Annotated in this window: 114 protein-coding genes and 2 tRNA genes (2 of these 116 cut by a window edge); 50 read left to right on the plus strand and 66 right to left on the minus strand. The window is 62.8% G+C overall.

Going from position 1 to position 111437, the window contains the following annotated elements; all coding sequences use genetic code 11:
• The 3 genes from AB6804_RS00515 to AB6804_RS00525 all read left to right on the plus strand — a co-directional run.
• On the plus strand, window positions 1-1180 hold the 3' portion of the coding sequence (locus AB6804_RS00515; RefSeq protein WP_370884807.1) for a PhoH family protein. It extends 704 nt beyond the left edge of the window; the window shows 1180 of its 1884 coding nt (coding positions 705-1884); its start codon lies off the left edge, out of view; its stop codon occupies window positions 1178-1180.
• Window positions 1181-1377: 197 nt separating this feature from the next.
• The gene (locus tag AB6804_RS00520; RefSeq protein ID WP_370885390.1) at window positions 1378-2538 is read left to right on the plus strand and encodes an NlpC/P60 family protein; all 1161 of its coding nucleotides are present in this window, start codon (window positions 1378-1380) and stop codon (window positions 2536-2538) included.
• A gap of 79 nt (window positions 2539-2617) precedes the next feature.
• Window positions 2618-3424 carry an SDR family oxidoreductase gene (locus tag AB6804_RS00525; RefSeq protein ID WP_370884808.1) on the plus strand — a complete coding sequence of 269 codons (807 nt, stop codon included), beginning with the start codon at window positions 2618-2620 and terminating at the stop codon, window positions 3422-3424.
• A 50-nt stretch (window positions 3425-3474) separates the two neighbouring features.
• On the opposite strand, the gene AB6804_RS00530 is transcribed toward AB6804_RS00525, so the two are convergent.
• From AB6804_RS00530 to AB6804_RS00565, 8 genes are all read right to left on the minus strand, one after another.
• Window positions 3475-4485, minus strand: coding sequence for an anion permease (locus tag AB6804_RS00530; RefSeq protein ID WP_370884809.1), 1011 nt, complete (start codon window positions 4483-4485; stop codon window positions 3475-3477).
• A gap of 100 nt (window positions 4486-4585) precedes the next feature.
• The gene (locus tag AB6804_RS00535) at window positions 4586-5212 is read right to left on the minus strand and encodes a DUF47 domain-containing protein (RefSeq protein ID WP_035967466.1); all 627 of its coding nucleotides are present in this window, start codon (window positions 5210-5212) and stop codon (window positions 4586-4588) included.
• Between the two features lie 147 nt (window positions 5213-5359).
• Window positions 5360-6751 carry a replicative DNA helicase gene (locus AB6804_RS00540; protein ID WP_035967468.1) on the minus strand — a complete coding sequence of 464 codons (1392 nt, stop codon included), beginning with the start codon at window positions 6749-6751 and terminating at the stop codon, window positions 5360-5362.
• A gap of 122 nt (window positions 6752-6873) precedes the next feature.
• Complete coding sequence (rplI, locus tag AB6804_RS00545) at window positions 6874-7329, minus strand: 50S ribosomal protein L9 (protein WP_035967470.1); 456 nt, start codon at window positions 7327-7329, stop codon at window positions 6874-6876.
• Window positions 7330-7357: 28 nt separating this feature from the next.
• Window positions 7358-7633 (minus strand): 30S ribosomal protein S18, encoded by a 276-nt coding sequence (gene rpsR / locus AB6804_RS00550; protein ID WP_007000150.1) that lies wholly within the window; start codon window positions 7631-7633, stop codon window positions 7358-7360.
• Between the two features lie 2 nt (window positions 7634-7635).
• Window positions 7636-7935 carry a primosomal replication protein N gene (gene priB, locus AB6804_RS00555; protein ID WP_014191232.1) on the minus strand — a complete coding sequence of 100 codons (300 nt, stop codon included), beginning with the start codon at window positions 7933-7935 and terminating at the stop codon, window positions 7636-7638.
• A 45-nt stretch (window positions 7936-7980) separates the two neighbouring features.
• A complete protein-coding gene (gene rpsF / locus AB6804_RS00560) occupies window positions 7981-8352 on the minus strand; it encodes a 30S ribosomal protein S6 (RefSeq protein ID WP_035967471.1) in 372 nt (123 codons plus the stop codon).
• Window positions 8353-8475: 123 nt separating this feature from the next.
• Entirely contained in the window at window positions 8476-9429 is a 954-nt protein-coding gene (locus tag AB6804_RS00565; protein WP_244792363.1) for a LysR family transcriptional regulator, read from the minus strand.
• 176 nt (window positions 9430-9605) lie between these two features.
• Here AB6804_RS00565 and gcl point away from each other — a divergent pair, with 176 nt between their 5' ends.
• From gcl to lysM, 4 genes are all read left to right on the plus strand, one after another.
• Window positions 9606-11381 carry a glyoxylate carboligase gene (gene gcl, locus AB6804_RS00570; protein ID WP_370884810.1) on the plus strand — a complete coding sequence of 592 codons (1776 nt, stop codon included), beginning with the start codon at window positions 9606-9608 and terminating at the stop codon, window positions 11379-11381.
• 48 nt (window positions 11382-11429) lie between these two features.
• On the plus strand, window positions 11430-12230 hold the full coding sequence (gene hyi, locus AB6804_RS00575; RefSeq protein ID WP_370884811.1) for a hydroxypyruvate isomerase: 801 nt from the start codon (window positions 11430-11432) through the stop codon (window positions 12228-12230).
• Window positions 12231-12250: 20 nt separating this feature from the next.
• Entirely contained in the window at window positions 12251-13156 is a 906-nt protein-coding gene (locus AB6804_RS00580; RefSeq protein ID WP_370884812.1) for a 2-hydroxy-3-oxopropionate reductase, read from the plus strand.
• 302 nt (window positions 13157-13458) lie between these two features.
• Window positions 13459-13953 carry a peptidoglycan-binding protein LysM gene (gene lysM / locus AB6804_RS00585; protein WP_370884813.1) on the plus strand — a complete coding sequence of 165 codons (495 nt, stop codon included), beginning with the start codon at window positions 13459-13461 and terminating at the stop codon, window positions 13951-13953.
• A 56-nt stretch (window positions 13954-14009) separates the two neighbouring features.
• On the opposite strand, the gene AB6804_RS00590 is transcribed toward lysM, so the two are convergent.
• The 8 genes from AB6804_RS00590 to AB6804_RS00625 all read right to left on the minus strand — a co-directional run bounded on the left by AB6804_RS00590 (window position 14010) and on the right by AB6804_RS00625 (window position 20537).
• Entirely contained in the window at window positions 14010-14192 is a 183-nt protein-coding gene (locus AB6804_RS00590; protein WP_370884814.1) for a hypothetical protein, read from the minus strand.
• Window positions 14193-14317: 125 nt separating this feature from the next.
• Window positions 14318-14500, minus strand: a complete 183-nt coding sequence (locus AB6804_RS00595; RefSeq protein WP_370884815.1) for a hypothetical protein — start codon at window positions 14498-14500, stop codon at window positions 14318-14320.
• The gene (locus AB6804_RS00600; protein WP_370884816.1) at window positions 14497-15498 is read right to left on the minus strand and encodes an asparaginase; all 1002 of its coding nucleotides are present in this window, start codon (window positions 15496-15498) and stop codon (window positions 14497-14499) included. The genes AB6804_RS00595 and AB6804_RS00600 overlap by 4 nt, the downstream gene beginning before the upstream one ends.
• Before the next feature lie 29 nt (window positions 15499-15527).
• Window positions 15528-16454 (minus strand): CysB family HTH-type transcriptional regulator, encoded by a 927-nt coding sequence (locus tag AB6804_RS00605; RefSeq protein ID WP_370884817.1) that lies wholly within the window; start codon window positions 16452-16454, stop codon window positions 15528-15530.
• 42 nt (window positions 16455-16496) lie between these two features.
• Window positions 16497-17567, minus strand: a complete 1071-nt coding sequence (locus AB6804_RS00610; protein ID WP_370884818.1) for a sulfate/molybdate ABC transporter ATP-binding protein — start codon at window positions 17565-17567, stop codon at window positions 16497-16499.
• Window positions 17568-17576: 9 nt separating this feature from the next.
• Window positions 17577-18455 (minus strand): sulfate ABC transporter permease subunit CysW, encoded by an 879-nt coding sequence (cysW, locus tag AB6804_RS00615; RefSeq protein ID WP_370885391.1) that lies wholly within the window; start codon window positions 18453-18455, stop codon window positions 17577-17579.
• Between the two features lie 26 nt (window positions 18456-18481).
• Window positions 18482-19366 (minus strand): sulfate ABC transporter permease subunit CysT, encoded by an 885-nt coding sequence (gene cysT, locus AB6804_RS00620; protein WP_370884819.1) that lies wholly within the window; start codon window positions 19364-19366, stop codon window positions 18482-18484.
• A 136-nt stretch (window positions 19367-19502) separates the two neighbouring features.
• Window positions 19503-20537: a sulfate ABC transporter substrate-binding protein gene (locus AB6804_RS00625; RefSeq protein ID WP_370884820.1), complete on the minus strand. Its 1035-nt coding sequence runs from the start codon at window positions 20535-20537 to the stop codon at window positions 19503-19505.
• A gap of 244 nt (window positions 20538-20781) precedes the next feature.
• Between AB6804_RS00625 and lexA the strand changes: the two genes are divergently transcribed.
• A complete protein-coding gene (lexA, locus tag AB6804_RS00630; protein WP_370884821.1) occupies window positions 20782-21450 on the plus strand; it encodes a transcriptional repressor LexA in 669 nt (222 codons plus the stop codon).
• Window positions 21451-21563: 113 nt separating this feature from the next.
• Window positions 21564-21899: a hypothetical protein gene (locus AB6804_RS00635; RefSeq protein WP_370884822.1), complete on the plus strand. Its 336-nt coding sequence runs from the start codon at window positions 21564-21566 to the stop codon at window positions 21897-21899.
• A gap of 290 nt (window positions 21900-22189) precedes the next feature.
• Here the strand turns inward: AB6804_RS00635 and AB6804_RS00640 are convergent, their stop codons facing one another.
• Window positions 22190-23083, minus strand: coding sequence for a LysR family transcriptional regulator (locus AB6804_RS00640; protein ID WP_370884823.1), 894 nt, complete (start codon window positions 23081-23083; stop codon window positions 22190-22192).
• A gap of 100 nt (window positions 23084-23183) precedes the next feature.
• Here AB6804_RS00640 and AB6804_RS00645 point away from each other — a divergent pair, with 100 nt between their 5' ends.
• From AB6804_RS00645 to AB6804_RS00670, 6 genes are all read left to right on the plus strand, one after another.
• On the plus strand, window positions 23184-24488 hold the full coding sequence (locus tag AB6804_RS00645) for a CitMHS family transporter (protein WP_370884824.1): 1305 nt from the start codon (window positions 23184-23186) through the stop codon (window positions 24486-24488).
• A gap of 9 nt (window positions 24489-24497) precedes the next feature.
• Window positions 24498-25856, plus strand: coding sequence for an acyclic terpene utilization AtuA family protein (locus AB6804_RS00650; RefSeq protein WP_370884825.1), 1359 nt, complete (start codon window positions 24498-24500; stop codon window positions 25854-25856).
• Entirely contained in the window at window positions 25843-26160 is a 318-nt protein-coding gene (locus AB6804_RS00655) for a hypothetical protein (RefSeq protein ID WP_370884826.1), read from the plus strand. The genes AB6804_RS00650 and AB6804_RS00655 overlap by 14 nt, the downstream gene beginning before the upstream one ends.
• Window positions 26161-26563: 403 nt before the next feature.
• Window positions 26564-27613 carry a LysR family transcriptional regulator gene (locus AB6804_RS00660; RefSeq protein WP_370884827.1) on the plus strand — a complete coding sequence of 350 codons (1050 nt, stop codon included), beginning with the start codon at window positions 26564-26566 and terminating at the stop codon, window positions 27611-27613.
• Window positions 27614-27709: 96 nt separating this feature from the next.
• Window positions 27710-27835: a hypothetical protein gene (locus tag AB6804_RS00665; protein ID WP_370884828.1), complete on the plus strand. Its 126-nt coding sequence runs from the start codon at window positions 27710-27712 to the stop codon at window positions 27833-27835.
• A 106-nt stretch (window positions 27836-27941) separates the two neighbouring features.
• The gene (locus AB6804_RS00670) at window positions 27942-28601 is read left to right on the plus strand and encodes an HD domain-containing protein (RefSeq protein ID WP_370884829.1); all 660 of its coding nucleotides are present in this window, start codon (window positions 27942-27944) and stop codon (window positions 28599-28601) included.
• 344 nt (window positions 28602-28945) lie between these two features.
• Here the strand turns inward: AB6804_RS00670 and AB6804_RS00675 are convergent, their stop codons facing one another.
• Window positions 28946-30280: an MFS transporter gene (locus AB6804_RS00675; protein WP_370884830.1), complete on the minus strand. Its 1335-nt coding sequence runs from the start codon at window positions 30278-30280 to the stop codon at window positions 28946-28948.
• A gap of 502 nt (window positions 30281-30782) precedes the next feature.
• Here AB6804_RS00675 and AB6804_RS00680 point away from each other — a divergent pair.
• The 5 genes from AB6804_RS00680 to AB6804_RS00700 all read left to right on the plus strand — a co-directional run bounded on the left by AB6804_RS00680 (window position 30783) and on the right by AB6804_RS00700 (window position 36259).
• The gene (locus tag AB6804_RS00680; protein WP_370884831.1) at window positions 30783-31601 is read left to right on the plus strand and encodes a helix-turn-helix transcriptional regulator; all 819 of its coding nucleotides are present in this window, start codon (window positions 30783-30785) and stop codon (window positions 31599-31601) included.
• 228 nt (window positions 31602-31829) lie between these two features.
• Complete coding sequence (locus AB6804_RS00685) at window positions 31830-33221, plus strand: MFS transporter (protein ID WP_370884832.1); 1392 nt, start codon at window positions 31830-31832, stop codon at window positions 33219-33221.
• A gap of 111 nt (window positions 33222-33332) precedes the next feature.
• A complete protein-coding gene (locus tag AB6804_RS00690) occupies window positions 33333-35030 on the plus strand; it encodes an FAD-dependent oxidoreductase (RefSeq protein WP_370884833.1) in 1698 nt (565 codons plus the stop codon).
• 29 nt (window positions 35031-35059) lie between these two features.
• Window positions 35060-35251: a hypothetical protein gene (locus AB6804_RS00695; protein WP_370884834.1), complete on the plus strand. Its 192-nt coding sequence runs from the start codon at window positions 35060-35062 to the stop codon at window positions 35249-35251.
• 240 nt (window positions 35252-35491) lie between these two features.
• Window positions 35492-36259 carry an SDR family oxidoreductase gene (locus tag AB6804_RS00700; protein ID WP_370884835.1) on the plus strand — a complete coding sequence of 256 codons (768 nt, stop codon included), beginning with the start codon at window positions 35492-35494 and terminating at the stop codon, window positions 36257-36259.
• Between the two features lie 771 nt (window positions 36260-37030).
• Here AB6804_RS00700 and AB6804_RS00705 read toward each other — a convergent pair.
• The 3 genes from AB6804_RS00705 to betC all read right to left on the minus strand — a co-directional run bounded on the left by AB6804_RS00705 (window position 37031) and on the right by betC (window position 40919).
• Window positions 37031-38158, minus strand: a complete 1128-nt coding sequence (locus AB6804_RS00705; RefSeq protein ID WP_370884836.1) for a porin — start codon at window positions 38156-38158, stop codon at window positions 37031-37033.
• 237 nt (window positions 38159-38395) lie between these two features.
• On the minus strand, window positions 38396-39343 hold the full coding sequence (locus AB6804_RS00710; RefSeq protein WP_370884837.1) for a choline ABC transporter substrate-binding protein: 948 nt from the start codon (window positions 39341-39343) through the stop codon (window positions 38396-38398).
• A gap of 40 nt (window positions 39344-39383) precedes the next feature.
• Window positions 39384-40919 carry a choline-sulfatase gene (betC, locus tag AB6804_RS00715; protein ID WP_370884838.1) on the minus strand — a complete coding sequence of 512 codons (1536 nt, stop codon included), beginning with the start codon at window positions 40917-40919 and terminating at the stop codon, window positions 39384-39386.
• A gap of 128 nt (window positions 40920-41047) precedes the next feature.
• Here betC and AB6804_RS00720 point away from each other — a divergent pair, with 128 nt between their 5' ends.
• The 6 genes from AB6804_RS00720 (at window position 41048) to AB6804_RS00745 (ending at window position 47314) form a co-directional block, all read left to right on the plus strand.
• Window positions 41048-41947 carry a LysR substrate-binding domain-containing protein gene (locus tag AB6804_RS00720; protein WP_370884839.1) on the plus strand — a complete coding sequence of 300 codons (900 nt, stop codon included), beginning with the start codon at window positions 41048-41050 and terminating at the stop codon, window positions 41945-41947.
• Between the two features lie 148 nt (window positions 41948-42095).
• Window positions 42096-42683: a transcriptional regulator BetI gene (gene betI / locus AB6804_RS00725; RefSeq protein ID WP_244792401.1), complete on the plus strand. Its 588-nt coding sequence runs from the start codon at window positions 42096-42098 to the stop codon at window positions 42681-42683.
• Window positions 42684-42715: 32 nt separating this feature from the next.
• Complete coding sequence (betB, locus tag AB6804_RS00730; RefSeq protein ID WP_370884840.1) at window positions 42716-44185, plus strand: betaine-aldehyde dehydrogenase; 1470 nt, start codon at window positions 42716-42718, stop codon at window positions 44183-44185.
• Window positions 44186-44195: 10 nt separating this feature from the next.
• On the plus strand, window positions 44196-45914 hold the full coding sequence (gene betA, locus AB6804_RS00735; protein ID WP_370884841.1) for a choline dehydrogenase: 1719 nt from the start codon (window positions 44196-44198) through the stop codon (window positions 45912-45914).
• 78 nt (window positions 45915-45992) lie between these two features.
• Complete coding sequence (locus tag AB6804_RS00740; RefSeq protein ID WP_370885392.1) at window positions 45993-46922, plus strand: choline ABC transporter substrate-binding protein; 930 nt, start codon at window positions 45993-45995, stop codon at window positions 46920-46922.
• A gap of 44 nt (window positions 46923-46966) precedes the next feature.
• Window positions 46967-47314 (plus strand): multidrug efflux SMR transporter, encoded by a 348-nt coding sequence (locus tag AB6804_RS00745; protein ID WP_370884842.1) that lies wholly within the window; start codon window positions 46967-46969, stop codon window positions 47312-47314.
• Between the two features lie 185 nt (window positions 47315-47499).
• Here AB6804_RS00745 and AB6804_RS00750 read toward each other — a convergent pair whose 3' ends face one another.
• Window positions 47500-48333: an oxidoreductase gene (locus tag AB6804_RS00750; protein WP_370884843.1), complete on the minus strand. Its 834-nt coding sequence runs from the start codon at window positions 48331-48333 to the stop codon at window positions 47500-47502.
• Window positions 48334-48428: 95 nt separating this feature from the next.
• Between AB6804_RS00750 and AB6804_RS00755 the strand changes: the two genes are divergently transcribed.
• The gene (locus tag AB6804_RS00755) at window positions 48429-49388 is read left to right on the plus strand and encodes an AraC family transcriptional regulator N-terminal domain-containing protein (protein WP_370884844.1); all 960 of its coding nucleotides are present in this window, start codon (window positions 48429-48431) and stop codon (window positions 49386-49388) included.
• A gap of 587 nt (window positions 49389-49975) precedes the next feature.
• Window positions 49976-50665: a type 1 glutamine amidotransferase domain-containing protein gene (locus AB6804_RS00760; protein ID WP_370884845.1), complete on the plus strand. Its 690-nt coding sequence runs from the start codon at window positions 49976-49978 to the stop codon at window positions 50663-50665.
• Between the two features lie 378 nt (window positions 50666-51043).
• Here AB6804_RS00760 and AB6804_RS00765 read toward each other — a convergent pair whose 3' ends face one another.
• A complete protein-coding gene (locus tag AB6804_RS00765) occupies window positions 51044-51895 on the minus strand; it encodes a LysR substrate-binding domain-containing protein (RefSeq protein WP_370884846.1) in 852 nt (283 codons plus the stop codon).
• A 75-nt stretch (window positions 51896-51970) separates the two neighbouring features.
• Between AB6804_RS00765 and AB6804_RS00770 the strand changes: the two genes are divergently transcribed.
• Complete coding sequence (locus AB6804_RS00770) at window positions 51971-52906, plus strand: DMT family transporter (RefSeq protein ID WP_370884847.1); 936 nt, start codon at window positions 51971-51973, stop codon at window positions 52904-52906.
• 430 nt (window positions 52907-53336) lie between these two features.
• Here the strand turns inward: AB6804_RS00770 and AB6804_RS00775 are convergent, their stop codons facing one another.
• Window positions 53337-53846 (minus strand): universal stress protein, encoded by a 510-nt coding sequence (locus AB6804_RS00775; protein WP_035969635.1) that lies wholly within the window; start codon window positions 53844-53846, stop codon window positions 53337-53339.
• Window positions 53847-54138: 292 nt separating this feature from the next.
• Here AB6804_RS00775 and nodI point away from each other — a divergent pair, with 292 nt between their 5' ends.
• Both nodI and AB6804_RS00785 read left to right on the plus strand, forming a co-directional pair.
• Entirely contained in the window at window positions 54139-55095 is a 957-nt protein-coding gene (nodI, locus tag AB6804_RS00780) for a nodulation factor ABC transporter ATP-binding protein NodI (RefSeq protein ID WP_370884848.1), read from the plus strand.
• A gap of 7 nt (window positions 55096-55102) precedes the next feature.
• Window positions 55103-55948 (plus strand): ABC transporter permease, encoded by an 846-nt coding sequence (locus AB6804_RS00785; RefSeq protein ID WP_280519407.1) that lies wholly within the window; start codon window positions 55103-55105, stop codon window positions 55946-55948.
• A 50-nt stretch (window positions 55949-55998) separates the two neighbouring features.
• On the opposite strand, the gene gnd is transcribed toward AB6804_RS00785, so the two are convergent.
• From gnd to AB6804_RS00800, 3 genes are all read right to left on the minus strand, one after another.
• A complete protein-coding gene (gnd, locus tag AB6804_RS00790) occupies window positions 55999-56979 on the minus strand; it encodes a phosphogluconate dehydrogenase (NAD(+)-dependent, decarboxylating) (protein WP_370884849.1) in 981 nt (326 codons plus the stop codon).
• 7 nt (window positions 56980-56986) lie between these two features.
• Window positions 56987-59086: a transketolase gene (gene tkt, locus AB6804_RS00795; protein WP_370884850.1), complete on the minus strand. Its 2100-nt coding sequence runs from the start codon at window positions 59084-59086 to the stop codon at window positions 56987-56989.
• A gap of 299 nt (window positions 59087-59385) precedes the next feature.
• Entirely contained in the window at window positions 59386-60438 is a 1053-nt protein-coding gene (locus AB6804_RS00800; RefSeq protein ID WP_035969566.1) for an NADP(H)-dependent aldo-keto reductase, read from the minus strand.
• 164 nt (window positions 60439-60602) lie between these two features.
• Here AB6804_RS00800 and AB6804_RS00805 point away from each other — a divergent pair, with 164 nt between their 5' ends.
• Both AB6804_RS00805 and AB6804_RS00810 read left to right on the plus strand, forming a co-directional pair.
• Window positions 60603-62051 (plus strand): MFS transporter, encoded by a 1449-nt coding sequence (locus tag AB6804_RS00805; protein ID WP_370884851.1) that lies wholly within the window; start codon window positions 60603-60605, stop codon window positions 62049-62051.
• A 37-nt stretch (window positions 62052-62088) separates the two neighbouring features.
• Window positions 62089-62280, plus strand: a complete 192-nt coding sequence (locus tag AB6804_RS00810) for a hypothetical protein (protein ID WP_370884852.1) — start codon at window positions 62089-62091, stop codon at window positions 62278-62280.
• 30 nt (window positions 62281-62310) lie between these two features.
• Here AB6804_RS00810 and AB6804_RS00815 read toward each other — a convergent pair whose 3' ends face one another.
• From AB6804_RS00815 to AB6804_RS00835, 5 genes are all read right to left on the minus strand, one after another.
• Window positions 62311-62664, minus strand: a complete 354-nt coding sequence (locus tag AB6804_RS00815; RefSeq protein ID WP_035969561.1) for a hypothetical protein — start codon at window positions 62662-62664, stop codon at window positions 62311-62313.
• A 99-nt stretch (window positions 62665-62763) separates the two neighbouring features.
• Window positions 62764-62967, minus strand: coding sequence for a hypothetical protein (locus AB6804_RS00820; protein WP_035969559.1), 204 nt, complete (start codon window positions 62965-62967; stop codon window positions 62764-62766).
• 53 nt (window positions 62968-63020) lie between these two features.
• The gene (locus tag AB6804_RS00825; RefSeq protein ID WP_370884853.1) at window positions 63021-63410 is read right to left on the minus strand and encodes a DUF5594 family protein; all 390 of its coding nucleotides are present in this window, start codon (window positions 63408-63410) and stop codon (window positions 63021-63023) included.
• A gap of 35 nt (window positions 63411-63445) precedes the next feature.
• The gene (locus AB6804_RS00830; protein WP_035969555.1) at window positions 63446-63748 is read right to left on the minus strand and encodes a hypothetical protein; all 303 of its coding nucleotides are present in this window, start codon (window positions 63746-63748) and stop codon (window positions 63446-63448) included.
• 84 nt (window positions 63749-63832) lie between these two features.
• Complete coding sequence (locus AB6804_RS00835) at window positions 63833-64084, minus strand: hypothetical protein (RefSeq protein ID WP_370884854.1); 252 nt, start codon at window positions 64082-64084, stop codon at window positions 63833-63835.
• Between the two features lie 153 nt (window positions 64085-64237).
• On the opposite strand from AB6804_RS00835, the gene dusA reads away from it, so the two are divergent.
• The 3 genes from dusA (at window position 64238) to AB6804_RS00850 (ending at window position 66038) form a co-directional block, all read left to right on the plus strand.
• Window positions 64238-65242, plus strand: a complete 1005-nt coding sequence (dusA, locus tag AB6804_RS00840; protein ID WP_370884855.1) for a tRNA dihydrouridine(20/20a) synthase DusA — start codon at window positions 64238-64240, stop codon at window positions 65240-65242.
• A gap of 134 nt (window positions 65243-65376) precedes the next feature.
• A tRNA-His gene (locus tag AB6804_RS00845) sits at window positions 65377-65452 on the plus strand.
• A gap of 160 nt (window positions 65453-65612) precedes the next feature.
• Window positions 65613-66038 carry a hypothetical protein gene (locus tag AB6804_RS00850; protein ID WP_370884856.1) on the plus strand — a complete coding sequence of 142 codons (426 nt, stop codon included), beginning with the start codon at window positions 65613-65615 and terminating at the stop codon, window positions 66036-66038.
• Window positions 66039-66075: 37 nt separating this feature from the next.
• Here AB6804_RS00850 and AB6804_RS00855 read toward each other — a convergent pair whose 3' ends face one another.
• From AB6804_RS00855 to AB6804_RS00880, 6 genes are all read right to left on the minus strand, one after another.
• A complete protein-coding gene (locus AB6804_RS00855) occupies window positions 66076-67188 on the minus strand; it encodes an enoyl-CoA hydratase/isomerase family protein (protein ID WP_370884857.1) in 1113 nt (370 codons plus the stop codon).
• A gap of 28 nt (window positions 67189-67216) precedes the next feature.
• Window positions 67217-67852, minus strand: coding sequence for a TetR/AcrR family transcriptional regulator (locus tag AB6804_RS00860; protein ID WP_370884858.1), 636 nt, complete (start codon window positions 67850-67852; stop codon window positions 67217-67219).
• 106 nt (window positions 67853-67958) lie between these two features.
• On the minus strand, window positions 67959-68147 hold the full coding sequence (locus AB6804_RS00865) for a hypothetical protein (protein WP_035969542.1): 189 nt from the start codon (window positions 68145-68147) through the stop codon (window positions 67959-67961).
• Window positions 68148-68359: 212 nt separating this feature from the next.
• A complete protein-coding gene (locus tag AB6804_RS00870; protein WP_244792442.1) occupies window positions 68360-68647 on the minus strand; it encodes a DUF1488 domain-containing protein in 288 nt (95 codons plus the stop codon).
• 141 nt (window positions 68648-68788) lie between these two features.
• Complete coding sequence (locus tag AB6804_RS00875) at window positions 68789-69145, minus strand: hypothetical protein (RefSeq protein ID WP_370884859.1); 357 nt, start codon at window positions 69143-69145, stop codon at window positions 68789-68791.
• The gene (locus AB6804_RS00880; RefSeq protein WP_035969537.1) at window positions 69142-69414 is read right to left on the minus strand and encodes a hypothetical protein; all 273 of its coding nucleotides are present in this window, start codon (window positions 69412-69414) and stop codon (window positions 69142-69144) included. Before AB6804_RS00880 ends, AB6804_RS00875 begins: the two co-directional genes overlap by 4 nt.
• 341 nt (window positions 69415-69755) lie before the next feature.
• Between AB6804_RS00880 and AB6804_RS00885 the strand changes: the two genes are divergently transcribed.
• Window positions 69756-70079: a hypothetical protein gene (locus AB6804_RS00885; RefSeq protein ID WP_370884860.1), complete on the plus strand. Its 324-nt coding sequence runs from the start codon at window positions 69756-69758 to the stop codon at window positions 70077-70079.
• 56 nt (window positions 70080-70135) lie between these two features.
• On the opposite strand, the gene AB6804_RS00890 is transcribed toward AB6804_RS00885, so the two are convergent.
• Window positions 70136-70633 (minus strand): heme-degrading domain-containing protein, encoded by a 498-nt coding sequence (locus AB6804_RS00890; protein ID WP_370884861.1) that lies wholly within the window; start codon window positions 70631-70633, stop codon window positions 70136-70138.
• 106 nt (window positions 70634-70739) lie between these two features.
• Window positions 70740-70816 (minus strand) — tRNA-Met (locus tag AB6804_RS00895).
• Between the two features lie 181 nt (window positions 70817-70997).
• Between AB6804_RS00895 and AB6804_RS00900 the strand changes: the two genes are divergently transcribed.
• The 3 genes from AB6804_RS00900 (at window position 70998) to AB6804_RS00910 (ending at window position 72281) form a co-directional block, all read left to right on the plus strand.
• Window positions 70998-71378: a DUF2946 domain-containing protein gene (locus tag AB6804_RS00900; RefSeq protein ID WP_370884862.1), complete on the plus strand. Its 381-nt coding sequence runs from the start codon at window positions 70998-71000 to the stop codon at window positions 71376-71378.
• A gap of 83 nt (window positions 71379-71461) precedes the next feature.
• Window positions 71462-71824, plus strand: a complete 363-nt coding sequence (locus AB6804_RS00905; protein WP_370884863.1) for a copper resistance protein CopC — start codon at window positions 71462-71464, stop codon at window positions 71822-71824.
• Between the two features lie 7 nt (window positions 71825-71831).
• Window positions 71832-72281, plus strand: coding sequence for a copper chaperone PCu(A)C (locus AB6804_RS00910; RefSeq protein WP_370884864.1), 450 nt, complete (start codon window positions 71832-71834; stop codon window positions 72279-72281).
• A gap of 88 nt (window positions 72282-72369) precedes the next feature.
• On the opposite strand, the gene AB6804_RS00915 is transcribed toward AB6804_RS00910, so the two are convergent.
• Window positions 72370-74928 (minus strand): penicillin-binding protein 1A, encoded by a 2559-nt coding sequence (locus AB6804_RS00915; RefSeq protein ID WP_370884865.1) that lies wholly within the window; start codon window positions 74926-74928, stop codon window positions 72370-72372.
• Between the two features lie 523 nt (window positions 74929-75451).
• On the opposite strand from AB6804_RS00915, the gene AB6804_RS00920 reads away from it, so the two are divergent.
• From AB6804_RS00920 to AB6804_RS00930, 3 genes are all read left to right on the plus strand, one after another.
• Window positions 75452-75847 carry a hypothetical protein gene (locus tag AB6804_RS00920; protein WP_370884866.1) on the plus strand — a complete coding sequence of 132 codons (396 nt, stop codon included), beginning with the start codon at window positions 75452-75454 and terminating at the stop codon, window positions 75845-75847.
• Between the two features lie 246 nt (window positions 75848-76093).
• On the plus strand, window positions 76094-76774 hold the full coding sequence (locus AB6804_RS00925) for a PspA/IM30 family protein (protein WP_035970610.1): 681 nt from the start codon (window positions 76094-76096) through the stop codon (window positions 76772-76774).
• A gap of 160 nt (window positions 76775-76934) precedes the next feature.
• Window positions 76935-78170: a tetratricopeptide repeat protein gene (locus AB6804_RS00930; protein WP_370884867.1), complete on the plus strand. Its 1236-nt coding sequence runs from the start codon at window positions 76935-76937 to the stop codon at window positions 78168-78170.
• A gap of 293 nt (window positions 78171-78463) precedes the next feature.
• On the opposite strand, the gene glgX is transcribed toward AB6804_RS00930, so the two are convergent.
• Window positions 78464-80674: a glycogen debranching protein GlgX gene (gene glgX, locus AB6804_RS00935; RefSeq protein WP_370884868.1), complete on the minus strand. Its 2211-nt coding sequence runs from the start codon at window positions 80672-80674 to the stop codon at window positions 78464-78466.
• 193 nt (window positions 80675-80867) lie between these two features.
• Here glgX and AB6804_RS00940 point away from each other — a divergent pair, with 193 nt between their 5' ends.
• From AB6804_RS00940 to AB6804_RS00955, 4 genes are all read left to right on the plus strand, one after another.
• Window positions 80868-82250 carry a DUF2252 domain-containing protein gene (locus tag AB6804_RS00940; protein ID WP_370884869.1) on the plus strand — a complete coding sequence of 461 codons (1383 nt, stop codon included), beginning with the start codon at window positions 80868-80870 and terminating at the stop codon, window positions 82248-82250.
• A 157-nt stretch (window positions 82251-82407) separates the two neighbouring features.
• Window positions 82408-82848 (plus strand): large conductance mechanosensitive channel protein MscL, encoded by a 441-nt coding sequence (gene mscL / locus AB6804_RS00945; protein WP_370884870.1) that lies wholly within the window; start codon window positions 82408-82410, stop codon window positions 82846-82848.
• 351 nt (window positions 82849-83199) lie between these two features.
• Window positions 83200-83691: a hypothetical protein gene (locus AB6804_RS00950; protein ID WP_035970630.1), complete on the plus strand. Its 492-nt coding sequence runs from the start codon at window positions 83200-83202 to the stop codon at window positions 83689-83691.
• A 148-nt stretch (window positions 83692-83839) separates the two neighbouring features.
• Complete coding sequence (locus AB6804_RS00955; RefSeq protein WP_035970618.1) at window positions 83840-84049, plus strand: dodecin; 210 nt, start codon at window positions 83840-83842, stop codon at window positions 84047-84049.
• 84 nt (window positions 84050-84133) lie between these two features.
• On the opposite strand, the gene AB6804_RS00960 is transcribed toward AB6804_RS00955, so the two are convergent.
• The 4 genes from AB6804_RS00960 to AB6804_RS00975 form a co-directional block, all read right to left on the minus strand.
• Entirely contained in the window at window positions 84134-85219 is a 1086-nt protein-coding gene (locus AB6804_RS00960; protein WP_370884871.1) for a BMP family ABC transporter substrate-binding protein, read from the minus strand.
• Between the two features lie 201 nt (window positions 85220-85420).
• Window positions 85421-86350, minus strand: a complete 930-nt coding sequence (locus tag AB6804_RS00965; protein WP_370884872.1) for an ABC transporter permease — start codon at window positions 86348-86350, stop codon at window positions 85421-85423.
• An 11-nt stretch (window positions 86351-86361) separates the two neighbouring features.
• Window positions 86362-87468 (minus strand): ABC transporter permease, encoded by a 1107-nt coding sequence (locus AB6804_RS00970; RefSeq protein WP_370884873.1) that lies wholly within the window; start codon window positions 87466-87468, stop codon window positions 86362-86364.
• On the minus strand, window positions 87465-89042 hold the full coding sequence (locus AB6804_RS00975; RefSeq protein WP_370884874.1) for an ABC transporter ATP-binding protein: 1578 nt from the start codon (window positions 89040-89042) through the stop codon (window positions 87465-87467). Before AB6804_RS00975 ends, AB6804_RS00970 begins: the two co-directional genes overlap by 4 nt.
• A gap of 269 nt (window positions 89043-89311) precedes the next feature.
• On the opposite strand from AB6804_RS00975, the gene AB6804_RS00980 reads away from it, so the two are divergent.
• On the plus strand, window positions 89312-90244 hold the full coding sequence (locus AB6804_RS00980) for a LysR substrate-binding domain-containing protein (protein WP_035969423.1): 933 nt from the start codon (window positions 89312-89314) through the stop codon (window positions 90242-90244).
• A gap of 12 nt (window positions 90245-90256) precedes the next feature.
• On the opposite strand, the gene AB6804_RS00985 is transcribed toward AB6804_RS00980, so the two are convergent.
• Entirely contained in the window at window positions 90257-91615 is a 1359-nt protein-coding gene (locus AB6804_RS00985; protein ID WP_370884875.1) for an 8-oxoguanine deaminase, read from the minus strand.
• Between the two features lie 450 nt (window positions 91616-92065).
• Here AB6804_RS00985 and uraH point away from each other — a divergent pair, with 450 nt between their 5' ends.
• Window positions 92066-92419 (plus strand): hydroxyisourate hydrolase, encoded by a 354-nt coding sequence (gene uraH / locus AB6804_RS00990; protein WP_370884876.1) that lies wholly within the window; start codon window positions 92066-92068, stop codon window positions 92417-92419.
• 66 nt (window positions 92420-92485) lie between these two features.
• Window positions 92486-93679: a urate hydroxylase PuuD gene (locus AB6804_RS00995; protein ID WP_370884877.1), complete on the plus strand. Its 1194-nt coding sequence runs from the start codon at window positions 92486-92488 to the stop codon at window positions 93677-93679.
• A gap of 44 nt (window positions 93680-93723) precedes the next feature.
• Here the strand turns inward: AB6804_RS00995 and ltaE are convergent, their stop codons facing one another.
• The 19 genes from ltaE to guaA form a co-directional block, all read right to left on the minus strand.
• Complete coding sequence (gene ltaE / locus AB6804_RS01000) at window positions 93724-94731, minus strand: low-specificity L-threonine aldolase (RefSeq protein ID WP_370885393.1); 1008 nt, start codon at window positions 94729-94731, stop codon at window positions 93724-93726.
• Between the two features lie 136 nt (window positions 94732-94867).
• Window positions 94868-95368, minus strand: a complete 501-nt coding sequence (locus AB6804_RS01005) for an ureidoglycolate lyase (protein WP_370884878.1) — start codon at window positions 95366-95368, stop codon at window positions 94868-94870.
• Complete coding sequence (gene alc, locus AB6804_RS01010) at window positions 95365-96375, minus strand: allantoicase (protein WP_370884879.1); 1011 nt, start codon at window positions 96373-96375, stop codon at window positions 95365-95367. Before alc ends, AB6804_RS01005 begins: the two co-directional genes overlap by 4 nt.
• A gap of 33 nt (window positions 96376-96408) precedes the next feature.
• Window positions 96409-96930 carry a 2-oxo-4-hydroxy-4-carboxy-5-ureidoimidazoline decarboxylase gene (gene uraD / locus AB6804_RS01015; RefSeq protein WP_370884880.1) on the minus strand — a complete coding sequence of 174 codons (522 nt, stop codon included), beginning with the start codon at window positions 96928-96930 and terminating at the stop codon, window positions 96409-96411.
• Window positions 96927-97886 (minus strand): allantoinase PuuE, encoded by a 960-nt coding sequence (gene puuE / locus AB6804_RS01020; protein WP_370884881.1) that lies wholly within the window; start codon window positions 97884-97886, stop codon window positions 96927-96929. Before puuE ends, uraD begins: the two co-directional genes overlap by 4 nt.
• Before the next feature lie 99 nt (window positions 97887-97985).
• Window positions 97986-98720, minus strand: coding sequence for an aspartate/glutamate racemase family protein (locus AB6804_RS01025; protein WP_370884882.1), 735 nt, complete (start codon window positions 98718-98720; stop codon window positions 97986-97988).
• A gap of 24 nt (window positions 98721-98744) precedes the next feature.
• Complete coding sequence (locus tag AB6804_RS01030; protein WP_370884883.1) at window positions 98745-100253, minus strand: NCS1 family nucleobase:cation symporter-1; 1509 nt, start codon at window positions 100251-100253, stop codon at window positions 98745-98747.
• A 316-nt stretch (window positions 100254-100569) separates the two neighbouring features.
• Window positions 100570-101304, minus strand: a complete 735-nt coding sequence (locus tag AB6804_RS01035) for a GntR family transcriptional regulator (RefSeq protein WP_370884884.1) — start codon at window positions 101302-101304, stop codon at window positions 100570-100572.
• 297 nt (window positions 101305-101601) lie between these two features.
• Window positions 101602-102522 carry a muramoyltetrapeptide carboxypeptidase gene (gene ldcA, locus AB6804_RS01040; protein ID WP_370884885.1) on the minus strand — a complete coding sequence of 307 codons (921 nt, stop codon included), beginning with the start codon at window positions 102520-102522 and terminating at the stop codon, window positions 101602-101604.
• A gap of 5 nt (window positions 102523-102527) precedes the next feature.
• Window positions 102528-103106, minus strand: a complete 579-nt coding sequence (gene tadA / locus AB6804_RS01045; RefSeq protein ID WP_370884886.1) for a tRNA adenosine(34) deaminase TadA — start codon at window positions 103104-103106, stop codon at window positions 102528-102530.
• Window positions 103103-103501: a DnaJ family domain-containing protein gene (locus AB6804_RS01050; protein WP_370884887.1), complete on the minus strand. Its 399-nt coding sequence runs from the start codon at window positions 103499-103501 to the stop codon at window positions 103103-103105. The genes tadA and AB6804_RS01050 overlap by 4 nt, the downstream gene beginning before the upstream one ends.
• A 215-nt stretch (window positions 103502-103716) precedes the next feature.
• Window positions 103717-104460 (minus strand): ABC transporter ATP-binding protein, encoded by a 744-nt coding sequence (locus AB6804_RS01055; protein WP_370884888.1) that lies wholly within the window; start codon window positions 104458-104460, stop codon window positions 103717-103719.
• Complete coding sequence (locus AB6804_RS01060) at window positions 104457-105314, minus strand: ABC transporter ATP-binding protein (protein WP_370884889.1); 858 nt, start codon at window positions 105312-105314, stop codon at window positions 104457-104459. The genes AB6804_RS01055 and AB6804_RS01060 overlap by 4 nt, the downstream gene beginning before the upstream one ends.
• Before the next feature lies 1 nt (window position 105315).
• Window positions 105316-106254 (minus strand): nickel transporter permease, encoded by a 939-nt coding sequence (nikC, locus tag AB6804_RS01065; RefSeq protein ID WP_370884890.1) that lies wholly within the window; start codon window positions 106252-106254, stop codon window positions 105316-105318.
• Between the two features lie 18 nt (window positions 106255-106272).
• Window positions 106273-107349, minus strand: coding sequence for an ABC transporter permease (locus AB6804_RS01070; protein WP_370884891.1), 1077 nt, complete (start codon window positions 107347-107349; stop codon window positions 106273-106275).
• Entirely contained in the window at window positions 107346-108917 is a 1572-nt protein-coding gene (locus tag AB6804_RS01075) for an ABC transporter substrate-binding protein (RefSeq protein WP_370885394.1), read from the minus strand. Before AB6804_RS01075 ends, AB6804_RS01070 begins: the two co-directional genes overlap by 4 nt.
• A gap of 47 nt (window positions 108918-108964) precedes the next feature.
• Entirely contained in the window at window positions 108965-109528 is a 564-nt protein-coding gene (gene ddpX, locus AB6804_RS01080; RefSeq protein ID WP_370884892.1) for a D-alanyl-D-alanine dipeptidase, read from the minus strand.
• 118 nt (window positions 109529-109646) lie between these two features.
• Window positions 109647-110198: an RNA 2',3'-cyclic phosphodiesterase gene (thpR, locus tag AB6804_RS01085; protein WP_370884893.1), complete on the minus strand. Its 552-nt coding sequence runs from the start codon at window positions 110196-110198 to the stop codon at window positions 109647-109649.
• A 35-nt stretch (window positions 110199-110233) separates the two neighbouring features.
• Window positions 110234-111437 carry the 3' portion of a glutamine-hydrolyzing GMP synthase gene (guaA, locus tag AB6804_RS01090; protein ID WP_370884894.1) on the minus strand. It continues 380 nt past the right edge of the window, so 1204 of the gene's 1584 nt are visible here — the last part of the coding sequence; its start codon lies off the right edge, out of view; it ends in the stop codon at window positions 110234-110236.

Consider the following 111437-nt stretch of genomic DNA (forward strand, 5'->3'; position numbering starts at 1 on the left):
CATCCCGCTTGCCGCGCAAGGCAATCGCGACGCGCTCGGCCGCCTGTACTTCCAGACGACGCTTACCGATATCGAGCCGGTGGAGGGCCTGCCCGTCGGCAAGGCGGACAACCAGATTCTGGGCGTCGTGCGGGCGTTGCAGAAGGAGCGGCCGGATCGTCAGGTCGTGCTGGTGTCGAAAGACATCAACATGCGCATCAAGGCGCATGCGCTCGGCCTGCCCGCCGAGGACTACTTCAACGATCAGGTTCTCGAAGACAAGGACCTGCTCTACTCCGGCGTCCGGCCGCTGCCGCAAGACTTCTGGACGAAGCACGCGAAGGGCATGGAAAGCTGGCAGGACACCAAGACCGGCACCACGTATTACCGCGTGACCGGGCCGCTCTGCTCGTCGATGCTCGTCAACGAGTTCGTGTATCTCGAGCCGCAGAACGGCGAGCCGTCGTTCCACGCGGTCGTGCGCGAGCTGAACGGCAAGACCGCGCTCCTGCAAACGCTGCGTGACTACGGGCATCACAAGAACAACGTGTGGGGCATCACGGCGCGCAATCGTGAGCAGAACTTCGCGCTGAACCTGCTGATGAACCCGGAAGTCGATTTCGTCACGCTGCTCGGTCAGGCCGGCACTGGCAAGACGCTGATGGCGCTCGCCGCCGGCCTCGCGCAAGTGCTCGACGACAAGCGCTACAACGAGATCATCGTGACGCGCGCGACGGTGCCGGTCGGCGAAGACATCGGCTTCCTGCCGGGCACCGAGGAAGAGAAGATGCAGCCGTGGATGGGCGCATTCGACGACAACCTCGAAGTCCTGCAAAAGACCGACGATGCCGCCGGCGAATGGGGCCGCGCCGCGACGCAGGAGCTGATCCGCTCGCGCCTGAAGGTGAAGAGCATGAACTTCATGCGCGGCCGCACGTTCGTGGACAAGTACGTAATCATCGACGAAGCGCAGAATCTGACGCCCAAGCAGATGAAAACGCTCGTCACGCGCGCGGGTCCGGGGACGAAGATCGTTTGCCTCGGCAACATCGCGCAGATCGACACGCCGTATCTGACCGAAGGCAGCTCCGGGCTTACCTATGTCGTCGATCGCTTCAAGGGATGGACGCATAGCGGTCACGTGACGCTGGCACGCGGCGAGCGCTCGCGTCTCGCGGACTACGCTTCGGATATTCTCTAAGCGGTCGAACCGCGTTTGCTGCGAAAGCCCGGTGGAGCAATCCACCGGGCTTTTTCTTGGCCGAACGTCCCGAAGCCGCAACAGTTAGGGCGGAAACTTAAAGTGAAATGTCACGACCTGTTGCGGCACGGCCGTGCGGCGGGCTAGTATCGGCGGATTGATTTGTTCCGGCGAGCATGGCTCGCCGCATGCTCGAAATGCGTCGAATCTGGCTGCCGCTCATCCTTACCGTTGTGCTTGCCGCGTGTGGAACCGCGCCGCAGCAGGCAGCGCGCAAGCCTGCCTCGGCCGGCGGCAGCACCAGCAGCAGCGCCGCCTCCCGCGCCTATGCGCCGCCGCACGGCTTTCCCACTTTCGTCGATCACAGCGTCGGGCGCGAGGAAATCTCCATTCAGGCGATGTCGCTCGTCGGCGTGCCGTATCGCTGGGGCGGCAATACGCCGGACGCGGGCTTCGATTGCAGCGGGCTCGTGCGCTATGTCGTCGATCGGGCCGCGTCCGTGAATCTGCCGCGCACGACCGCCGAGATGAGCGGGCGCGGCGAGTCGATTCAGCCCGACGAGGTCGCACCCGGCGATCTGATTTTCTTCAACACGACGGGCCGGCCGCATTCCCATGTCGGCATCTACGTGGGCAAGCTGCGGTTCGTGAACGCGCCTTCGACCGGCGGCACCGTGCGGCTCGATTACCTGACGAATCCGTACTGGGCGAAGCGTTTCGACGGAATCCGCCGTGTCGCGCCGGCGAAAACAGTGCCGACGCCGTTCGATCAGCCGACTTATATCGCGTCGCAACCTCAGCCGGGCGTGCGGTCACAGGCGGCTCAGGCGTCTAGCCCGATACCCTCCCCGATCGCCGCTCGCGCCGATGCGTTCGAGCCGCCGCCCTCGTCGTCGAGCGCGGCGCGAGGCCAATCCGTCGCGGCGGCGTCGGCTTCGGTTCCGGCGCGGCAAACGGCTCGAGTCGATCCGTTCGAGCCGCCATCGGCGTCGTCGAGTCCGACTGCAACATCGACCGCGGCTTCTTCGTACGCTCGTCAACCCGCCAGCGGCGACGCTTTCGAGCCGCCGCCGTCATCGTCGAGCGCAGCCAGGCGACAGGCGCAAGCCGCGGTCGCCATCGACGCCGCGCCCGATCCGATCCAGGCTGCCGCCGACGCCTTCGAGCCGCCGCCGCCCACCTCGCGCGCCGCACGCCAGCAGGCTCGCGCGGCACAGGCCACCGCAACGGCGACCGTTCCGGCCGAACCCGCCGAGCCGCCAGTCCGCGTGATGCGCGCGTCGACCGGCTCGCTCGTCCCGACGCGTCCGGCCCAGAACGACGACCCCATCGCCCGCTTCGCGGCCGGCAGCGACTGACACCCGCCGCGCCTCTCTGCTATCGTGTTCCGGTTCATCTTCAACAGCGGCACGAAAGAACCGATAGGAGCGAATCACCATGGATCTGGGTCTTGCTGGCAAGGTCGTCCTGATCACGGGCGGCAGCAAGGGTATCGGCTTTGCCTGCGCGAAAGCATTCGCGCGTGAAGGCGCCAAAGTCGCGATCGTCTCGCGTGACGCCGCCAACCTCGCCCGGGCGCGCGAGCAACTCGCCGCCGACGGCCATCACGTCCATCTCGCCCGCGCCGATCTGCACGAAGCGCACAGCGCGGAGGACGTCGTGGAGGAAGCGAGCGCGGCGCTCGGCCCCATCGACATCCTGATCAACAGCGCCGGCGCCGCCCGCCGCTACGATCCCGATTCGCTGGATGCCGCCGCCTACAAAGCCGCGATGGACGCGAAATACTTCTCCTACGTCTTTCCGCAGCAAGTCGTCCTGAAGCGCATGGCCGAGCGCGTGCGCAACGAGCCGGACGCGGAGCCTGGCGCGATCGTCAATATCGTCGGGATGGGCGGCAAGATCGCGACGGATATTCATATCGCGGGCGGCGCGGCCAACGCGGCGCTGATGCTGAACACCGTCGGCCTCGCGCATCACTACGCGAAGCTCGGCATCCGCATCAACGCGATCAATCCGGGCGCGACGCTCACCGAGCGCGTCGAAGAGGCGCTCGAACTGGAGGCGCAGCGACAAGGCGTCACGAGGGATCAGGTGCTGGCCGACAGTCAGGCCAAAGTGCCGCTCGGGCGTTACGCGAAACCGGAGGAAATCGCCGACGTCGCCCTATTTCTGGCGAGCCGCCGCGCGAGTTACGTGTCGGGCGCGATCATCCCGATGGACGGGGTGTCGTCGCCGATCATTTGATGCGCTGCGGCCCGGAACGACCGGGCCGCAGGCGAATGCAGAGCAGGTGCCTAGAAAATGTGATGGCCGACCCACCAGCCCGCAGCGGCGAGCGCGGCGGACGCGGGAATGGTCAGCACCCACGCCCACACGATGTTGCCCGCGACGCCCCAGCGCACCGCGCTGAACTTCTGGGTCGCGCCGACGCCGACGATAGCGCCGGTGATCGTGTGCGTCGTGGAAACGGGGATGCCCAGCATGGACGCGACGAACAGCGTAATTGCCCCGCCCGTCTCCGCGCAGAAGCCGCCGACCGGCTTGAGCTTCGTGATTTTCTGCCCCATCGTGCGGACGATGCGCCAGCCGCCGAACAGCGTGCCGAGGCCCATCGACAGGTAACAGAGCGCGATCACCCATATCGGCGGTGCGTCGGCTGCGACAGAGGAGTAGCCGGTGGCGATCAGCAGCATCCAGATAATGCCGATGGTCTTCTGCGCATCGTTGCCGCCGTGACCGAGCGAATACAGGCCCGCCGACACGAGCTGGAGACGGCGGAAGCGCCGGTCGACCTTCGAAGGCGGCGTGCGGAAGTACATCCACGACACGAGCAGCATGAAGAACGAGCCGAGCACGAAGCCGAGCACCGGCGAAATGAAGATGAACGCAACGGTCTTCAGCAGCCCGTCCCAGTTCAGCGACCCCCAGCCCGACTTGGCGAGCGCCGCGCCGACCAGCCCGCCGATCAGCGCGTGCGACGAACTCGAAGGAATGCCGTACACCCACGTCACGATGTTCCAGCCGATGGCCCCGACGAGCGCCCCGAAGATGACGTAGTGATCGACGATGTTCGGGTCGATCGTCCCCTTGCCCACGGTCGCGGCGACCTTCAGGTGAAAAATGAAATACGCAATAACGTTGAACGCGGCCGCGAACGCGACGGCTTGCTGCGGCTTGAGCACGCCGGTCGACACGACCGTCGCAATTGAGTTGGCGGCGTCGTGGAAGCCGTTCATGAAGTCGAACACGAGTGCGACTATGACAAGCGTAGCGACAGCCCAGAGGGCGAGTTGAATCGAATGCATCAGTTGGTGTTGTTTTGACTGGCCTCAGATACGGGCCTGTCTGTGTCGTCAGGACCCGCTGCGCAAATTCAGCTTGCGCATGCGGGCTCGGGCGGCATGATCAGGCGTTTTCCAGCACGATGCCTTCGATGATGTTGGCGACGTCCTCGCACTTGTCGGTGATCGTCTCCAGAAGCTCGTAGATCGCCTTGAGCTTGATGAGCGTCTTCACGTCGTCTTCCTCGCGGAACAGCTTCGACATGGCCGAGCGAAGCACGCGGTCCGCGTCCGATTCCAGACGGTCGATCTCTTCGCAGATCTTGAGGATCTCGCTCGCGCGCTTCATGTCCTCGAGCAGGCTGACCGCGGTCTGCACGCGCAAACAGGTGGCCGTGCAGATATGCGCAAGCTGGCTCGCCTCCGACGTCACCGCGCGCACGTCGTACAGTGAAATGGCCGTGGCGACGTCCTCCATCAGATCGAGGATGTCGTCCATCGTCGTGATGAGCTTGTGAATTTCGTCGCGATCGAGCGGCGTGATGAACGTCTTGTGCAGCAGGTCGATGGTTTCGTGCGTGAGCTTGTCTGCACGCTTCTCGTTCGCCTGGACGTTCTGCTTGTGGACCTCGGCTTCGGGGAGGTTGTCTATCAGCAGTTCGAGCTCGCGGCTGGCGTCGACCATGCATTTCGCATGGGCGTTGAAGATCTCGAAGAATTTGCCCTCGGTGGGCATGAAACGACCGAACATGAAAATCCCGATAGATGGGTCAATGAGGCTGTCATCAAACCGTCGTATTGTACCCGCGCGCTGCACCCGGCGCACCGCGCCATGAGGACGCGCGAACGAGGTGTCGTAACGGTCTGACAGTTTGCAGCGAAGGAAGGCCGATGGGCCTTACTCGCCGCCGTAGAAGTTCTGCACGCCCGCGAAGTTGTCGAACTTCGTGTACTGCCCGTGGAAGGTCAGGCGCACCGGCCCGATCGGACCGTTACGCTGCTTGCCGATGATGATTTCGGCGGTCCCTTTGTCCGGGCTGTCGGGATTGTAGACCTCGTCGCGGTAGATGAAGAGAATGACGTCCGCGTCCTGTTCGATAGCGCCGGATTCGCGCAGGTCCGACATGATCGGACGCTTGTTCGGACGCTGCTCGAGACCGCGGTTCAACTGCGACAAGGCGATCACGGGAACATCGAGTTCCTTCGCGAGACTCTTGAGCGAACGCGAGATTTCGGAGATTTCGGTGGCGCGGTTTTCGCCGCCGCTTCCTGAGCCGGACATCAGCTGCAGATAATCGACGATGATGAGCCCGAGCTTGCCGCACTGCCGCGACAGACGGCGCGCGCGCGAGCGCAGTTCCATCGGATTGAGACCGCCGGTTTCATCGATGAAAAGCTGCGCCTCGCTCATTTTCTGCACTGCGTGCGTGAGCTTCGGCCAGTCCTCGTCGGTGAGGCGGCCGGTACGCATGCGATGCTGGTCGAGCCGGCCGACCGAGCCGAGCATGCGCATCGTCAGTTGCGTGCCGGGCATTTCCATCGAGAACACGGCAACGGGCAGACCATACTCCACCGCCACATACTCACCGATGTTCATCGAGAACGCGGTCTTACCCATCGACGGACGTCCCGCGACGATGATCAGTTCGCCGCCGTGCATGCCCGAGGTCATGCGATCGAGGTCGACGAAGCCTGTCGGCGTGCCGGTGACATCGCTCGGATTGGCCGTGTGATAAAGCGTGTCGATGCGCTCGACCACTTGCGTCAGAAGCGGCCCGATTTCCAGGAAGCCCTGCGTGCCGCGTGCGCCGTCCTCGGCGATGGAAAACACGCGCGATTCGGCCTCGTCCAGAATCTGCCGGACTTCCTTGCCTTGCGGATTGAAGGCGTCGGCGGAGATTTCATCGGCGACGGAAACGAGGCGGCGCAGCACCGCGCGGTCGCGCACGATTTCGGCATAGCGCCGGATGTTCGCCGCGCTCGGCGTGTTCTGCGCGAGCGCGTTCAGGTACGCGAGCCCGCCGACTTCCTCGGCCTTGCCGGCCATGTTGAGCGATTCGTAGACGGTGATGACGTCCGCTGGGCGCGTCGCCGCGATCAGCTTGCCGATGTGCTCAAAGATGATGCGATGGTCATAGCGATAGAAGTCGCTTTGCGCCATCACGTCGGCGATACGGTCCCATGCCGCATTGTCCAGGAGCAGGCCCCCGATCACCGATTGCTCGGCTTCGATGGAGTGCGGCGGAACCTTCAGCGCGTCGAGTTGCGGATCTTTTGACGGTGCGTTCATGGGGTGGAATTATCGACGAAATCAGACGGCCGGTGCTTCAATCAGACAACAAAAAAGGCAGGAACCGATGGAGGTTCCTGCCCTTCTTTCCTGCTCGCGAGGCACGAAGCCTCGACGATGACTTACGCGTGCTCGCCGAGCACCGACACGGTCACGTCGACGAGGACGTCCGTGTGCAGCGCCACTTGGATCGGATGGTCGCCGACCATCTTCAGCGGGCCTTGCGGCAGGCGCACTTGCGCCTTTTCCACTTCAGCGAAGCCTTGCTTCTTCAGCGCCTGGGCGATGTCCGCGTTCGTGACCGAACCGAACAGACGGCCGTCGACGCCAGCCTTCTGCGAAATCTGCACGGTGAAACCGTTCAGCTTTTCGCCTTGTGCTTGCGCAGCAGCCAGCTTTTCACCGGCGTTCTTTTCCAGTTCGGCGCGGCGTACTTCGAATTCGGCGATTGCGTCCTTCGTTGCGCGGCGAGCCTTCTTGCCGGGGATCAGGAAGTTACGTGCGTAGCCGTCCTTGACCTTGACGATATCGCCCAGGTTGCCCAGGTTGACGACCTTTTCCAAAAGAATGATTTGCATTTTTGGCTTTCCTTAGTGCGTCGTCTGATTAGGCCTTGTGCAGGTCGGTGTACGGCAGGAGCGCCAGGAAACGCGCGCGCTTGATTGCCGTGTCGAGCTGGCGCTGATAGTGCGCCTTCGTGCCAGTCAGACGAGCCGGCGTGATCTTGCCGTTTTCGCCGATGAAGTCCTTCAGCGTTTCCGTGTCCTTGTAGTCGATGTACTCGACACCGGCTGCCGTGAAACGGCAGAACTTCTTGCGCTTGAAGAGCGGGTTTTGTTGCTGACGACGCTTGTCGAATTTCTTACCAGTCGGGCGGGGCATGTTCAGTCCTTTCCAATGTCCTGCAATTCTGTGATGTGAAACACCAGGGTCCGCGCGTTACGGCTTCGTTTCGCCAGAAAGCCGGTGAAGCGTGTTTCGACGCCCATCGGACAGCTTTCGAGCTTGCCGCTCGCTTCGCCGGCCGCGACCGCCTGCAGGGTCAGTTCGATCTTGCGGACGATGCCCGCTTCGACGACTTCCGCTGCGTGTTGCAACGTGCAGCTTGCGATCGGGATGCCGGCGGGCGTGTACCGCACCGGTTCGCGTTCCACGACGCTTGCTGTCAGTTGCAGCCGGTTCACGAGAGCGTTTCGGTTTCCTGGTGGCTTGACAGTGATGAGCTGTCGTTAAGCCTGCGCTTCGGTCGGCTGAGCGGCCGCCTTCTTGGCTTCTTCGCGCTGCACTTCCTTCATCATCGGCGACGGGCCGGTTTCGGCCTTCTTCATCTTGACGATCAGATGGCGCAGAACGGCGTCGTTGAACTTGAACGCGTGTTCCAGTTCTTCGAGCGTCGCCTGGTCGCATTCGATGTTCATGCAGACGTAGTGAGCTTTCGCGAGTTTCTCGATCATGTAGGCCAGTTGGCGGCGGCCCCAGTCCTCGACGCGGTGGATCTGGCCACCGTGCGACGTGATCGTGGTCTTGTAGCGCTCGATCATGGCGGGCACTTGCTCGCTCTGATCCGGATGCACGATGAAGACGATTTCGTAATGACGCATAGATTCACTCCTTGTGGATAGAAGCCACCCGGGCGTCGGACCGGTGCGGCAAGTGAGAAGCCGAAGATTATAGCTTTTTGTATGCGCTCACGCAAATGCGATTTCAAACGCCTTTTCAAGCAGTTAGCTTGACTGGGCGTAGAGCGGCTGTGGCTCGCCGGGCAAGGTCAGGCGACGGCTCCAGTACCCGGGCTGCGCGTAGATTTCCTTCAGATAATCAATGAAGTAGCGCACGCGCGCCGGCACGTAGCGCTGTTGCGGGTAGACCGCGAGGATGTCGTAAGCGGGCAATTCGAAGTCGTCGAGCACGGTTTCCAGTTCGCCCGCCTCCAGTTGCCGCTGGATTTCCCATGTGGATCGCCAGCCGAGCCCGAGCCCTTCCGATACCCAGCGATGCAGCAGTTCGCCGTCGTTGCAATCGAGATTGCCGGCCACGCGCACGGTCACGAGCTTGCCATTGCGCTGAAAGTACCAGCCGCGGTTCTGCCCGCCCTGCAGGTTGAACGCGAGGCAGTTGTGATTCGGCAGGTCGTCGAGCGTCTTTGGTTTGCCGTGCTTCCTGAAGTACGCGGGCGTGCCGCAGACGACGCGCCGGTTGCCCGCCAGCTTGACCGCGACGAAGTTCGGATCGACCGCGCCGCCGATGCGAATCGACAAGTCATAGCCCTCGCGCACCAGATCGACGACGCGATCGGTCAGATTGAACGACATCTGCAATTCGGGCTTGTCGGCGATGAACGCGGGCGCGTGCGGCGCGACGTGCATCCGTCCGAACGCCGCCGGCGCCGACACGATCAGATGCCCGCCCACCGCGCGACGCCCCGCCGCCAGTTCGTTCTCCGCCTGGTCCCACTCCGCGAGCAGATTCTTGCAGCGGTCGAGAAACGCGGCGCCCTCTTCGCTCACCACCAGCCGGCGCGTCGAGCGATACATCAGCTTGACGCCGAGACGCTTCTCGAGCGCGTCGATGCGCCGTCCGAGAATCACCGGCGATACGCCTTCTTCCAGCGCCGCAGCCGCAAGGCTGCCCGCCTCGGCCACCCGCACGAAGGTTTCGATCTGCTTGAAGCGGTCCATTTCCGTGTCTCCTGGCCCCGAAGCGAGCCGCACCGCATCCCCATTCGATACTTTTAGTTTGGGAAAAAGCGACTCGTGCTGATCTTATCAAACCTTTTTCACAGTTCTAAAGTGCAATGGAACCCTGCTTCGATGCAGACAGCATTCACGGATAGAGACAAACGAAGGAGACAATCATGGCCAAGATGAGAGCCGTCGACGCAGCCGTTCTCGTGCTGGAGAGAGAAGGCATCGACACCGCGTTCGGCGTGCCGGGCGCCGCGATCAACCCGTTCTACTCGGCGATGAAGCGCTCGGGCAGCATCAGCCACGTGCTCGCGCGCCACGTCGAAGGCGCATCGCACATGGCAGAAGGCTATACGCGCGCCGCGCCCGGCAACATCGGGGTATGCATCGGCACGTCGGGGCCGGCGGGCACGGACATGATCACGGGCCTCTATTCCGCCTCCGCCGATTCCATCCCGATTCTCGCGATCACCGGTCAGGCGCCCCGCGCGCGTCTGTACAAGGAAGACTTCCAGGCGGTCGACATCGAATCGATCGCGAAGCCGGTCACGAAGTGGGCCGTCACCGTGCGCGAACCGGCGCTCGTGCCGCGCGTGTTCCAGCAGGCGTTCCATCTGATGCGATCCGGCCGTCCGGGTCCGGTGCTGGTCGATCTGCCGATCGACGTCCAGCTCGCCGAAATCGAGTTCGATATCGAGACTTACGAGCCGCTGCCGGTCTACAAGCCGAAGGCGACGCGCGCGCAGGTCGAGAAGGCGCTCACGATGCTCAACGACGCCGAGAAGCCGCTCATCGTCTCGGGCGGCGGCGTGCTCAACGCGGCGGCGGAGGACCTGCTCGTGACGTTCGCGGAGACGCTCGGCGTGCCGGTCATCCCGACGCTGATGTCCTGGGGCGCGATTCCCGACGATCACCCGCTGATGGCCGGCATGGTCGGCCTGCAAACATCGCATCGATACGGCAACGCGACGATGCTGGCGTCGGACTTCGTGCTCGGCATCGGCAATCGCTGGGCGAACCGTCATACGGGCAGCGTCGAGGTCTATACGAAGGGCCGCAAGTTCGTGCACGTGGATATCGAGCCGACGCAGATCGGCCGCGTGTTCGGACCGGACCTCGGCATCGTGTCGGATGCGAAGGCGGCGCTCGAACTCTTCGTGGAAGTGGCCAAGGAATGGAAGGCCGCGGGCAAGCTCAAGGACCGCAGCGCGTGGGTCGCCGACTGCCAGCAGCGCAAGCGCACGATGCTGCGCAAGACGCACTTCGACAACGTGCCGATGAAGCCGCAGCGCGTCTACGAAGAAATGAATCTCGCGTTCGATCGCGACACCTGCTTCGTGACGACGATCGGCCTTTCGCAGATCGCCGGTGCGCAGTTCCTGCACGTGTTCAAGGCGCGCAACTGGATCAATTGCGGACAGGCGGGCCCGCTCGGCTGGACGATTCCGGCTGCGCTCGGCGTGCGTGCGGCGGACCCCCAGCGCAAGATCGTCGCGCTGTCCGGCGACTACGACTTCCAGTTCATGATCGAAGAACTGGCCGTGGGCGCGCAGTTCAAGCTGCCTTATGTGCATGTCGTCGTGAATAACTCGTATCTGGGCTTGATCCGTCAGGCGCAGCGCGGCTTCGATATGGACTACTGCGTGCAGCTCGCGTTCGACAACATCAACGCGCCCGAACTCGATGGCTATGGCGTGGATCACGTCGCGGTCGCCGAAGGCCTCGGCTGCAAGGCGCTGCGCGTGTTCAAGCCGGAGGACATCGCCGGGGCGCTGAAGCAGGCGCAGGCGATGGCGGCAGAGCATCAGGTGCCGGTCGTCGTCGAGATGATTCTCGAACGCGTGACGAACATTGCGATGGGCACCGAGATCGACGCCATCAACGAGTTCGAGGAACTCGCCGAAAGCAAGGCCGATGCACCGACCGCCGTGATGCCGCTCGATTGAAAGCGCTACGCCATTGACCGACCATCAGCAAGATAATCAGGACAACACATGCCGAAATTTGCCGCGAATCTGACGATGCTGTTCACTGAAGTCCCCTTCCTCGACCGCTTCGCCGCGGCCGCGAACGCGGGCTTCAGAGCGGTCGAGTTCCTGTTCCCCTACGGTTTCTCGATCAGCGACATTCAGACGCGCCTCAAGGACAACGACCTTCAGATCGTCCTGCACAACCTTCCCGCAGGCAACTGGGAAGCGGGCGAGCGCGGCATCGCGTGCCTGCCCGATCGCGTCGCCGAGTTTCGTGAAGGCGTGCCGCGCGCGATCGAATATGCAAAGGCGCTGAAGGTGCCGCAACTGAACTGCCTCGTCGGGATTCCGGCGGCGGGCGTATCGGCGGAACAGGCGCGCGCGACGATCATCGAGAACCTGCGCTTCGCCGCCGATGCGCTGAAGCGAGAAGGCATCAGGCTGCTCGTCGAGCCGTGCAATGCGTACGACATTCCCGGCTTCGCGCTGAACCGTTCGCAGGAAGGACTGGATGTGATTCGCGCGGTCGGATCGGACAATCTGTTCCTGCAGTACGACATCTATCACATGCAGCGCATGGAAGGCGAACTGGCCGCGACCATCAGGAAGAACCTGCCGTCGATCGGGCACATTCAACTTGCCGACAACCCCGGCCGCAACGAGCCGGGCACGGGCGAAATCAACTACCCGTTCCTGTTCGGGCTGCTCGATTCGATCGGCTACCAAGGATGGATCGGCTGCGAATACAAGCCGCTCAACGGCACCGAAGCGGGCCTGGGCTGGCTGCAAAACATCGGCGGTGTCGAAGCTGCCGTTACCGCTTGAATAAAGGAGGAGCACACAGTATGGCAACGATCGGTTTCATCGGGCTCGGCATCATGGGCGCGCACATGGCGCGCAATCTTCTCAAAGGCGGCCACACGCTCGTCGTGAACGGCAAGTATCCGGTCCCCGACGATATCCGTGGGCAAACGCAAGTCGTCGCGGACTCGACGGCCGTCGCGCAAGCGAGCGAGATCGTCATCACGATGGTGCCCGACACGCCCGATGTCGCCAACGTACTCTTCGCCGACGATGGCGTCGCGCACGGCCTGACCAAGGGCAAGCTCGTGATCGACATGAGTTCGATCAGCCCGCTCGATACACAGGAGTTCGCGAAGAAGATCAACGCGCTCGGCTGCGATTATCTCGATGCGCCCGTGTCCGGCGGCGAAGTCGGCGCACGCGAAGCCACGCTGACGATCATGGTCGGCGGCCCGCAGAAGTCGTTCGACATCGCGAAGCCGCTCTTCGAACTGATGGGCAAGAACATCTCGCTCATCGGCGACAACGGCGCGGGGCAGACAACCAAGGTCGCGAACCAGATCATCGTCGCGTTGAACATCGAAGCGGTCGCGGAAGCACTGCTGTTCGCATCGCGCTCGGGCGCCGATCCCGAGCGTGTGCGCAAGGCGCTGATGGGCGGTTTCGCCTCGTCGCGCATTCTGGAAGTGCACGGCGAGCGCATGACGAAGCGCACGTTCAATCCGGGCTTCCGTATCGAGTTGCATCAGAAGGACCTGAATCTCGCGCTCGATGGCGCGCGCAAGATGGGCCTTGCCCTGCCTCATACCGCGAGCGCGCAACAGTTGTTCAGCGTGTGCGCGGCGAATGGCGGCAAGGCCTGGGATCACTCGGCGCTCGTGCGTGCGCTCGAGATCATGTCGAACTGCCAGGTGGCGGAAGAGCCGCAGCAAGCGAAGGCTGCGTGATGCTTCCCGCCTGAACCGTGGGGCGTCCCGCGTATGGGCACGCGGGACAAATGCCGCTCTGGGCTGAGGGCGGCAAGTGGGGTCCGAGAGCGGCATCCGGCGGTTGCCGGGTAAGCCTTGGTCGGTCAGACGGTTTGCCGTCGGGTGTCCGCGTCGGATTGCTGCATGAGACGTTTCATCTATGCCGCGTGCAGCGTGCGGCGTAATCCCTTGTTGAACTTCAGAACTATTTGATGCCGGGCGCGACTAACGTGCCTCTGCCTCGCAAGCGGCGCCAACTTGGTTCTTCAAGGAGTTGAACAATGGGAATCCTCAGTTTCATTAAGGAAGCAGGCGAAAAGCTGTTCGGTGCAACGACGCCGTCCGCGCAGGCCGCACCGGCGAGTGCGCCTGTCGATGTCGCCGCGCTCAATCAGAAGGCCGGCGAAGCCATTGCGACGTATATCCGCTCGCAAGGACTGAATGCCGACAATCTGCAGGTCAAGTATGACGGCGCGTCCCATACGGTCACGGTCTCGGGCCAGGCGCCCGATCAGGCCACGAAGGAAAAGATTCTGGTCGCGGCGGGCAACGTGCAGCACGTCGACAAGGTGGATGATCAGTTGACCGTGCCAAACGCTGCGCCTGAGTCGAAGTATCACACGGTCGCATCGGGTGACAATCTGTGGAAGATCGCGGAGAAATACTACGGCAGCGGTGCGAAGAACGATCTCATCTTCGAAGCCAACAAGCCGATGCTCAAGAGCCCGGACAAGATCTATCCCGGTCAGGTGCTGCGCATTCCGCCGGCTAACTGATTGCTTTTGCCGCTTGTGAATGAATGAGGAACGCGAACTTCGGTTCGCGTTTTTTCTTATTGGCGAGGGGCAGTCGCACGCAGGTTGAATGATTCGCCGTCGAACGCGTAGTAGTAAGTGCCGCGTTCGTTGCTCTCGTTGCGGCTTCCCTTGACGATCACCATGCAGCTATTCGCACGGTATTCGATCGGTTCGTCCACATCGAGCGGCCAGTCCGAAACGGTGAAAGGCAGCGGCACGATGCGCTCCGACTTTTTGTCTATTGCCGCCGCCATGACACACCCTGATCCGCAGCCCCATTCCGCCAGTACGTAAGGCCGGAGAATTCGACCGGGCCGTTCGCGGCATCCCGCAGAACGCTGCGTTATTTGCGGGTTTGCGCATCCGGGAGGTCGAGGCGGGGTGTTTTTTCGATCGACTGTACGGCGCCATCGCAGTCCTCGAAGACGGGAAGCCGTTGTGCGAGCGCAGGACTCGAAATGGCGATGAGGCCGCAAAGGGCGGGTAAGTTGGCTTCGGGCGCATGTTTAACACGGGTGTCGATCAATACCGCTCGAACACCCTCTGCAACGCCCCCGCCTCCTCCACTCCCGCGGCGAGCGCCAGCATCAACAACACGCGCGCCTTGTACGGATTAAGCGTGCCCGCGCTGACGCTGCCGAGCGCATCATCCGATGCAGCGCCGTTTCGCATGACATGCCCCGAGCCCACACGCGATGCCCGCACGACCGCGACGCCTGCCTTCACTGCATCGACGAGCGCTTGCGTCATACTTGCGTGGATCGATCCGTTCCCCGTCCCCGCCACGACGATGCCCTTCACGCCGGCCGCAACGAGCGCATCCACCGCCACCCGCGATACGCCCGCATAGCTCGTCACGATTTCGACCATCGGCCATTGCGCGCCGATTGCGAATTCGCTCGCGAGCGTATGCGGCTTCGTCACCGCGCGCTGGAACTCCACGCGTCCGTCCTGCACGAAGCCGAGCACGCCGACTTCCGGCGAGCGAAACGCATCGACGGCGTAGGTGCTCGTCTTGGTGACATCGCGTGCGCTGTGAATCTGGTTATTGAACGCGACGAGCACGCCTTGCCCCTTCGCCTGCGCGCAAGCCGCGACCGTCACCGCATTGAGCAGGTTCAACGGGCCATCGGCGGAAAGCGCGCTCGACGGACGCATCGCGGCGGTCAGCACGACAGGCTTCGCGGTCTTCACCGTCAGATGCAGCAGATACGCAGTTTCTTCCAGCGTATCGGTGCCATGCGTGACGACGATGCCCGCGATATCGTCCTGCGCGGCGAGTGCGTCGATGCGCTGCGCAAGCGTCGTCCAGAGCGCATGGCTCATGTCCTTGCTGTCGACGCTCGCGATCTGCTCCGCGTGAATGCGGGCGATGTTGCCGAGCGCGGGCACGGCGTCGAGCAGGTCGTTCACGCCGACGACGCCCGCCTTGTAGCCCGCTGTCATGGAGGCGTCGCCGGCGCGTCCGGCGATCGTGCCGCCCGTTGCGAGGACGGCGATACGAGGAAGAATGTCGGTTGTCATGCCGGCGATTGTAAATCAGCCGGCAGGCTTTACGCGGTCTCGCGCAGTTGCGCGGCGATCTGCGTTTCGTCGAGTTGCGGCGCGAACATCTCGATCAGCCGGTAAGCATAAGCACGCAAAAACGCGCCACGGCGCAAGCCGACGCGCGTCGTGCTCGCTTCGAACAGATGTTGCGTATCGAGCGCGATGAGTTCCGTATCGCGCTTCGCGTCGTAAGCCATCGCCGCCACGATGCCGATACCCATGCCCAGTTCGACATACGTCTTGATGACGTCGGCATCGATTGCAGTCAGCACGATATCGGGCATCGCGCCGGCGCTTGCGAAAGCCTGATCGACGTGAGAGCGGCCCGTGAAATCGTTGTCGTAGGTGACGATCGGATATTCCGCGATCTGCTCGAGCGTGATGTTCTCGCGCCCGACCAGCGGATGATCCTTCGGCACCACCACCGTGTGATGCCACGAATAGCACGGGAACGTGACGATGTCCGGGTAGCGGTCGAGCGCCTCGGTCGAGATGCCGATGTCCGCCTCGCCGTTGATGATCATCTGCGCGATCTGCTGTGGGCTGCCCTGACGCAGCGCAAGGTGCACCTTTGGAAATACTTCGGTGAACTGTCTAATGACTTTGGGCAACGCGTAACGAGCCTGCGTGTGCGTCGTCGCGACGACCAGATGGCCGTTGTCCTGATCGGCGAACTGGCGGGCGACGCGCCGCAGGTTTTCCGCATCGAGCAACATGCGCTCGATCAGCTGATGCACCTGCTTGCCCGGCTCGGTCAGGCCCGTCAGACGCTTGCCCCGGCGAATGAAGATATCGACGCCGAGTTCGTCTTCGAGGTCCTTGATCTGTTTCGACACGCCCGATTGCGACGTATAGAGCACGTTGGCGACTTCCGTCAGATTCATGTTCTGGCGCACCGCCTCGCGCACGAAGCGCAGTTGCTGGAAGTTCATTCTCTGCCTCTCTTGTCTGCTGTCTTTGTTCTATCTAACGCGTCATTGCGCCGGAAACACGCGCAGCGCACGAGGCACGGCGCGCACGCCATCGCCGATGTCGAGCCGCAGCGCGCGCCATGCTTCGCGGTCCAGTTCGGCTTCGAGCACGCCGCCCGTATCGCCCGCAAGCTCCACGCGCACCGAGCCGCCCAGTGTCACCACGCGCCGCACGCCGACCACGATGCCATCGGGATGCGCAACGCCCTCAGCATCGTCGGCGCGATACAGCGCGAGATCGTGCGGACGCACATAAGCAAGCGCGCGGCCGCTGAAATGCGCCTGCGTGGTGATCGCTTTCGCGGCGCCATCGGCGATGAAGCCGCTTGCATCGACGTTGCCTTGCAGACGGTTCGCCGCGCCGAGAAACTCATACACGAACGACGTCTGCGGATGATCGTACACATCCTGCGGGCTGCCGGCCTGCTCCACACGTCCATGATTCATCACGACGATGCGATCCGCCACTTCGAGCGCCTCTTCCTGATCGTGGGTAACGAATAGCGTCGAAATGTGCAGGTCGTCGTGCAGGCGGCGCAACCAGCTGCGCAGTTCCTTGCGAACCTTGGCGTCGAGCGCGCCGAACGGCTCGTCGAGCAGCAGCACTTTCGGTTCGACGGCGAGCGCACGCGCCAGCGCAATACGCTGCCGCTGACCGCCCGACAGTTCCGACGGAAACCGCTGCGCAAGCCAGTCTAGCTGCACGAGCTTCAGCAGTTCATGCACTTTCTCGCGGATGGCCGCTTCGGTCGGGCGCTCGCGGCGCGGTTTCACGCGCAAGCCGAACGCGACGTTCTCAAACACCGTCATGTGTCTGAAGAGCGCGTAGTGCTGGAACACGAAGCCCACCTGGCGATCGCGTGCGCCGACATGCGCGACGTCCTCGCCGTTCAGCAAGACCTGGCCGGCGTCGGCTTGTTCGAGGCCGGCGATCACGCGCAATAGCGTGGTCTTGCCGCATCCCGACGGCCCCAGCAGCGCGACGAGCTCGCCCGCCGGAAAATCGAGCGTGACGTTGTCGAGCGCGGTGAAATCGCCGAAACGCTTTTGCAGATTACGAACGATGATGCTCATGATGATCCTTTAGTTCTGTGCGCTTTTTCTGGCTTCGACGAGCGACTGCGACATGCGCCGCTCCGCGATGAGCTTCAGCCCGAGCGTGACGAGCGCGAGCAAGGCCAGCAGCGACGCCACCGCAAACGCGGCCGAAAAGTTGTATTCGTTATAGAGAATCTCGACGTGCAGCGGCATCGTGTCCGTCTGTCCGCGAATATGACCCGACACCACCGACACCGCGCCGAACTCGCCCATCGCACGCGCGTTGCAGAGAATCACGCCATAGAGCAAGCCCCACTTCACGTTCGGCAGCGTCACGCGCCGGAAAATCTGCCAGCCCGATGCGCCCAGAACGTGCGCGGCTTCCTCTTCGTCGTTGCCTTGCGCCTGCATCAGCGGAATAAGTTCGCGGGCGACGAACGGGAACGTGACGAAGATCGTTGCGAGCACGATGCCCGGCACTGCGAAGATGATCTGCACGTCATGCGATGCGAGCCACGGCCCGAACCAGCCTTGCGCGCCGAACATCAGCACGTAGATGAGACCGGAGATGACCGGCGACACCGAAAACGGCAGGTCGATGAGCGTCGTCAGAAGCGCCTTGCCGCGAAACTCGAACTTCGCGATGGCCCACGACGCCGCCAGGCCGAACACCAGATTCAGCGGCACGGCGATCGCGGCGGTCATCAGCGTGAGCTTGATCGCGGACCACGCGTCCGGGTCTTTCAGCGACTCGAAGTAATAGTCGATGCCCTTCGCGAACGCCTGTGCGAACACGGCGACGAGCGGCACGACGAGAAACAGCGCGAGAAACACGAGCGCGATGGCGATGAGCAGCCAGCGTATCGCGCGTGGCTCCGTTACCGGATTGAGCGTATGGACTTCGCGTTGCGCGGCGGTGTGCATCGCAATGGCCTTGCTGTCGGGCGTGCTCATGCGCGGCCTCCCTCTACCTGCAGCGTCGGGGCCGGCGGCGCGACCGTCCTGCTCGTGCGCCTTTGCAGGAACCATTGCAGCGTATTGATGAACAGCAGCATCAGGAACGACACGCACAGCATCACGACCGCGAGCGCCGTCGCGCCGGCATAGTCGTACTGTTCGAGCTTCGTGATGATGAGCAGCGACGTGATCTCCGACTTCATCGGCACGTTGCCGGCGATGAAAATAACCGATCCGTATTCGCCGAGCGCACGCGCGAACGCCAGCGCAAAGCCCGTCAGCAACGCGGGGAAAATCGATGGCAGCACGACCCGGCGAAACGTCAGCCAGCGCGTCGCGCCGAGACACGCGGCGGCCTCTTCCTGTTCGCGCTCGAACTCTTCGAGGACCGGCTGCACCGTGCGCACGACGAACGGCAAGCCGATGAACGTCAGCGCGACCAGCACGCCGAGTGGCGTGAACGCGACCTTGATGCCGAGCGGCGCGAGAAATTGCCCGATCCAGCCGTTGCCCGCGTACACGGCCGCGAGCGAGATGCCCGCGACGGAAGTCGGCAACGCGAACGGCAGATCGACGATGGCATCGACGATACGCTTGAACGGGAACGTATAGCGCACCAGCACCCACGCGACGAGAAAGCCGAATACCGCATTGATCAGCGCCCCGCCGAGCGCGGCGAAGAACGTCAGCCGGTACGACGCCAGCACGCGCGGCGACGTGACCGCGCGCACGAATTGCGCCCAGTCGAGCGTCGCTGTCTTGGCAAAGGTGGCTGCAAGCGGTATGAGCACGACAAGGCTCAGATACGCGAGCGTAATGCCGAGCGTCAGGCCGAAGCCCGGCAGCGCGCTTGGCTTGCGCAGGTTGAAAGTGCTCATGCGTGAATCATCCTGTTCCAGTGCGCCGGGGCGGGCGCTCGTTGCTGCATGTGCGTACAGCGGCGTCATGGCGCGCCGCTTGTCGTCGCTTCAATCGGCTCGATGCTCCATCATCGAGCCGCCCTGCTCGTTGCTGTTACTGCGGCTGGTAGATCGAATCGAACACGCCGCCATCCGCGAAGTGCGTCTTTTGCGCCTTCGTCCAGCCGCCGAAGGTATCGTCGATGCTGTAGAGCTTCAGCTTCGGAAACTGCTTGGTGAGATCGGACGGGACCGTTTTCGAGCGCGGACGATAAAAGTTGCGTGCCGCGATCTGCTGACCTTCGTCGCTATACAGATACTTCAGATACGCCTCGGCGAGCTTGCGCGTGCCGTGCTTGTCGACGACCTTGTCGACCACCGCGACCGGCGGCTCGGCCAGAATGCTCACCGACGGCACGACGATTTCGAACTTTTCCGGGCCGAACTCCTTGAGCGACAGGAACGCCTCGTTCTCCCACGCGATCAGCACGTCGCCCTGCCCGCGCTGCACGAAGCTCGTCGTCGCGCCGCGAGCGCCCGAATCGAGCACGCCCGCGTTCTTGTAGAGCTTCGAGACGAAGTCCTTCGCGCTCTGCTCATTGCCGCCCGGCTTGTGCTGCGCATACGCCCACGCGGCCAGATAGTTCCAGCGTGCGCCGCCCGAGGTCTTGGGGTTCGGCGTGACGATCGAGACGCCCTGCTTCGTCAGATCGTCCCAGTCCTTGATGTGCTTCGGATTACCCTTGCGCACGAGAAACACGATCGTCGATGTGTACGGCGACGCATTGTCAGGCAGGCGCTTTTGCCAGTCGCCGTTGACGAGTCCCTTGCCGGCGAGCGCGTCGATGTCGTAGGCCAGTGCGAGCGTGACGACATCGGCCTGAAGGCCATCGAGAACCGCGCGTGCCTGGCCGCCGGAACCGCCATGCGACTGCTTGAACGTGACGGTCTCGCCCGTCTCCGCCTTCCACTTCTTCGCAAACGCCTGATTGAAATCCTGATATAGCTCGCGCGTCGGATCGTATGACACGTTCAGAAACGCGGTCTGAGCATGCGCGTGGACGCTGATGGCCGCCGTCGCCGCTGTGACCGCGAACGCCGCGAAGAGCTTTCTTGCCTTGGTCCCCAATCCCGCCTTCGTGCTTTGCATTCCCCGTTCTCCGTCTTATCCATTGACGGAATCAGTCTATCGGCGCGGCTATATGATTAGAAATAATCGTTTCTCATCTTTTTATATGGAATCGTGCTAACGGCGCCGCCTTGCCTGCGTTCCGGCAGCGAAGGCCGATTCCGGGCGCTTCCGCGACGAAGTTAAAGTAATGCTTGAAAAGCGCGAAATACTGTATAAAAATACAGTCATCTGTTCATCAATACAGCGCAGCAGGGGCCAGCCAGTGACTAGAACTTCAAAACTTACCGCTCGCCAGCAGGAAGTCTTCGAACTCTTGCAGCGCGCCATCGAGCGCACCGGCTTCCCGCCCACCCGCGCGGAGATTGCCGCGGAGCTTGGCTTCAGTTCGGCCAATTCCGCCGAGGAGCATCTTCGGGCGCTGGCGCGCAAAGGCGTGATCGAACTGGCGGCGGGATCGTCGCGCGGCATCCGGTTGATTGGCGAGACCGTGCAACCGGACGAGCTGCCGCATCAGTTCACATTGCCGCATCCGAGCATCATGCAGTTGTCGCTGCCGCTCGTCGGCCGGGTCGCAGCCGGCAGTCCGATCCTCGCGCAAGAGCACATCTCGCAGCATTACGCGTGCGACCCGGCGCTCTTTTCCAGCAAGCCGGACTATTTGTTGAAGGTGCGCGGGCTGTCCATGCGCGACGCCGGCATTCTCGATGGCGACCTGCTCGCGGTGCAGAAGCGCACGGAAGCGAAGGACGGGCAGATCGTGGTTGCGCGTCTGGGCGACGACGTCACCGTCAAGCGCTGGAAGCGTCATACGGACGGCGTCGAACTCATCGCGGAGAACCCGGACTACGAGAACATCTTCGTGCGCTCCGGCAGCGGTGAATTCGCGCTCGAAGGCATTGCGGTCGGTCTGATCCGCTCGGGCGAGTTCTAGCGCGCCCGCTTCATCCCACGTCACGCACGACGCGGCGCGTTTCGAGTACATCAAAGCATGACGGCAGCCGTTCGCGGCTCGCCGCGGTGCGTCCTATCGCCTGGAGAGTCATCATGGAACGTTTTGCCCGTTTGTTGCCCTTCCGCCAGTTTGGCCGCCTGCGTCATCTGCGTGCATTGATTCCCTGCGGCGTCGCGGCGCGTCCGCATACCGAAGCCACGCGCGATCTGTTCGATGAAATGCCGGTGCTGCCGTCTCTCCAGCCGGCGTTCGCCCGCGTGTCGCTCGTGAAGACGGTTCATGCGGAACCGGCGCAGCGCGCGCCGGTGCGGGTGTATCGCAGCGAATCGCGGGTCATCATGGTCGGCAAGATCAGCGAGGTGTCGCGCATGCTCGACCGCTGCATTGACGAAGAACGCGCGGGCGTCGCGGGCGGTTTTCCGGCGTGAGCGTCGCGGGTTGACCGGACGGCGGCTTCGGGATGGTTCTCGCGCCGGCGTGGTCAATCCGGGTTTGAACGACGCTCGTCGCCTAGAGGGTTATGCGAAAACTGTCACTTATCTTTGGTCGTGAGGGCAGTCAATGACGGCCTACGCCGGTGTTAGGGAAATCCATCGCGTCATGCCTCTGCAACTCATCTGCTGAAGTCAGCCAAAGATGTCCGAACCATCCAATTGTTACTTGGCTATTCGGCCTGGCGACTACTTAAGTCTCAGCCCGACGCGAAGCCGCAACTCGCTCACCGCGCCCTAACGCTCTGACGCATCAGTTGCACAAACTTGTCGGTGATCGACGGCAACGTTCTGCCTCGTTTCTTGACGATCGCAATCGACCGCACGAACGCTGGATCGTTGATCTCTTTGCTGACGAGCCCAGGCTCGGCGCGCACTTCTCGCGCGGTCTCGGGCAGGATCGTCACGCCCAGGCCCGCGCGCACCATCGCGACGGCGGTCATCATATACGTGGGTTCGCACGCAATATCGAGCGACCCGCTCCACTGGCTAAGCGCGGCATCGACAACCGCGCGCACGCTTGTTCCCGGTGCGGTGAGCACGAGCGGAACCTGCTCGAGATCGCTCACGCCGATCAGACTCATGCTCGCGAACGGATGCGCGCCCGGACAAACGACGACGAGCCGGTCCACACCGGCATGCAGCACTTCGAGCATCGGGTCGAGCACGTCACCCCCGGTGAGCCCGATATCAACTTCCTCCTCGCGCACCAGCGCGTTGACGGTGCTCGCCACGACATCGTGAATCTGGAACGTGACGCGCGGCACATCGTGTTTCATGCCGATGATCAGTTCGGGCAACGCGCTCGCCGCAAACGTGGGCAGGCACGCGATGCGGATCGTGCCGCTCTCGCCTTCGCCCAGTGCGCGGGCGTCGCGCAGCACGTTTTCCATGTCGCGCAAAGATTTGCGCAGGAGCGGCAAAAGCTCGCGGCCCGTCGTCGTCAGAGCGACATTGCGGCTGTTGCGATCGAACAGGCGCGCGCCGACCGCTTCTTCCAGGCGCCGTATCTGCACAGTGAGGGCGGGTTGCGACAAATGCAGCCGCTCGGCCGCCCGCGTGAAGCTTCCCGCCTCGGCGACGGCGACGAGCGCGCGAATGTCGCGAAGATTGAGATCCATTATGGTTCGTGATAGCTGCAATCAAATCATTTCAATTGTGTGATCGCTGCTTGGAACTTACTCTGGGCCTCATCAAAAAACAAGATTCGGAGACAGACACATGCTGCCGTTGCTCGGCCTCGCCACCATCGTCGTCCTGCTCGGGGCGATTCTTTCCAAACGCATGTCGCCGCTCGTGGCGCTGATCATCGTGCCGATCGCGGCGTCGCTGATCGGCGGATTCGGATTGCAGACGAGCAAGTTCGTCATCGACGGATTGAAGAGCCTCGCGCCTGTCGTCGGCATGTTCGTGTTTGCGATCCTCTATTTCGGCACGATTACGGATGCGGGCACGCTCGATCCGATCATCGACCGCATCCTGCGCGCGGTGGGCACGAAACCGACGCGCATCGTGATGGGCACGACGCTGCTCGCGCTCCTCATCCACCTCGACGGCTCCGGCGCGGTGTGTTTTCTCGTGACGATCCCCGCGATGTTGCCACTCTACGAACGCCTGAACATGGACAAGCGCGTGCTCGCCGCTGCGGTGTCGATGGCGGCGGGCATCAACTTTCTGCCATGGACGGGACCGATGATCCGCGCATCGGCGTCGCTGCATCTGCCGATTTCATCGCTCTTCAACCCGCTCATTCCGGTGCAGGCAATCGGCCTTGTGTTCGTGTTCAGCATGGCGTGGTGGCTCGGCCGCCGCGAGGAAAAGCGCCTCGGCTATTCGAGCGCGACCGGTTCGATTCCGATGCCCGAACGTAAGCTCACGCCCGAGGAAGAAGCGCTGCGCCGCCCGAAGAACTTCTGGTTCAACATCGTGCTGACGATCGTCGTGCTTGGCACGATGGTCGTCATGGGCGAGAAGATTCCGCCCGCGATCATGTTCATGGTCGGACTGTGCATCGCGCTGATGGTGAATTACCCGAATGTCGACATGCAGAGAAAGCGCATCGATGCGCACGCGCGCGCCGCGCTGATGATGGCCGGCATTCTGCTCGCGGCCGGCGTGTTCACCGGCATCATGCAGGGCACCGGCATGCTGAAGGCGATGGCGCAGGCAGCCGTCGGCTTCGTGCCGCCCGCGCTTGCCGGGCACATTCCGGTCGCGCTTGGTCTGCTGTCGATGCCTCTGTCGATGCTCTTCGATCCCGATTCGTTCTATTTCGGCGTGCTGCCCGTGGTCGCCGAAGTTGCGTCGCAGCTCGGCGTGGCGCCGGTGCATGTCGGCCAGGCCGCGCTGCTCGGCCAGATGACGACCGGCTTTCCCGTGAGCCCGCTCACACCCGCGACGTTTCTCGTCGTCGGACTGTGCGGCATCGAGCTCGCGGATCACCAGAAATTCACGTTCCCGCTGCTGTTCGGCGCGTCGATCGTCATGACGATCGCGTGCGTCGTGCTGGGCGTGTTTCCGCTGTAAGGACGAACCATGAAAGACACCATCAGAATCGGCGCGGGCGCGGGTTATTCGGGCGATCGCATCGAGCCTGCGGTCGAACTGGCCGAACACGGCGCGCTCGACTATCTCGTGTTCGAATGCCTTGCCGAACGCACGATCGCTATCGCCCAGCAGGCGCGCCGCAACAATCCCGATCTCGGTTACGACCCGCTGCTCGAAGCGCGCATGCGCGCAGTGCTGCCCGTCGCGGTGAAAAACGGCGTGCGCATCATCTCGAACATGGGCGCGGCCAATCCTCGTTCGGCTGCGCGCAAAACCGCGCAGATCGCCCGCGAACTCGGGCTCGATGGCCTCAAGATCGCCGCGGTCACCGGCGATGACGTGCTGGACGTCGTCCTGCGCTCGAACCTGCGCTTCGAGGAATCGGGCGACGAGGTTGACGCGTATGCACAACGCATCGTATCGGCCAATGCGTATCTCGGCGCAGCGCCTATCGTCGGCGCGCTTGCAGCGGGCGCGGATATCGTGTTGACGGGGCGCGTCGCGGACCCGTCGTTGTTCACGGCGCCGCTCATCCACGAATTCGGCTGGAAGATGGACGACTGGAACACGCTCGGGCAGGCGACGGTGGTCGGGCATCTGCTTGAATGCGCGGGACAGGTGACGGGCGGCTACTTCGCCGATCCCGGTTACAAGGATGTCGGCAATCTCGCGCGGCTCGGATTTCCGGTCGGAGAGGTGAGCGCGGATGGTTCGATCATCGTCACCAAGGTGCCACATGCGGGCGGCGCCGTGACCGAGGCGACGTGCAAGGAACAACTGCTCTACGAGATTCACGATCCGGCGCGCTACTACCAGCCTGACGTCGTTGCGGACTTTACGCAGGTGCGCGTGAGGCAGGAGGCGCAAGACCGCGTGCGCGTCTCGGGCGGGCGCGGCAATGCGCGCACCGACACGCTCAAAGTATCCGTCGCCTATGCCGACGGCTTCATCGGTGAAGGCCAGATTTCCTATGGCGGACAGGGCGCGGTGGCGCGCGCGAGGCTCGCGCTCGATATCGTGCGTGAACGTCTCGCGATCACGGGCGTCGACACCAGCGAACTGCGTTTCGACCTGATCGGCGTGAACGCGCTCTATGGCGATGCGCTAGCGTCCGGCAAAGACGATCCTTTTGAAGTCCGCGTGCGCGTCGCTGGGCGGACGTCGAACGCAACGGAGGCGGCGCGCATCGGCAACGAAGTCGAAACGCTCTATACCAACGGTCCGGCGGGCGGCGGCGGCGTGACCAGGAACACGCGCGAAGTCATCGCGGTGCAATCCGTGCTGCTCTCGCGCGAGCATGTGAATCCCGTTTTCGAATTCGTGGAGGCCAACGATGAAACTGCGTGAACTGGCGCATGGCCGCACCGGCGACAAGGGCAACACGCTGAATGTCTCGGTGATCTGTTTCGATCAGAAACACTACGCGCATCTGCGCAAGCATTTGACGCCCGAGCGCGTGAAGGCGCATCTCGCCGAGGTCGTCAAAGGCGATGTCGTGCGCTACGAACTGCCGCTTCTGCATGCCTTCAATTTCGTGCTGGGACATGCGCTGGGCGGCGGCGTCACGCGTTCGCTCGCGCTCGACGCACACGGCAAGTCGGTGAGCGCGGCGCTACTCGATATCGACATCGGGGAGCCTGTCGCGGATTGAGTCGCGTCGGCGGTCGCAAAAAGGGGATTCCGCAGGCTTTGGTCGTTTCTTTGCGTATGCTTTTGATGGCACTCATTCTTGAGTGATGGCGAGCGCTCGCGGATGCAATCCCGGACTCACCCCGTCTATGGCGGGCGCGCCAAATATCCGCCTTAGCATCGGCAATCACCGGCCCGTTATAGACACGTCCCGTGCCTATGCGATTGCTCCGCGCTTGCCGCCGTTCTAATGAACGGATCAGAAGCGGTATAGCACGCCAATCCAATAAGGTTAAGTACATGCTTTGATTGCGCCACGATCGCGACCAGAGCACCGCCCTTCTTCGATATCGCCGCGTGCTTGTGGCTGAAGCATTGTCTTCGCCGCTTTGAATTGGCTATTCCCGATAAGCACACGCAGGGCCATGATGTCATTGAGTGTGCGTGAATCGCACGAACCTGCTGACGCAAAAGCCGCTATCGAAATGAGTAACCTTGATCTCAACTTGCTCCGCGTCTTCGATGCGGTCCTCCGCGAGCGGAACGTGCTTCGTGCCAGCGAGGCAATCAATTTGAGCCCTTCCGCAGTCAGTCATGCGCTATCGCGGCTGCGAGGGTTTTTCAACGATGACTTGTTCGTACGAACGGTCGCCGGAATGGAGCCGACCACTCGGGCGCTCGAGATGGCTCCGCTAGTACGAGATGCCCTCGTTATCATCGACCGTGCAGTGGGACCGAAGCATTTCGACCCGGCCAGCACCGACAGACAGTTCTGCATAGCGGCGACGGACTACCTGACCGCCGTGGTATTGCCGCCGTTCTTCCGTGCGACGTCGATTGCAGCACCGCGGGCGAGTGCTACGGTCTTGCCAGCGAGCAGGATCGATCTGACCACGCAGATCGATATCGGCCGCGTAGAGATTGCACTGGGATCGTTTTCTAACGTGCCGCCTCGTATTCACGAACAGACGTTGTTTGAAGAAAGGGACGTGTTGGTTATCGCGTCGGACCACCCTCTTGCGGGACGAAAAATTCGCTTGAAGGATCTTGCTAACTTGCCTTTGCTGGTTGTATCGACCGGAGGGACCGACGATGGCTTCCTGTCCGAGCGAGGATTGACTCGCAGGACTGAGATGTTCGACCGCGCTGAGGTGGAGGCAGCATATGAATCGATTGGCGAGAGGCCGCAGTTCAAGATCGTTCAACCTCACTTTCTCGCTATCCCCTCGCTCTTAGCCGGTACCCCGGCTGCGGCAATAGTTCCTGCGTCGCTTGCAAGGCTTTTTAGTCAGGCGGGGACGGTGTACTCAGCAGAACTGCCATGGAAGACGACCACGCGAGCCTTGCAGATGATCTGGCACGAGCGTCACACTCACGATCAGGGTCATACATGGCTGCGAACGATGTTGGCAGACGCGGCGCGGCATATGGCGATCACCGACGCACCGCGGGTCAGGGGCAAGTCACACCGGTGAACTGCACGTCATGCATTCTGGTTTGGCAAAAAATGCACTTCCTCGACGATAGCTGTCGCTGTAGCCTTTATCCAAGCATCCGACGAAGGCTATCCAATGTTCACCGACGACATTGAAGCGACCTATGAACTGACCGACGTGGAAAGGGTCATGGTGAGTCGATTCGTCGAGCGACACATGAGCGACTATCACTGGCTTGAACGAGAAGCGGCTCGCTCGTGAGGTGATTTCTTTGCCGCTGTCGAATAGCGTGGCACCAACAATCATTCATTTCCCAGAGCTGAAAGTCGGTGCTGTCAAACCGTCCGCTCACTGATTACCGTACCCGATGAAACAACACAGACTTTTGCCGACGAACGAAACCCTCGGCATCGTGATTCCCGACAGCCAGTTAGCGCGTGAGGCGACCGAACTCATTCGCGACACCGAAAGCGAATTGCTGTTCCACCACTCAACGCGCGTGTATCTTTGGGGCGCTCTACTCGGTAAGCGAAAGAACCTCGCCTTCGACGAAGAGTTGCTTTACGTCGCGGCCATGTTTCACGATGTCGGCCTGACGTCCGTCTATCGCGAAAGCCAGCTTCGCTTCGAGGTCGATGGCGCGAACGCCGCCCGTGATTTTTTACGAAGCCATCACATCGGCGAGGCGGAAGTACAGAAGGTCTGGACGGCTATTGCGCTGCACACGACGCCGGGTATTCCCGAGCACATGCATCCGGAAGTTGCGCTCGTCCAGGCGGGTGCCGGGATGGACGTGGCGGGAAGAGGCTTCGAAGGATTCACAGAAGAACAACGAGCGGCGGTCCTTGCATCCTATCCGCGCGGCACCGCTTTCGCGAGCAAGATGATCGATGCCTTTTACGAGGGCATGAAGCATCGCCCGGGCACCACGTTCGGCACCTTTAACGATGACTTCCTTGCGTACAAGGATCCTGGCTTCGTAAGAGCCGACCTGTGCAGCATCATCTTGAACACGAGCTGGGGCTGACAACCCAGCGTCCGGCTTATCAGCACGAGATGGTGATCTGGCTGCGGCGAAAAGCCGACGCGTGTCGGGCGGCTCCAACCCAGCGTCTGTTTCATCCGTAGCAACGGCCATTACCCAGTCGGCAGGCCATGCAGAAAGCCGTCAGGTTCTCAGCTCTAAAACGGTCGACGAGCGATTGGCGCGCGACAACTGAGGGACAACGCCCTCAGTCCCCTGCCCTTGTCGCGCCGAATGTAAAGCAAGGCGATGGCACGTCGACCAGCCGTCCCGCGTATCAGTGAAGGTACGACCCTCCCGGCCTTAGCTCAACGTGCGCGACGACTACGCGATGAACAGGCCGTCAGTCAATGAGTTGATTCGGGCTGCGCAAGACCTGTCGTGCCGACCGCCGGCGCCTGTTTGATGAAGAGCGTAACAACGGCGCCAACGAGTGCACAGCCTCCAAGCACCAGTAGTCCGGTAGTGAAGTTACCAGTCAGATCCTTCAGATAGCCCATCACGTATGGACCGACAAAACCCGAGAGATTTCCGACCGAATTTATCGCCGCGATCCCACCGGCCGCTGACGCGCCGGTAAGAAACGCTGTCGGGATGGGCCAAAGTAGCGGCGGCATAGCCGAGCAGCCGATCTGACCAACGCACAGCAGGGCAAGCACCAGAACCGGCGCACTCACCAGGCCGGCCCCGCCGACGCCTAGTCCGGCCAGCAACAATGCGAAGGCAACATGCTCGCGGCGCTTGAGCGTGCGGTCGGAATTTCGGCAGAGAAGCACCATGCCGATTGCGCCAAAGACGAACGGTACGGCAGCCAGAACTCCGGTTTCAAAGTTGCTGGCGCCGAAGCCCTTGACGATCGTCGGCAGAAAGAACGCTACGCCGTAGTTAGCCGCGTTCAAGCAGAAGTAGACAAACGAACAAATGAGCATCCGCGGATCACTGACGAACACTTTGATCCCGATATGTCCGTGTCCGGCGGAAAGCTTGCTTTGTTTTTCCTGCTCGATGGATTTCTCGAGCCAGTTAATCTCATCCTTTTGGAGCCATGCGGCTTGAGATGGGCGGTCCGTCAAATAGAACACCACGACGAGCGCCAGCACCATCGAGGGCAGCGCCTCCAGAATGAACAGCCACTGCCATCCATGCAGGCCCGCAGCAGAAATGTTCAGCAAGGCGCCGGAGATGGGCGCTCCAACCACCGACGAAAACGGAATCGCCAGCATGAAAAACGCCACGACTCGCGCTCGATACACCGCTGGAAACCACAGCGTCAGATAGAAGATGACTCCCGGATAGAAGCCCGCCTCGCAGACCCCAAGGAGGAAACGAAGCGTATAGAAGGTCGTTTTATTCGAGACGCCGATGGTGTCTGAGATCGGCTGGATGAACGCGAATAGCAACGAGATAACGCCCCACGACAGCATGATTCTGGCGATCCACAGCCGGGCGCCGAATCTGTGCAGCGCGAGGTTCGACGGAACTTCCAGGAAGAAATAGGCGATGAAGAACAGCCCTGCGCCAAATGCGTACACAGTGTCGCTCAATCCTAGCGCAGCATTCATCTGAAGCTTCGCGAACCCGACATTGACGCGGTCCAGATACGCGACGAAGTAGCAAAGCATGAGGAACGGCACTAGCCGCACCATGACCTTCTTGATCGTTCGGGCTTCAATATCATTCACAGCTATCTGTCTCCCAATTCATGCAGCGCGCTAATGAGCAAGAACCTGCTCTCCGAGTCTCTCCGAACCGCTTCCACGTCTTTCTGTAGACGTATTCAACGCCGCCGTGATGTTTGATGTGTGATCACAACGCGAAGTTAGAGCAGCGTCATGACGCCGTCAACTCATGGCGACCCTAGGAAAACCTGCATAGATAGAGGAATTGCATTCGGCAATGGCCCTGCTCGCATGTCGGTCCTCGACTCGATGCAGGCGGGCGGCGCTTCTCTGCCGGGCGCTCGGACGCAGCGAACTAGCGAAGCACGGCCGCAATTCGCGCCATTCCATCTGACAGCGAAGTCAACTGCGCCAGCACAATGACGATCGTGGACGAGTCGCCGGCGCGTCCGCCCTGTGTCGATACGGATCTGCGCATCGGCGTAGCAGCCGAAGGCGCCCTCTTACGAGCTCCTGTCACAGAGTCGCTTAGAATCGTTTTTTTGGGCACGCTTCGAGGCCAATCATGCGCTCATGGCGGCTTGATCGCCCCAACCTCTCAGGCCATCTGGATCTGTCACGGGCAACGAGCCTGGTTTCGTCCATTGGGTCTACTGATGCGAACGCCTTCGCGGCGGAAGTTCTGAAACTTGTGGGCGATGCCGCGGGCATATCGCAGTGCACCGTCTTCGCTTACGAGTTCAACAATCGCCCACGGACGGTCTCAGTCGCAGACCACCGCGGTGGCCGATTCCTGAGCAACGTCGCGGATACCTACGCAAAGACTTTCTATGCGCTGGACGGAAATCAGACGATCATCTCGTCTGCCCGTCCGCCGAAGCCGGATTCGGCCGTCTTGCTCCACCAGCAGGCCATCGAAGACATCTCGCATGAAGGGTATCGGGCCGCCTGCTATCACCAGCCAGACGTTTCAGGCCGACTGTCCCTTCTGCTCCAGCCGTCGCAGGATATCTGGCTTTCCGTCAATCTCTATCGCGACCGCAGGCGCGGCAACTTTCACGCGAACGAGATCTCGCTTATCGAGGGCTTTGCGCCGCTGATCGCACAGACCGCCCGGCATCATTACGCGCTATGCGGCCAGATTCAGACCGGCATTCCGCAACTCATGCTGGCGCGCATTCGAGGAATCTGCCCAGAGTTGTCGAAGCGCGAACTCGATGTCCTGTGCGGCGTTCTCGAGGGCCGTACTGCGAACGACATCGGCGAACTCATGGGCGTCAAGGCCTCCAGCGTCGTGACTTATCAGAAGCGGGCGTTTCGCCGCCTGGGCATTTCGAGCCAGCGTCAGCTGTTTGCCTTGTGCCTGGCTACCAGCCGGGAATGACCGGCCACTGCTTCAGCTTTCTGATCGCGCCCGATTCCTGTTTTGGCTTGCACTGAGGGTTTTTCCTGACTCATTTCACCGGTCGAGTCGTACCCATTTTGGGGACAGCCCGCGCGGGCGCATCGCCATACTCCACTCATCGCGATATCTCGCCGCCCTGACGAGCCTGACGCGATTGCATCGAGTGCTGTGACGCTCGACATAGAGTCAAGTCTGGAGACGACCCGTATGGAAACGACGCCATTGGCCGACCGAAGTCCCCTTCCCGGCGGTCCGGCAAACGATGCTGGATCGAGTGAATCGACGCGAGAGCAGCGTGTCATCGCCAAGGTTTCCCGGCACCTTCTCTGGTTTCTCTTCGTCCTGTTCTTCTTCTCGTTTCTGGACCGGATCAATATCGGATTTGCCGGCCTTACCATGATGAAGGACCTCGGTCTGTCGGGCGTCCAGTTAGGTCTGGCGACGACGCTGTTTTATATCGCCTACATCGCGTTCGGCATTCCGAGCAATATCGTCCTCGCGCGGATCGGCGCCCGGAAGTGGATCGGCACCATCATGATCGCCTGGGGTCTGGCCTCTACAGCGACGATGTTCGCGTCGAGTCCTGGAACGCTCTATCTGTCGCGAATTCTCGTCGGCGTGACGGAGGCCGGCTTTCTACCGGGCATCCTGCTTTACATGACGTATTGGTTTCCGAACGCATATCGCGCGAGGGCCAACGCTTTGTTCATGATCGCGATGCCCGTCACGGCCGCAATCGGCTCCGCCCTCTCGGGATACATCCTGGCGCTGGATGGAACGCTCGGCCTCAAAGGATGGCAGTGGCTCTTTTGCCTGGAAGGGTTGCCTTCGGCGATTCTGGGTCTGGTCGTGTTCGGCTATCTGCGCGACGTTCCCGAGCAGGCGAACTGGCTCACGGCCGATGAGAAGCGCACGCTTTCGAAGTCCCTCGCGGCCGAGCACAACGCCGACCCCGTGTCGTATGCGCCCGCCACCGAACAGCGAAGCCTTCTCAGCGAGCTCCTCTCGCCAACAGTCCTCAAGTTTGCGCTCGCTTATTTCTGTCTGGTCAACACGCTTGCGATGGTTGCCGTCTGGACGCCATTGATCGTAAAAAGCTTCAGCGCCGATGCGAGCAATCGGACCGTCGGTCTGCTGGCCGCGATTCCGCAAATCTGCACGATTATTGCAATGATTTGGTGGGGAAGACGCTCCGATCGCAAACAGGAACGCAAATGGCACCTGATGTTGCCGATGCTGTTCTCCGCTGCTGGCTGGCTTTGCACCGCGTGGTCCACTCACCCCGTCATTCAGATGCTGGGCATCTGCTTCGCGTCGGCGGGATCGTACACCGCCATGTCGATCTTCTGGACGACTCCCGATCATGCATTGAGTTTCCGGGCGCGTGCACTGGGTATTGCAGTGATCAACGCGACCGGAAACATTGGATCGGCGCTGAACCCGCTGGTCGTGGGATGGCTCAAGGATGTTACCCATAGCTTTACCGCCGGATTGCTCTATGCAGCGGCATTGCTCGTGGTCGGAACCATCGTAGTGTCAGTGCTGCCCGTTCAGTCCAGGCGCCCCCGCGACGCGGAGTTATCTCGCAACGCACGTTAGCGCGCATTGCCCGACCAGGGCAAACACACCGATGGCGTGACGGCAGAATCGAGGCGCAACTCATGCATGCGCCTTTGCCCTCCGCTAACTGACTTCGTTAAGGAGCAAACGATGCAATTCAAAGCTTACCCGTTCACTGCAAAGAAATACGCTGCCCGTGTGCCCGGTCTTGACAACGACATCGAGACAAAGCGACATGCAGTGACGATCGTCGGCGGTGGCCCTGTCGGACTTGCCGTGGCGCTTGGCCTCGCCAATCACGGCGTTCCTTCGGTATTGATCGAAGCCGATGATTCCGTGTGCCACGGCAGCCGGGCAATCTCTATCTCGCGCCGGAGCCTGGAAATCATCGAGCGGCTTGGTGCGGTCGAGGGCTTTCTGAAGACCGGACTGCCGTGGGCCGGTGGGCGCAGCTTTTATCGCGATAGCGAAGTGCTGCACTTCAAGATGCCGCAGGACGATAACCAGAAGCTGCCTCCGATGGTGAACCTCGCGCAATATCACATCGAACAGTTTCTCCTGGACGTCGCGCAACGGAAGTCTGATCTGATCGACATTCGCTGGCAGACCAAGGTGACTGCGATCGAATCGCGCAAGGATGGCGCCACGCTTCGCCTTACGACGCCCGAAGGCGACTACTCGCTCAACACGGACTGGGTTGTCGCCTGCGATGGCGGGCGCAGTACCATTCGCGACGCATTGGGCCTGCAGCTCAAAGGCACGAGATACGAGGGCCGTTACGTCATCGTCGATATCGAGCTCGAGAGCGAGCGGCCGACCGAGCGTCTTGCCTATTTCGATCCATCGTCGAACCCGGGCTCCACTGTGCTGGTCCACAAGCAGCCTGACAATGTCTGGCGCATCGATTACCAACTGCGGGACGGCGAAGACGCCGAGCAGGCAGTCAAGCCCGAAAATGTCATGCCTCGAGTGCAAAGCCTGTTGGACATGATGGGCGAACGCGGCGCCTGGGCGCCCATCTGGATCACGATTTACAAGGCCAGTGCCCTGACCCTGGAAAGCTATCGTCACGATCGCGTGCTGTTCGGCGGCGATGCCGCGCATCTAGTGCCGATTTTCGGCGTGCGCGGCGCGAACTCCGGAATCGATGATGCGGACAACCTCGCGTGGAAACTGGCGTTCGTCGTCCGTGGCCTTGCATCCGAGGGATTGCTCGACAGCTATTCAGACGAGCGCGTCTTTGCCGCCCATGAAAACCTGAGCTACGGCACCAAGAGCACAGAGTTCATGGCGCCGCCCTCATTCGCCTTCGAACTGATGCGCAAGGCCGTACTGAGCCTGGCGATCAAGCATGAACGGGTGCGTTCTCTAATCAACCCGCGGCAGACTTCGGCCATTACTTATACGGATTCGCCCCTCAACGCGCCGCAAGCACAATCGGGAGCGTTTGAGGCTGGCCCTGCGCCGGGGGCCGTGTTGACCGAATGCCCGCTGACGATCGTCGAGAACGGCAGCGCGAGAGAGGCGCATCTGACCGACTTGATCGCTCCACGTTTCACTGTTCTGCACTTCAGTAAGAACGGGCACGTTCCGGCGGAATTTGTGGAACTGGAAGCAAAACTTAAACAGGAGAAGCTGCCTTTCAAGCTGATCCCGGTAACTTCGCATCTACTTCCCGAGACGATGAACGATCACAACTGGGACCACACCGGTCGGCTGTTCACGATGTACGACGCCAGGCCCGGCACCGCATACCTGGTTCGCCCGGACGGCCATGTATTGGGACGCTGGCATGAGGCAGCGGCTGCCGATGTTGCGGCCGCCATCCAACACGCGCTTCAAATGTGATTGCGATCAAACCGGTAAAGGAGAACGCCATGACCGACAGCGACCTCGACATTGTTTATACCCGGCTGTGCAAGACCATGACTCAACTAGGCGAGTCGAACACTTCCCTTTTTCTCGCGCGGTTCGCCATGCTCGCGATCGACAAGATCAACGACCCGGCCGTCGCACTGAATTTGATCGACGACGCAAGCGAAGGAATGACTGAATCAGCGCCGCAGTAGGTTTTGATCCACAAGCCCGCCTCGTCATGCTTTTTTGGGTTCGACTATTTGTTCTGACGATGTCCTCGATCATTGAACGAGCTACGCGCGGTGTCATTCAAAACATTCCACGTTGAGTCGACTCACTCGTCGAACCATGTCCAGTGCACTGCTTTCTGCGGTTGATCGCCGGAGGCTGAGTGGCGCCGCTTGGCCGAAAAGGTCAGAATCTGCGCTATCGACACTCGAGAGGAAGAGCACATGACATCGTTATTCGATCTGAGCGGCCGCACCGCGCTCATCACCGGCTCGACAAGAGGCATCGGCTTCGCGCTCGCGCAGGGGCTCGCGGCCGCGGGCGCTGACGTGATCGTGAACGGAACGCGCGCCGATACCGTTGCCGAAGCGGTAGACCGACTCGAAGGCGCAGGCTTCAAGGCAAAAGGTCGCGCGTTCGACGTCACGGATGAAACAGCCGTCGTCAACGCATTTGCGCAGTGGGACCGTGACGGCGTCCAGATCGACATCGTCATCAATAACGCGGGCATCCAGTTCCGCAAGCCGCTCGTCGAACTCGAACTCGCCGACTGGCAGCGTGTGATAGATACGAACCTGACGAGCGCGTTCATCGTCGCGAAAGAAGCGGCGCGTCGCATGATCGCGCGCGGCAAGGGTGGCAAGATCGTCAACATTGGCTCGCTGACGAGCGAAAGCGCACGCGCCACCGTCGGCGGATACACGGCGGCAAAGGGTGGTATCAAGATGTTGACCCGGGCGATGAGTGCGGAGTGGGCGTCGTCGGACATTCAGGCGAACGCCATCGGGCCGGGTTACATCCTCACTGACATGAACCAGGCGCTGGTCGACAACGCCGCCTTCGACGCGTGGGTCCGCAGCAGTAATCCCTCGCAGCGCTGGGGCAAGCCGGAAGAGCTCGTCGGCACGGCGGTGTATCTGTCGTCGCAGGCATCGAGCTATGTGAACGGCCAGATCATCTATGTGGACGGCGGCTGGCTCGCTGTGCTCTGATCCGAACTTCTCGCGGGGACATGAACGCACTCGCTGAAAGTTGTTCTGCGTACAAGTCAAAGGCAGGCGTTACGGAGCATTACGCCTCGCAGAGGGGCCTCACAGCGCCTCGGTGGCAAACTCGCAAGCGAAGCCGCTTTAGTGAAAGGCGGCCATTGCTTCGGCTTCGGTCCCAGACAACGTAAAGCCGGAAAGGACACGAGTGTGAGCATGTGGCTATGACACCGTGGGCGGCAACGGCGCGCTCGAGAAAGGACGAGGATGCGGGTGAATCCAGGGTCGCAACTGGACGCGCGAATGTTCGGTCTGCAAAGGTTCGACGAACTTTCGACAGCTCATGTAATCGTTTTTTCTTGCTTGAAATCGCTCGCTTTCAAGAGATAATAAAACTGCGTACTCTCAGTGCGCTCTCTCGTTCGGCCCGCCGGAAAGGCGGGCATTTTTTATCGCCAAGTTTGCGAGCCTTGAAGACTCTGTATGTCCTGCCTCTGGCAAGTGACGTGCACCGGAAGGTGCAGCAATCCGAGGATCGAATGGCATTGCATCGAAAGACACTCATTGCGATAACCGCCCTACCTGCTCGCTCCTTGAATTAGCAAACGAAGTACGCCGGTTCCAGGATTTCGTACCCGCGTCTCTGCGCCCCGATGTTTGACCTGCTGTGCCATCCTTCCGTCGATGCTCTTTCGCCGTCGGCCCTCGCCGTGCCCGAGTTGCCTGTACAGCCGGTTCCGCAAAGGGCGAAACCGGCGCAAGCAATGGAGCAATGGGCTAGAAGGATTGGCGCATGCCGATACGAACATCAGCCTGCGCGTTCGAGGTGGACGGCGTAAAGCTATAGCCGATGACTGCATCGACCGGACCGGAGGCGCGCAGATAGTCGCCGGAAATGTAGATGTCGGTCCGCTTGGACAACAGATAATGGAGACCGAGCGATCCCTGATTCCAGTGATTGCCTTCGAAGCGCGTGTGCTGATAGCCGCCGTATAGCGCGATATCGGGCCTGAAGTTGTAGGACGCGCCTGCCTCGTACACCTTCATGTACGAGGTGACGCCCAGCCCCTTGATGTTCGTCCACGTGAAGTTGCCCGACACCATCAGGTTGCCGATCGTCCACGCGCCGCCAACGGCCAGCGCGCCTTGCCTGTCGACGGGGAACGCATTGGTGCTGTATGGGTCGGTGCGCGCACCCGTGGCCGGATCGATGCTGACTGCGGGCTGCCCGAGGAAAGTGTGCGCGCCGATCATCGCGTACGGATCGAACGCGTAGATTCCGTTTGGATTGTTCAGTTGCGTATAGGCGATCCCCAGGTTGAAGGTGTTCGCGGCATAGTGTCCGCCCACGCTCCATGCGCTGTTCTGGTGGAAGTTACCCGATACGTTGCCAAACGAATACATGCCGCCGAACGTGAAGCCCCCATAGTCGTTCGACAGGAACTTCACCGAATTCGGCAGCCGATCTCCGTTCATGCGGTCGAAGTCGCCCTGGTGGATGGCATAGCCGCTCGCCCAGGCCGAGATGTTGTACAGATAAACGAACTCTTCGGTCATATCGAGTTGGTTACCGAACGACAACTGGCCCCACTGATTGCTTTTCAGGCCCACGTACGCCTGACGCCCAAACTCCGCACCGCCGAACGCATAGCGTCCCGTGCCGACATGAAAGCCCGATTCGAGCACGAATACCGCCTGCAGCCCGCCGCCCAGATCTTCAGACCCGCGAAAGCCGATACGATTGCCGTAGGAAATGCCGTCATCGAACTTGAACAGGTGCGAGCCACCGCTGTTACTGACATAGGTAACGCCCGCATCCAGAATGCCGTAGAGCGTCACGCTGCTTTGTGCCTGCGCAACACCCGGTGCAACGGCTGCGCTCGCGGCGAGCGCAAAAGCTGTCATGAAAGACGAACGTCGTGCGGCGTATAGTTTTTCTTGCATCAGCGTGTCCTCTTGTTGTGGGGCGACACGTAAAAATAAGGTGCCATATAGCCGGCGGCTCGACTGATTGCGACATAAATCTGCCCGGGAGCGACCGTCGAATTGCAGCGTGACGTTCAGCACGTGCGCGCTGCAATCATTACCATAGGAATGCGAACTATCCGGCGCAGTGGCAAGACTCACACTTGCCACTATCGCCTATTTCACGCCCAAGGCGCTCTGGACGGCTTCCAGCCCGTTGCCGCCGCTCACGGTCATGACGTTGTCGAGCCACGCCTTCAATAGCTCGGGGTGACGTTTGAGCGCGTCGGCGGCGGCCGTTTCGAGCCTTGTCTTTTTATCCAGCACATCGGCAATGACGCCGTTCTCCAGATCCACGCTGAACGCCATCTGCCTGAAAAGACGTCCGACGTTCGGACATTGCTGCTCATACCCGCTGCGCGATACGGTGTTCACCGTGGCGCCGCCGAAGTTCGGGCCAAGATATTGATCTCCGCCATCGAGATAGACGGGCTTGAACTTCGTGTTCATCAGATGCGGCTCCCACGCGAGAAAAACGATGAACTTCTTGTCGCGTATCGCGCGCTCCACTTGCGTCAGCATGCCCGTTTCACTGGATTCGACGACCTTCCAGTCGCCAAGACCGAAGGCCTTGTCGTCCACCATCTTCTTGAGGTTCTGATTCGCGGGCGCGCCCGGCTCGATGCCGTATATGCGCTTGTCGAACTTGTCCGCATTCTTCTGCAGGTCCGCGAACGAATGCACGCCCGCTGCGGCGACGTATGCCGGGACAGCAAGCGTGAACTTGGCATTCGACAGATTCGGCCGCACCACGTCGATGGCTTTCTCGTCGACGAACGGCTTGACCAGCGGAGCCTGCGCAGGCATCCAGTTGCCGAGGAACACGTCGATCTGCCCTTTTTTCAAGCCCTGATACGTGATCGGCACCGACAGGTTCGCGACATCCTGCTTGTAACCGAGCGCCTTCAGCACGATGCCGCTCATCGCATTGGTCGCGTCGATGTCGGTCCAGCCCGGATCCGCCATGCGCACTTGCGTGCAAGACGGCGGATCGGCGGCGAACACGTGCGACGCCGCGCAGCCGAGCACGGCGGTGAAAAGCGCATGTATGAGGGCTTTTTTCATCTGCGTTCCTGTTGTATGTGCGGGTTGATCGTTTGCGGCTTCAATGTTCGACAGCGGGAAAGCGGGCCATTGCCTCGAGATCGTCGAGGTCGATATGGTTGCGCATATAGCGTTGACTCGCATCGACGCGGGGCTGCCAGTCCCATGACTGGATCGTGCCGAGTGTCGTCGATGCAAAGTGGAAGTGACGGCGGCGCTGACTCATCAGCACGTCGCGATGCAGCGCATCAAGATTCCAGCGACGCTCAACTTCCTCGCGAAACGCGGCCACCGTCGCTCGATGCCGCTCATCGTTAGCGAGATTGGTCCGTTCAAAGGGATCCGCTTTCAGGTCGTATAACTGGTCCGGATCGGCGGGCGAGTGAATGAATTTGTACGCCCCTCGCCGAATCATGACGATGGGCGCAATCGCGCCTTCCGCAAGATATTCCCCGATGGCTTCGTCATGGCCGCCCGTTCCTGCAAGATGCGGCACGAGGCTTTGCCCGTCGATGGCATCGGGCCAGCTTTCCGGCAATTCTCCGCGCGCGATCTCGACCAGCGTCGGCAATACATCGAGATGGGAGACCGATTCCTTCACGCGATGCGGCTCGAACCGCCCCGGCCGATGCACGATCAAAGGCACGCGGCAGCCGCCTTCGAAGAACGTCATCTTGTACCAGAGGTTGCGCTCACCGAGCATCTCGCCGTGGTCCGACGTGACGATGATCGTCGTCTCGTTCGCGAGTCCGGCCTGTTCGAGCGCTTCCAGGATGGCTCCGAACTGATCGTCCACATACGATACCGCGCCGTAGTACGCGCGCCGCGCGTTGCGAATCTGCCTGTCCGTTGGCGGCGTGCGATCGGCCTCGTAGACATGGCGCAGACGCTTCGAGTGCGGATCGCTCGCATCGAGCGAGTCGCGATAAGAAGGCATGTCCACGTCTTCGTCGGGGTACATGTCCCAGTATTTGCGCGGTATCGCGTAGGGATCGTGCGGATGGGTCAGCGACGCGACCATCATGAACGGCCGTGTGTCCCTGCCCGCGTGCCGCTCGCGCGCGATGTCGAAGAGCTTCTGACGGACGGTGAAGGTCACCTCGTCATCGAAATCGAGCTGGTTGGTGCGCACGCACGGGCCTGCATCGATGACGGAACTCATGTTGTGATACCACGACGGGCGCGCTTCGAAGTTCTGCCAGTCGGGCGTCCAGCCGAAATCCGCGGGATAGATGTCGGTTGTGAGCCGCTCCTCGAAGCCGTGCAACTGGTCCGCGCCACAGAAATGCATCTTGCCCGACAAAACCGTGCGATAACCTTCGGCGCGCAGATAGTGCGCGAAGGTCAGCGTCTCAGAAGGAAATTCGGCAGCGTTGTCGTAAGCGCCGATATTCGAGGGCAGCTTGCCCGCAAGCAAAGAGAAGCGCGACGGCGCGCACAGAGGACTCGCGCAATACGCCGATTCGAAGACGACGCCCTCACGCGCGAGCGCATCGATATGCGGCGTCTTCGTCACCCGATTGCCGTACGTGGCGAGCGCAAGCGGCGTGAGTTGATCGGCCATCACAACAAGGATATTTTGTTTCGTCTCAAGCATGGAGCAAGCCTCGAATAGAATCCACTGCAGCGAACCGCGCGGACCGGGACGTCCGCGCAACGCCACTATTGCCGTTCGATTTGCGTCTGTGAAGACGGCATTTCGTTATGCGCCTATAAGGAGCGGTTATGCCACGACAAGACCGCCTGCCGCCCATGCAGGCGCTGCTGATATTCGAATCCGCCGCGCGGCTCGCGAGCTTCACGGCCGCAGCGCGCGAACTCGGCTCGACGCAACCGGCCGTGAGCCAGCGCGTCGTGCAACTGGAGGAAGCGCTCGGCACTCCGCTCTTCGAACGAGGGCATCGCGGAGTCTCGCTGACGGAAGACGGAGCGCGTCTGTTCCAGGCAGTGCGCCAGAGTTTCGATCTCATCCGCCAGGCCGCGTCCGACATCCGCTCGCGCCATACGCAGCGCACGCTGACCCTGTCGACGGACTTCGGCTTCGCCGCCTACTGGCTGATGCCGCGCCTGCCCCAGTTCAAGGCGCTCATGCCCGATGTCGACGTAACGATCATCACGTCGCAGCAGTTTCCGAGCGCATCGGGCGAGGTTGCGGATGTGTTCATCGTTTTCGGCGACATGCACGGTGACTGGGGATCGCGCCGCGCCGTCAAGCTGTTCCCCGAACGAGTGACGCCCGTGTGCAGCCCGACGTTCGCCGCGACGCACGACACGTCGGACCTTTCCAAGCTGCCGCTTCTGCATGTCGAGCGCACGCAGCCCGAGCGATGGCTCTCATGGAGCGCCTGGTTCGAGGCCCACGGACACCCCGCCCCGCCGACGCAGGGCGGATTCACCTTCAACAGTTATGCCCTCGTCACGCATGCCGCGGTCATGGGCCAGGGGGTCGCGCTCGGCTGGTCGCCGCTCATCGACGAGCTCGTCGCGACCGGACAGCTGGTCGCGCTCCGCGATACCCCGCTCGTTACGGAGCGCGGGTACGTGCTGCTCACGCTGCGCGAACCGTCGGCCGCTGTGCGCGCGTTTCAGGACTGGCTGCTCGACGAGTGCGACACAATCATCTGACGTCGTTTGCCTTGTTTCAACCACGAAGACGTGCCGTGTTTTTATTGATTGACCGTTCAATATAAAAAAAGTAGCATGGTTTTCACGCTCGAACCATCAGGCAGCCGGATGTCTCCGGCGGCTGCGTCATTTATTGAAGTCGAACGTCATGCCAAAACTTGGAATGCGGGAAGTGCGCCGCGCGCAGCTCATCGATGCCACCTTGCTGACCATCGACGAGTTCGGATTGACGGGCGCGACGCTCGCGTCGGTCGCGCAGCGCGCCGAAATCTCGACCGGCATCGTGAGCCATTACTTCGGCGACAAGGACGGTCTGCTCGAAGCGACCATGCGGCATGTGCTGCGTTCGCTGTGGCAAGGCACATCGCGCCGGCGAAGGGCCGCTAAGGCCGATCCGCGCTCGAAGTTGCGCGCCGTCGTCGCCGCGAACTTCGACGTCGAGCAGGTCAACGGGCCGGTCATGAAAACGTGGCTCGCTTTCTGGTCGGAAAGCATGCACAAGGACCGGTTGCGGCGCTTGCAGTACGTGAACACCCGGCGTCTCTACTCCAATCTATGCGCGGAATTTTCGCGCGTGCTGAGCCGCGGCGCTGCCCGTCGCGCCGCGACCGGACTCGCGGCCCTGATCGACGGCCTCTGGTTGCGCGGCGCGCTCGCAGGAGAACCTTTCGACACGAAGACCGCCCTGCGCGTCTCGTATGACTACATCGACATGGTGATCAAGCCACGCGACTGATTTCACAGCTACGCACTCAGGAGACGTACGCGATGTCCGCATTCGAAGAGCAACGGCTTTACATCGGCGGTGATTATGTCGATGCGACCAGCGGCGAAACCTTCGACACCTTCAACCCCGCTTCGGGCGAAACGCTCGCACGCGTGCAGCAGGCGGCGCAGGAAGATGTCGATCGCGCGGTTCGTTCCGCACGAACGGGACAGCGCGAATGGGCCGCGATGACGGCGATGCAGCGCTCGCGCATACTGCGCCGCGCGGTGGACCTGCTGCGCGCGCGCAATGACGAGCTTGCCGCGCTGGAAACCCTCGACACGGGCAAACCGATCTCGGAGACGCGCGCCGTCGACATCGTCACGGGCGCGGACGTCATCGAGTATTACGCGGGCCTCGCGACCGCCATCGAAGGCGAGCAGATACCGCTGCGCGAATCGTCGTTCGTCTACACCCGGCGAGAGCCGATCGGCGTATGCGCCGGCATCGGGGCGTGGAACTATCCCATCCAGATCGCATGCTGGAAGTCCGCGCCGGCCCTTGCGGCTGGCAACGCAATGATCTTCAAGCCAAGCGAAGTCACGCCTTTGAGCGCGCTCAAGCTCGCCGAGATCTACGTCGAAGCAGGCGTGCCGGCCGGCGTGTTCAACGTCGTGCAGGGCGACGCCCGCGTCGGCGCGATGCTCGCGGAACATCCCGGCATCGACAAGATATCGTTCACGGGCGGCGTCGAGACGGGCAAGAAGGTGATGGCGCGCGCGGGTGGATCGACGCTCAAGGAAGTGACCATGGAACTCGGAGGCAAGTCGCCGCTGATCGTGTTCGACGATGCAAATCTCGAGCGCGCCGCCGATATCGCGATGAGCGCGAACTTCTTCAGCTCGGGCCAGGTATGCACGAACGGCACCCGTGTGTTCGTTCAACGCAATGTCGCCGAGAAATTCGAAGCCCTGATCTGGGAGCGCATGAAGCGCATTCGTATCGGCGCACCGGACGATCCGGATACGAACTTCGGTCCGCTGGCCAGTGCGATGCAGTTACAGAAGGTGCTGACCTACATCGAGAGCGGCAAGCGCGAAGGCGCACGGCTCGTCGCGGGAGGCGCACGTCGCGTGGATGGTGCATTCGCGCGTGGTCATTATGTCGAGCCGACCGTGTTCGCGGATTGCCGCGACGAGATGCGCATCGTGAAGGAGGAAATCTTCGGCCCGGTTATGTGCATCCTCGCGTTCGACGACGAAGACGAAGCGATTGCGCGCGCCAACGACAGCGTGTACGGCCTCGCGGCGGGTGTCGTGACGGAGAGCCTGTCGCGTGCGCATCGCGTGATTCATCGCCTCGACGCCGGCATCTGCTGGATCAATACATGGGGCGAGTCACCGGCCGAAATGCCCGTGGGCGGATACAAGCAGTCGGGCATCGGCCGCGAAAACGGCATCGTGGCGCTCAACGCTTACACCCGCATCAAATCGGTCCAGGTCGAACTGGGACCGTATCAACCCGTGTTTTGAGGGCTTTTCGATGAGCGCGAAGGAATACGACTACATCATCGTCGGAGCGGGATCAGCGGGCAACGTGCTCGCGTCGCGTCTTACCGAGGAAGAGGACGTCACCGTGCTGCTGCTCGAAGCGGGCGGACCGGATTACCGGTTCGACTTCCGAACGCAGATGCCGGCGGCGCTCGCGTATCCGCTGCAGGGGCGCCGCTATAACTGGGCCTACGAAACGGAGCCCGAGCCGCACATGAACAATCGCCGCATGGAATGCGGACGCGGCAAGGGGCTGGGCGGATCGTCGCTGATCAACGGCATGTGCTACATACGCGGCAATGCGCTCGACTACGACAACTGGGCCTCGATGCCAGGCCTCGAAAACTGGAGTTATCTCGATTGCCTGCCGTATTTCCGCAAGGCGGAGACACGCGACATCGGCCCGAATGAATATCACGGCGGTGATGGCCCCGTGCATGTGACGACGAGCAAAGCCGGCAATAACCCCCTTTTCGCTGCGATGGTCGAGGCCGGAGTGCAGGCAGGCTACCCGCGCACGGACGATCTCAACGGCTATCAGCAAGAAGGCTTCGGCCCGATGGATCGCACCGTCACTGCGAGCGGACGACGCGCCAGCACGGCGCGCGGTTATCTCGACCGCGCGAAGCATCGTTCGAACCTGACGATCGTGACGCACGCAACCACCGACCGCGTGCTGTTCTCGGGCAAGCGTGCGATCGGCGTTGCGTACTCGCATGGCGGCCAGCGTGCGACCGCCCATGTGCGGCGGGAAGTCCTCGTTTGCTGCGGGGCGATCGCTTCGCCTCAGTTGTTGCAGCGTTCGGGGGTCGGCCCGGCTGAATGGCTGAAGGAACTGGAAATACCGGTCGTGCACGATCTGCCGGGCGTCGGCGAGAACTTGCAGGACCACCTCGAAATGTATATGCAGTACTCGTGCAAGGAACCGGTCTCGCTGTACCCTGCCCTGCAGTGGTGGAACCAGCCGGCGATCGGACTCGAATGGCTGGTCAACGGGACCGGCATCGGCGCGACCAATCATTTCGAGGCAGGTGGTTTCATCCGCACGCGCGATGACGACTTATGGCCGAATATTCAGTATCACTTCCTTCCGGTCGCAATAAACTACAACGGCTCTAATCCGATCAAGATGCATGGGTTTCAGGCCCATGTCGGATCAATGCGATCGCCGAGCCGCGGGCGCGTGAAGCTCAAGTCGCGCGACCCCAATGCGCACCCGAGCATTCTCTTTAACTACATGGCCGATCCGCTCGACTGGCGAGAATTTCGCGACGCGATCCGCATCACCAGGGAGATCATGCGGCAGCCCGCACTGTCGCGCTATTGCGGAGAAGAGCTTCATCCCGGCGACGGCGCTGCGAGCGATGCAGAACTGGATGCATTCGTGCGCGCCAAGGCCGAAACTGCTTATCACCCGTCGTGCTCCTGCAAGATGGGCTATGACGACATGGCTGTCGTCGATGGCGAAGGCCGCGTTCATGGGATGCAAGGCCTGCGCGTAGTCGATGCCTCGATCATGCCGCAGATCACGACGGGCAACCTCAACGCGCCCACGATCATGCTGGCCGAGAAGATCGCGGATCGCATCCGCGGAATCAAGGCGCTCGAGAAACACGAAACGCCCTACTACATTGCGGGCAGACGCGACAAGGCCGTTCGAACGGACGGTGCCTTCCACAATGCCCGGGAACTCTATCCAAAAGTAACGTAGCCGCACCTTCCACGCAGACCGTCACGACGCTCGATAATTCAACGATTCGGAGTACAGATGAGAAAGTACATAGCCCCGATGGCACTTGCAATCGCGATCGCAAGCAACTTCGTCGTCAGTGCCCATGCAGCAGACCCCGCAGCGTGTCGCGCGATTCGCATGGCCGATATCGGCTGGTCCGATATTGCCGCCACAACGGGCCTCGCCACTAACGTGCTGCTGGGGCTCGGCTACGCGCCGTCGAAGATAATCGCGTCGGAGCCGATCACGTTCGCCGGCGTAAAAGCCAAGCAGATCGACGCCTTTCTCGGCTACTGGTCGCCCTCGATGGATTCGGTCATCGAGCCGTTCGTCAAATCCGGGTCTCTCAAGGTGGTGAACCCTCCGAATCTGACCGGCGCGAAATACACCCTGGCCGTCCCCGACTACGTCTATGACGCGGGAATCAGGAGCTTTGCGGACATTGCCAAGAACGCGGACAAGCTGCAGTACAAGATCTATGGCATCGAACCGGGCAACGATGCGAACGGTCTGATCGACAAAATAATCAAGACGAATCAGTTCGGCCTCGGCAAGTTCAAGCTCGTCGAGTCTAGCGAGGCGGGGATGCTGGTACAGGTGAATCGAGCGGTGCAGAACAAGCAGTGGATCGTTTTTCTCGGATGGGAACCGCACCCGATGAACGTCCGGATGAAGATCAAGTACTTGTCCGGCGGAGACGACGTCTTTGGACCGAACTATGGCGAAGCCAAGGTGTACACCGTGCAGCCGAGCGACTACGCGGCGCGATGCCCGAACGCGGCGAGGTTACTCGCGAACCTTCGATTCACCACGTCCATGGAAAATCAGATCATGACGCGCATCATGGACAAGGAAGACCCCAACAAGGCGACGCTGGCCTGGCTGAAGGCAAATCCGTCGGTGCTCGACAGCTGGCTTTCCGGCGTGACGACTCTTGATGGAAAGCCGGGGCTGCCCGCCGTTAAAGCCTATCTCGCAGACCACTGAGCGCGAAAGCCAGAATCCGGAGGCCGCTGCCACTACCCGCAATCATGATTAACGAGAAGATGTCGGCCTATGTGGCACTCTTTGTAGCGATCCTGCTCGAGATTGTCGGCACGACCTGCCTGCAAAAGTCGGATCAGTTCACGAAGCTCGTGCCTACCCTGGCCATGGCCGGTTGCTATTTAGGCGCGTTCTATTTTCTCTCCATCGTTCTCAAGACGATCCCGGTCGGCCTGGCTTACGCAATCTGGAGCGGACTGGGTATCGTTCTGATTTCGACCGTGAGCTTTTTCATCTTTCGTCAGCGGCTGGACGCGCCTGCCGTTGTGGGTCTTGGCTTCATCGTATTGGGCGTGGTAATCATTAATGTCTTTTCAAACGCTAAAGTTCATTGAACGAGTGTAGTGGTGCCGCATGTATTCTCTCTTCGTGGCGCTGCTCGGGAGGCATCGTCGTCGAGGAGAGAATCCAGTAGCTTTCGATGAGGGCGACATAGTACGTTATGCGAAGCAGCTGCAACGACTGTCACTGAGCCGCCCCTTTCGAAACCTGACGCGATGCGCTACCGCGTGAGCACTCCTTAGCCGTCCGTCGAGACCGTGACGGCCTCCCACGCACGAATCTCGTCCTCGAGCGCCGACAGCTTGCCTCTTACCAGCCCTAGTGCGTCGCTGCCAAGCAAGAGATGCACGGGCGGCTTGTCTGCGGCGATCGCCGTGAGCATCGCACGCGCTGCCTTTCGCGGATCGCCCAGTTGCTTGCCGCTCTTCTCCTCGCGAGATCTGCGAATGGGATTGAAGACGTCGTCATAGTCCGGGATGGACCGGGGCGTGCGCTTCATCGAGCGGCCCGCCCAGTCGGTCCGAAAGGAGCCTGGCGCCACGGCCGTCACTGCGATTCCAAATGGGCTGACCTCTTTGGAGAGCGCTTCTGAGATGCCTTCGAGCGCGAACTTGCTCCCACAGTAATAGGCAATTCCGGGCATCGTAATGAAGCCGCCCATCGACGTCATGTTCATGATGTGCCCGCGTCGCCGCGCACGCATGAAAGGCAGTACCGCCTTCATCATTGCTACTGCGCCGAATACATTCACATCGAACTGTCGACGCATCTCCGACAACGGCGACTCTTCCATGACGCCTTCATGCCCGTAGCCAGCGTTATTGACCAGTACATCGATCGGCCCCACGCTGCTCTCGATCTCCGATACTACGGCGTCGATCGCGTCGAAATCTGTGACGTCGAGGACCCTTCCGAACGCGACGCCCGGGGATAGCGCCTCAAAATCATCCTTGGCCTGTTCCGTTCTGACCGTACCGACAACCTTCAAGCCCATCGCGAGTGCCTCTTGTGCGAGTGCCCGGCCAAAGCCGCTACTCACGCCAGTGATAAGCAGAGTTTTGCTGAATTTCATGGAAGCACGCTCCGTCACGTTGACTGAAGAGTGCATGCTAATCTTGCAACGAAGGCCCGATAAGGCAAATTCCGCTAATTTCCTTGCACAAAGCTATGAGCTCGAAACCGGAGCGGACCGAACGGTCCGATCGGAGTCAGAACCGGATTGTGGCGCTCTTGCGCGCGCTGGCGCCCTGCGAGGGCTACAACCTGACACCACTGCCGAGCGTCCGCATCCTTCGTTCGGACCGAGCGTTGTCGCGCACGCCGGTCCTATATGACCCGGGCATTGTGATCGTGTGTCAGGGACGCAAACGTGGCTACTTCGGTGATCGGCTCTACCTCTACGACGAACATCACTATCTCGCTGTGTCGGTGCCCGTGCCCTTCACTATGGAGACCGATGCCACGCCGCAGCGTCCGCTGCTTGCCCTGTACTTGCATCTGGATTTCACGATGGCGGCGGACCTCGCGGCCCAGATCGATCGCGAAGGCGTGACGGACCGCGTACACGCGCCCCAAAGCATGATGTCGACGCCGATGGACGACGCCATGCAGTCGTCCGTGTTGCGCTTTCTCGAAGCGATGCACCGGCCGCTGGAGGCCGCTGTATTGGGCGAAGGGCTACTGCGCGAACTCTATTTCCGTGTGCTGACGGGAGCGCAGGGGCGTTCGATGAAAGAGGCCCTTGCGATGCGCGGGCAGTTCGGCCGTATCGCTCGATCTCTGCGCCTCATCCACTCCGGCTATGCGCAGCCGCTCGACGTGACGCAACTTGCCAGGGAAGCCGGCATGAGTGTTCCGAGCTTCCACAGCCACTTCAAGGCGATCACGCATGTATCGCCGATGCAGTACGTGAAGTCGACGCGTCTGCATCAAGCCCGGCTGTTGATGGTGCGCGAGGGCCTGAGCGCGGACGCCGCCAGTCACGCTGTGGGCTACACGAGCCCGTCCCAGTTCAGCCGGGAGTTCAAGCGCCTCTTCGGTTCAACGCCCGCAGCGGAGACGCGACGCATGCGCGATAACTTCGCCGTCCCGCCGTTTGCCGACGCGACCTATGTCTCGTCGCACTGAGGGTTGCATGGGCGTTCTCGTCTGAAGGCTATCTACCGATGACCGCACGGTGAACGATGGTAGAAGGCGCGAACGAGAACATGGCGACGGAGCGCGCTGGACTGGCGTCTCATGCAGGCGTCAAAACGTAGCGAGTCGGACTTCGCGATCGCGAACTTGCGTCGCCGACGCGTTGCCGACGGTCGGATCGTTGCGGTTCCAAAGACACATGCCGGAGTCGACACGCCTGCGCCTTCCCAGCCGCTTGGAGACCAGTACGAGTGCGTCGGCTGCAGGCGAAGCCCAGTGTGGTTATCCTCGTAAACCGTTCGACATCAGCGAACTTACATCGTTGGTGAAGGATTGCACTTGAAGTCGATGGCGAACCAGAAGCGGTTGCTCAGAGCCTTCGTCAACTTTGGCCGGGCGTGAGCGTGATGATCAAGATCGTTAGAAACGTCGAACCATTCGAGACAGCATTGGCGACGACGCGGCAGACGCTTTATCTTGCATAGGAATTGCGAACGAAGACGTACTTCACCGTAAGTGCATTTTCTGGACGGAGTCGCAGACGACTAACCTGCTTACATCATCTGAAGGAGCTTCAAATGAAAGTACTGATAGTTCTGACCTCGCACGATCAACTGGGCAATACCGGGCGCAAGACGGGGTTTTGGCTCGAAGAACTGGCCGCGCCTTACTACACGTTCAAGGAAGCGGGAGCGGAAATCGTCCTCGCCTCGCCTCTCGGTGGGCAACCGCCGCTCGATCCGAAAAGCAATGAGCCGGCGAATCAGACGGACACGACGCGCCGCTTCGAACTCGATGCGGACGCTCGCGCACAGCTTGCCGCGACCGTGCGGCTGGACAGCGTCTCGCAGGCCGACTTCGATACGGTTTTCTATCCAGGCGGTCATGGCCCGTTGTGGGATCTTGCCGAGGACAAGAACTCGATCGCGTTGATCGAATCCTTCGTCGCCGCCGGCAAGCCGGTCGCCCTCGTCTGTCACGCGCCCGGTGCTCTGCGCCACGTCCGCACCGCTGACGGGACGCCGCTGGTCCAAGGCAAGAAGGTCACGGGCTTCGCCAATTCCGAGGAAGCGGCAGTGGGTCTCACCGACATCGTGCCGTTCCTCGTCGAAGACGAACTGAAGGCCAAGGGTGGGATTTACTCGAAAGCCGACGACTGGGCGCCCTATGTCGTCACTGACGGCTTACTGATCACGGGGCAAAACCCGGCGTCTTCATCGCCTGCTGCGGCTTTGCTGCTGGAGCATCCCTCACTTGCCTCGCGCTAGAACGGACCGCGCCATCCATTGGCGCGGGCATTTCGATTCACGTCCATCGACCCGGGCGTCGTGAAGCGTGATAGAAGGTTCACCACGTCCGGAATCGCCGCACAGACCGTGCTCGACTTCTGTCATCAGGGCGATTCCCGCAGCTTCCGTTGCGCGCGCCTATCGCTAGCGATCGAACAACCTGCAGACATCGGCATCAACGGGATCATGCCGCGCCCAACGCGCCAACACCTCTAGCAGCGAATCCTCGCCGGCCTAGCGGCATGCGGCGGCCGCGTCCCGGCAGATCGTCCCATGCGTCGTCTGCGAGCCCGGGACGGTCGCGATCCCGGACCGGTCCGGTCCGGTCCGGTCCGGTCCGGTCCGGTCCGGTCCGGTCTACAGTCTGAACTTCTGTCGAAGCGCCTTTGCAAGCACTTCGGCCGCCTCGGTCGTGCGCCCCCGAGCGCCCCGCATCAGTGTGACGCCGTGATCAGCGATAACCGGAAGTTCATCGAGTACTCGCATGTTCGCGGTGACCCGAGCACGGTCGAGCAGCGTCACCGCCAGACCCGACTCAACGCATGCCCTGATGACCTGCGTCGACCCGCTGTCGAGGATCACACGCCATCTGCGGCCCTCCGACTCGAGCGCGCTCATCATTGCTGCGCGGTACGGACATGGCTCCGCATAGACCGCTAGTGGAAGCGGTGCGCTCTCATCGCGCGCGAAAGTCGTGCTTCCGACCCACACTGGCGTAGTGACCGTCAGAAGGTCCGCAGCCGCAACCTCATGCGACGGTTGCACAACGATCGCCAGATCGAGCTTGCCGCGATTGATCTGGTCGCGAAGCTTGTAGCTCGGCGCCGTCTTTACTTCCAGCACGACGTTGGGCCAGCTGGCAGCGAATTCGGGCAAGATGTCCTGAACCACATGCGCCGCGTACTCATCGGGTATGCCGACCAGAACGCGGCCGGCCAAGGTCTTCCCATGCATTGCCTCGATGGCGCGATCGTGAGCCGCCAATATCTCACCTGTAGTCGACAAAAGCCGTTTGCCCAACGCCGTCAGCGTGACCGACTGGTTGTCTCGATCGAGCAACCGTCCACCCGCGATCGCTTCGAGCCGCTGGATATGGATGCTCACCGCTGCGGGGCTTCTGTTGACGAACTCCGCGGCGGTCCGAAATCGTCCGAAGCGGGCAATTGCGTGAAATGTACGTAACAGGTCGATATCGAGAACGGAACTCATGATTTAGCGTTGTTGAACGACCAGGTCAGTATATTTTGATTTCCGAATCGACGCTGCGGCGGTAACGTGCATTGCATGACGCGCACCCCGACGGAAAGCCAGAACTTGCACACCGCTTCGATCGGCATCGATCGCGTGCCGCTTCCCCTGCTCGAGGCGCTGATGGTCGCGACCTGGAGTTCCGGCTTTGTCGGCATGCGGTTCTCGGCCGACTACGCACCGGTGTATCTCGTCATCCTGTGGCGGTTCATCATGTTGTCGCTGGGTCTTTTTCCGTTCGTCGCGAGGGAGATCCGGCGCGCGCCCTTTAGAGATTTGCTTCGCCAGTTACTCATCGGAGCGTTGGCGATGGCAGGCTATCTCGCCGGCGTTGCGGGAGGCATCCAGCAGGGCGTGCCGGCCGGACTCGCGGCGCTCGTCGCGGATTTGCTGCCGCTTGGCGTAGTGCTTATTTCGACGTTCGCCTTCCGGGAACGCAATCCGACCGCAGTATGGGCAGGATTGACGCTAGGCGTTACAGGAACGCTCCTGGTCGGCCGCGACGCCGTTTTGCTCGGGAAAGCACCGGCGTGGGCATACGGACTACCCGTCGCCGGAATGCTGTCGCTCGCGGTAGCCACTGTGTGGCAGCAGCGAACCACGACTCATAACGACGGGTTAAGTCCACTCGGCATGCTGTGGCTACAGAGCTTGGTTTCGGCACCGATCTTTCTCGGGCTCCAGGCCTTGCAGGGACAGGTGATGCCGCTTATGAGTTTCGAATTTGCCGCGAGCGTCGCCTGGACGGCCATCTTCGCAACTGTCGGCGGATGCGGCCTATATTGGCTCTGCCTGCGGCGGTCGTCGCCCGCTCGCGTCACGAGCGTGCTCTTTCTCAGCCCGCCCGTTACCATGATCTGGGCATGGGCGATGTTCGGAGAGCCGCTGTCCGGCTCGATGGCCATCGGGACAGCAATCTCTGCGCTCGGGATGATGCTGGTGATAAGGGATGGTCGCAAACAGGCTGCGTGATGCCATCGTTTTGTCGAAGCCAGGCTCGCGCGAATCGCGCAATTGCGGGTACGTCAGCAAGCGACGCAGTTCCAGTTTCACTGACAGATTTCTCGCACCGCGACGGAGCGCCGCTGCGTTCAGTCGATGACGCGCTAACGCGTTGTTTAAGGCAGCGAAACGCCAGCCCAGCGGATGCCCGGCCACATCTGAAAAGCATTCCACCGCGCGATCCCCGCGAACGGCCGCCCACGCGCCAGGCGCCGGGGCGCTTGGCCCAACCGCCGATGCTGCCACAGACAACCGCTGGATATCGCGACCTCAACGCCTTTCGTGACTGATCAGCACGGCCCCGGCGATGCGCACTACTCGGCCATCTTCCGCCGCAGCAGGCTCGTGTCATGAAAGCTCGCCGCTGTCGATCTCAACGGCTGACGAGCTCTCAGCACGATCATGCGCCCTCTTCAGCTTTAACCGGCTTCGCGGCATACGCGGCTTCGTCTTCCGCTTCGGCGGATTCGCCCGCCTGACAGACCGCCACCAGAATGCTGCACTTCACGCGATCGAGCAGCGGAGTATTGCCCGCGCCCATCCACCATCGCGCGAGTCCGCTGCGGCAGCGATGCCCGACGACCACGAGGTCCACCTTGAGATTGTCGGCGAGCGCGGCGATCTCGTCGATCGGATGCCCGAACGCGAAATGCCCCTGCGCCTGCAGTCCGCGTTCACGCAGCCAGTCGACGCCCTCTTGCAGGATGTCGCGCGCCGCATCCTCGAAACGCCCGCACGCGACGTCCGTCAACAGACCGGCGCTCTGCGCGATGCTCGATCGCATGTCGACCACGGCGAGCACGTGCGTTTCCGCATTGAGGTCGAGCGCCAGATTCGCGCCCTGGCGCAGCGCCTTGCGGCCTTCCCGCGAGCCGTCGTAGCACAGCAGAATTTTTCGGTAACTTGTCATCATGCCTCCCTGCCGCATCGCATGAGCGCGGCGTAACTCGATGATCGTGTGCCGCGACCCGCGTCGCAACGATGGAAAACGCTAATCTTCCGCAACGCGACACCGCACTAGCTTGCACCGTGCCAGTTTGCCCCGCGTCCCTTCCGGCAAGGCTCCGGCGCGTTCAGCGCAACCCGCGCCGGACGCAGGCGGCACTCGTTTGACTCGCGCGCGCAGCATGCAGTTGCGCGCAAGCGTCGCAGTGGTGCATTGGATTACACTAGCCCGCTGCTTTCCCTCAAACAGGTCACGCATGGCAACGCACGCTCCGCGCGCCGCGTCCGGGCATCACGCTCAGGCCGCGCCCGCCATCGAATTCAGCGAAGTCAGAAAACAGTACGGCGGGAAGAACGTCGTCGACGGACTTTCGTTCGACGTGCGTCCGGGCGAATGCTTCGGACTGCTCGGTCCGAACGGCGCCGGCAAGACGACGACGCTCAAGATGCTGCTCGGCATCACGTCGCCGGATAGCGGGACGATCCGCCTCGTCGGCGAACCGGTTCCGTCGCGTGCGCGCTTCGCCCGGCAGCGCGTCGGCGTCGTGCCGCAGTTCGACAATCTCGATCCCGACTTCACCGTGCGCGAGAACCTGCTCGTCTTCGGCCGCTACTTCGGGCTGACGGGCGCGCGGATGGCCGCGCTGGTGCCGTCGCTGCTGGAATTCGCGCGGCTGGAGAGCAAGGCCGATGCGCGCGTCGGCGAGCTGTCGGGCGGCATGAAGCGGCGGCTGACGCTGGCCCGCGCGCTCGTCAACGATCCCGATGTTCTCGTGATGGACGAGCCGACCACCGGCCTCGATCCCCAGGCGCGGCACCTAATCTGGGAGCGGCTGCGCTCGCTCCTCACACGCGGCAAGACCATTCTGCTGACCACGCATTTCATGGAGGAAGCCGAGCGCCTTTGCGACCGCCTGTGCGTGATCGAAGAGGGGCGCAAGATCGTGGAAGGCCGGCCGCACGATCTGATCGCGTCGGTGATCGGCTCGGACGTCATCGAAATTTACGGGCCGGACCCGCGTGCGCTGGCAGCGGAACTGGAGCCGCTCGTGGAGCGAATCGAAGTGAGCGGAGAAACCATTTTCTGTTACGCCGACGATCCGCAGCCCGTGCACGCGCGCGTGAAGGGACGCGCGGACGTTCGCTATCTGCATCGTCCGGCGAATCTCGAAGACGTATTCCTGCGCCTGACCGGGCGCGAAATGGTGGACTGAACAAACGATGGAAACCTTCGAACAACCGGGCGTTCAAGCCGACAAGACCCGCAAGCAGCCGGGCAGTCTCGCGCCGCTTTCGAGCGCCCTGCCCGCCAACGCGACGCACTGGATGTCGGTGTGGCGGCGCAATTACCTCGTCTGGAAGAAGCTCGCGGTGGCGTCGATGATCGGCAACCTCGCCGATCCGATGATCTACCTGTTCGGACTCGGGCTCGGTCTCGGGCTGATGGTCGGGCACGTCGACGGGGTGTCGTATATCGCGTTCCTGGCGGCGGGCACGGTCGCGTCGAGCGTGATGATGTCCGCGAGTTTCGAAGCGATGTACTCGGGCTTCTCGCGCATGCAGGTGCAGCGCACGTGGGAAGCGATCATGCACACGCCGCTTACGCTCGGCGATATCGTGCTGGGCGAAATCGTGTGGGCCGCGAGCAAGTCGGTGCTGTCGGGCGTCGCGATCATGGTCGTCGCGGGCGCGCTCGGTTACGCGAATTTTCCGTCGATGCTGCTCGCGCTGCCCGTCATCGTGCTGACGGGACTGGCGTTCGCGAGCACGGCAATGATCGTCACCGCGATCGCGCCCAGCTACGACTTCTTCATGTTCTATCAGACGCTCGCGCTCACGCCGATGCTCCTGCTCTCCGGCGTGTTCTTCCCGGTGACGCAACTGCCCGCGCTCGCGCAGCACGCGACCCAGGCGCTGCCGCTCTATCACGCAGTCGAGCTGATTCGTCCCGCGATGCTCGGACGCCCCGCCGATGGCGTCGCGCTGCATCTGGCCGTGCTGATCGCCTATACCGTGCTGCCGTTCTTCGCGTGCGCGTGGCTCTTCAGGCGGCGCATCATGAAATAAAAACGGCGACGGACGTTCACCGTCCATCGCCGTGCTGCCGGCAAAGGCGCTTACTTCACCGGGAACTCCTTGTGCCCGCCGAAGCCGAAGCGCATCGCAGAGAGCATGCGCTCGGGGAAGAGATCGGCATCGCGCGAGCGGAACCGCGTATAGAGCGCAGCCGACAGCACTTGCGCCGGAACCGCTTCTTCGATCGCCGCTTCGATGGTCCAGCGTCCTTCGCCGCTGTCGGCCACTTCCGTCGAGAAGCGCTCGAGTCCTTCGTCGCTCGCGAGCGCGCCCGCCGTCAGATCGAGCAGCCACGACGACACGACACTGCCGCGCCGCCACACTTCGGCGATATCGGCGAGGTCGAGCGAGTAGCGTTCGTTCTCCGGCAAGTCCGGCGACTCCTTGTGCCTGAGGATGTGGAAGCCTTCCGCATACGCCTGCATCAGTCCGTACTCGATGCCGTTATGCACCATCTTCACGAAGTGCCCCGACCCGACCGCGCCGCAATGCATGTAGCCGTTCACGACGCGCGGATCGCGTCCTTCGCGGCCGGGCGTTTCGGGAATATCGCCGCGGCCCGGCGCGAGCGTCGAGAGAATCGGATCGAGCCGGCGGACCACCGCTTCTTCGCCGCCGATCATCATGCAATACCCGCGCGTCAGGCCCCAAACGCCGCCCGACGTGCCGACATCGACGTAATGCACGCCCTGCTCGCGAAACTGCGCGGCGCGGCGAATATCGTCCTTGTAGAAGCTGTTGCCGCCGTCGATCACCACGTCGTCCGCCTGAAGAATCTTGTGGAGATCCGTGAGCGTGTCCTCGGTGATCTTGCCCGCGGGCAGCATCAGCCAGATGACGCGCGGCGCGGCGAGCTTCGAGACGAGATCGCCCAGGTCTTTCGCACCGGTCGCGCCTTCGCTTGCGAGCGCCTCGGTCGCCTGCGGGTTGTGATCGTAGACGACGCATTCGTGCCCGCCCTGCATCAGACGCCTGCCGATGTTGCCGCCCATGCGTCCCAGCCCAACGATGCCGATCTGCATGATGTGCTCACTCCTTGCCATTGGCGTCGGCCTTCACGCGCTCGATCTGCTTCTTCGCGGCTTCGTAGACGCCTTCGAGCGTGAAGCCGAACTTCGTCTTGAGCGCCTTGAGCGGTGCCGATGCGCCGAATGTATGCATCACGATCTGCGCGCCGAGACGCCCGGTATAGCGGTCCCAGCCGAGCGTGGCGGCCTGCTCGACCGCCACGCGCGCATTCACGCCCGACGGCAGCACCGATTCCTTGTACGCCTCGTCCTGCTTCTCGAAGATGTCCCACGACGGCATTGACACGACGCGCGCCGCGATGCCTTCGCTCTTGAGCTTCTCATAGGCCTCGACGCACAGCGACACCTCGCTGCCCGTTGCCAGCAGCAGCACTTCGGGCTGCTTGCCATCGGGGGCATCGGCGAGCACGTAGGCGCCGCGCCGCACGCCTTCGGCCGACGCGTACTTCGTGCGGTCGAAGGTCGGCAGCGGCTGGCGCGTCACGACGATGCACGACGGCTCCTTCGAATGCGTAAGCGCCACACGCCAGGCTTCGCTCACTTCGTTGGCATCGGCGGGGCGCAGCGTCGTCAGACCGGGCACGCCACGCAGCGACGCGAGTTGCTCGATCGGCTGATGCGTCGGACCGTCTTCGCCGACGCCAATCGAGTCGTGCGTGAACACGTAGATGACCGGCACTTCCATGATCGCCGAGAGACGGATCGGCGGCTTCATGTAGTCGCTGAAAATCAGAAACGTCGATGCGAACGGCCGCAGCCCCGACAGCGCGAGCCCGTTGGCGACCGCGCCCATGCCGTGCTCGCGAATGCCGAAGTGCAGATTGCGCCCGCCGTAGTTGTCGTGCTCGAAGCTGCCTGCGCCTTCGAACTTGAGATTCGTTTTCGTCGATGGCGCGAGGTCCGCCGCGCCGCCCAGCATCCAAGGGATGCGTTGCGCGATCGCGTTCAGCACCTTGCCCGACGATTCGCGCGTCGCGATGCCCTTTTCGTCCGGCTCGAACGTGGGAATATCGGCGTCCCAGCCCTCCGGCAGCTTGTTCTCGAGCATCAGCCACGCTTCTTTCGCGAGTTCGGGGTTGGCCTTCTCGTAGGCGTCGAAGCGCTGCTTCCACTCGGCATGCGCCGCCTTGCCGCGCGCGCCCATGCCATTGGCGAAGTGCTGCATCACGCCATCGGGAACGAGGAACTGCGCGTCTTCCGGCCAGCCGTAGAACTTCTTCGCGAGCTTGATTTCCGCGTCGCCGAGCGGCTCGCCATGCGCGCTCGCCGTGTCCTGCTTGTTCGGCGCGCCCCAGCCGATGATGCTCTTCACCACGATCAGCGTCGGCTTGTCGGTCGACGCCTTCGCTTTGTTGAGCGCGGCTTCGAGCGCGGAAGCGTCGTTGGCGTCGTCGACATGCAGCGTGTTCCAGTTGTAGCCGTGAAAGCGCGCTTCGACGTCGTCGCTGTAGGCGAGGTCAGTGTGGCCTTCGATCGTCACGCGGTTGCTGTCGTAAATCCAGATGAGGTTCGACAGCTTCAGATGCCCCGCCAGCGACGCCGCCTCGTGCGAGACGCCTTCCATCATGTCGCCGTCGCCGCAGAGCGCATAGACGCGGTAATCGAACAGCGTCGCGTCCGCCTTGTTGAAGTGCGTTTCCTTCCAGCGCGCGGCCATTGCCATGCCCACGCTGTTGCCGAGACCTTGTCCGAGCGGGCCGGTCGTGGTTTCGACGCCGGTCGTCATGCGGAACTCCGGGTGGCCTGGCGTCTTGCTGCCGAGCTGGCGGAACTGCTGGATATCGTCGATGGAAACGGCGGGCTTGCCGGTCGGCTTGCCGCTTTCATCGACTTCCTTCACGCCCGCGAGATGCAAGAGCGAATACAGCAGCATCGACGCATGCCCGACCGACAGCACGAAGCGGTCGCGGTTCGGCCACAGCGGCGCGTCCGGATCGTAGCGGAGATGGTTTTGCCACAGATGGAACGCGACCGGCGCGAGCGCCATCGGCGTGCCGGGGTGGCCGGAATTGGCTTTCTGCACGGCGTCCATCGACAGCGTGCGGATCGTATCGATGGCTAGGCGATCCAGATCTTGGGATTGCGGCGTGACTTGCGACATGAGCGACGACTCCTTTCTTGAAGAGCGCGCTGTGGCGAGAGGCGCCGCAGCGGGCAACCAGGACCATCGAGCAAGTGCGGTGCCTTACGGCGGCATCGCACGCGAGTAAGACGGAAAGCGCGCCGTCAGGCGCGGCTCTCGTATTCGGCAGGACTGGGACGCGCGACGCGAACAACGTGTGCGTCCGGTGATTCGGGTGTTTCGTCCGGGCGGCGTCTCGGTGATGAAGCGACGCAACGCCCGGTTCATGCATCATGCTGACACATCCGCGGTCCGGTGACCGGAACCGCGTCACCGCATTACGGCGCGGGATTCGGCTGACGCTCGTGCAAGGCCTCGATTTCCGCGAGGATCTCGTCGGACAGTTCGATGTCCACGCTCGCCACATTCTCCTGCAACTGCGCCATCGACGTCGCGCCGATCAGCGTGCTGGTCGTGAACGGACGCGTGTTGACGAAGGCAAGCGCGAGCTGCGTCGGCGTCAGGCCGTGGCGCTTCGCGAGTTCGACATAGGACGTGGTCGCGGCGATTGCCTGCGGCTTGCTGTAGCGCTGGAACCGCTCGAACAGCGTGATGCGCGCGCCCGCCGGACGTGCGCCGCCCTCGTACTTGCCCGACAGCCAGCCGAACGCGAGCGGCGAATACGCGAGCAGTCCGATGCCTTCCTTGTGCGTGAATTCGGACAGCCCGAGCTCGTACGTGCGGTTCACGAGACTGTAGGGATTCTGAATGCTGACGATACGCGGCAGCCCCGCCTTCTCCGCCGCGCGCAGAAACTGCGCGACGCCCCACGGCGTTTCGTTCGACACGCCCACGTAGCGGATCTTGCCGGCCTTCACGAGATCGCCGAGCGCGGCGAGCGTTTCCTCGATGGGCACGGTGTATTCATCGTCGATATACGGATACGCCCCGCGCCCGAAGGTCATCGTGCTGCGGTCGGGCCAGTGCAGCTGATAAAGGTCGACGTAATCGGTTTGCAGGCGCTTGAGGCTGCTGTCGATTGCCTCGTTGATGTTCTTGCGATCGAACTGATTGCCCGCGCCGCGAATGTGACGCGGATTGTGCGGCTGGCGCGCCGGCCCGGCGATCTTGGTCGCGAGCACGATATCGCCGCGCTTGCCGGCGTTCTTCGCGAGCCACGTGCCGATGTATTCCTCGGTGCGGCCCTGCGTTTCGGGGCGCGGCGGCACCGGATACATTTCGGCGGCGTCGATCAGGTTCACGCCTTGCGCGAGCGCGTAGTCGATCTGCTCGTGCGCTTCGCTTTCGGTGTTCTGCTCGCCCCAAGTCATGGTGCCGAGCCCGATCAGACTCACGTCGACGCCCGAATCGCCCAGTTTCCGATACTTCATTGCTTGGTTCCTTTTTATTGAAGCCTGCTTGTTGACACCCGCTGGCGAACTGTCCACGGCAGACATAGCCGACCAACCGCAGAAACTACCATAGGCGCGCGAGGTCTGCTCCCACGGCTAGAATTCACGCACTGCGCCTTCCACACGATCAAACCACCCGGCCGATGTCCTCTTCCACTGCCTCCAGCGAACCCGACCGCACGAAGCCGGGCTCCTCGATCATCGTCATGCTCGTCGCCGCGACGTTCTTCATGGAGAACCTCGACGGCACCATCATCGCGACCGCGTTGCCGCAGATGGCGCGTTCGTTCGGCGTGCATCCCGCCGACATGAGTCTCGGCATCACCGCATATCTGCTCACGCTGGCGGTGTTCATCCCGATCAGCGGATGGGCCGCCGACCGCTTCGGCCTGAGCACCGTGTTCGGCAGCGCGATTGCGGTCTTCACGGCGGCGTCCGTGCTCTGCGCGACGACATCGACACTGCCGGCGTTCGCCGCAGCGCGCGTGCTGCAAGGCATCGGCGGAGCGATGATGGTGCCGGTCGGACGCCTCGCCGTCCTGCGCGCCACACCGAAAGACGGGCTGATGCGCGCCATCGCCATCATCACGTGGCCGGGACTCGTCGCACCGGTCATCGGGCCGCCGCTCGGCGGTTTCATCACGACGTATTCTTCCTGGCGATGGATCTTCTACCTGAACGTGCCGCTCGGCTTGATCGGCCTGTTGCTGACCTGGCGCTTCGTCGACAACGTGCGTGAGGATGCGCAGCGCCGCTTCGATTTCGCCGGCTTCGTGCTGTGCGGCATCGCCTGCGTGACGCTGCTCTACGCGATGGAACTCGTCGGCCGCAACGACGCCTCGTGGCCGCTCGTCGGTGCGCTCGTCGCGATGGGCGGCGTGGCGGGGGTTCTGTCGTGGCGGCATCTGCGGCGCGCGGCGCAGCCGGTCGTCGATCTCGCGCCGCTCAATATCCAGACCTTCGCCGTGGCGATGGGCGGCGGCTCGCTGTTTCGCATCGCCATCAGCGCCGCGCCGTTTCTGCTGCCGCTGATGTTCCAGGTCGGCTTCGGCATGAACGCGTTCGATTCGGGCCTGCTGACGCTCGCCGTCTTCGCCGGCAACCTGTCGATGAAAATCGTCACCACGCCCGTCATGCGGCGCTTCGGCTTTCGCCGGGTGCTGCTCGTCAACGGCGTGATTGCGGCGCTCTCGCTCGCCGCGATGGCCCTGCTCGCGCCGTCGACGCCGAAGCTCGCCATTGCAGTCGTGCTGTTCGCGAGCGGCCTGTCGCGCTCGCTGCAGTTCACGGCGCTCAACACGCTCAGCTTCGCCGACGTGCCGAAGGCCCAGATGAGCGGCGCGTCGGCGCTGTCGAGCACGCTTTTTCAGATGACGATGGGTATTGGCGTCGCGGCCGGCGCGATCGCGCTGCGCATCGGCGAGTGGCTGCACGGCCACGATGCGCATTCGATCGCACCGGAGGATTTCAGCGTCGCGTTCGTGATCGTCGGTTTCATCGGGCTTGCGGCCGTGATTGATCTGCTCAGGCTGCCGAAAGACGCGGGTGCGCTGGTGTCGGGGCATGGCAAGGCGGACGGATCGCCGCGCTAAATGTCGGGCGTTGCGTGCCGTAAACCCCGGTATGAACATGCAAAGTCTGGAATCGATCGCCGCCGTGAGCGAAGCGGTCGCCGTCATCCGCCATGCGCGCGGCCTGAAGAATCCGAACGATCTGCCGGCCGGCACGCCCGAATGGAAAGCCGCGAGCGATGCCTTCGCCGACGACTTCCTGCGCGCGCTCGACGGCGAACCGGCCGTGCGCTCGTGGTGGACGTTCTAACGCGCCTTACCGTTGCGCCGCTTCACCGCCTCACCGCTTCAGCCAGTCGAGCCATCCGAGCGCGATCGCCGCGTTCACGATGACGCCGGCCGTCGCCGCGAGCGCCGCAATCATCGTCCAGAAGGCGGACCGGCGCGACGCCTGCGCGGATTCGCGGGCAAGCTGCGCCGCATCGTTGGCCGATGAGACCGAGGCGAACATCGCCCGGAACTGCTCGTTCTGACGCGCGGCGTCCTTGTCGCGCAGCCAGGCGCGTTTGCTGGCGATTTCCGGATCGGCGTGCGCGGCCTCTTCGAGATCGGCGCGGACCGATGCTTCGCCGGCGGCTTCGTAGCGTCGATAGCGGGCTTGCCGGGCGGCTTCCTGATTATCGTTGTCGCTCATCGTTCTTATAGATTTGTCTGACGGACGTCGCGCAGAAGCCGCTCCACGCACGGCGCGACGCCGCGCGTGGGCGATCACTCGGGCATCGCCGGCTCCGCGTCAGCGGTCGTTCGACATCGCTTTCAGACGATCGTTGCCGGCGTCGCGGGCGGCATCGGCGGTGGCGAAGTTTTCTTCCGACACCATCGCGCGTTTGATCTCCTGCGCCTGGAAATCGACGAGGACGAGCACCCACACGAAGCCGCCCGCCTGTTCCGCCGTCTGCACGAATGCGCGCAGCCTGCCTTCATTCGACGATGCCATCTCGATCTCCCATTTCGTGAGTGCGTTCGATCCGAAGCGAGCGGCGGGGTCCGTCAGGGTTCGAAGTCGAGCCCGCCGAGCAATATTGACGGCTCCGCTTGCGAGCGCGTGTTGAAATCGACTTCTCGCGCGCCTTGCCAGGCGATGAATTTCGCGCCGAGCGAATCCAGATATCGCTGGAAACGCGTTTCCCCGCCGGGGCGCAACAGGCGCTCGATTTCGTCGTCGTCCCAGGTGAGGAACACGCTCAGATCGAACGGATATTGACGCGCCCGCTCGCCGTTGTCATGCGGCGGCGCACTGATGTGCAGCCGCGTCGGCGCATTACGATGTTCGTACGGAACGACGTCGATACGCAGCCCGCGACCGATCTGCCGCGCGACGCGTTCGACGATGCGCGGCATGAATTCGGCTTCGAACCTGAGCGCCTGTTCCCGATTCAATGCATGTTCTCCGCTGCGCCCGCGTTTGCTCGTCGTCAGACGGGCGGCAGGTCTTCGAGCGATTTCTCGATTTGCCCGTCCTGCACGCGCGCCTCGATGCCGACGTGGCCGTTGGCGTAGGGCAAGGCGCTGACTTTGGGTCCGAGAAAGGTTCGTCCGCCGAGCGTGAAGAGCGTGCGGACTTCCTTGCCGCTCTTGATGGCGTCCACGACTTCGTGGACATCCACGATGCTGGTCGGAGCCGCCCACGCATTCCTGGCGGAATCGAAACTGCCCCAGCGCACGTTGGTCACACGATCGTTGACCCAGCGCACGCCGTCGATCGCCAAAGTAGCCATAGCTACCTCCATGGTCGTCGGTTGGGGTGATGGTCTGAAGATGCTAGCACGGTGCATCGCGCCGTGGCGTGCTCGCGGTTCGCCTTACTTCGCGATGGCGTCGCTCGCGGGACTGTTGTGCAGCATGCGGCCGCTGTTCGGCGGCGGATTGGGACGCTTGACGGGCATGTTGTCGGGATTGTGCGGGCGCGCGGCGCTGGCCGCGGGCGATCCGGGCGCGCCGGGCGGCTTGACCATCGACGCGTTGTCGTCCGGGCGCGCGGCCGGCGGATTCTGCGCCTGTGCGGCGAGCGCGGCACAGAGGAACGCGCTTGCCGCGATCAGTTGCTTTTTCATGATGGACTCCGTTCGAACGACGTCATGCCTGATCTGACAGGCGTTCACCCGAAAGATTCGCCTGTGCCGCCGCAAAGCGCCCGCAAAACGCGCTCGCATCGCTGCGTTAAAATCGCAGATTCGCCGCCATCCGACACCGTTCGTCCTATCGCCATGTCCGCCGTTCCGAAGATCAGCCCCCGCCGCGTGTCCGTCGCACCCATGATGGACTGGACGGATCGCCATTGCCGTTCGCTGCATCGGCTCGTGTCGCGCCACGCGTGGCTCTACACCGAGATGGTGACGACCGGCGCGCTGCTTTACGGCGATGTCGCGCGGCACCTCGCCTTCACGCCCGGTGAAGCGCCCGTCGCGCTGCAACTCGGCGGCAGCGAGCCCGACGATCTGGCACGGAGCGCGAAGCTCGGCGAGCAATGGGGCTACGACGAGATCAACCTGAATTGCGGATGTCCGTCCGAGCGCGTGCAGCGCGGCGCGTTCGGCGCGTGCCTCATGAAGGAACCACAGCTCGTCGCCGACTGCGTGAAGGCGATGCGCGATGCCGTATCGATTCCGGTGACGGTGAAGCATCGCATTGGCGTCGACGCGGTCGAGGACTATGCGTTCGTCCGCGACTTCGTCGGCACGGTGGCGGACGCGGGCTGCGAGGTGTTCATCGTCCATGCGCGCAACGCGATTCTCAAGGGCCTGAGCCCGAAGGAGAACCGCGAGATTCCGCCGCTCAAGTACGACTATGCGTATCGGCTGAAGCGCGACTTTCCGCATCTGGAAATTTCGATCAACGGCGGCATCAAGACGCTGGATGAAGTGGAAGAGCACCTGAAGCATGTCGATGGCGTGATGCTCGGACGGGAGGCGTATCACAATCCGTATGTGCTGGCGGAAGTCGACACGCGCTTCTACGGTGCGACGACGCCTGTTCCGGCGCGCGAGGATATCGAGGCGGGGCTGATCGAGTATGCGCGTACGGAACTTGCGCGCGGCATGTATCTTGGCGCGGTGACGCGGCATGCGCTGGGCTTGTACCGGGGCGAAGCGGGCGCGCGCGGATGGCGGCGCGTGTTGTCGGATAGCAAGCGGCTCGCGAAGGGCGATCTCGGCATCTTCGATGAAGCGCGCAGCCATTTGCGCGACGGCGTAGAGGCGATCGAGGCTTGACGCGAACCGGCAGCGCAGACCGCAAAAAAATGCTCGAAAGGGCTAGGCAAGCGGAATCTCAGTTCGTATAATCTCGCTTCTCGATCGGCAGGCAATCTTGCTGAAGCGAGAAAGCGGTAGATCTGTTGTCAGTGGTGGCTGTAGCTCAGTTGGTAGAGTCCAGGATTGTGATTCCTGTCGTCGTGGGTTCGAGTCCCATCAGCCACCCCAGAAGAATTCAAGCAAAAAGCCCAGTCGAAGACTGGGCTTTTTGCTTTGCGGCGCTTCTCGTGTCGCCATGCACCGGTCAGTTGCCCCACGCCCGCCCCTATAATGGCGCTCGTCACGATAACCGAGCGAGCCGCTGTCTCGCCCGCCTGCGGTCCAGCCAATGCAAAAACTCATTCTGCCGTTCGTCTCAGGTTTTCTCGCCGCCCTGTTCTTTCGTGAATCGACTTACGCGCTTTTACATGCAGCCGGACTCATCGATGCGACCGGCTTCTCCACCACGCCGTTTATGCCGCTCGGCATCCCCGAGTTCATCGCCAATGCATTGTGGAGCGCCGTCTTCGCCGTACTGATGGCGTGGCTGCTGCGCGTCGCGCCCGATAACCGCGCACCGTGGATCGGCGCGCTCGTTTTCGGCGGCATCGTGCTGACGGCGGTGAGCGCCTTCGTGATCGATCCGGCGCGCGGCATCTGGCCGGCCGGCAACATGCTGCCGCGCCTCGCGCCGAGCTTCATCGCGAACGCCATCTGGGGCTGGGGCGCACTCGTTTTCATGCGCGCATTCATGGCGCGCGGCGAGGCGCGTTAAGCGCGCTAAGCGGCCGGGCGCCCGGCCGCCGCGAGCCTTAATCCTTCAGCAGCCGCAGCGGGTGTGTCGCCGGTGACCACGCGCTGTCGAACATGTGCTCGACGTCCTTCGGCTCGACATCCTCGGCGCGGGTGACTTTCCATGCTGGCTGATCGTCCTTGTCGACGATGCGCGCCCGTATCCCCTCCACCACGTCGCCCCGCTCGAACACCGAGCGCGTGAGATCGAGATCGCGGCGCAGCGTCTCGGCCATCGTCGAGAAGCGCGCGCGATCCACCTGCTGAAGCGATACATCGACGGACAGCGGCGAACGTTCGCGCAATTGCGCCGCCGTGCTGCGCGCCCAGTCGCTTCCCGACGCGTCGGCTTCCCGTTCCAGCGACGCCAGTATCGCCGCGCCATTGCCCGCCGCAAAACACTTGTCGATCAGCGTGCGCGCTTCTGCGAGCGGGCTGGCGTCGGGGATCGGCGATACCTTGTACTTCGTGGTCTCGTTCTGGACGAAACGCATGATGTCGACGCCATCCAGAAAACGCTGATGCCGCAGCGATTCAATCAGCCCCGGCAGCGCGCCGTCGTCGAGATAGGCGTCGGCCATGCGTGCGTACAGTGCATCGGCGGCGCCCATGCTCGCACCCGTTGCCGCGAGATAGCGGCCGATCGCGCCCGGCGCGCGCGCCAGAAACCAGCTCACGCCGACATCCGGAAACAGTCCGATGCGCGTCTCGGGCATCGCCATCTTCGTGGACTGCGTGACGATGCGCAGCCCGCCGGTATGATGCGCGCCCTGCGAAATGCCCATGCCGCCGCCCATCACGACGCCGCTCATGACCGCGATATACGGTTTCGGGAACGTGAAGATCGCGTGATTGAGCTTGTACTCGTCGATGAAAAATGCGTCGACGGTGTCGCGGTCGCCCGCCTTCGCCGCATCGTACAGAAAGCGAATGTCGCCGCCCGCGCAAAATGCGCGCACGTGCGGGCTGTAGATCATGACGGCGCGGATCGCCTGGTCGTGACGCCAGGCCCGCAACGCCTCGCTGATCGCGCGCAGCATCGGCGGCGTCAGCGCGTTGAGCGCCTTCGGACGATCGAGCGCAATGAAGCCGATGCCGTTGGCGGTGTCGATACGGATGTCTTCAGTGGTCATCGTGTTGAGAGTCGGAACGTTCTTTCGGTCAATCACCAGCGCCAGCGGCGAGCCCGGAGCCAGCGGCGAGCCCGGGACCAGCGGCGAGCCCGGAGCCAGCGGCGAGCCACGCTTCGAGCGACAGCTCGACGAGCGCCGCCACCGGCGCAGCAGGCGGCGCCGCACCGCTCAGTTCGAGCGCGACGATGCCGTGCAAGTTCGCCCACAACGCCTGCGCGCAGGCAGCCGGCGCGTTCGCGTTCAGCGCGGCGAACGCCTCCCCGAAAAGCGAAAGCATCGCGGCGCTGTCGCGGCTGCTCGCGACGCCGGCAGAACCGGCTGCATCGCCAGTCTCCATGAACATCAGCCGATACATCTCCGGCTCCGCCAGGCCGAACTCGACATACGCGCGGCCGATCGCTTTCAGGCGCGCAGCGGGATCGGGAATCCCCACGTGCGGAACGAAGGCCGCGCGCAGTTGCGCATGCCCTTCTTCGCGCAACGCTCGCGCGATCTCGCCCCGGCTCCTGAAGTGAAGATAGAGCGCTGCGGGCGAGTAGTCGATCGCATCGGCGAGCTTGCGCATCGAGAGCGACCCGATGCCCTCGCTCCTCAAGATGCCGCGCGAAGCTTCGAGTATGCGCTCGCGCAGCGCGTCGCGCTGCTGCTGCTTATGCTGGCGCAATCGGCGTGTCCGCTCTTCATCCAGACTCATGCGAGACATTGTCGGCACCGCTACGTTGCAAGTGAGTTTAGGTTACGGCGGGCGATGCCGCGCAAGACGCCGCCGTTCAGACGATCATCGAGCCGTCGTCGTCCCTGCGTGTTGCCGAAGCCGCGTTGTAGAGCGGCTCGTCCGAGTCGCCCAGCACGACCGAAGCAAACAGAATGCAGAAGCCAAGAATCAGGACACCGACGGCCGCCCAGATGAGCCAAAGTGCATTGGACTCGACGAGCGAGTGAAGAAAGGATTGAAGCATGACGACCCCGCGCGATTTTTATAATGGATGCTCTTCGAAGCAAATGCCCCGGAGCAAGTAATATGCCGAGCGAATCGCATCGCATGCGGCAGAGTGTCATCATGTTACTCCGAGGCGTGAGCGTGCGAAAGGACACCGTTCATGGACGTCCTTTCGCCGCAGCGCCGAACGCTGGCAGCTCTTACACCCCATGCTTGTAAGAGGCGCTCCTTTCACTCGACAGTAACGCGCCCCGGCGGAAAGTGCCCGCTTTTCAGCAGCACGGGCATGCCGTTCGTCACTCGCAAATGTTCTCGCGCGACGGCTTCGATGCGCTCGCGGCCGGCATCGAAAGCGCCGATCCAGCCGGCGCTGTCGTAAGTTTGCGCGCCGAAGTGATCTTCGAGCGCTTCCACGGAAATCGCGCACGGCACGCGCCGGCCATCGACGAGCGCGGCGAATTCGATCGTGAGATTGGAATCGCGATAATCCGGCGCGTCAGAAAGAAAACGAATGTCCATGATTGTCTCGTTGCAGAGGCGTCTCTCCGTTCGATCTCGCCGCGATGAGTGGGCCGCGCCTGCGAAATCGGTCAGGGCAAACATGGTACTCGCCGATGGACTGCACGGTCCAGCACGCGCGCGATGCGCCGCCGCCGACGATCAGCCGTCGAGCACGTCTTCGCCGACGTCCACGACGAGCAGCGAGCTCGCGCGAGGATCGGCGTAATTGAAATCGAGGTGACGGCTCATCTCGCGAACGCGCTGGCATACGCGCTCGCGGGCATCGTGCGGCAGATGCGGATACGCGAGCAAGACGCGTGCGTCGAAACGGTAATGCACGCCCCACGCGATATTGCCCGCATGGTTCGCCACCCCGCTCGTGCGCCAGCTGACGAACAGCGCGGGAGCCGCATCCGCGCCGACCTCGGCGATATCCGCCCCGCTCGGAAACAGATCGACGAGACAGTGCGCGATATCGTAAAGCACGGCGTGGCGCAGATGAATGGCTCGCATCATGTCGATTGCAGCAACCGGTCGATGTAATCGCGCGCCGCTTGCTCGACGTGCGTGAGTGCTTCCTCCTCGGTGGCGAAGCGTCGTTCCGGGCCGAGATCGACGAGCGCCTCGAAGTGGCGCGCGTTGTCCGGGCCGCCCTGACCGAGGCTCACCGAACCGACGTAAATACCCGCGCCGGGCTGACCGTCCTTGCTCTCGTGCGTCTGCACGAGCCGCGCCGATGCGCTGATGTAATAGCTTCGATACGGTCCCGTCACTCTTTCCGCCATTGCTTTTTTCCTCCGTTGCTCGTTGCCGTGTCGCGCGCCATTGCGCGGCTCGACCGCAATTCAAACCGATTGCCCATTCATAGGGCGCACGATCCGGCAAATAGTTCGCAGCGTATGAAATGCTGCATGTGTTGAGTGACGTCTCGCAAGCGTCGCGCCCGCGTCATGTCACGCCGGGTCATCGGCGTATGGGACAATGCCCATCTCAAAAAGTATGCGCGCGCGGGCCTGGCGTCGCACGGACCAGAACTCACGAGGTACAGATGAAGGGATTCAATCGGCGAAGCAGCCGACTTTCCACGATTGGAGATGCGTTTCCTTCGGCGCATGGAGCGCAAGGGATGCGCAAGGTTTCATGGCTGCGCGCGTCCATGCTCGGCGCGACTGCGCTCCTGATGGCGGGGCTGGGTGCTTGCGCATCGTCGAATAACGCTTCGCTCATCAATCTGCCCGATGGACAGACGGGCTACGCCGTCAATTGCAGCGGCGCGGATGCCGGATCGAGCTGGGCGAGTTGCTATGTGCTCGCCGGGAAAGCATGCGGCGCGACGGGGTATGACATCGTGTCGAAGGACAACGAAGAAGGCGGGCCGACGGGCGGCGGCATCAGCAATGTGATATCCGCGAACGTGAAGAATCGTTCGATGATCATTCGCTGCAAATAGGCACGCGGTTCTCGCCTTGTGCCCAACCGCATTTCGTTCACGCGCGGAGACAGCGCTCAGTGATGATCGAGCGCGAGCGCGGCGTAGCTATGACCGAGGACGGCGCACAAAGCTTCGACCACCATCTCGTGATCCTTGCGCTGCGGCAGTCCTGACACCACGACCGAACCGATCACGCCCGCATTCGCCACGCGGATCGGAAACGCCCCGCCATGCGCGGTGTATTGAGCAGGATCGAGGCCGTATTTATCGGCGAGCGTGGCGCCGCTTTGTTGCAGCGTAAGCCCGATGGCATACGAGCTGCGGCGGAAGTGCTCGACCGTCTTCGATTTCCGCTCGGCCCAGCGCGCGTTGTCGGGCGTTGCGCCATCGAGTGCGGCGAAGAAAAGGCGGTGGCCGAAGGTGCGCACGTCGATCGCGACGGCTGCACTCCGCGCAAGCGCCATCTCGCGCAATTGCGAGCCCACTTGCCAGGCGTGTTCCGTGTTGAACTGCGAGAACACGAGCGTGTTCTCCTGATGCGCGATGGCTTGAAGATCGTGTGGAAGGTCCATCGTTTCTCCTTTGCGTGTGGGCTGGCTGATGCGCGGATCGAAAGCGTTTCGAGCAGATAACAAAAAACCCGCTCAGTGGCGGGTTTGATGTTGCGACGGTCTTCAGTGGTTGCGGGGGTAGGATTTGAACCTACGACCTTCGGGTTATGAGCCCGACGAGCTGCCAGACTGCTCCACCCCGCGTCCGTCGAAGAGAAGATTATAGGGCATCGATCTATGGAGCGCAATCATTAAGTTCATCATTTGCTTCTGCGTTTGCGAAGACCATGCCTCGCGCACCCAGACGATCAGTCGCAAAAGCCGCATAAGCGTGCGTGGCATAATCGTCCGCTATCAACATCCATCATCGGTACGAGAAGGCGGGATGCAGCTTTTGCGTCGGGGAATCATCGGGAAAGCGAGCGGTATCGTAGCCTTGTGCGCGATGCTGCTGCTCTCGTTCGCGCCCGTTGCGTCGCAATGGCTGAACGCCCAACGCGTCGATGCACAGTTCGCATCGGTATGCGCCTCGGGCAACGCGCACCCCGTGACGTCATCGCATGCCGATGACCACGCCCGTATCCATCTTCCGGCCTGTGGCTACTGCGATCTCATCGCCCATGCGCCCACGCCGCCGGCGCTCGCTATCGCGTTCGCGTCAAAACCCTCACCGCGCGATCTCTTCGCTTCACTCGATACCACCCGCACCGCGCATCGTCTTCGCTTCGATGACGCCCAGCCGCGCGCACCGCCCGCCCTCGCCTGATCTGCCCTTATTCCGCACGCTGCGCGCGTCGCATCCGACGACACGCCGGCGCCGCGCCATCAAGCATCACACAGGACTTCATCATGTCGATCAAATCCGCGCTACGCGGCATGCTCGTATTCGCGTGCATCGCATCGGCGCAACTCGCGTTCGCTCACGCGGTCCCCAAGCTCGAGCAGCCCGGCCCCGGCGCAACGGTCAGCGCGCCGCAAGAAGTATCGATCGTGTTCGGCGAAGCACTCGAACCGACCTTCAGTTCCATGCTCGTCACCAACGCGCAAGGCAAGCAGGTCAACACGGCGAAATCGGTCGTCGATAGGGACAACAAGAAGCGCATGAGCGTCGCGCTGGGCGATCTCCCGCCGGGCGTCTATAAAGTGCAGTGGACGGCGGTCGCCGCCGACGGACATCGCACGCAAGGTCACTACAACTTCACGGTCAAGTGAGGCCGCAATGAAAAGAAACGCTGTACTGATGGGCGCGCTCGTTTGCGCGTCCTTCGCCCCGTTCGTCTCCGCCGCGCATTCGGCCACGCTCGAAGCGCGCGATTGCTGGGTTCGCGCGATGCCGCCGAATCTACCGTCGTCGGGTTATTTCGTCGTCTCGAATAACGGCGACAAGGCCGCGACGCTCAGCGCCGCCGCCACGCCCGCCTTCGGCATGACGATGATGCACAAGTCGGAAAACAAGGGCGGCACGGCGACGATGGCCGCCGTCGATGCCGTCGACGTTCCCGCGCACGGCACGCTCGCATTCGCACCGAAGGGCTATCACCTGATGCTCGAGGAACCGGGCAAGTCCGTGAAGGTCGGCGCGACGATTCCGCTCACGCTCACGTTCGCCGACAAGACCACGGTCAAGGTCGATTGCGCCGTTGAATCAGCGGCGACGCTCGGCAAGTAACGCTCGACACACGTCGCCAAAAAGCAAAAACGCGCCGGAGTCGTGAGACCCCGGCGCGTTTTTTTCTATCCCCGACACCGCCGTGACGTCACGGCCGGTTGAACATGTCCATGATCTGCTTGCGTTCGTCGGTGGTGACTTGCGGCACCGGCGGCGCCTGCATGCCGGCCGGACCGACACCGCCCGCCGTGGTGGAATCGCCGGCCATCGGATTGCCGCTGTCGAGACCGATGCTCGCGACGAAGCCCGCGCCCGGCGTATGGTCCGCGAAGAACAATTCGCCGTCGACGGTCGTGATGCCATCGGGCATCGGCATCTGCTGTTGAGGAATGCCGCGCAGCGCGCGTCCCATGTACTCGACCCAGATCGGCAACGCGAGTTGCGCGCCGAATTCCTTGCTGCCAAGCGATTTCGGCTGATCGTAGCCCATCCACGCCACCGCCACGAGCTGACGCTGATAGCCCGCGAACCAGCCGTCCTTCGCGTCGTTCGTCGTGCCGGTCTTGCCCTGCAAGTCGTTACGCTTGAGCACGTTGGTGCCCGAGCCGGTGCCGGACGTCGCGACCGTATGCAGCAGGCTGTTCATCACATAAGCGTTGCGCGGCTCGAGCGTCTGCGGCGCATTGCTTCCCGCCGTCAGCGGATCGGCACGCGAAACGACCGTGCCGCGCGCATCGGCGATTTCCGCGATCAGATACGGATTGATGCGATAACCGCCGTTCGCGAACACCGAGTACGCGCCGCTCAATTGCAGCGGCGTGACGAGCCCGGCGCCGAGCGCGAGCGGCAGATACGGCGGCGTCTTGTCCTTGTCGAAGCCGAACTTCTGCGTGACGAAGTCCTGCGCGTAGCTCGTGCCGATGTACGACAGAATGCGGATCGACACCAGGTTCTTCGATTTCTGCAAGCCGGTGCGCATCGACATGGGGCCATCGGGCTGATCGTCGTCCTTCGGCTCCCACGGCTCGCCGCCCGCCGGCGCGGGGAAATACAGCGGCGCATCGTTGATGATGGTCGCCGGTCCAAGTCCCTTGTCGAGCGCCGCCGAATAGATAAACGGCTTGAAGCTCGAGCCCGGCTGACGCCAGGCCTGCGTCACGTGATTGAACTTGTTCTTGTTGAAATCGAAACCGCCGACGAGCGCGCGAATTGCGCCGTCTTGCGGCGTCATCGACACGAGCGCGCCTTCCACTTGCGGCAATTGAGCGATTTGCCAGTTGCCCTTCGCATCCTTCGTCAGTCGAACGATGGAACCCGGCTTGATCGCAAGCGCCTTCGATGCGTTGCTGCGCAGCGCCGCCGCCACGAAGCGCAAGGCGTCGCCGGAGATCGTTGCGGTCTCGCCGCCGACGAACTGCGCCGTCACCTGCTTCGGCGTCGCCGACGTGACGACCGCCGCGACGAGATCGCCGTTATCCGGATGATCGACGAGCGCGTCTTCGATCGATTCGGCGCGATCATCGGATGCGGACGGCAGGTCGATATGCCCTTCCGGCCCGCGATACCCGTGACGTCGCTCATAGTCCATCACGCCCTTGCGCACGGCACGATAAGCGGCGTCCTGGTCGGTGGAACTGATCGTCGTCGTGACCGTGAGGCCGCGCGTGTAGGTCTCTTCCTTGTACTGCGCGTACATCATCTGCCGCACCATCTCCGCAACGTATTCGGCATGCACGCCGTACTCCGTCCCGGACGACTTCGTGTGAATCTCTTCGGCGATGGCCCGATCGTACTGATCGCGCGTGATGTAGTTGAGATCCAGCATGCGCTTCAGGATGTACTGTTGCCGCACCTTCGCGCGCTTCGGATTCACGACCGGGTTATAGGCTGACGGCGCTTTGGGCAGCCCCGCGAGCATCGCGGATTCCGCAAGCGTGATGTCCTTCAGGTCCTTGCCGAAATACACGCGCGCCGCAGCCGAGAAGCCGTAGGCGCGCTCCCCCAGATAGATCTGGTTCATGTACAGCTCGAGAATCTGGTCCTTGGTCAGCGCCCGCTCGATCTTGTACGCGAGCAGCATCTCGTAGATCTTGCGCGTGTACGTTTTTTCGCTCGACAGGAAGAAGTTGCGCGCCACCTGCATCGTGATCGTGCTCGCGCCCTGCGATGCGCCGCCGTGCATCAGGTCCGTCACGCCCGCCCGCAGAATGCCGAGAAAATCGACGCCGCCGTGATCGTAGAAGCGATAGTCCTCGATCGCAAGCACCGCTTTCTTCATCTGATCGGGAATGTCCTGAAAGCGCACGAGGCTGCGCCGCTCTTCGCCGAATTCGCCGATCAGCACGTGATCGGACGTGTAGACGCGCAGCGGCACCTTGGGCCGATAGTCGATGAGCGCGTTCAGCGACGGCAGGTTGGGCTCCATCACGACGAGCGCATAACCGACGATCAGCGCGCCGATCACGGCGGCGATCGCCGCAAGGCTCGCGAACCACATCGCGATCCGGCCGAAGGGCGAGCGTCCGCGATCGCGTCCGCCACGGCTGTTGCGGCCATTGCCGCCGTTGCCGCCGTTGCCGCCATTGCGTCCGCCGCCGTCGCGGTTGCCGCCCGCATCGTCACGTGAGTCGTTGCGTGAGTCGTTCCAGCGAGGCTCGCGATCGTATCGCGATGTTTTAGAGGAGTCGGGACGTTTAATGATAGGCATGACTGGGATGGTTCGGCGCGCGTGCAGGCGCGCGCTGCGTCGCTGATCGATGCGCCGGCGAATGCAAGAACGCAGACTTGGCAAAGAAGAGACGAGCGGATGAGCGGGTCGGTATCGACCGTAGGTAACTGCGCATTTTAAAGAATTCGGCCACGAAGCTACAAAACCGGCAGCATTTTTTTGTAAGTAAATGACGCCGCTCCTCTCGCGCGCACCGCTCAGGGAAAACGCGCGGTTACGCACAGAAAGTGTTGAGAGCCTTGTGGACAACCTTATGAGAAAATAGCCAAGCCATTGATCGGGCGCGGTTTTCCCTGCCCGCTCATGCGCTGCCCACGGAGGCGCAAATGGCGGCGATTTGCGGGGCCGCGTGCGCGCACACTGGCGCCGCGAACCGATATGATGGATGCTCGTTTTACCCGCCGCCCGGCGGCAAACGATCGCGATTATGAAGTGACGCCGTTTCGATTCTCAGGACTGCGCTTGCTATGTTTGCAATCGCCTTACTGTCTGCGAGCCGCTCATGACGACCAAGCCAACCGAACGCATCGTTGTATTCGTGACCCCCGCGCAGAAGCTCGCCATCAGCAAGACTGCGGACGATCTCGGCGTCAGCGTGAGTGAGCTGATGCGGCGCGCGGTGCTCAACTTCAATGCGACGAGCGAGCAGATCAAGGCCGCGGGCATCGTCGATCGCCTGCGTGCGCCGAAAGCGCCCGATCCCCTCGATATCGCGCTGCGCAGCGTCGCAGCCAAAGCCGCGGCCCGCGAAGCACGCGAGGCGGCCAGCGCGAACAGGCGCGCGGCGCTAACGCCCATCGTGCCGGATTTATCGACAGCGGACCCCATCCATCCCGCCGATGCCGAACCTGCAGGCGAAGACGCGTCGCTGACCGGCGACGGACGCGCCGGCCACTGAGCCCAACGTACGTCTTCTCAGTGCCGCTTTCTCGTCGCGGCATGCCCCCGCACGCCGTTACACTCCTTAACGTTGCTTAAGTCCACGTTAAGTCGCGGCGTGCTCTAATACACGGGGTAAACCCGGGACGAACGTGACGCGCACGCGGCTTGCAAACCGCCCGATGCCCCTCACATTCGACGCGCATACACAAGTCCATGCGCGCCTACGCGCAACGCATGCAGCGGTTCCATCAAGGAGAAATACATGTCGCTTTTCGATTCCATCTCGCGCACCGTCAAAGGCCTTCTGAACGATGCCGCCGACACCATGCAGGACCCGTCGCGCGACGCACGCCAGATCGTGCGCGAACTCGACGACAGCATCGGCAAGGCGGAGAACTCGCTCATCGAAATCGAGGCGCAGGTCGCCACGCAGCAAAGCAAGCGCGACGCCGCCGCCGACAAGGCGAAGAAGTATGAAGACGGCGCGAAGCGCGCATTGCAGGGCGGCGACGAAGCCCTCGCACGCGAGGCGCTCGCGGCGCAAGCCAACGCCGAAACGGAACGCGATGCGCTCGCAGCCGAACTGCTGACGCTCGTGCCTTCGGTCGATCATCTCAAGCAGCAGATCGCCGACATGCGCCAACGCCGTAACGATCTCAACGCGCGCTCGAACATCCTTCAGGCGAAGCAGCAGATCGCGCAGGCGAAGGACACGGCCGCGACGGCGCTCGGCGGCATCGGCGGAAAGAATCTGTCCGAGGACTTCCAGAAGCTCGAAGACAAGGTGCAGCTTGCGAACGCCCGCTCGGACGCGCGCCTCAATTCCGCCGATCAAAAGTCCGGCAAGGCGCTCGACGACAAGCTGGCGGAGCTCAATCGCGGGCCGTCGGTGGAAGACCGTCTCGAAGCGCTCAAGAAGCAGTTGAACACGCCCGCGCAGTAATGACGCAAATCGCCGGCGCGGGGCAAGGCTCGTTGCAAGGCTCGTCGTTCAAGCCGGGCATCCGCCTTGCGTCGGATTGGTATCTGGCAATTCGCATGGGACCGGAGTGGCATGCTCCGGTCGACAATGGAGACGGGCGTTTATCGCGTCCGGCCCGCTCATGAAAAAAACTCTGACGGCTCTGGCCTTATCGATGTCCATCGCGCTGTCCGTCGCGTCGCCGCTCGCGTTTGCGGTGCCGACGGCGCAGCAGGTCGAGCAATCGATGACGCAGAACAACTGGCGGCAAGCCGATGCACAATTGAGCGAAGTGCTCGAAGCGCATCCGAACAACGCCCACGCGCATTATCTGTACGCGCAGGTGCTCGATCGCGAAGGCCGCTATAGCGATGCGCTCTCGCACCTGCAACAGGCGAGATCGCTCGATCCTTCCATCAAGTTCACGGACCCGTCGCGGTTCGCGTCGACCGAGGCGCGTATCCGCAACGACGCCAGCCGCGCCAGCACGAACACCAACACGACGACGAGTCGCAGCTCGAACGGCTCCGCTACGCAGAATCCGTTCAATCCGGGACAGGCGGCGGCGCCTCAGTCGCATGGACCGTCGATGGGCATGTGGATCGGTCTCGCCGTTCTTATCGGCGCGATTGCGCTCGTGTTGCGCTGGGGGCTGCGTCGCGCCCGCGCCCGCGACGATGGCCGCGCCGACGACGATCGCCGCGGGCAAATGAAGCGCGCGACCGAACTGCTGAACGACGTGCGCACGCTGAAGCTCGACGTGAAGCTGTCCACCGCGCCGGGCCACGAAGCGCTGCTGCGCGACGTCGAAGGCACGGAGGCGCAGTTGCGCGAGATGGTCGAAGCGCTGTCGAACTCGAAGAATCCAGTGCCGCCGTACGCCATCGAGGATCTCGGCCATCAGGTGGAAAGTCTCAAGGCGCGCGCAGAAGGCCGGCCCGATCCGAACGCGGCTCAGCCGGGTTCTGCGGGACCGTCGCCGTACGCACAGGAAGCCGATCGATTCGGGCGCTACCAGCAGCAGCCGTATCCGCAACAGGGACAACAGGCGCCCTATCCGCAGCAGGGACAGCAGCCGCCCGTCATCATCCAGCAAGGCGGCGGCGGTTTCGGCGGCGGCATGGGCGGTCTTCTGACCGGTGTGTTGCTCGGTCAGGCGCTGTCGCACGGGCGTGATCGCGTCATCGAGCGCGATGTTCCGGTCGAGCAACGCAATGATGGCGGCAACGGCGGCTTCGACTTCGGCAACAACGGTCTTGGTGACGCCGGCGGAGGCGGAGGCGGCCTCGATTTCGGCACCGGCTCAAACGACTGGAACGACAATAGCGGCGGAGGCGTCGACCTCGGCAGCAACGACGACAACTGGCGCGACTCCTGACCGTCGCCATCTACTGAACTGCGTCGCATCGAGCAAAGGCCCCTTTTTATGGGGCCTTTCTCGTTGCGGCGAGCGATTCAACCGCCGCCGAGAAAGCGCAGCAGCGCCCAGAGAAACTTGAAGAAGCCGACGATGAACTCCCAGATGCGCTCGAGCTGGTCCCAGTTCGCTACGCCCAGCACAGTCTGAAGCATCATGCGGCAGTGCCTGAAAGAGACATCGGAAAAAACAAGGGCGGCTTTCGCCGCCCTGCTGCGATTGCAAAGATCGCATGATAACAATCGACGGACGCCTCAACCGCCCGGCTTGTTTTCGCCCTGCTCCGGCGGCACTTCATCCGTCAGCGCGTCTTCCAGCCCTTCGATGATCCGCTGCGTCGCGCCGCGCGCCTGAAGCGCGAACAACAGCAGCGAGCGGCCCGTCACCTGATACACCTCGCCCGCTTCGAATGTCGGCAGTTCCTCGCGGATCGGCGCGTTCGTGTCGATCAGACAGCTCCACTGGTCCGGCCCGGGGATATCCGGCAACGTGAAGTCGACGACATCGTGATACGCGTTCATCACCAGCAGCAGCGTCGCGTCCGATGCCGGCTTGCGGATGCCCGTCGCCTGCGCGCGGCCATCGATGACGAGCCCGAAGCAGCGCATGCCCGGATCGTCCCATTGCTCGGGCGTGAGCGTATCGCCGCTCGGGCTCAGCCACTTGACGTCGGCAACGTCCATGTCCTCGCGATACGCGCCCGTCAGGAAACGCTGGCGGCGCAGCACCGGCAGCGTGTGGCGCAGCGTCGTCAGCTTGCGGACGAACTCGGTCAGCGCGCGGCCATCGTCGTCGATGTCCCAGTTGACCCAGCTGATCTCGTTGTCCTGACAGTACGCGTTGTTGTTGCCTTTCTGCGTGCGGCCGAATTCGTCGCCGGCGAGAACCATCGGCGTGCCTTGCGAAAACAGCAGCGTCGCGAGCAGATTGCGCTTCTGGCGTTCGCGCAAGTTGCGGATTTCCGGGTCATCGGTCGGACCTTCGACGCCGCAGTTCCACGACTTGTTGTCCGAATGGCCGTCCTTGTTGTCCTCGCCGTTCGCCTCGTTATGCTTTTCGTTGTAGGAGACGAGGTCGTTGAGCGTGAAGCCGTCGTGCGCGGTGATGAAGTTCACGCTCGCCCACGGACGACGCCCCCGCTTGTTGAATTTATCGCCGGACGCGGTGATACGCTTCGCGAGGTCTGCTGCTTCGCCCTCGTCGCCCTTCCAGAAGCCGCGCACGGTATCGCGATAACGGTCGTTCCATTCCGCCCAGCCCGGCGGGAATCCGCCGACCTGATAGCCGCCGGGACCGCAATCCCACGGCTCCGCGATGAGCTTGACGCTCGAGAGAATCGGATCTTGCCGGCAACTGTCGAGGAACCCGCCGCCTTCGTCGAAGCCATACGGCTCGCGGCCCAGAATCGTCGCGAGATCGAAGCGGAAACCGTCGACGTTCATCTCCGTCACCCAGTAGCGCAGGCTGTCGGTGACCATCTGCAGCACGCGCGGATGCGAGAGATTGAGCGTGTTGCCGGTGCCGGTATCGTTGATGTAGTAGCGCGACTGCTCCGGCATCAACCGGTAGTACGACGCGTTGTCGATACCCCGGAACGACAGCGTCGGCCCGCGCTCGTTGCCTTCGGCGGTGTGGTTGTAGACCACGTCGAGAATCACTTCGAGCCCGGCCTCGTGCAGCCGGTCAACCATTTCCTTGAATTCGGCGACGACGCCCGCGCCGCGCGCAAAGAAGCGCGGGTCAGCCGCGAAGAAGCCGATCGTGTTATAGCCCCAGTAGTTCGTGAGGCCCTTGTCGAGCAGATAGCTGTCGTTCACGAACGCGTGGATCGGCAGCAGTTCGACCGACGTCACGCCCAGGCTCTTGATGTAGTCGACCACTTCCTTCTGTCCGAGCCCTTCGAACGTGCCCCGCATGTGCTCCGGAACCGCCGGATGCCGCTTCGTATAACCGCGCACATGGGTTTCGTAGAAGATCGTGTGCTCCCACGGCACGCGTGCGCGCGTCGCGTGTGTCCAGGTGAAGTTCTGATCGACGACCTGGCACTTCTGCATGAACGGCGCGCTGTCGCGTTCGTCGAAGGTGAGATCGTCGCCTTCCGCGTTGAGCGTATAGCCGAACACGGCCGGGTCCCACTTCAGCTCGCCGACATGCGCCTTCGCGTACGGATCGAGCAGCAGCTTGTTCGGATTGAAACGATGGCCGGCCTCCGGCTCGTACGGGCCATGCACGCGATAGCCATAGACGGCGCCGGGCGCGAGGCCCTGCACGTAGACGTGCCACACTTCGTCGGTGTACTCGGGCAGTTCGATGCGCTGCGTTTCCTTTTCGCCCTTCTCGTCGAAGAGGCAGAGTTCAACCTTGGTTGCGTTCGCGGAGAACAGGGCGAAGTTGACGCCCTTTCCGTCCCACGTCGCGCCGAGCGGAAACGGGGAGCCTTCGGCAATGCGATATTCGTTCGGCATGAGATGATAGTTCGATGAGATGACGCGCACGGCGTCGGGAAAGAGGTCAGCCGCATTGCACGGCGAAATGGGCTTACTTCGTGTGTTGTCGATCGGGTCAGCAGTGAGCAAGCCGCGTACCCGGCGTTTTCACCGGGACTGGCGCGATACATGCTGCGCCTTCCGTTTCATCGCTCGCCGCAGGAGAACACGCTTGTCCACGCGCCTCAGCTCCATTTCGATGGCAACCGCCGCCGGCACCGCCGAGCAAAGCCGTGCGGCCGGCCGCGCGCTGCGCGACGCCGTTCCGTTCGAAGCGCACGGCGCCTGGCAGCCGGAGCCGGATCGCCCCGATCCCGTGGAGCGCGTGCTCGCGGGCAACGCGGGACGACAGGAACGCCTGCTGCCGCTGCGCATGGCGCGCATGGCCGAATCGCCGTTCGCGTTCCTGCGCGGCTCGGCGACCGTGATGGCGTGGGATCTCGCGAGATCGCCGTCGATCGGCCACAACGTCATCATCGACGGCGACGCGCACATCAATAATTTCGGGCTTTTTCGCACGCCGCGTCAGGACGTCGTGTTCGATCTGAACGATTTCGACGAGACGCTCGTCGGTCCGTGGGAATGGGACCTCAAGCGCCTGACCGCGAGCATCAACGTCGCGGCCCGCGAAAACGGCGTCGATATGCCGGGGCGCGACCGTGCGGTGCGCTCGGCGTGCGCGGCGTATCGAACGTCGATGGAAAAGCTCTGGCGCGTGAGTCCTTACGATCTCTGGAACATGCGCTCGTATGCGAGCGCGCTGCACATCGACGCACCGACCGCGCTCACCGACGACGAAAAGGCTACCGTGCAGAAAACCGTCGAGCGCGCGATGAAACGCTCGCACGCGACGATGCTCGCCAAGGTCGCGGAGCCGGTCGGCAAAAGCTGGCGCTTCATCGTCGATCCGCCGATCCTCACCAAGCTCGACGCCGCCGAGAAGAACCATGTCATCGACGGTCTCAAGGCTTATCTGCAGACCATCGCGGGCGAGTGGCGCATGATGCTCGAACGGTACGACGTCGTCGATGTCGCGCATCGCGTGGTCGGCGTCGGCAGTGTCGGCACGCGTGCGTATCTCGTTCTGATGCTCGGCCGCGCGCTCGGCGATCCGCTGTTCATTCAGGTGAAGGAAGGCATCGTGCCGGCCGCCGCGCCATTCGTGCCGCCGCTCGACGAGCCGTATCGTCACCAGGGCAGGCGCGTCGTGCATGGACAGCGGCTGATGCAAAGCTCGTCCGATCCGCTGCTCGGCTGGACGACCATCGCCGGGCGCGATTTCTACGTACGCCAGATGAAGCAGATTCGCGGCTCCATTCCCGTCGACTGGCTGCACGGTGCAACCTTCGACTTCTACGCGTGGTGCCTCGGACTGTTGCTCGCCCGCGCGCACGCCCGCACCGGCGATGCCGCGCTCATTGCCGGCTATTGCGGCAGCTCTGACCGGCTCGACGCCGCGTACGCGATGTGGGCCGAACGCTATGGCGCGCAGACCGTGGCTGATCACGCGGCGTTTTGCGCGGCAATCAGCGTCGGGCGAGTAAAAGCGGCCTGACGACCGGTCGACTCGCCGACGCGCCGGCAAGAAACCGGCGGCTCGTGGCTCGATTGACTATCATGGCGAGGCCACGCAACGATGGAACGTGCATGGCCGCGCCCCGGCGGTGTCGCTCATATCAATCGTTTCGGACCTTAAAAGGAGAAAGCCGCGCATGAGCATGATCCAGGAATTCAAGAACTTCGCTCTCAAGGGCAACGTGATGGACCTCGCGGTCGGGGTGATCATCGGCGGTGCGTTTTCGACGATCGTGAACTCCGTCGTGAAGGATCTGATCATGCCGGTCGTCGGGCTCGCGACCGGCGGCCTCGACTTTTCGAATCTATTCGTCCGGCTCGGTCACATCCCCCCGACTTTCAAAGGCAACCCCGATTCGTACAAGGACTTGCAGACGGCGGGCGTCGCGGTGTTCGGCTACGGCTCGTTCATCACCGTGCTGATCAACTTCATCATCCTCGCGTTCATCATCTTCATGATGGTCAGGTTCATCAACAATCTGCGCAAGCCTGATCAAACCGCGCCCGCGGCGACGCCGGAAGACGTGCTGCTGCTGCGCGAAATCCGCGATGAGCTCAAGAAATCGCCGCGCGTGTAGCCGGATATTCCCGCCTTCCAGCGCTTCGTGCGCCCCGACTCGCTGATCCCCTCGCGGCGCGTACCTCTCAGGTGCGCGCCGCTTCGTTCGCACAGCCGCTTTTTTCTTCGCGAAGGCTATTCGCACGGCTAGCAGCAGGTCTATTATTGAGACAGAAGTCAGATCGACACCCATAGGGGAATGCCGAGGGGATACCAGCGGGCCGCCAAGGTCATCGGCACGATTCGTGCGCGTCACGTGCGCATCGGCAACCAGCCGGGCGCATGTCTCGACGGCTCGATTCACCGTGACCTGATCACATCGATGCGCTATAAAAGATCGACGTGCGGCACGCAAGACGGGAGTGGCCGCATGAGGACGCTGCGTTTTCTGCAATTCTTTTTCAGGCGAATTTTTATGTCCTTCCCGAAAAAGCGTAGACGCGTGAAGGCCGATGGCGATGAATCCTTTCTCGCCGTGCTGCGGCATTTCAAGCCGTTCGGCCAGCTGGATACCAAGATTGCACGCGCTCGCGCGCAGGACGAACCGGTGCTCTATGCACACGTACTGCCGGGACTCGATGTCCTGCTGTGCAGCGTGCGAGGCGCCCAGCCGCCCTATCCGGCCATCGACGAGCTGCACAGGCGCTGCGTCGAATCCATCACGAATGCACTGGAGCAGCCGCTCGACGGACTAGAGAACGGCGGTTACTGGTATGAGGCGAACGGGTTCGGTTTCCTTGTATTCGCAAGCCGCGCCCGCACGCAGATCCTGAGCGAGTTCGGTGCGACGGCAACGGCGCGCACGCGCCGGGGCACGCGCCGTCAGGACGCCGGCGACGCGGCTTCGCGTCCGCTGCGGTAGCGCTTGTCGGACCGATTTCCCCGTTGTTCGTCGTCGTTGTGCCCCGTGAACCGGGGCACGGCAGCGGCGCGTTCGCGTAGCTGGTTTTCTTCGGCGTGGCGCGTGTCTTGCTGCGTTGCGGCTTCGGACACATCACAAGGAGAACATCATGACGGAACACGTCTATAAGCAGATCGAACTCACTGGCTCGTCGACGCAGTCGAGCGATGACGCCGTGCGCGTCGCGCTGGCGAAGGCATCGAAGACGTTGCGCAACATGCATTGGTTCGAAGTGACGGAAACACGCGGACACATCGAAAACGGTCAGGTCCTGCACTGGCAGGTGACGATCAAGGTCGGTCTGCGCATCGAAGACTGAACTCGAGCGTTATCTCGACCGCTATCAAGAAAAACCGCGCCTCATGGGCGCGGTTTGTCGTTTGGCGAGCGAGCCAACAGCCGCTTACTTCGGCAGCGAGCCGTCCACGCCTTCCACGTACCAGTTGATCCGCTGCAATTCCGGATCGGACAGCGTCTTGCCGGCCGGCACCTTCTCCGCGCCCGACTGATCCTTGATCGGGCCGCTGAACACATCCCACTTGCCCGCGTGCAGTTCTTCGCGCTTCGCAGCGACAGCCTGCATCGCCTTCGCCGGAATTGCGCCGCTGTTCAGGTCTTCCAGGTCCACGGCCTTCTGCGGGATGCCGAGCCAGACCGGATCGTTCTTCCACTTGCCGTCCATGACCTTCTGGATCACGTCGCTGTAGTACACGCCCCAGTGCGCGACCACGGAGCCGAGATGGGCGTTCGGGCCGAACTTCTTCATGTTCGAATCCCAGCCGAACGCGTAAACGTGCTTTTCGTTCGCGGTATTGAGCGTGGCGTTGGAATCGGTGTTCTGCAACAGCACGTCCGCGCCCTGCCCGATCAGCGTTTCAGCCGCCTGCTTTTCCTTGCCCGGATCGAACCAGCTGTTGATCCAGATGACCTTCGTGTGGACCTTCGGATTCACCGAACGCGCGCCCATCGTGTATGCGTTGATGTTGCGGACGACTTCGGGAATCGGCACCGATGCGACGAAGCCGAGCGTGTTGGTCTTCGTCACGTAGCCGGCAGCGACGCCCGCCAGATACGCGCCCTGATACATGCGCACGTCGTACGTGCCGAAGTTCTTCGCTTTCTTGAAGCCGGTCGCCGACAGGAAGACCGTATCCGGGAAGTCCTTCGCCACTTTCAGCGCGAAATCCTGATAGCCGAAGCTGGTCGCGAAGATGACCTTGTTGCCCTTGTTCGCGAGATCGCGGAAGACGCGCTCGGAGTCCGCCGATTCCGGAACGTTCTCGACGCGCGTGATCTTGATCTTGCTGCCGTACTTCGCTTCAGCTTCCTTCGTGCCGGCGTCGTGCGCGAACGTCCAGCCCGCATCGCCCGGATTGCCGAGATAAACGAACGCGACGCCGGGGGCGTCCGCGGCCTGCGCGCTCGCCGCCGCGAGCGTCGCGGACAGCGCGACCGTGGCCGTAACCGCCTTCAGTCCTGCTTTATTCATTGCGTGATTCTCCTCGTGAATGTTGTATGCAACACAGAAACGGTTCGCTTGAAGTGTGTTCTGCCAAAAAACGCGGCGATAGCGCCGGCAATGCGATGCGGCTTGCCCGTAACGGCACCGCGCGCAGTTCACGAAATGGTTCTTTGCATGCGGCGGGTTGCATGCAAAAGACCGCATGCAAAAAACCAAAGCCATCGCCCATCAACTGGCCGCGAAAAACGGCTTGCCGAGCGATGCCGGCGCGTTGAGCTTGATCGTGTTCGGATTGCGCGAAATCAGCACGAGCACGACGATGGTCGCGATATACGGAAGCATCGCGAGGAACTGGGTCGGCACCGGCACGCCGATGGCCTGTGCGTAGAACTGCAGCGCCATGACCGCGCCGAAGAGCAGCGCGCCGATAAGCAGCCGCCCGGGCCGCCACGTCGCGAACACGACGAGCGCAAGCGCGATCCAGCCGCGCCCGGAGGTCAACTGTTCCTGCCAGACGTGCAGATAGACGATCGAGTAATAGCCGCCCGCGATGCCGGCCATCGCTCCGCCGAAGAGCGTCGCGCCGTAACGCACGCCGACTACCGGAAAGCCGACCGAATGCGCGACCGCCGGCGATTCCCCGACCGAGCGCAGCACGAGCCCCGCGCGCGTCTTGTACAGAAACCAGCCGATCAGCGCGAACATCGCGAATGCGAGGTAGCCGAGCGGCGTCAGCGAGAAGATCGCGGGGCCGAGCACGGGAATGCTGGAGAGGCCCGGAATCGGCATCACGTCGATACCGGCGCGCACCGCCGCCGACGTGTACGGCTTGCCGACGTACGCCGAGAAGCCGATGCCGAAGATCGTGAGCGACAGGCCCGTCGCGACCTGATTCGCGAGCATCGTGATGGTGAGAAAGCCGAACAGCAGCGCCATCACGAGTCCTGCGAACACCGATGCGCCGATGCCGAGCCACGGGTTGCCGGTGATCGCCGTGACGGCGTAACCGGTGACCGCACCCATCAGCATCATTCCTTCGACGCCGAGGTTGAGCACGCCCGATTTCTCCGCGACGAGCTCGCCCGCGCCCGCGAACATCAGCGGAATGGCCGCGACGACCGCACTGGACGCCAGATTGCTGGCTTGGTTGATGTCCATCTTCTTCTCTCTTAAGCGACGTGATGCGCGGGCGTGCGACGCCGGATGCGGTAATTGACGAAGAGATCGCAGCCGAGCAGGCAGAACAGCAGCAGGCCCTGGAACACGCCTGCCAGCGCCTGCGGCAGTTGCAGCGACGTCTGCACCGCTTCGCCACCGAGATACAGCAACGCCATCAAGAGACTGGCGAGCACGATGCCGACCGGATGCAGCCGTCCGACGAACACGACGATGATCGCCGTGAAGCCATAGCCCGGCGACCAGCTCGCCTGAAGCTGCCCGATCGGGCCAGCCACTTCGCCCATGCCGGCGAGCCCCGCGAGGCCGCCCGACAAGAGCAGCGACGTCCAGATCGTCTTCTTGTCGGAGAAGCCCGCGTAACGCGCGGCGAGCGGCGCGAGACCGCCGACGTTCATCCGGAAGCCCGCGAAACTCTTGCGCATGAAAAGCCAGACGAGCGGCACCGCGATTGCCGCGAGAAACACCGACGCATTGATGCGCGTGCCCTTGAGCCAGGTCCAGTGCCAGTCGCCGTAGAGGCGCGGAAAGAGCGCATCGTCGACGAACATCGCGGAGATCGGGAAATTCATGCCTTCGGGATCGCGCCACGGACCGCTCACCAGATAGATGAGCAACTGCGTCGCGACATAGGTCAGCATCAGGCTCGTGAGGATTTCGTTGGTATTGAAGCGGCTCTTGAGCAGCGCGGGAATCGCGGCCCAGGCCATGCCGCCCGCGACGCCGCCCGCCATCATCAGCGGCAGCGTCCACCAGCCGGACGCATCGCCGGCATGAATCGCAATGCCGCCCGCGACGATCCCGCCGAGCAGCATCTGCCCTTCCGCGCCGATGTTCCACACGTTCGCGCGATAGCCGACCGCAAGCCCGAGCCCGATCAGGCACAGCGGCGACGCCTTCAGCACTAGCTCCGACCAGCCGTTCACGTTCGAGAGCGGTTCGATGAAGAACGCATGCATCGCACGCAGCGGGTCCTGGCCGACCACGCTGAAAATCAGAAAGCCGATGACGAGCGTCGCCACTGCGGCGAACACGGGCACGGCGAGCTGCATGACGCGCGACGGCGTCGGGCGCGCTTCGAGTCGATAGGGAAAGATCATGCTTTGTGGCTCAAGGAGTCGGATTCGGCGGCGGCGGAGCGCTTGCCGTCGAAGAGGCCCGCCATGAAGAGGCCGATTTCCTCGGCATTGGTCTCGCCCGTCGCGCGCACCGGCGAGAGCTTGCCGCGCGCAAGGACGGCGAGTCGGTCGCAAATGTCGAAGAGTTCTTCGAGTTCCTCGGAGATCACGAGAATGGCGACGCCTCGCGCGGCCAGATCGAGCAACTGCTGGCGGATGAAACCGGCCGCGCCGACATCGACGCCCCACGTCGGCTGCGCAACGACGAGCACCTTCGGCGCCTGCAATATCTCGCGCCCGACGATGAACTTCTGCAAGTTGCCGCCCGAAAGACTCTGAGCGAGCGCACCGCTGCCGCCGCAACGCACGTCGAACGCTTCGATGCAGCGGTCGGCGAACGCGTTCATCGCCTTCGATTTGGTCCAGCCGCCGCGCACCAGCTTTTGACGATGCGCGGTCAGCAAGCCGTTATCGGCAAGCGACATCGCCGGAACCGCGCCGCGTCCGAGGCGTTCTTCGGGCACGAACGCAAAGCCGAGCCGCCGGCGCGCGCCCGCAGTGAGCCGCGCGGCGGGCGTGCCGCAGATGGCGACGGCATCGGGGGCGGCGTGACGATCGCGGATTTCGCCCGACAGCGCCGAAAGCAGTTCCGCCTGACCGTTGCCCGACACCCCGGCGATGCCGAAAATCTCGCCCGCCCGCACCCCGAACGACACGTTTTCCAGCGACGTGCCGAACGGATCGGGGCTCGCCACGGATAGATTCTTCACCGCGAGCAGCACATCGCCCGGCGTATGCGCGCGACGCGTGTAATCGGGCAGGCTGTGGCCAACCATCAGTTGCGCGAGCGACGCGTGCGTTTCCTGGCGCGGATCGACGTTGCCGGTCACGCGGCCGCCACGCATCACGGTGGCGTTCTCGCAAAGCGACTGGATCTCGTCGAGCTTGTGGCTGATATAGAGGATGCTGCAGCCCTCCGCCGCGAGCCGGCGCAGGACCGTGAAGAGCTTTTGAACGGCTTGCGGCGTGAGCACGGACGTCGGCTCGTCCATGATGAGCAGACGCGGATTCTGCAACAGGCAGCGCACGATCTCCACGCGCTGACGCTCGCCGACCGTCAGGCTGTGAACGTGCCGCTGCGGATCGACATCGAGCCCATAGTCCGCCGATACCTCACGGATGCGCTTCGACAGCGCCTTCATGTCGAACTTGTCGTCGAGCGCGAGCGCGATGTTTTCAGCGACGGTCAGCGTCTCGAACAGCGAAAAATGCTGGAACACCATGCCGATGCCGAGCTTGCGCGCCGCCGCCGGACTGCCGATTTCGACCGGTTCGCCCTGCCAGCGAATCTCGCCTTCATCCGGGCGCACCGCGCCGTAGATGATCTTCATCAGCGTGGATTTGCCCGCGCCGTTCTCGCCGAGCACGGCGTGAATCTCGCCCGGCATGACGACGAGATTCACGCCGTCGTTCGCCCGCACGGACGGATACTGCTTGCTGATGCCGGACAACGCCAGGCGCGGTGGCGTCATCGACTTCGAAATGGCGTCGCCCATTGAGTTCAGAGAGTGCGCCCGGCCACCGAGCAGGCCGGACTGGAAAAATTACCGCGACAGCGAACATCCCTGGGAACGTCGCGCAGTTTCATGCCGCGGGCAGAATTTACAGAATTCGAGACACGAAGTCGATCACTCAAAATTACACGCGGCTCCCCGCTCAGCCCACCATCGCGGGTTAGTCACACCTTGACGCCATGTTTCTGTCATATTAAAAAACATATGGTGCACCCCTGCATCGATCAGCCAGAACATATAGTGGAGATAACATGAGTCAGCAACGCGAGGCGATCGATACGTACTTATTGCGCGTCTTGCATACCTTGCTGATGGAGCGCAGCGTCACCCGCGCGGCCGTCAAGCTCAACCAGTCACAACCCGCCATAAGCGCCGCGCTGCGCCGGCTGCGCGACATCACCGGCGACCCGCTTCTCGTGCGCGGCAAGTCCGGCATGGTGCCGACCGAATACGGCCTGCGCCTCCTGGAGCCGACGCAAAACGCCTTGCGCGAAATCGAGCGCATCAAGGTCCAGCAACATAACTTCGATCCGTCGACGTCCGTGCGCTGCTATCGCATCGGCTGCCCGGACTATCTGAACGTGCTGTTCGTGCCGACCGTCGTCGAACGCTTCCGCCTGGCCGCGCCGAACGCGACGCTCGAGTTCCATTCGCTCGGGCCGGCGTTCGACTACGAACTCGCACTGGAAGACGGCAAGCTCGATATCGTCGTCGGCAACTGGCCCGAGCCGCCCGAGCAACTGCATCTGTCGAATCTGTTCGTCGACAAGATCGTGTGTCTTGTCAGCAACACGCATCCGTTCGCCAAGCGCGGCGGACTCACGCTCGATCAATACCTCAACGCGCCGCATCTCGCGCCGACGCCCTACTCCGTCGGACAACGCGGAGCAATCGACGTGCATCTGGCGCGCGAGCGGCTCAAGCGCCATGTCGTCGTCACGCTGCCGTACTTCAATCTTGCGCCTTACGTGCTCATCAAGTCGGACCTCGTGTTCACGACCACGCGGCTCTTCGCCGATCACTACGCGAAGTTCCTGCCGCTCGCGGTCGTGCCCGCGCCGCTCGACTTTCCCCCGATGCAGTACTACCAGTTGTGGCACGAGCGCTGCCATTACTCGGATGAAGTCCGCTGGCTGCGCGGCCTCGTCGCGGAAGCCACGCGGTCCCTGATCGATCAGCCCTGACGTTGCAGCGCGTTATCGCGCGCGGTCCGCGAGATCGCGCGCGAGCGTGTTATGCCGCTCGACGACCGCGCGCAAGTCCAACGTCGCGAGCCGCCCTTCCTTCACGACCACTTTTCCATCGATGACGCTCGTCGCGACCTGCGACGGCGCGCAGAACACCAGCGCCGCGACCGGATCGTGCAACGCGCCCGCAAACGCCGGCTGCGACAAATCGAACGATACGAAGTCCGCCGCCATGCCGGGCGCAAGCGCGCCGATGTCGTCGCGGTTCAGCACTTTAGCGCCGCCCAGCGTCGCAATTTCGAGGGCTTCGCGCGCCGTCATCGCGCCGGGGCCGAAGCCGACACGCTGCAATAGCAGCGCCTGACGCACTTCGCCGACCATCTGCGCGCCATCGTTCGACGCGGAACCGTCCACGCCGATGCCGACCGGCACGCCGGCGTCGCGCATCGCACGGATCGGCGCAATGCCGGACGCGAGCCGCATGTTCGAGCACGGACAATGCGCGACGCCCGTCCCCATGCGCGCGAAAAGCTCGATGCCCGGCTTGTCGAGCTGGACGCAGTGCGCGTGCCATACGTCGTGACCGACCCAGCCGAGGTTTTCAGCGTATTCGGCGGGCGTCATGCCGAACTTCTCGCGGCTATACGCGACATCGTTCACGTTTTCCGCAAGATGCGTGTGCAGCGACACGCCGTATTCACGCGCGAGCGCCGCGCTGTCGCGCATCAGTTCGCGGCTGACCGAAAACGGCGAGCACGGCGCGACGACCACGCGCAGCATCGCGTAGCGGCCTTCGTCGTGATACGTCTCGATCAGGCGTTGCGAGTCCTTCAGAATCGCGTCTTCCTTCTCGACGACCGAATCCGGCGGCAACCCGCCATCCTTCTGTCCGACGCTCATGCTGCCGCGCGCCGCGTGAAAGCGCATGCCGATGTCGCGCGCGGCGGCGATGCTGTCGTCGAGCCGGCTGCCGTTCGGATAGATGTAAAGATGATCGCTGGATGTCGTGCAGCCCGAGAGCAGCAGTTCGGCCATCGCGGTCGTCGTCGATACGTGGATCATCTCCGGCGTGAGATGCGCCCAGACCTTATAAAGATTCGTGAGCCAGCCGAACAGCTCGGCGTTTTGCGCGGCGGGAATCGCACGCGTGAGGCTCTGATACATGTGGTGATGCGTGTTGACGAGGCCCGGCACGACGAGATGGCCGCGCATGTCGAGCACCTCGTCGGCCGTGTCGGGCAGTTCGCTCGTCGGTCCGGCGGCGACGATGCGGTTGTCCTCGATATAAAGCCCGCCATCGGCGATTTCGCGGCGATTCGCGTCCATCGTGACGAGCATGTGAGCGTTCTTGACTAGCAGTGTGTGCATCGATGATTCTCCGTCGACGGTTCGATCAATGAGTAAAGGACCAGATATCCCGCAAAAAATCCCGGTTACCCAGCGTCGATCGCCGTCTTCGGGACGCGCATTGCTGCGTGCTCTGGCACTGTCCGCAGCCAAAAACATCGCCGCAATCAGGCAGGCGTCATAGTCGTCTTCAGTCCTGCGATATGGGCGCGATTTTTGGCGAAGGTAGCATCGCCTGACGAGCGCCGCGTGTGCCGTCATGCGAAAACATGCGCCCGGCATTATCTTTCTTATCGCGGGCGCACGGCGCATCTCAAATTTCTACAATGCTGTACACGGCGCGCATCTGACAACGCCGACGGGTATGTAGCCACTGACGTGGAGCCTCGATCCGCCGCCGCCGCACGCTTTCCCGGTGCGGATCTGGATCGATGCGCGAGCCGGACATCGCACAACACAAGGAACATGCGAATGGGCAAGCTCACCACCCACGTCCTCGACACCGCGCACGGCCGCCCCGGCGCGAACATCAAAGTCGAGCTGTTCGCGCTCACCGGCGACACCCGCCGCGCGATCAAGACCACCCTCACCAATGACGACGGCCGCTGCGATTCCCCGCTGCTCGAAGGCGCGGAACTCGAAACGGGCGAATACGAACTCGTCTTCCACGCAGGCGATTACTTCGCGGCGTTCGGCGTGAAAGTGCCCGAGCCGCGCTTCGTCGATCGCGTGGTGCTGCGCTTCGGTATCGCGGATGCGGCGGCGCATTACCACGTGCCGCTGCTCGTCTCGCCGTGGGCGTACAGCACCTATCGCGGCAGCTAATGACCGGCGAAACGCACAGCACGGAACAGCACGCGTGCATATAACGAATCGGTAGTGGAGGAGTTCATGGAAGGCTTTATCACCGACTGGCTCAATCTGGCCTTGCGCTGTCTGCACGTGATCGTGGCGATCGCGTGGATCGGCGAGTCGTTTTACTTCGTCGCACTCGACAACAGCCTGAAACCGCCGCATGACCCGAACGCGCGCCGGCGCGGCGTGTTCGGCGACTTCTGGCACGTGCACGGCGGCGGGTTCTATCACATGCAGAAGTATTCGGTCGCGCCGCAGGACATGCCCGAAAACCTGCATTGGTCCTTCTGGCCGTCGTACACCACGTGGATGTCGGGCTTCGGCCTCTTCCTCGTGCTGTATCTGCTGTCGCCGAGTACGTACCTCATCGACAAGAACGTGCTCGACATGGGACCGGTGGTCGCCGTGGCGTCCGCGATCGGCTTTCTGCTGGCGGGCTGGATCGTGTATGACTCGCTGTGCCGTCTGCTGGGCACGAAGGACAAGCTGCTCGGTATTTGCGTCGGCATCTATGTGCTGATAGCGGCTTTCGTCGCATGTCACGTATTTTCGGGCCGTGCGGCGTATCTGATCACCGGCGCAATGCTCGCGACGATCATGTCGGCCAACGTGTTCTTCGTGATCATTCCGGGGCAGCGCAAGATGGTCGCGTCGATGCTGAAGGGTGAAACGCCGAACGCGATCTACGGCAAGCGAGGCAAGCAGCGCTCGGTCCACAACACGTACTTCACGCTGCCGGTCGTCTTCGCGATGCTGTCGAACCACTACGCGATGACCTACACGCACAAGTACAACTGGGTGATCCTCGTGCTCATCATGCTGGCGGGCGCGCTGATCCGTCAGTTCTTCGTGATGCGGCATCGCGGGCAAGTGCTGTGGTACATGCCCGTCGCGGGCCTCGTGCTGGTGCTCGGCGCCTTCGCCTGGACGATGCCCGCGCCCACCGTGCCGGTCGCGCAAGCCGCTGGCGCCCCGGCGATCAAGGTCTCCGACATTCAGCCGATCATCCAGCAACGCTGCGCGACGTGTCACTCCGCGCATCCGTCGATGATGGGCAGCGCACCCGCCGGCGTCGTGCTGGATACGCCCGCCGAGATCAGGCAGAACGCGCAGCGCGTGCATCAGCAGGCAGTGACGTTGAAGGCGATGCCGCTTGGCAACGTCACGCAGATGACCGATGCCGAGCGGCAGAAGATCGCCGCGTGGTTCAACGGAGGCGCGGTGCAGTAAGCCGTCGCGTCAGAAGAACAAATGGCCCGCTCGGGCCATTTGTTTTAACGGGCGGCGAAGTAAGCCTTCACCGCATCGATGACCGTATCGATATCCTCGCGCGACACATCCCGGTGCGTGACGAACCGCGACGCATACAACATCTGCGTGAGAATGCCGCGCTCTTTGAGCCACGCTTCGAGCCGCTCGCAATGCGCTTGCGGAATCTGCGCGAACACCATGTTCGTCGCCTGCGACTGAATGACGATACCGTCGATTTGCGCGAGCCCCGCCGCAAGACGCGCGGCGTTGTCGTGATCCTGCGCGAGCCCCGCGACGTGATGATCCAGCGCATAAACACATGCCGCCGCGAGCAAACCCGCCTGCCGCATCCCGCCGCCGAGCACCTTGCGCCAGCGCGACGCGACGTCGATCAGCGCCTTCGGACCCACGAGCACCGATCCGACCGGCGCGCCCAGCCCCTTCGAAAAACAGATGGATACCGTATCGAACGGCGCGCAGAGTTGGCTCACCGGACGGTCTGAGGCCACCGCCGCATTGAACACGCGAGCGCCATCGAGATGCATCGACAGTCCGCGATCGCGGCCGAGCTTCGCCGCCGCTTCAACGTACGAAGCCGGCAGCACCTTTCCACCGATGGTGTTCTCCAGCGCGAGCAGCTTCGTGCGCGCGAAGTGGTTGTCGATCGGCTTGATTGCCGCCGCGATCTTCTCGAGCGGCAGCGATCCATCCGGCGCGTTCTCGAGCGGCTGTGGCTGGATGCTGCCGAGCACCGCCGCGCCGCCGCCCTCGTACTTGTACGTGTGCGCCGCCTGGCCGACGATGTACTCGTCGCCGCGCGCGCAATGCGCCATCAGCGCGGCGAGATTGCTTTGCGTGCCGCTCGGAAAGAACAGGCCCGCTTCCTTGCCGGTACGCTCGGCGACGGTCGACTGAAGCTCGATGACGGTCGGATCGTCGCCCCACACGTCGTCGCCGACCCGGGCGGCGGACATGGCCGCGAGCATCGCCTGGCTCGGGCGGGTGACGGTATCGCTGCGCAGGTCGATCATGCGTTCGGGCATCGTGGGCATGTAGGAATCGCTCGTCGGGAAGGAATCGTCTATGGTAGCCGTTTCGGACATCGCAAACAAAAAGACCGGCGTTTCGTGCGCCGGTCTACTCAGGTCAACTTCAATGCCGATGACGCTATCTCAGCGCCTCGTCCGTCAGCCACACGGATTCGCTCAAATCCTGCTCGTTGAGATTGCGCCCTTCCCCGCTGCGATCGACAACGATGAAATCGCTGACCTTGTCCAGCGCAAGCAGCGGATGATGCCAGACGCCCTTCGCGTAATTCACGCCCTGCCAGCCGCGCGTGACGAAGGCGCGAATCTTTGATTCGTCGAGATCGCCCGCAGGCGCGACGACGACGAGATACGGCCGGTCGTCGAGCGGCACGAACGCCTGGCTGCCGAGCGGATGCCGCTCCAGCATCTTCACTTCGAACGGCAATACGCGCGGCTGCCCGCGAAACAGATTGACGATCGCGCGGCCGCCCTCGTCGGTCACATCGACGTTGCAGAGGTCGTGAAAACGAATCGTCGTGCCGAGGTTGATCGGAATCTGCTTCGCGCCTTCCAGTTCGATGACATCGCCGAAAGGCTCGAACACAGCGCGCGTCAGCGGTTCGATGGCGAGCTTCTTCATGCGAGCGTTCCGAAAAGACGCAGCCGCGACACGCCGCCGTCCGGGTAGATGTTGAAGCGCACGTGCGTCACCGGGCCGAGCGCGGCAAGTTCGGATTCGAAGAAATGCTGCTTGTCCATCTGCAATTTCTGTTCGCCGAGCAGCACCGGCCAGAACATCGCCTGCGTAACCAGTGAGCTGTCCGTGCCGCCCGTGACGTACGCGGCCTGCAGCGAACACCGGTCGGGGAAATTGCCCTTGAAGTGCGCGGTGTCCACTTCGACCTTCTTGATGATGCCCGGCTGCGCCAGCGCGACGATGCACCAGTCGTTGCCCGGTTCACGACGGCGGCGCGTCTCCCAGCCATCGCCCATGTTGACGCCGCGGCCCGGCATCAGAAGCGTCGAGGCGAGCCCGAAGTGCTGGTTGTTCGCGCCGACCATGTACGCGCCGTTTTCCATCGCGGCGAGGTCGAACAGCTCGTTACGATCCGCGTTGCGCCAGTCGAGTTGCGGCTGGCCGTACACACGCAGACGCGCGATGCCGCCATCCGGATAGATATTCACGCGCAAGTGCGTGAACGGCTGCTCGCTGCCGACGTCGAGATAGTGGTGGCTATTGCCTTGCAGCGTCGTCGACGGCACGACTTCGCTCCATTGCGTCGACTGGTTCGGCGCGCCGTCGGCGACATGCGCGCCTTCGATCGACGCGGCCGGCGGGAAGTTGCCGGTGAAGTGGCTCGTATCCAGATCGATGCCCTTGATGACGCCCGGCCGCGCCAGCTTGACGATGCACCAGTCATAGCCCGTCGTGCGCTTGCGGCGCGTTTCCCAGCCGTCCATCCACTTGCCGTGATCGTCGTACTTGCCGGGGATGAACACGGCCGGCTCGGGGTTCAGCATGCGTTCCTTCGGGGCGAAGAAATCGTCGCTCGCCTCGAGCGCCTGCGCGCCGAGACGCGGGTCCGCGAGGTTCACATAGCGGCGCGTGAAGTCGGGCGCGTTGGGATCGAGTGTCGGAATTGCCATTGTCTTCGTCCTTGGAATTTACGGGTGAATGGATCAGGCCGCGATGAGGTCGTCCAACCTGAAGCGGGCGATCCGGTAGATCTGATCGAGACTCGTGCGAAGCTCTTCGGCGCGGTCGTGATTCACCCGCTCTTCGAAGTTCGCGATGATGCCGTGACGGTCGTAGCCGCGCACAGCCAGGATGAACGGGAAGCCGAACTTCTGCCGATACGCCGCGTTCAGCGACTGCAGCTTGTCAAACTCTTCCTGCGTGCAAAGGTTCAGGCCCGCGCCGCTTTGCTCGCGCGTCGATTCGGCCGTCAGTTCGCCGCGCACCGCCGCCTTGCCCGCCAGTTCCGGGTGCGCGTTGATGAGAGCAAGCTGCTTCTCCTCGCCGGCCGTTTCGACCGCCTTCGACATTGCCGCGTGCAGCGCGTCGATGCTCTCAAACGGCCGCTGCTGCGCCGCGATCTCCGCGACCCACGGCGAGTGTTCGAAAATGCCCGCGAGCACGGTTACGAACGCATCGGCGGGCATGGCGTTGAGCTGGTCGAGTGTGGTTTGCATCGCTTTCATGCCGCCGTCCCGTTGTTGGTTTCGCCGTTCCCCTGATACGGATGATGCTCGCGCCAGTGCCGCGCGATATCGACGCGCCGCGTCACCCACACGCGATCGTGCTGCTCGATGTGATCGAGAAACTTTTGCAGCCCGCGGAAGCGCCCCGGACGTCCGACCAGCCGGCAATGCATGCCGATGGAAAGCATCTTCGGCGTGTCCTCGCCTTCTTCATAGAGGACGTCGAAGGCATCGCGCAGATACGTGAAGAAGTGATCGCCCGTGTTGAAGCCCTGCGGCGTGGCGAAGCGCATGTCGTTGGTATCGAGCGTGTACGGCACGATGAGTTGCGGCGTGGTCTTGCCGCCCGTCACTTCGACGTCCATCCAGAACGGGAGGTCGTCGCCGTAGTAGTCGGAGTCGTATAGAAAGCCGCCATGCTCCGCCACCAGCCGATGCGTGTTCGGACTGTCGCGCCCGGTGTACCAGCCGAGCGGACGCACGCCGGTGACGCGCTCGATCGCTTCCATACCGAGCCGCATGTGTTCCGCTTCGCGCTCGGGCGACATGTCCTGGTAGTGGATCCATCGATACCCGTGACACGCGATTTCATGCCCCAGTTCGACGAACGCCTTCGCCAGTTCAGGATGCCGCTCGATCGCCATGCCGACGCCGAACACCGTCAGCGGCAAACCGCGCTTCTCGAACTCGCGCAGAATGCGCCAGACGCCGGCGCGCGATCCGTACTCGTAGATCGATTCCATGCTCATGTGACGCGACGGATACGACGCCGCGCCCACGATCTCCGACAAGAATTGCTCCGAGCCGGGATCGCCGTGCAGCACGCAGTTTTCGCCGCCTTCTTCGTAATTGAGCACGAATTGCACGGCGACGCGCGCGCGTCCCGGCCAGTTTGCCTGCACGGGGTGGCGACCGTAGCCGATCAGGTCGCGCGGATAGTTCGGATCAAGAGACATGGCTGGGTCAGGAAGCTGGGCGTTGAAGAACGGATTGTCGACGATTCAGTGTAGCGAAAAGGCCCGCACGCGCCCATACAGCGGCGCAGATAGTGGCAATCAGCGCGGACTGAAATCGGCGAGCACGCCGTCGTAGCGTTTTGCGAGCGGACGGGCGTAATCGCCGCGCTTTGCCGTTTGCAGCTTGAGCGCGGCGAGCGCCTCCGCCCACTTGACCGCCGCCGTCACGCCTTCGACGACCGGCGCGCCGATCGCGGCCTCGACTTCGCGGCAGAACTCGGCCATCCCCGCGCAGCCGAGCACGATGGCGTCCGAACCGTCTTCGTCGAGCGCGCGCCGGCATTCGTCGATGATGGTCGCCCGCGCCGCCGATCCCGGCTCGTCGAGTTCCAGCACGGCGACGTTCGTCGCACGCACGTTCTTGCAGAAGCGCGACATGCCATAGCGCTCGGCCAGATGCCAGGCCATGCCGCAGGTGCGCTGCAGCGTCGTCACGACCGAAAACCCGGGCGCGATGACGCTCGCCGCGTGCATCGCCGCTTCCGCGATGCCGATTACCGGCCCGCGCGCCAGCTCGCGCGCCGCATACAACGCCGGGTCGCCGAAGCACGCGATCACGTAGGCATCGACGCCCTGCCGCTCGCCCGCTTCGACTTCGGCGAGCATACCGAGCGAGGCGAGCGCCTCGTCGTAATAGCCTTCGATGGACGGCGGGCCCATCGTCGGACTGACGGCGATGATTTCCGTGCCGGGCGCGGCGACTTCGCGGGCGCAGCGGGCCATCGAATCGGTCATGCGCTGCGTCGTGTTCGGGTTGATGAGTTTGATGCGCATTGCTGTCTCCTTGCTCTGTTCGTCTTACGCCGCGCGCCTGCGATCCGCCAGCACCCAGTAAAACACCGCAGCCAGACCCGCGCCGATGAACCACGAGAAGTTCGCGGCGCCTTCCAGCGACGGCAGCATCACGCAGAGAATCGCGATAACGGCGGCCGGCAGGAGCGCCATCACCGCGCGGCGATTCACGCCCTTCGTGTACCAGTAGCGGCCGCTTTCGGAGGTCGTATAGAGATCGTCGACCGCCAGCTTGCCGCGCTTGAACAGATAAAAGTCGACGATCAGCACGCCGTACAACGGTCCGATGAAGCTGCCCAGAATGTCGAGCGTGTAGTGGATCACGGCCGGATTGTTGAAGAGATTCCACGGCGTGATGAAAATCGACGCGGTCGCGGCCAGCATGCCGCCCATGCGCCAGCTGATGAGACGCGGTGCGACGTTCGAGAAATCGAAAGCCGGCGACACGAAGTTGGCCACGATATTGATGCCGATCGTTGCGATGGTGAACGTCAGCGCGCCGAGAATCACCGCCGTCGGATGATCGATGCGGCCCACGGTTTCGACCGGATCGGTAATCAGTTGTCCAAACACCGGCAAGGTCGCGGCGGTCGTGATGACGGTCACGAGCGAGAACGCGAGGAAGTTGACCGGCAGCCCCCAGAAGTTGCCTCGCTTCACGCTGCGAAAGCTCTTGCAATAGCGCGAGAAGTCGCCGAAGTTCAGCATCGGCCCGGAGAAATACGACACGACGAGCGAGATGGCGGTGATCATCACCGGCACGACTTCCATGCCGTGATACTTCACGCCGCCGAGATTCAAGCCGATATTGCCGATGCCCGCGCGCCACACCATATAGCCCGCAAGAATGAACATCACGACATAGACTGCGGGACCGGCGAAATCGATGAACTTCTTGATCATCTCCATGCCGCGCCAGAACACCACGGCCTGCAGCACCCACAGCAGCATGAAGCCGGCCCATCCGAGCGCCGACAGCCCGACGAAGCCGAAGCGATGCACATCGGCATAAGGCATGAGCGAAGGCACGAACTTCAGCACGACGATGACGAGCGCACTCGACGCCAGATACGTTTGAATGCCATACCACGCGACCGCGATCAGCCCGCGAATCACAGCGGGAATGTTCGCGCCGAGCACGCCGAAGGTCGCGCGGCACGCCACCGGATACGGCACGCCCGCTACCTGGCTCGGCTTCGCGATGAGATTGCACAGCACGTTCACGAGCCCGATGCCGATCAGAAGCGACACGAGCACTTGCCAGCTCGTGAGACCCAGCGCGAAGAGACTGCCCGCGAACACATAGCCGCCGACGCTGTGCACGTCCGACATCCAGAACGCGAAGATGTTGTATGCACCCCAGGTCTGGTTCTTCAGAGGCGCGAGGTCTTCGTTATAGAGGCGATCGCTGTAGCCGGCGGGCATGCCGGTCTCATGCGCGGGGGATTGTGCGTCGTACTGGTTCTCGTACGGCGGCAGCGCGGAACTGCCGGGCGTTGCACTGAACTGAGCCATGACATCTCCTTGGATGGGCGGCTTGCGGAATGAAAAGCGGCAAAAGCTCGGACGACGAGCGTCTATCGGATACCTTCGGCGGCTCGGGCAAGCGCCCAGGCCACGCGCGGCATTCTTCGGATTTGCTCAGGTCTCACGGCGTCGTGCCAAGAGCGAACGGGACTCGTGCCCGTTCGCCCGCCGATGGACGTTTTCATTGCACGCTCAGGCGAGCGTTTCGTTCAGTGCTGCGCATGCTGCGTGTGCCGCGCATGCGTCTCTCCACGCGCTCTGCTTGCGAGCGCGGTTGCGGTAAGTCATGTCTTGCTACAACGCGTCACGCGCCGACCGCTTTCTCGCGTTCGCCGGTACGTGCGAATACTTCCTTCAGATCGACGGCGCCGCGCGCGGGCCGCTCGAGCATCTTCAGTTCGACATCGCGCAGATGCTGCGCCATCAATGCGGCCGCTTTGACGGCGTCGCCGGCATCGAGTGCGGCGAGAATCGCTTCGTGGTCCTCAAAGGAACACGAACTCCTGCCGAGCGATTCGTACAGCGCCGAAATCAGCGTCGAGCGCGCGACCAGTCCGGCGAGGCAATCGCATAGCACCGTATTGCCGGTGAGCGCCGCGAGTTCCGTATGGAAGTCGCCGGACAGCCGAATCCACGCGGAAAAGTCGTGATTTTCGAATGCGCGCCGTTCCCGCCCGATCGTCGCGCTGATCGATTTGAGCCGGCGCGTGCCGTGCCCCTTCCCGATCCGCTCGACGACCGCCAGTTCGATGATGCGGCGCATTTCGAATACTTCATGCACTTCCTGCAGAGACGGACTTGCGACGAACGCCCCGCGATTCGGTTCGAGGTCGACGAGCCGTTCATTCGCGAGTTGCGCGAGCGCCTGACGGACCGGACCGCGCTTCACATCGAACACTTCGCACAACTGCGCTTCGGTCAGCTTCGCACCCGGCGCGAGGCGATGCTCGAGGATCGCGGCGCGAATGCTCTCGGCGATCGACTCGGCATTGCCACCGGCTAAAGCGTTCGATGCAGCACTCGGTTTAGTGTCGGACATGATGTGCTCGCTTGCATGTTAAGCATCTTAGAATCGACATAAAGATTGTCAACAATTCAATTTGATTTTTGAGTGCGGAATGTCTTTTGGCGCAGCGCGGTCTCGCCTCGACGCCTTTATCCACAGGCTTCTCGTCGGATTCCATCAACCTTTGTCAGCATTGCCGGCACTTTTTTGTCAACAATAATCTCGCAGCTTCCACGGTCACGTCGTCTGTGGTGATAGAGGAAAAAAGACCGTTAGTTGCACGAGAGCGTTCAATGAAAGGCGCTCACGCAGAGCGCCTCGTGCAAACCGTCAAACCAGATGCGGATAGTCGCTCATCGTCAGCCTGAAGCCGCGCTCAGTCGACACGAGATGCGCCGTCGCACCGAAGGGCAGCGTCAGCAGGTTCTCGACGTGCCCGAATTGCAAACCGGTCACGAACGGCACGCCGGTCACCGCCCTCACCTGTTCGGTCATCGCCTCCAGCGTGTAGCCATTGTCGTACTCCGAAAGCCGGCCGCCTGAGAATTCGCCCATCACGACCGCCTGTTGCCGTCCGAGCACGCCCGCCTGATGAAGCTGATAGATCATCCGTTCGATGCGAAACGGATGCTCGTTCACATCCTCGATAAACAGAATCCCGCCATCGACAGGCGGCAGGTACGGCGTGCCGACCAGCGCCGCGAGCATCGCGAGATTGCCGCCCCATAACATGCCGGTCACGTCGACAGACTGGCGCTGCGGCGTGTGGCTCGTGACCGTGAAGCTCGGACGCGAGATCGCGTGCCAGAAGTTGTGCATGGTGAACGTGCTGACGTTCTCCGCACCGAAATCGCCGGCGAACATCGGGCCGCCAAAGCTCTTGACCGCAGCCCGGGCGTACAGGGCGCACTGGATCGCCGTGAAATCGCTGTGACCGACGAGCGCGACCGGCTGATCGGCGAGCCGTCGCAGACCGTCGTAATCGAGGCCGTGCAGGATGCGCGATGCGCCGTATCCGCCGCGCACGGCGAGGACGATATCCGGCAGCCGCCGCGACGGGTCCGCGAGGCGGTTCAGATCGGCGGCGCGTTCGCTGTCGGTGCCGCCGAAGCGCTGGAAGCGCCGGCGCGTCGCTTCGACGTTCTCCACGCGATGGCCCTGCGCCCGCAATCGCCCGATGCCCCGCTCCACGGCTGCCGGATCCTGCGGATAACCAGAAGGCGCGACGAGATCGATGGTGCGTGATTTCACGGTTTTTATGGTGTGTTGGTGAATGATGCTGGGGCCTCGCGCGCCTGACGCGCGGCACGCTCCTCGCGTGCGAGGCGGCGGCGTTCGGCGAAGAAATTCTTGAGCGCATGACCGCATTCGTCGGCGAGCACGCCGGCCGTCACGCTCGTGTGATGATTGAGCTGCTCGTTCGCGAACATGTCGACGACACTGCCGCACGCGCCCGTTTTCGGGTCCGCAGCGCCGAACACCACCCGCGCGATGCGTGCATGCATGATCGCGCCGGCGCACATCAGACAAGGCTCGAGCGTCACGTACAACTCGCAGCCGGGCAAGCGGTAATTCTGGAGCGTCCGGGCGGCTTCGCGCAGCGCGGCCATTTCGGCGTGCGCGGAGGGATCGTGACCGCGAATCGGATGATTGAATCCGGTCGCGATGACGTCTTCGCCCAGCACGATGACTGCACCGACCGGCACTTCGCCCGCGCGGCGCGCTTCGTCGGCGGCGCGTTGCGCCAGCGCCATGAACCGGCGATCGCGCTCGCTCGCGGGATCGGCGGCCGTATCGGCCGTATCGGCCGTATCGGGCGTGGGAATGACCGTCAAGATTCCTTCGACTCCGTCTCGCCCAGTGCCGCGGCGCGCTCGGATAGCCGCTCGGCGATGCGCCGGCGATATTCATGCGGCACACAGCCGCCGCCGCGCAGCGATTCGATCGCCATGTCGAGCGCGAGCATCTTCACCTGAATGCGGCAGCGGGCGGCGGGATCGGTCACCTTGTCCAGTTCATCCTGGAGACCGCGCAGCGCGCGGAGTTGTTCGACGGCGGGCGGGACAAAACCCGCGTTCTTAAGAATGCGATTGGCGACGCGGACTTCCTCGGGCACGAGGAGATCGTCGTCGAGCTGTTGCGGAGCGCCTGCGCCGGGCAAGTCGTTGAACTCGCCGCGAGCCGCAGCTTCATTGATCCGCTGTTCGACTAAAGCATCTAGCAATTTCATCGGGGATTTCGACCGGCTTTCATCCGATACGGGTGCGGTCTGTCGCGATTTGCGTGGTTAGCCTGAAGTCGGACGGCAGCCGGAATGACGCGCTCGCGCGTTGTTCGGCACATCTCGACAATCCATTTCGTATTCTAACAGTGGCTGCCTGTTGCCATCGGCGTCGCGCACGGGCGTTCGACGCGCGCGGATTTTGCGCCATCCGGCGGCTGGAATTAGCTCAAGCCGCGCTGATAGCCTTCGGTTGCCTGCAGGAGCCGTCGCGTGTACTCGTGCTTCACATCGCGCGCCCTCACCGCTTCGATGCCGGCCTGCTCGACGACTTCGCCGTTGCGCATCACCGCGACGCGCTGGCATAGGAAACCGACGACCGCGAGGTTATGGCTCACCACGATCATCGTGAGCTTGCGATCGTCGCGAAGACGCCGCAGCAGATTGAGTATTTCAGCCTGCACGGACACATCGAGCGCGGAGGTCGGCTCGTCGAGCAACAAGACGCGCGGCTCGACGATCAGCGCGCGCGCAATCGACACGCGCTGCCGCTGCCCGCCCGACAACTGATGCGGATACCGGAAGCGATACGCCGGCCCGAGGCCAACTTCGGCGAGCGCATCGAGAATGCGCGCGTCCTGATCGCCGATGCCGTTGATCGCGAGCGGCTCGCGCAGTGTCCTGTCGACCGTGAAGCGCGGATGCAGCGAACCATACGGGTCCTGAAACACCATCTGCACGTCGCGCACCGGACGGCGCCGCGCGTCTTCACCGTCGATGCGCATCGCTCCGCCCGCCAGCGGCACGAGACCGGCGAGCGCGCGCAGCAGCGTCGACTTTCCGCTGCCCGATTCACCGACGAGCGCAAATACTTCGCCATCCAGCACTTGCAGCGATACGTCGCGTACCGCATCGACGTGACCGGTCCGGGTCTTGAAACGAATATGCGCGCGGTCGATGTCGATCATCGCGTAGTGTCCGTGAGCCACGCCGGATCGCGCCGCAAGGTCGGCAATTCGGCGGGCGGATCCGTGAGCGGCGGATTGGCCGCGAGCAGCCCGCGCGTGTATGGATGACGCGCGTTCGCAAGATTCCGCGCGGCGCACGTTTCGACGACACGGCCGCCGTACATCACCGCGACGCGATCGCAGAAGGACATCACGAGCGGCAGATCATGGCTGATGAAAACGAGCCCCGTGTGATGGCGCTCGATCATCTCGTCGAGCACGGCGAGCACTTGCATGGACACGAGCACATCGAGTGCGCTCGTCGGCTCGTCGGCGATCAGAAGGCGCGGGCCGGCGCTGACCATCATCGCGATCATCACGCGCTGGCCCATGCCGCCGGAAAGTTCGTGCGGATACGCGTCGGCCACGCGCTCCGGATCGCGGATATGCACGGCCGCAAGCAAGTCGACGATGCGAGCGCGCATCGCCCGCCTGCCGAGCCGCTCGCCCTGCCGCGCGATCGTCTCGCGCATCTGCTGCGCGACGGTCATCACCGGATTGAGCGAGTACTTCGGATCTTGCAGAATCATGCTCATCTGCGTGCCGCACAGGCGTCTGCGCTGCCTAGGCGTCATCGCGCGCAGATCGTGGCCGTCGAAGCGCAACGCCTTCGCCGACCATCGCGCTTCGGGCGGCAGGAGGCCGAGCAGCGCGCGGCCGGTGAGCGACTTTCCCGAGCCCGATTCTCCGACGATGCCGAGCCGCTCACCGCGACGCAGCGTCAGCGAGACACCGCGCACGGCCGGCGTGAGCGCGCCGTCATGACCCGCGAAAGCCACTTCGAGTCCGTCGATTTCAACGAGCGGCGTGTCCATGTCAGTTTCCATGACGCGGGTCGAATACATCGCGCAGACCGTCGCCGAGCAGATTGAACGCGAGGCTGACCGCGAGAATCGCGAGACCGGGGATCGTCGCGACCCACCAGGCATCGAGCAGCACGTTGCGGCCCGAGGCCACCATATAACCCCACTCGGGGCTCGGCGGCTGCGCGCCCAGTCCGAGAAAGCCGAGTCCCGCGACGGCGAGGATGATGCCCGCCATGTCGAGCGTCGCGCGCACGATCACCGACGACGAACACAGCGGCACGATATACCGCAGCAGAATCCGCGTATGCGATGCACCCCCGAGCCGCGCGGCGTGGATGAAATCCGCGCCCGCGAGCCGCAGCGATTCGGCGCGGGCGAGCCGCGCATAAGGCGGCCACGCGGTGATCGAGATCGCGATGACCGCGTTCATCACGCCCGGCCCCAGCGCCGCCGCGAACGCAAGCGCGAGCACGATCTTCGGGAACGCGAGCGCGACATCGGTGAGGCGCATGAGCACGGTATCGACGAAACCGCCGCAGTAGCCCGCGACCGTGCCGATCAGCAGCCCCACGGGCACCACCAGCACGACGACCAGCATCGCGATGCACAGCGTGAGCCGCGCGCCGTGCACGAGCCTCGACAGGATGTCGCGGCCAAGCTGATCCGTGCCGAGCCAGTGCGCGGCGTTCGGCGGCGTGAGACGTTCGGCCAGCACCTGACGCAACGGGTCTTGCGTGACCAGCAGCGGCCCGAACGCCGCCGCCGCGACGAGCAGCAGCAGGATCAGAAGCCCGAGCATGCTGAGCGGATTCGACGCGAATCGCCGCCACCGGCGATAGGCGCGGCCAAACGCCGCCTGTCGCGGCGACGCGGGAGTATCGGTCAGAAGCCAAGCGCGCCATCGCATCGGCGACGGTTTCATCGGCGTGCGGCCGGCTGGCGTGTGCATGCGACAACGTCCTCCATGTCAGCGGGCGCGGGAATCGCGGGGATCGAATACGCGGTAGAGCGCATCGGTCAAAAGGTTCAGCGCGATGAACGTCGCGCCGATCACGAGCGTGCTGCCCAGTACGGCGTTCATATCGCCGTTGAGCAGCGCGCCCGTCAAGTACGAGCCGATGCCCGGCCACGAAAACACGATCTCCGTCAGCACCGATCCCTCCAGCAGATAGCTATAAGCGAGCGCGATGACGGTCAGCAACGGCACCGCGATGTTGCCGAACGCATGACGCCAGATCACGCGGCGCTCCGGCAGGCCTTTCGCGCGCGCGGTCGTCACGTATTCCTGGCTCAGTTGTTCGAGCATGAACGAGCGCGTCATGCGCGACAGATAAGCGATCGAATAGAACGCGAGCACGCCCGCCGGCAGCGCAATATGCGAGAACGCGTTGGCGAACACGTCCCACTCGCGGGCGATCAGCGCATCGATCAGAAGGCTGCCGGTGTGGGTATCGACCATGCCGTCGTAGAGCGGATCGATACGGCCCGGCCCCGACACCCAGTGCAGCCGCGCATAGAACAGCAAGAGGCCCATCAGCGCGAGCCAGAACACCGGCACGGAACTGCCCGCGAGGCCGATCACCCGCGCCACGTGATCGACGATGCGGTTATGCCGCACCGCCGCGATCACGCCGAGCGGCACGCCGGCCATCACGCCGATGAACGTCGACAGCGTCGCAAGTTCGAGCGTCGCGGGAAACACGCGGCGGATATCGTCGATGACCGGATTCGCCGTCAGAAGCGATACGCCGAGATTGCCATGGAGCACGTCGCGGACGTAGATCAGAAATTGCTCGATGAGCGGCTTGTCGAGGCCGAGTTGAACGCGGGCCGCCGCATACGCCGCCGCAGACGCGCGATCGCCGAGAATCGCGAGCACCGGGTCGATCGGAATCTTGCGGCCGATGAAAAACGTGATGGCGAGCAAGCCCGTGAACGTGACGGCGAGCATCGCGATCCAGCGTGCAAGGGCAAACGCCAGGCGCACGCCGCCGCGCTGCGCGCTCGCGGCTCTCAGGCGATCGGTGAACCCGGTCGCGCTCACTGCTTCTTCAGATTGCGATACGACACGAGGTCGTTGATCGGGCCGACCTCGAGCCCGGTCACGCCCGGTCGCGCCGCCACCTGCGACACCTTCTGGAACATGATGACGAATGGTGACTTCGCGAGCATCTCGCGCTGCATCTTCTCATACAGCTGGGCGCGTTTGGCGGTCGAGCTTTCCGCGAGCGCGGCGTTGGTTTCCTTCGTGAGATCCGGAATATTCCACGCGTTTCGCCATGCGAGCATCTTGTAGCTCGACGCATCCGAGTTGTCCGGATTCCACGCGAAGCCCTGCGCATTGCTGTGCGGATCGATGTAATCCGCCGACCATTCGCCGATGTAAATGTCGTGCGCCCGCGCACGATAGCGGCCGAGCGTCTGCTTGTTGTCGCTCGGCACGAGCTGAACCTTGATGTTGCCGAGCGCGAGATTCGCCTGCACCGCCTGCGCGATTTCGCTGTACGGATAGTCGTTGCGCACGTCCATCTTGACGGTGAAGCCATCGGCAAGACCGGCTTTCGCGAGCAGCGCCTTCGCCTTTGCCACGTCCTGGTGATACGGGTTTTCGTTGAGCGCGCCGAGAAAGCCTTCGGGCAGGAACGTCTCGTGAACCTTGTAGGTCGTGCGGATCACGTTCTTCTGAATGCCCTGATAATCGATCAGCCACTTCATCGCTTCCCAGACTTCGGGCTTCGCGAGATTCGGGTTCTTGTTGTTGAGACCGAGATACATCAGCGTCGCTTGCGGCACGGCCGTCGCCTTGATGACGCCGTTTTTCCAGAGCGTGTCGAGATCGTCGGGGCTGAGGTCGCGGGCCACGTCGATATCGCCGTTCTGGATCATCAGGCGCTGGCTCGCGGCTTCGGTCACGTGGCGCAACACGATGCGCTTCATCGCGAGCGGCAGGCGATAACCCTCCAAGCGTTGCAGCACGATGCTGTCGTTCGCAGTCCACTTGACGAGCTTGTACGCACCCGATCCGGCCTCGTTGGTCTTGAGCCATTCGTTGCCGTAGTCGTTGCCCTTCTGATGCGACTCCACCAGCTTTCGATCCACCACCGACGCCGGCCACGCGCCGAGCACGTTGAGCACGAAGGTCGGGGCGTAGCGTTGGTCGGTGGTGATCGAGACGGTCGTGTCGTCGATCTTCTTCACGTTCTGCAGCGCATTGGCCTTCGTGATGCCGATGCCCGCGAGCACCGCCGCCGCGCCCTTGTCGAGCAGCGCGGTACGCTGGATGGACCACGCGACGTCGTCGGCGGTGAGCGCATTGCCCGAGTGGAACTTGAGGCCCGAGCGCAGCTTGAACGTGAACGTGAGGCCATCGGGGCTGACGGTCCACGACTGCGCGACATCGCCGTTGAATTTCGACGGGTCCTTCAGATCGACGCGCACCAGCCGGTCATACGTGTTCGCGACGTATTCCTCGGGCACGAGTTCGTAGACTTCGCCGGGATCGAGCGTGGTGAATTCGTCGAGCAGCGTCGCCATCACGAACATGTCTTTCGGCGTGGCGGCCTGCGTGGGAAGCGTGTGCGTGGCCGTCAGCGCCGCCGCGAGCGTAGCCATCGCCAGAATTTTTCGCGCGCCGTTTTTCATTTCGTCTCCTGTCGGGGTTACATCAGCCGCAAGGGGCCGCTTGCTTCGTTGTCGATGAGCGGAAGTTCGCGCGAGCCCGGCAGTTCGTAGTGCCACCACTCGCTGGCGATGTGCGTGAAGCCCGCGCCGTGCATCACGCCGAGCAGCAGCGTGCGATTGCGTTGCACGTAGATCGGCAAGCCGGCGTGGAAGTGGCCGGACTCGGGCACCATCGCATCGAAGCCGGTGCCCATGTCGAGATCGTTGCCGTGTTCGTCGACGAGCGTCAGATCGACTGCCGTGCCGCGGCTATGGTTCGAGCCGCGGCCGAGTTCGGCGATGAAGTTGGGATCCGGCAGAAAGTCCCACAGCACTTTTTGCGCTTGCGGCGGGCGATAGGCGTCGAAGATTTTCAGCGTCATGCCGAAGCTCCGCGCGATGCCGACCGCGCGGCGCAGCGCGGCTTCGGCGGGTTCGAGCAGCAGGCAGTGCTGCGCCTTGTAGATGGGCTTGCCGGTGAAATTGCGATCGGTCGCGTAGACCAGATCGATGTGAACGTGATGCGTTTCCGGGGTGACGTGCAGCAGACGAGCTCGAGTCATGTAATCGGAATCCTGGCGTTTTTCTTACGTCTTTGTCGCAGCGATCGATGCGGACAACGCTAACCATAACCCGGACGAAAAATCCGCGAAACAGTTTCCGGCGATTGTTTCGCGTCGGCTAGGACGTGAGCGGCCAGCGCGCGAGGACTTCGTGCTGCGATCGCCCGAGCAGGCTGCGCACGAGCGCGAACTCGCGCACGGTCCATTCGATGGGCTCGATGCTTCGCCGCGCGATGCGATGCTCGTCGTAGAGCAAGGTCACGTGCGGGACGAATTGCGGATGCGATTTGACGAAGATGCCGGCGGTTTGCAGCGCTTTATCGAGCGTATCGACGAAAGCGGAGCAGGCTTCGTTAGCGTCGCCGGCGATGACGAGGGGGCGTTTTGGGCGGCGTGAAGCGAAGGGCTCGATGCGGTCGAGCTGGAGATGGAAGGCGGGGGTCTCGATGGATGACGCCGCGGCTCGCGCCTGTTCGATGACGTCGGCAGGAAGGCCCGCGAACGCGCCGAGGTAATGCAGCGTGATATGCAGACGATGCGCGGGAATTGGCGGCGTCCGCAGCTTGTGTTCGATGCGGATGCGCGCCGCTGCGTCGTGGATGCGCGAGGCGGCGGCTTCGTCGGGGTAGATGGCGAGGAAGAGCGAGTCGGTGAGATGGGAGAGGCTCATGTCACTGACTCGCGTTCATCTTTGGGCTTTCGCCCTCACTCCCACTCGATCGTCGCCGGCGGCTTCCCCGAAATGTCATAAACGACGCGATTCACGCCCCGCACCTCATTGATGATCCGATTGCTCACATTCCCGAGCAATTCGTGCGGCAGATGCGCCCAATGCGCCGTCATGAAGTCCAGCGTCTGCACCGCGCGCAGCGCGACGACGTACTCATAAGTCCGCCCGTCGCCCATCACGCCGACGCTCTTCACCGGCAGGAACACCGCGAAGGCCTGGCTCGTCAGGTCGTACCACGACTTGCCCGTCTCCGGATCGATGGTAGTGCGCAGCGTCTCGATGAAAATCGCATCAGCACGACGCAGCAGGTCCGCGAACTCGCGCTTCACTTCGCCGAGAATGCGCACGCCGAGACCCGGGCCGGGGAACGGATGGCGATACACCATCGCCGGCGGCAGTCCGAGCTTCACGCCCAGTTCGCGCACTTCGTCCTTAAAAAGCTCACGCAGCGGTTCGAGCAGCTTCAGATTGAGCGTCTCGGGCAAGCCGCCTACGTTGTGATGACTCTTGATCGTATGCGCGCCCTTCTTGCCCTTGCCCGCCGATTCGATCACGTCCGGATAGATCGTGCCCTGCGCGAGCCACTTCGCGTCCGTGAGCTTCTCGGACTCGGCATGGAACACTTCGACGAACTCAGCGCCGATGATCTTGCGCTTCGCTTCCGGATCGGTGACGCCGGCGAGCTTCTGCAGGAACGCTTCGCTGGCATCGACGTGAATGACCTTCACGCCCAGGTGATCCGCGAACGTCGACATCACCTGTTCGGCTTCGTTCTGACGCAACAGGCCGTGATCCACGAACACGCACGTCAGCTGATCGCCGATCGCGCGATGCAGCAGCGCCGCCGCCACCGACGAATCCACGCCGCCCGACAAACCGAGAATCACGTGCTCATTGCCGACTTGCGCGCGAATCTTCTCGACGGCTTCGTCGATGTAATGCCCCATCTCCCAATCGGCTCGCGCGCCGCACAGTTCGAGCACGAAGCGGTCGAGCATCGCGCGGCCCTGCACGGTATGCGTGACTTCCGGATGCCATTGCACGCCGTAGAAGCGGCGATCGTCGTCGGCCATCGCGGCAATCGGGCATGCGGGCGTCGACGCCATCAGCTTGAAGCCGGCCGGCAGGTCCGCGACCTTGTCGCCGTGGCTCATCCAGACCTTGAGCATCGCCTCGCCT

Source organism: Caballeronia sp. RCC_10 (assembly GCF_041360715.1).
Classification (GTDB): Bacteria; Pseudomonadota; Gammaproteobacteria; order Burkholderiales; family Burkholderiaceae; genus Caballeronia; species Caballeronia grimmiae.

What these genes read in the sequence shown, in the direction of transcription:
- betB (WP_370884840.1), top strand. Translation starts at nt 42,716, where the DNA reads ATGTCCGCATTCGAAGAGCAACGGCTTTACATCGGCGGTGATTATGTC.
- AB6804_RS00565 (WP_244792363.1), bottom strand. Translation starts at nt 9,429, where the DNA reads ATGGACCGCTTCAAGCAGATCGAAACCTTCGTGCGGGTGGCCGAGGCG.
- AB6804_RS00985 (WP_370884875.1), bottom strand. Translation starts at nt 91,615, where the DNA reads ATGCACACACTGCTAGTCAAGAACGCTCACATGCTCGTCACGATGGAC.
- AB6804_RS00850 (WP_370884856.1), top strand. Translation starts at nt 65,613, where the DNA reads ATGCAAAAACTCATTCTGCCGTTCGTCTCAGGTTTTCTCGCCGCCCTG.
- AB6804_RS00965 (WP_370884872.1), bottom strand. Translation starts at nt 86,350, where the DNA reads ATGGACATCAACCAAGCCAGCAATCTGGCGTCCAGTGCGGTCGTCGCG.
- AB6804_RS00910 (WP_370884864.1), top strand. Translation starts at nt 71,832, where the DNA reads ATGAAAAGAAACGCTGTACTGATGGGCGCGCTCGTTTGCGCGTCCTTC.
- AB6804_RS00645 (WP_370884824.1), top strand. Translation starts at nt 23,184, where the DNA reads ATGCTGCCGTTGCTCGGCCTCGCCACCATCGTCGTCCTGCTCGGGGCG.
- AB6804_RS00800 (WP_035969566.1), bottom strand. Translation starts at nt 60,438, where the DNA reads ATGAAGTATCGGAAACTGGGCGATTCGGGCGTCGACGTGAGTCTGATC.
- gcl (WP_370884810.1), top strand. Translation starts at nt 9,606, where the DNA reads ATGGCCAAGATGAGAGCCGTCGACGCAGCCGTTCTCGTGCTGGAGAGA.
- rpsR (WP_007000150.1), bottom strand. Translation starts at nt 7,633, where the DNA reads ATGCCCCGCCCGACTGGTAAGAAATTCGACAAGCGTCGTCAGCAACAA.
- AB6804_RS00705 (WP_370884836.1), bottom strand. Translation starts at nt 38,158, where the DNA reads ATGACAGCTTTTGCGCTCGCCGCGAGCGCAGCCGTTGCACCGGGTGTT.
- AB6804_RS00890 (WP_370884861.1), bottom strand. Translation starts at nt 70,633, where the DNA reads ATGGACCTTCCACACGATCTTCAAGCCATCGCGCATCAGGAGAACACG.
- AB6804_RS00685 (WP_370884832.1), top strand. Translation starts at nt 31,830, where the DNA reads ATGGAAACGACGCCATTGGCCGACCGAAGTCCCCTTCCCGGCGGTCCG.
- alc (WP_370884879.1), bottom strand. Translation starts at nt 96,375, where the DNA reads ATGGCAATTCCGACACTCGATCCCAACGCGCCCGACTTCACGCGCCGC.
- AB6804_RS00750 (WP_370884843.1), bottom strand. Translation starts at nt 48,333, where the DNA reads ATGAAATTCAGCAAAACTCTGCTTATCACTGGCGTGAGTAGCGGCTTT.
- cysT (WP_370884819.1), bottom strand. Translation starts at nt 19,366, where the DNA reads ATGAGCACTTTCAACCTGCGCAAGCCAAGCGCGCTGCCGGGCTTCGGC.
- AB6804_RS00610 (WP_370884818.1), bottom strand. Translation starts at nt 17,567, where the DNA reads ATGAGCATCATCGTTCGTAATCTGCAAAAGCGTTTCGGCGATTTCACC.
- AB6804_RS00900 (WP_370884862.1), top strand. Translation starts at nt 70,998, where the DNA reads ATGCAGCTTTTGCGTCGGGGAATCATCGGGAAAGCGAGCGGTATCGTA.
- AB6804_RS00810 (WP_370884852.1), top strand. Translation starts at nt 62,089, where the DNA reads ATGCAAAGTCTGGAATCGATCGCCGCCGTGAGCGAAGCGGTCGCCGTC.
- cysW (WP_370885391.1), bottom strand. Translation starts at nt 18,455, where the DNA reads ATGCACACCGCCGCGCAACGCGAAGTCCATACGCTCAATCCGGTAACG.
- rplI (WP_035967470.1), bottom strand. Translation starts at nt 7,329, where the DNA reads ATGCAAATCATTCTTTTGGAAAAGGTCGTCAACCTGGGCAACCTGGGC.
- nodI (WP_370884848.1), top strand. Translation starts at nt 54,139, where the DNA reads ATGGCAACGCACGCTCCGCGCGCCGCGTCCGGGCATCACGCTCAGGCC.
- AB6804_RS00955 (WP_035970618.1), top strand. Translation starts at nt 83,840, where the DNA reads ATGACGGAACACGTCTATAAGCAGATCGAACTCACTGGCTCGTCGACG.
- AB6804_RS00915 (WP_370884865.1), bottom strand. Translation starts at nt 74,928, where the DNA reads ATGCCTATCATTAAACGTCCCGACTCCTCTAAAACATCGCGATACGAT.
- AB6804_RS00525 (WP_370884808.1), top strand. Translation starts at nt 2,618, where the DNA reads ATGGATCTGGGTCTTGCTGGCAAGGTCGTCCTGATCACGGGCGGCAGC.
- AB6804_RS00605 (WP_370884817.1), bottom strand. Translation starts at nt 16,454, where the DNA reads ATGAACTTCCAGCAACTGCGCTTCGTGCGCGAGGCGGTGCGCCAGAAC.
- AB6804_RS00710 (WP_370884837.1), bottom strand. Translation starts at nt 39,343, where the DNA reads ATGAAAAAAGCCCTCATACATGCGCTTTTCACCGCCGTGCTCGGCTGC.
- AB6804_RS00815 (WP_035969561.1), bottom strand. Translation starts at nt 62,664, where the DNA reads ATGAGCGACAACGATAATCAGGAAGCCGCCCGGCAAGCCCGCTATCGA.
- AB6804_RS00755 (WP_370884844.1), top strand. Translation starts at nt 48,429, where the DNA reads ATGAGCTCGAAACCGGAGCGGACCGAACGGTCCGATCGGAGTCAGAAC.
- AB6804_RS01005 (WP_370884878.1), bottom strand. Translation starts at nt 95,368, where the DNA reads ATGAAGAAGCTCGCCATCGAACCGCTGACGCGCGCTGTGTTCGAGCCT.
- mscL (WP_370884870.1), top strand. Translation starts at nt 82,408, where the DNA reads ATGAGCATGATCCAGGAATTCAAGAACTTCGCTCTCAAGGGCAACGTG.
- AB6804_RS01025 (WP_370884882.1), bottom strand. Translation starts at nt 98,720, where the DNA reads ATGCGCATCAAACTCATCAACCCGAACACGACGCAGCGCATGACCGAT.
- AB6804_RS00995 (WP_370884877.1), top strand. Translation starts at nt 92,486, where the DNA reads ATGGAAGGCTTTATCACCGACTGGCTCAATCTGGCCTTGCGCTGTCTG.
- AB6804_RS00855 (WP_370884857.1), bottom strand. Translation starts at nt 67,188, where the DNA reads ATGACCACTGAAGACATCCGTATCGACACCGCCAACGGCATCGGCTTC.
- rpsF (WP_035967471.1), bottom strand. Translation starts at nt 8,352, where the DNA reads ATGCGTCATTACGAAATCGTCTTCATCGTGCATCCGGATCAGAGCGAG.
- tkt (WP_370884850.1), bottom strand. Translation starts at nt 59,086, where the DNA reads ATGTCGCAAGTCACGCCGCAATCCCAAGATCTGGATCGCCTAGCCATC.
- AB6804_RS00975 (WP_370884874.1), bottom strand. Translation starts at nt 89,042, where the DNA reads ATGGGCGACGCCATTTCGAAGTCGATGACGCCACCGCGCCTGGCGTTG.
- AB6804_RS00660 (WP_370884827.1), top strand. Translation starts at nt 26,564, where the DNA reads ATGATGTCATTGAGTGTGCGTGAATCGCACGAACCTGCTGACGCAAAA.
- AB6804_RS00980 (WP_035969423.1), top strand. Translation starts at nt 89,312, where the DNA reads ATGAGTCAGCAACGCGAGGCGATCGATACGTACTTATTGCGCGTCTTG.
- AB6804_RS00970 (WP_370884873.1), bottom strand. Translation starts at nt 87,468, where the DNA reads ATGATCTTTCCCTATCGACTCGAAGCGCGCCCGACGCCGTCGCGCGTC.
- AB6804_RS00760 (WP_370884845.1), top strand. Translation starts at nt 49,976, where the DNA reads ATGAAAGTACTGATAGTTCTGACCTCGCACGATCAACTGGGCAATACC.
- AB6804_RS01050 (WP_370884887.1), bottom strand. Translation starts at nt 103,501, where the DNA reads ATGAAATTGCTAGATGCTTTAGTCGAACAGCGGATCAATGAAGCTGCG.
- AB6804_RS00865 (WP_035969542.1), bottom strand. Translation starts at nt 68,147, where the DNA reads ATGCTTCAATCCTTTCTTCACTCGCTCGTCGAGTCCAATGCACTTTGG.
- AB6804_RS01055 (WP_370884888.1), bottom strand. Translation starts at nt 104,460, where the DNA reads ATGATCGACATCGACCGCGCGCATATTCGTTTCAAGACCCGGACCGGT.
- AB6804_RS01035 (WP_370884884.1), bottom strand. Translation starts at nt 101,304, where the DNA reads ATGTCCGACACTAAACCGAGTGCTGCATCGAACGCTTTAGCCGGTGGC.
- AB6804_RS00805 (WP_370884851.1), top strand. Translation starts at nt 60,603, where the DNA reads ATGTCCTCTTCCACTGCCTCCAGCGAACCCGACCGCACGAAGCCGGGC.
- AB6804_RS00520 (WP_370885390.1), top strand. Translation starts at nt 1,378, where the DNA reads ATGCGTCGAATCTGGCTGCCGCTCATCCTTACCGTTGTGCTTGCCGCG.
- betA (WP_370884841.1), top strand. Translation starts at nt 44,196, where the DNA reads ATGAGCGCGAAGGAATACGACTACATCATCGTCGGAGCGGGATCAGCG.
- AB6804_RS00635 (WP_370884822.1), top strand. Translation starts at nt 21,564, where the DNA reads ATGGAACGTTTTGCCCGTTTGTTGCCCTTCCGCCAGTTTGGCCGCCTG.
- gnd (WP_370884849.1), bottom strand. Translation starts at nt 56,979, where the DNA reads ATGCAGATCGGCATCGTTGGGCTGGGACGCATGGGCGGCAACATCGGC.
- dusA (WP_370884855.1), top strand. Translation starts at nt 64,238, where the DNA reads ATGTCCGCCGTTCCGAAGATCAGCCCCCGCCGCGTGTCCGTCGCACCC.
- AB6804_RS00920 (WP_370884866.1), top strand. Translation starts at nt 75,452, where the DNA reads ATGACGACCAAGCCAACCGAACGCATCGTTGTATTCGTGACCCCCGCG.
- AB6804_RS01060 (WP_370884889.1), bottom strand. Translation starts at nt 105,314, where the DNA reads ATGGACACGCCGCTCGTTGAAATCGACGGACTCGAAGTGGCTTTCGCG.
- puuE (WP_370884881.1), bottom strand. Translation starts at nt 97,886, where the DNA reads ATGTCTCTTGATCCGAACTATCCGCGCGACCTGATCGGCTACGGTCGC.
- AB6804_RS00740 (WP_370885392.1), top strand. Translation starts at nt 45,993, where the DNA reads ATGGCACTTGCAATCGCGATCGCAAGCAACTTCGTCGTCAGTGCCCAT.
- AB6804_RS00905 (WP_370884863.1), top strand. Translation starts at nt 71,462, where the DNA reads ATGTCGATCAAATCCGCGCTACGCGGCATGCTCGTATTCGCGTGCATC.
- AB6804_RS00930 (WP_370884867.1), top strand. Translation starts at nt 76,935, where the DNA reads ATGAAAAAAACTCTGACGGCTCTGGCCTTATCGATGTCCATCGCGCTG.
- AB6804_RS00535 (WP_035967466.1), bottom strand. Translation starts at nt 5,212, where the DNA reads ATGTTCGGTCGTTTCATGCCCACCGAGGGCAAATTCTTCGAGATCTTC.
- AB6804_RS00680 (WP_370884831.1), top strand. Translation starts at nt 30,783, where the DNA reads ATGCGCTCATGGCGGCTTGATCGCCCCAACCTCTCAGGCCATCTGGAT.
- AB6804_RS00540 (WP_035967468.1), bottom strand. Translation starts at nt 6,751, where the DNA reads ATGAACGCACCGTCAAAAGATCCGCAACTCGACGCGCTGAAGGTTCCG.
- ddpX (WP_370884892.1), bottom strand. Translation starts at nt 109,528, where the DNA reads ATGACTCGAGCTCGTCTGCTGCACGTCACCCCGGAAACGCATCACGTT.
- AB6804_RS00820 (WP_035969559.1), bottom strand. Translation starts at nt 62,967, where the DNA reads ATGGCATCGTCGAATGAAGGCAGGCTGCGCGCATTCGTGCAGACGGCG.
- AB6804_RS00830 (WP_035969555.1), bottom strand. Translation starts at nt 63,748, where the DNA reads ATGGCTACTTTGGCGATCGACGGCGTGCGCTGGGTCAACGATCGTGTG.
- betI (WP_244792401.1), top strand. Translation starts at nt 42,096, where the DNA reads ATGCCAAAACTTGGAATGCGGGAAGTGCGCCGCGCGCAGCTCATCGAT.
- AB6804_RS00950 (WP_035970630.1), top strand. Translation starts at nt 83,200, where the DNA reads ATGAGGACGCTGCGTTTTCTGCAATTCTTTTTCAGGCGAATTTTTATG.
- AB6804_RS00765 (WP_370884846.1), bottom strand. Translation starts at nt 51,895, where the DNA reads ATGAGTTCCGTTCTCGATATCGACCTGTTACGTACATTTCACGCAATT.
- uraD (WP_370884880.1), bottom strand. Translation starts at nt 96,930, where the DNA reads ATGAAAGCGATGCAAACCACACTCGACCAGCTCAACGCCATGCCCGCC.
- AB6804_RS00925 (WP_035970610.1), top strand. Translation starts at nt 76,094, where the DNA reads ATGTCGCTTTTCGATTCCATCTCGCGCACCGTCAAAGGCCTTCTGAAC.
- AB6804_RS00960 (WP_370884871.1), bottom strand. Translation starts at nt 85,219, where the DNA reads ATGAATAAAGCAGGACTGAAGGCGGTTACGGCCACGGTCGCGCTGTCC.
- AB6804_RS00880 (WP_035969537.1), bottom strand. Translation starts at nt 69,414, where the DNA reads ATGGCGGAAAGAGTGACGGGACCGTATCGAAGCTATTACATCAGCGCA.
- AB6804_RS00870 (WP_244792442.1), bottom strand. Translation starts at nt 68,647, where the DNA reads ATGGACATTCGTTTTCTTTCTGACGCGCCGGATTATCGCGATTCCAAT.
- AB6804_RS00625 (WP_370884820.1), bottom strand. Translation starts at nt 20,537, where the DNA reads ATGCAAAGCACGAAGGCGGGATTGGGGACCAAGGCAAGAAAGCTCTTC.
- AB6804_RS00835 (WP_370884854.1), bottom strand. Translation starts at nt 64,084, where the DNA reads ATGAAAAAGCAACTGATCGCGGCAAGCGCGTTCCTCTGTGCCGCGCTC.
- AB6804_RS00665 (WP_370884828.1), top strand. Translation starts at nt 27,710, where the DNA reads ATGTTCACCGACGACATTGAAGCGACCTATGAACTGACCGACGTGGAA.
- AB6804_RS00875 (WP_370884859.1), bottom strand. Translation starts at nt 69,145, where the DNA reads ATGATGCGAGCCATTCATCTGCGCCACGCCGTGCTTTACGATATCGCG.
- hyi (WP_370884811.1), top strand. Translation starts at nt 11,430, where the DNA reads ATGCCGAAATTTGCCGCGAATCTGACGATGCTGTTCACTGAAGTCCCC.
- AB6804_RS00785 (WP_280519407.1), top strand. Translation starts at nt 55,103, where the DNA reads ATGGAAACCTTCGAACAACCGGGCGTTCAAGCCGACAAGACCCGCAAG.
- AB6804_RS00745 (WP_370884842.1), top strand. Translation starts at nt 46,967, where the DNA reads ATGATTAACGAGAAGATGTCGGCCTATGTGGCACTCTTTGTAGCGATC.
- AB6804_RS00530 (WP_370884809.1), bottom strand. Translation starts at nt 4,485, where the DNA reads ATGCATTCGATTCAACTCGCCCTCTGGGCTGTCGCTACGCTTGTCATA.
- AB6804_RS01030 (WP_370884883.1), bottom strand. Translation starts at nt 100,253, where the DNA reads ATGGCTCAGTTCAGTGCAACGCCCGGCAGTTCCGCGCTGCCGCCGTAC.
- AB6804_RS00695 (WP_370884834.1), top strand. Translation starts at nt 35,060, where the DNA reads ATGACCGACAGCGACCTCGACATTGTTTATACCCGGCTGTGCAAGACC.
- ltaE (WP_370885393.1), bottom strand. Translation starts at nt 94,731, where the DNA reads ATGATCGACCTGCGCAGCGATACCGTCACCCGCCCGAGCCAGGCGATG.
- AB6804_RS00775 (WP_035969635.1), bottom strand. Translation starts at nt 53,846, where the DNA reads ATGACAAGTTACCGAAAAATTCTGCTGTGCTACGACGGCTCGCGGGAA.
- AB6804_RS01075 (WP_370885394.1), bottom strand. Translation starts at nt 108,917, where the DNA reads ATGGCTACGCTCGCGGCGGCGCTGACGGCCACGCACACGCTTCCCACG.
- AB6804_RS00690 (WP_370884833.1), top strand. Translation starts at nt 33,333, where the DNA reads ATGCAATTCAAAGCTTACCCGTTCACTGCAAAGAAATACGCTGCCCGT.
- AB6804_RS00720 (WP_370884839.1), top strand. Translation starts at nt 41,048, where the DNA reads ATGCCACGACAAGACCGCCTGCCGCCCATGCAGGCGCTGCTGATATTC.
- AB6804_RS00700 (WP_370884835.1), top strand. Translation starts at nt 35,492, where the DNA reads ATGACATCGTTATTCGATCTGAGCGGCCGCACCGCGCTCATCACCGGC.
- AB6804_RS00600 (WP_370884816.1), bottom strand. Translation starts at nt 15,498, where the DNA reads ATGACAACCGACATTCTTCCTCGTATCGCCGTCCTCGCAACGGGCGGC.
- AB6804_RS00655 (WP_370884826.1), top strand. Translation starts at nt 25,843, where the DNA reads ATGAAACTGCGTGAACTGGCGCATGGCCGCACCGGCGACAAGGGCAAC.
- uraH (WP_370884876.1), top strand. Translation starts at nt 92,066, where the DNA reads ATGGGCAAGCTCACCACCCACGTCCTCGACACCGCGCACGGCCGCCCC.
- AB6804_RS00770 (WP_370884847.1), top strand. Translation starts at nt 51,971, where the DNA reads ATGACGCGCACCCCGACGGAAAGCCAGAACTTGCACACCGCTTCGATC.
- AB6804_RS00640 (WP_370884823.1), bottom strand. Translation starts at nt 23,083, where the DNA reads ATGGATCTCAATCTTCGCGACATTCGCGCGCTCGTCGCCGTCGCCGAG.
- glgX (WP_370884868.1), bottom strand. Translation starts at nt 80,674, where the DNA reads ATGCCGAACGAATATCGCATTGCCGAAGGCTCCCCGTTTCCGCTCGGC.
- AB6804_RS00885 (WP_370884860.1), top strand. Translation starts at nt 69,756, where the DNA reads ATGCGCAAGGTTTCATGGCTGCGCGCGTCCATGCTCGGCGCGACTGCG.
- lysM (WP_370884813.1), top strand. Translation starts at nt 13,459, where the DNA reads ATGGGAATCCTCAGTTTCATTAAGGAAGCAGGCGAAAAGCTGTTCGGT.
- nikC (WP_370884890.1), bottom strand. Translation starts at nt 106,254, where the DNA reads ATGCACACGCCAGCCGGCCGCACGCCGATGAAACCGTCGCCGATGCGA.
- AB6804_RS00580 (WP_370884812.1), top strand. Translation starts at nt 12,251, where the DNA reads ATGGCAACGATCGGTTTCATCGGGCTCGGCATCATGGGCGCGCACATG.
- AB6804_RS00650 (WP_370884825.1), top strand. Translation starts at nt 24,498, where the DNA reads ATGAAAGACACCATCAGAATCGGCGCGGGCGCGGGTTATTCGGGCGAT.
- thpR (WP_370884893.1), bottom strand. Translation starts at nt 110,198, where the DNA reads ATGAGCCTCTCCCATCTCACCGACTCGCTCTTCCTCGCCATCTACCCC.
- AB6804_RS00670 (WP_370884829.1), top strand. Translation starts at nt 27,942, where the DNA reads ATGAAACAACACAGACTTTTGCCGACGAACGAAACCCTCGGCATCGTG.
- betC (WP_370884838.1), bottom strand. Translation starts at nt 40,919, where the DNA reads ATGCTTGAGACGAAACAAAATATCCTTGTTGTGATGGCCGATCAACTC.